Source organism: Vibrio sp. 1F255 (assembly GCF_041439145.1).
Lineage (GTDB): Bacteria > Pseudomonadota > Gammaproteobacteria > Enterobacterales > Vibrionaceae > Vibrio > Vibrio crassostreae_C.
In genome coordinates, this window is record NZ_JBGONQ010000020.1 from 1 (window position 1) to 90423 (window position 90423).

The 90423-nt window shown below is 44.7% G+C and carries 82 protein-coding genes, 3 pseudogenes and 1 riboswitch; of the genes and pseudogenes, 42 read left to right on the forward strand and 43 right to left on the reverse strand.

Annotated features, from left to right (window positions below):
• From ACED41_RS12295 to ACED41_RS12315, 5 genes are all read right to left on the reverse strand, one after another.
• Nucleotides 1–724 (reverse strand): IS110 family transposase (locus ACED41_RS12295; protein ID WP_371725050.1); only part of this gene is annotated, 724 nt, incomplete at its 3' end.
• Between the two features lie 282 nt (nt 725–1006).
• A complete protein-coding gene (locus tag ACED41_RS12300; protein WP_005377002.1) occupies nt 1007–1297 on the reverse strand; it encodes a type II toxin-antitoxin system RelE/ParE family toxin in 291 nt (96 codons plus the stop codon).
• The gene (locus ACED41_RS12305; RefSeq protein WP_371725051.1) at nt 1287–1535 is read right to left on the reverse strand and encodes a type II toxin-antitoxin system Phd/YefM family antitoxin; all 249 of its coding nucleotides are present in this window, start codon (nt 1533–1535) and stop codon (nt 1287–1289) included. The genes ACED41_RS12300 and ACED41_RS12305 overlap by 11 nt, the downstream gene beginning before the upstream one ends.
• A 788-nt stretch (nt 1536–2323) precedes the next feature.
• On the reverse strand, nt 2324–2722 hold the full coding sequence (locus ACED41_RS12310; protein ID WP_371725052.1) for a hypothetical protein: 399 nt from the start codon (nt 2720–2722) through the stop codon (nt 2324–2326).
• A 96-nt stretch (nt 2723–2818) separates the two neighbouring features.
• The gene (locus ACED41_RS12315; protein ID WP_371725053.1) at nt 2819–4390 is read right to left on the reverse strand and encodes an EAL domain-containing protein; all 1572 of its coding nucleotides are present in this window, start codon (nt 4388–4390) and stop codon (nt 2819–2821) included.
• Between the two features lie 345 nt (nt 4391–4735).
• Between ACED41_RS12315 and ACED41_RS12320 the strand changes: the two genes are divergently transcribed.
• Nucleotides 4736–5146 (forward strand): lysozyme inhibitor LprI family protein, encoded by a 411-nt coding sequence (locus ACED41_RS12320; RefSeq protein ID WP_371725054.1) that lies wholly within the window; start codon nt 4736–4738, stop codon nt 5144–5146.
• 167 nt (nt 5147–5313) lie between these two features.
• On the forward strand, nt 5314–6105 hold the full coding sequence (locus ACED41_RS12325) for a carbon-nitrogen hydrolase family protein (RefSeq protein WP_371725055.1): 792 nt from the start codon (nt 5314–5316) through the stop codon (nt 6103–6105).
• Nucleotides 6106–6189: 84 nt separating this feature from the next.
• Here the strand turns inward: ACED41_RS12325 and ACED41_RS12330 are convergent, their stop codons facing one another.
• The 7 genes from ACED41_RS12330 to ACED41_RS12360 all read right to left on the reverse strand — a co-directional run bounded on the left by ACED41_RS12330 (nt 6190) and on the right by ACED41_RS12360 (nt 13008).
• Nucleotides 6190–7191: a substrate-binding domain-containing protein gene (locus ACED41_RS12330; RefSeq protein WP_017067711.1), complete on the reverse strand. Its 1002-nt coding sequence runs from the start codon at nt 7189–7191 to the stop codon at nt 6190–6192.
• Between the two features lie 152 nt (nt 7192–7343).
• Nucleotides 7344–8288, reverse strand: coding sequence for a ribokinase (rbsK, locus tag ACED41_RS12335; RefSeq protein ID WP_017067710.1), 945 nt, complete (start codon nt 8286–8288; stop codon nt 7344–7346).
• A gap of 191 nt (nt 8289–8479) precedes the next feature.
• Entirely contained in the window at nt 8480–9358 is an 879-nt protein-coding gene (gene rbsB, locus ACED41_RS12340; RefSeq protein ID WP_017060856.1) for a ribose ABC transporter substrate-binding protein RbsB, read from the reverse strand.
• Nucleotides 9359–9485: 127 nt separating this feature from the next.
• Nucleotides 9486–10472, reverse strand: a complete 987-nt coding sequence (gene rbsC, locus ACED41_RS12345; protein ID WP_229648140.1) for a ribose ABC transporter permease — start codon at nt 10470–10472, stop codon at nt 9486–9488.
• Nucleotides 10469–11974: a ribose ABC transporter ATP-binding protein RbsA gene (gene rbsA, locus ACED41_RS12350; protein ID WP_065584612.1), complete on the reverse strand. Its 1506-nt coding sequence runs from the start codon at nt 11972–11974 to the stop codon at nt 10469–10471. The genes rbsC and rbsA overlap by 4 nt, the downstream gene beginning before the upstream one ends.
• Before the next feature lie 99 nt (nt 11975–12073).
• Entirely contained in the window at nt 12074–12493 is a 420-nt protein-coding gene (gene rbsD, locus ACED41_RS12355) for a D-ribose pyranase (protein ID WP_017060853.1), read from the reverse strand.
• A 200-nt stretch (nt 12494–12693) separates the two neighbouring features.
• Nucleotides 12694–13008: a winged helix-turn-helix domain-containing protein gene (locus ACED41_RS12360; protein WP_017060852.1), complete on the reverse strand. Its 315-nt coding sequence runs from the start codon at nt 13006–13008 to the stop codon at nt 12694–12696.
• A gap of 85 nt (nt 13009–13093) precedes the next feature.
• Between ACED41_RS12360 and ACED41_RS12365 the strand changes: the two genes are divergently transcribed.
• Nucleotides 13094–13606 carry an outer membrane beta-barrel protein gene (locus ACED41_RS12365; RefSeq protein ID WP_371725056.1) on the forward strand — a complete coding sequence of 171 codons (513 nt, stop codon included), beginning with the start codon at nt 13094–13096 and terminating at the stop codon, nt 13604–13606.
• Nucleotides 13607–13721: 115 nt separating this feature from the next.
• On the opposite strand, the gene ACED41_RS12370 is transcribed toward ACED41_RS12365, so the two are convergent.
• The gene (locus ACED41_RS12370; protein WP_102320980.1) at nt 13722–14765 is read right to left on the reverse strand and encodes an endonuclease/exonuclease/phosphatase family protein; all 1044 of its coding nucleotides are present in this window, start codon (nt 14763–14765) and stop codon (nt 13722–13724) included.
• Nucleotides 14766–15177: 412 nt separating this feature from the next.
• On the opposite strand from ACED41_RS12370, the gene ACED41_RS12375 reads away from it, so the two are divergent.
• The 5 genes from ACED41_RS12375 to ACED41_RS12395 all read left to right on the forward strand — a co-directional run bounded on the left by ACED41_RS12375 (nt 15178) and on the right by ACED41_RS12395 (nt 21514).
• Entirely contained in the window at nt 15178–17073 is a 1896-nt protein-coding gene (locus tag ACED41_RS12375; RefSeq protein WP_102332890.1) for an extracellular solute-binding protein, read from the forward strand.
• Nucleotides 17074–17085: 12 nt separating this feature from the next.
• Nucleotides 17086–18174 carry a microcin C ABC transporter permease YejB gene (locus ACED41_RS12380; protein ID WP_004730359.1) on the forward strand — a complete coding sequence of 363 codons (1089 nt, stop codon included), beginning with the start codon at nt 17086–17088 and terminating at the stop codon, nt 18172–18174.
• Nucleotides 18175–18205: 31 nt separating this feature from the next.
• Nucleotides 18206–19228, forward strand: a complete 1023-nt coding sequence (locus ACED41_RS12385; RefSeq protein WP_017060847.1) for an ABC transporter permease — start codon at nt 18206–18208, stop codon at nt 19226–19228.
• A gap of 9 nt (nt 19229–19237) precedes the next feature.
• Nucleotides 19238–20860 (forward strand): microcin C ABC transporter ATP-binding protein YejF, encoded by a 1623-nt coding sequence (yejF, locus tag ACED41_RS12390; RefSeq protein WP_371725057.1) that lies wholly within the window; start codon nt 19238–19240, stop codon nt 20858–20860.
• Between the two features lie 117 nt (nt 20861–20977).
• Nucleotides 20978–21514: an RNA-binding S4 domain-containing protein gene (locus tag ACED41_RS12395; RefSeq protein ID WP_017064730.1), complete on the forward strand. Its 537-nt coding sequence runs from the start codon at nt 20978–20980 to the stop codon at nt 21512–21514.
• A gap of 142 nt (nt 21515–21656) precedes the next feature.
• Here ACED41_RS12395 and ACED41_RS12400 read toward each other — a convergent pair whose 3' ends face one another.
• The 8 genes from ACED41_RS12400 to ACED41_RS12435 form a co-directional block, all read right to left on the reverse strand.
• Entirely contained in the window at nt 21657–23390 is a 1734-nt protein-coding gene (locus ACED41_RS12400) for a sodium/solute symporter (RefSeq protein ID WP_371725058.1), read from the reverse strand.
• Nucleotides 23383–24378, reverse strand: coding sequence for an ester cyclase (locus ACED41_RS12405; protein ID WP_371725059.1), 996 nt, complete (start codon nt 24376–24378; stop codon nt 23383–23385). The genes ACED41_RS12400 and ACED41_RS12405 overlap by 8 nt, the downstream gene beginning before the upstream one ends.
• A 17-nt stretch (nt 24379–24395) precedes the next feature.
• Entirely contained in the window at nt 24396–25370 is a 975-nt protein-coding gene (locus ACED41_RS12410; protein WP_371725060.1) for a nuclear transport factor 2 family protein, read from the reverse strand.
• 514 nt (nt 25371–25884) lie between these two features.
• The gene (locus tag ACED41_RS12415; RefSeq protein WP_371725061.1) at nt 25885–27165 is read right to left on the reverse strand and encodes a TRAP transporter large permease; all 1281 of its coding nucleotides are present in this window, start codon (nt 27163–27165) and stop codon (nt 25885–25887) included.
• The gene (locus tag ACED41_RS12420; RefSeq protein ID WP_371725062.1) at nt 27162–27725 is read right to left on the reverse strand and encodes a TRAP transporter small permease; all 564 of its coding nucleotides are present in this window, start codon (nt 27723–27725) and stop codon (nt 27162–27164) included. The genes ACED41_RS12415 and ACED41_RS12420 overlap by 4 nt, the downstream gene beginning before the upstream one ends.
• Nucleotides 27726–27887: 162 nt before the next feature.
• Entirely contained in the window at nt 27888–28883 is a 996-nt protein-coding gene (locus ACED41_RS12425) for a TRAP transporter substrate-binding protein (protein ID WP_176679831.1), read from the reverse strand.
• A gap of 312 nt (nt 28884–29195) precedes the next feature.
• A complete protein-coding gene (locus ACED41_RS12430; RefSeq protein ID WP_371725063.1) occupies nt 29196–30161 on the reverse strand; it encodes a LacI family DNA-binding transcriptional regulator in 966 nt (321 codons plus the stop codon).
• A 152-nt stretch (nt 30162–30313) separates the two neighbouring features.
• The gene (locus tag ACED41_RS12435) at nt 30314–31063 is read right to left on the reverse strand and encodes an HpcH/HpaI aldolase/citrate lyase family protein (protein ID WP_371725064.1); all 750 of its coding nucleotides are present in this window, start codon (nt 31061–31063) and stop codon (nt 30314–30316) included.
• Nucleotides 31064–31403: 340 nt separating this feature from the next.
• Between ACED41_RS12435 and hisD the strand changes: the two genes are divergently transcribed.
• From hisD to ACED41_RS12455, 4 genes are read left to right on the forward strand one after another with little or no spacing between them, the layout of a single operon-like run.
• Nucleotides 31404–32696 (forward strand): histidinol dehydrogenase, encoded by a 1293-nt coding sequence (gene hisD / locus ACED41_RS12440; protein ID WP_268664687.1) that lies wholly within the window; start codon nt 31404–31406, stop codon nt 32694–32696.
• Between the two features lies 1 nt (nt 32697).
• Nucleotides 32698–33429, forward strand: coding sequence for an SDR family NAD(P)-dependent oxidoreductase (locus ACED41_RS12445; protein WP_371725065.1), 732 nt, complete (start codon nt 32698–32700; stop codon nt 33427–33429).
• Between the two features lie 17 nt (nt 33430–33446).
• Complete coding sequence (locus tag ACED41_RS12450; RefSeq protein WP_371725066.1) at nt 33447–34451, forward strand: cupin domain-containing protein; 1005 nt, start codon at nt 33447–33449, stop codon at nt 34449–34451.
• 2 nt (nt 34452–34453) lie between these two features.
• The gene (locus tag ACED41_RS12455) at nt 34454–35167 is read left to right on the forward strand and encodes an alpha/beta fold hydrolase (protein ID WP_371725084.1); all 714 of its coding nucleotides are present in this window, start codon (nt 34454–34456) and stop codon (nt 35165–35167) included.
• A gap of 113 nt (nt 35168–35280) precedes the next feature.
• Here the strand turns inward: ACED41_RS12455 and ACED41_RS12460 are convergent, their stop codons facing one another.
• Entirely contained in the window at nt 35281–36168 is an 888-nt protein-coding gene (locus ACED41_RS12460) for a LysR family transcriptional regulator (protein ID WP_371725067.1), read from the reverse strand.
• Nucleotides 36169–36274: 106 nt separating this feature from the next.
• On the opposite strand from ACED41_RS12460, the gene ACED41_RS12465 reads away from it, so the two are divergent.
• A complete protein-coding gene (locus ACED41_RS12465; protein WP_371725068.1) occupies nt 36275–37237 on the forward strand; it encodes a nitrilase family protein in 963 nt (320 codons plus the stop codon).
• A gap of 158 nt (nt 37238–37395) precedes the next feature.
• On the opposite strand, the gene ACED41_RS12470 is transcribed toward ACED41_RS12465, so the two are convergent.
• The 10 genes from ACED41_RS12470 to ACED41_RS12515 form a co-directional block, all read right to left on the reverse strand.
• A complete protein-coding gene (locus ACED41_RS12470) occupies nt 37396–37839 on the reverse strand; it encodes a F0F1 ATP synthase subunit epsilon (RefSeq protein ID WP_017060844.1) in 444 nt (147 codons plus the stop codon).
• A 14-nt stretch (nt 37840–37853) separates the two neighbouring features.
• Complete coding sequence (gene atpD, locus ACED41_RS12475) at nt 37854–39239, reverse strand: F0F1 ATP synthase subunit beta (protein ID WP_017060843.1); 1386 nt, start codon at nt 39237–39239, stop codon at nt 37854–37856.
• A gap of 44 nt (nt 39240–39283) precedes the next feature.
• On the reverse strand, nt 39284–40153 hold the full coding sequence (atpG, locus tag ACED41_RS12480) for a F0F1 ATP synthase subunit gamma (protein WP_017064727.1): 870 nt from the start codon (nt 40151–40153) through the stop codon (nt 39284–39286).
• A gap of 46 nt (nt 40154–40199) precedes the next feature.
• Nucleotides 40200–41741: a F0F1 ATP synthase subunit alpha gene (gene atpA, locus ACED41_RS12485; RefSeq protein WP_017060841.1), complete on the reverse strand. Its 1542-nt coding sequence runs from the start codon at nt 41739–41741 to the stop codon at nt 40200–40202.
• A gap of 9 nt (nt 41742–41750) precedes the next feature.
• Nucleotides 41751–42302: a F0F1 ATP synthase subunit delta gene (locus ACED41_RS12490; RefSeq protein ID WP_017060840.1), complete on the reverse strand. Its 552-nt coding sequence runs from the start codon at nt 42300–42302 to the stop codon at nt 41751–41753.
• Nucleotides 42303–42313: 11 nt separating this feature from the next.
• A complete protein-coding gene (locus ACED41_RS12495; RefSeq protein WP_017060839.1) occupies nt 42314–42784 on the reverse strand; it encodes a F0F1 ATP synthase subunit B in 471 nt (156 codons plus the stop codon).
• Between the two features lie 54 nt (nt 42785–42838).
• Nucleotides 42839–43075, reverse strand: coding sequence for a F0F1 ATP synthase subunit C (gene atpE / locus ACED41_RS12500; protein WP_004730405.1), 237 nt, complete (start codon nt 43073–43075; stop codon nt 42839–42841).
• A 47-nt stretch (nt 43076–43122) separates the two neighbouring features.
• Complete coding sequence (gene atpB / locus ACED41_RS12505; RefSeq protein WP_017060838.1) at nt 43123–43893, reverse strand: F0F1 ATP synthase subunit A; 771 nt, start codon at nt 43891–43893, stop codon at nt 43123–43125.
• 1 nt (nt 43894) lies between these two features.
• Nucleotides 43895–44296: a hypothetical protein gene (locus tag ACED41_RS12510; protein ID WP_017060837.1), complete on the reverse strand. Its 402-nt coding sequence runs from the start codon at nt 44294–44296 to the stop codon at nt 43895–43897.
• A gap of 717 nt (nt 44297–45013) precedes the next feature.
• Entirely contained in the window at nt 45014–45898 is an 885-nt protein-coding gene (locus ACED41_RS12515; RefSeq protein WP_017060836.1) for a LysR family transcriptional regulator, read from the reverse strand.
• Between the two features lie 157 nt (nt 45899–46055).
• Between ACED41_RS12515 and ACED41_RS12520 the strand changes: the two genes are divergently transcribed.
• From ACED41_RS12520 to ACED41_RS12550, 7 genes and pseudogenes are all read left to right on the forward strand, one after another.
• A complete protein-coding gene (locus ACED41_RS12520) occupies nt 46056–46454 on the forward strand; it encodes a RidA family protein (RefSeq protein WP_017060835.1) in 399 nt (132 codons plus the stop codon).
• 189 nt (nt 46455–46643) lie between these two features.
• Entirely contained in the window at nt 46644–48104 is a 1461-nt protein-coding gene (locus ACED41_RS12525; protein ID WP_371725069.1) for an aldehyde dehydrogenase family protein, read from the forward strand.
• A gap of 206 nt (nt 48105–48310) precedes the next feature.
• Nucleotides 48311–49306 carry a membrane dipeptidase gene (locus ACED41_RS12530; protein WP_371721757.1) on the forward strand — a complete coding sequence of 332 codons (996 nt, stop codon included), beginning with the start codon at nt 48311–48313 and terminating at the stop codon, nt 49304–49306.
• Between the two features lie 230 nt (nt 49307–49536).
• Nucleotides 49537–51144 (forward strand): BCCT family transporter, encoded by a 1608-nt coding sequence (locus tag ACED41_RS12535; RefSeq protein WP_017066850.1) that lies wholly within the window; start codon nt 49537–49539, stop codon nt 51142–51144.
• A gap of 263 nt (nt 51145–51407) precedes the next feature.
• A pseudogene (locus ACED41_RS12540) lies at nt 51408–53220 on the forward strand (hypothetical protein).
• Nucleotides 53217–53954 (forward strand): DUF3726 domain-containing protein, encoded by a 738-nt coding sequence (locus ACED41_RS12545; protein ID WP_017064722.1) that lies wholly within the window; start codon nt 53217–53219, stop codon nt 53952–53954. Before ACED41_RS12540 ends, ACED41_RS12545 begins: the two are co-directional and overlap by 4 nt.
• 396 nt (nt 53955–54350) lie before the next feature.
• Complete coding sequence (locus ACED41_RS12550; protein WP_017066504.1) at nt 54351–55643, forward strand: alpha/beta fold hydrolase; 1293 nt, start codon at nt 54351–54353, stop codon at nt 55641–55643.
• Nucleotides 55644–55811: 168 nt separating this feature from the next.
• On the opposite strand, the gene ACED41_RS12555 is transcribed toward ACED41_RS12550, so the two are convergent.
• The 6 genes from ACED41_RS12555 to ACED41_RS12580 form a co-directional block, all read right to left on the reverse strand.
• The gene (locus ACED41_RS12555) at nt 55812–55994 is read right to left on the reverse strand and encodes a hypothetical protein (protein WP_004730424.1); all 183 of its coding nucleotides are present in this window, start codon (nt 55992–55994) and stop codon (nt 55812–55814) included.
• A 282-nt stretch (nt 55995–56276) separates the two neighbouring features.
• A complete protein-coding gene (locus ACED41_RS12560) occupies nt 56277–56504 on the reverse strand; it encodes a PAS factor family protein (RefSeq protein WP_004730426.1) in 228 nt (75 codons plus the stop codon).
• A gap of 266 nt (nt 56505–56770) precedes the next feature.
• A complete protein-coding gene (locus ACED41_RS12565; protein ID WP_371725070.1) occupies nt 56771–58927 on the reverse strand; it encodes a c-type cytochrome in 2157 nt (718 codons plus the stop codon).
• Complete coding sequence (locus ACED41_RS12570; protein ID WP_017064719.1) at nt 58924–59538, reverse strand: cbb3-type cytochrome c oxidase subunit II; 615 nt, start codon at nt 59536–59538, stop codon at nt 58924–58926. The genes ACED41_RS12565 and ACED41_RS12570 overlap by 4 nt, the downstream gene beginning before the upstream one ends.
• Nucleotides 59539–60963: a cytochrome-c oxidase, cbb3-type subunit I gene (gene ccoN / locus ACED41_RS12575; RefSeq protein ID WP_065584625.1), complete on the reverse strand. Its 1425-nt coding sequence runs from the start codon at nt 60961–60963 to the stop codon at nt 59539–59541.
• Between the two features lie 36 nt (nt 60964–60999).
• Nucleotides 61000–61374, reverse strand: coding sequence for a cytochrome c (locus ACED41_RS12580; RefSeq protein WP_029235248.1), 375 nt, complete (start codon nt 61372–61374; stop codon nt 61000–61002).
• A 462-nt stretch (nt 61375–61836) separates the two neighbouring features.
• Between ACED41_RS12580 and ACED41_RS12585 the strand changes: the two genes are divergently transcribed.
• Nucleotides 61837–62292 (forward strand): hypothetical protein, encoded by a 456-nt coding sequence (locus ACED41_RS12585; protein ID WP_017064717.1) that lies wholly within the window; start codon nt 61837–61839, stop codon nt 62290–62292.
• 9 nt (nt 62293–62301) lie between these two features.
• Nucleotides 62302–63327, forward strand: coding sequence for a GGDEF domain-containing protein (locus ACED41_RS12590; protein WP_017060027.1), 1026 nt, complete (start codon nt 62302–62304; stop codon nt 63325–63327).
• 230 nt (nt 63328–63557) lie between these two features.
• Here the strand turns inward: ACED41_RS12590 and ACED41_RS12595 are convergent, their stop codons facing one another.
• The gene (locus tag ACED41_RS12595; RefSeq protein ID WP_371725071.1) at nt 63558–65990 is read right to left on the reverse strand and encodes a putative bifunctional diguanylate cyclase/phosphodiesterase; all 2433 of its coding nucleotides are present in this window, start codon (nt 65988–65990) and stop codon (nt 63558–63560) included.
• Between the two features lie 3 nt (nt 65991–65993).
• Complete coding sequence (locus tag ACED41_RS12600) at nt 65994–67025, reverse strand: PotD/PotF family extracellular solute-binding protein (protein WP_017060025.1); 1032 nt, start codon at nt 67023–67025, stop codon at nt 65994–65996.
• 575 nt (nt 67026–67600) lie between these two features.
• Here ACED41_RS12600 and ACED41_RS12605 point away from each other — a divergent pair.
• From ACED41_RS12605 to ACED41_RS12630, 6 genes are all read left to right on the forward strand, one after another.
• The gene (locus tag ACED41_RS12605; RefSeq protein ID WP_371725072.1) at nt 67601–68401 is read left to right on the forward strand and encodes a PhzF family phenazine biosynthesis protein; all 801 of its coding nucleotides are present in this window, start codon (nt 67601–67603) and stop codon (nt 68399–68401) included.
• Between the two features lie 123 nt (nt 68402–68524).
• Complete coding sequence (locus ACED41_RS12610) at nt 68525–69028, forward strand: YgjV family protein (protein ID WP_371725073.1); 504 nt, start codon at nt 68525–68527, stop codon at nt 69026–69028.
• Between the two features lie 60 nt (nt 69029–69088).
• The gene (locus tag ACED41_RS12615; protein WP_065584628.1) at nt 69089–69403 is read left to right on the forward strand and encodes a cupin domain-containing protein; all 315 of its coding nucleotides are present in this window, start codon (nt 69089–69091) and stop codon (nt 69401–69403) included.
• Nucleotides 69404–69501: 98 nt separating this feature from the next.
• Nucleotides 69502–69984 carry a GNAT family N-acetyltransferase gene (locus ACED41_RS12620; RefSeq protein ID WP_371725074.1) on the forward strand — a complete coding sequence of 161 codons (483 nt, stop codon included), beginning with the start codon at nt 69502–69504 and terminating at the stop codon, nt 69982–69984.
• 165 nt (nt 69985–70149) lie between these two features.
• A complete protein-coding gene (locus tag ACED41_RS12625) occupies nt 70150–70407 on the forward strand; it encodes a hypothetical protein (protein ID WP_017060020.1) in 258 nt (85 codons plus the stop codon).
• 131 nt (nt 70408–70538) lie between these two features.
• Nucleotides 70539–70835 carry a hypothetical protein gene (locus ACED41_RS12630; protein WP_017064710.1) on the forward strand — a complete coding sequence of 99 codons (297 nt, stop codon included), beginning with the start codon at nt 70539–70541 and terminating at the stop codon, nt 70833–70835.
• Nucleotides 70836–70962: 127 nt separating this feature from the next.
• On the opposite strand, the gene ACED41_RS12635 is transcribed toward ACED41_RS12630, so the two are convergent.
• Nucleotides 70963–71460 carry a fasciclin domain-containing protein gene (locus ACED41_RS12635; protein ID WP_017064709.1) on the reverse strand — a complete coding sequence of 166 codons (498 nt, stop codon included), beginning with the start codon at nt 71458–71460 and terminating at the stop codon, nt 70963–70965.
• 221 nt (nt 71461–71681) lie between these two features.
• Here ACED41_RS12635 and ACED41_RS12640 point away from each other — a divergent pair, with 221 nt between their 5' ends.
• The 3 genes from ACED41_RS12640 to ACED41_RS12650 all read left to right on the forward strand — a co-directional run bounded on the left by ACED41_RS12640 (nt 71682) and on the right by ACED41_RS12650 (nt 74614).
• A complete protein-coding gene (locus tag ACED41_RS12640; RefSeq protein WP_102332872.1) occupies nt 71682–72665 on the forward strand; it encodes a DUF2860 family protein in 984 nt (327 codons plus the stop codon).
• 166 nt (nt 72666–72831) lie between these two features.
• Complete coding sequence (locus ACED41_RS12645) at nt 72832–73326, forward strand: GNAT family N-acetyltransferase (protein WP_371725075.1); 495 nt, start codon at nt 72832–72834, stop codon at nt 73324–73326.
• A gap of 75 nt (nt 73327–73401) precedes the next feature.
• Nucleotides 73402–73501, forward strand: a riboswitch (purine riboswitch).
• A gap of 90 nt (nt 73502–73591) precedes the next feature.
• Entirely contained in the window at nt 73592–74614 is a 1023-nt protein-coding gene (locus tag ACED41_RS12650) for an adenosine deaminase (RefSeq protein ID WP_017069858.1), read from the forward strand.
• 179 nt (nt 74615–74793) lie between these two features.
• Here ACED41_RS12650 and ACED41_RS12655 read toward each other — a convergent pair whose 3' ends face one another.
• A complete protein-coding gene (locus ACED41_RS12655; RefSeq protein ID WP_102320967.1) occupies nt 74794–75459 on the reverse strand; it encodes a DUF2057 family protein in 666 nt (221 codons plus the stop codon).
• Nucleotides 75460–75752: 293 nt separating this feature from the next.
• On the reverse strand, nt 75753–77315 hold the full coding sequence (locus tag ACED41_RS12660) for an arylsulfatase (protein ID WP_371725076.1): 1563 nt from the start codon (nt 77313–77315) through the stop codon (nt 75753–75755).
• Nucleotides 77316–77661: 346 nt separating this feature from the next.
• Between ACED41_RS12660 and ACED41_RS12665 the strand changes: the two genes are divergently transcribed.
• The 11 genes and pseudogenes from ACED41_RS12665 to ACED41_RS12715 all read left to right on the forward strand — a co-directional run.
• Nucleotides 77662–79209, forward strand: a complete 1548-nt coding sequence (locus ACED41_RS12665) for an arylsulfatase (RefSeq protein WP_371725077.1) — start codon at nt 77662–77664, stop codon at nt 79207–79209.
• 192 nt (nt 79210–79401) lie between these two features.
• The gene (locus ACED41_RS12670; RefSeq protein ID WP_371725078.1) at nt 79402–81810 is read left to right on the forward strand and encodes a tetratricopeptide repeat protein; all 2409 of its coding nucleotides are present in this window, start codon (nt 79402–79404) and stop codon (nt 81808–81810) included.
• A gap of 130 nt (nt 81811–81940) precedes the next feature.
• Nucleotides 81941–82924 carry an AAA family ATPase gene (locus tag ACED41_RS12675; RefSeq protein ID WP_371725079.1) on the forward strand — a complete coding sequence of 328 codons (984 nt, stop codon included), beginning with the start codon at nt 81941–81943 and terminating at the stop codon, nt 82922–82924.
• Nucleotides 82925–82936: 12 nt separating this feature from the next.
• Nucleotides 82937–83899, forward strand: coding sequence for a DUF58 domain-containing protein (locus tag ACED41_RS12680; RefSeq protein ID WP_017060006.1), 963 nt, complete (start codon nt 82937–82939; stop codon nt 83897–83899).
• Nucleotides 83900–84442: a DUF4381 domain-containing protein gene (locus tag ACED41_RS12685; protein ID WP_371725080.1), complete on the forward strand. Its 543-nt coding sequence runs from the start codon at nt 83900–83902 to the stop codon at nt 84440–84442. It begins immediately after the preceding gene.
• The gene (locus ACED41_RS12690) at nt 84435–85514 is read left to right on the forward strand and encodes a VWA domain-containing protein (protein WP_371725081.1); all 1080 of its coding nucleotides are present in this window, start codon (nt 84435–84437) and stop codon (nt 85512–85514) included. The genes ACED41_RS12685 and ACED41_RS12690 overlap by 8 nt, the downstream gene beginning before the upstream one ends.
• On the forward strand, nt 85507–87213 hold the full coding sequence (locus ACED41_RS12695; protein WP_371725082.1) for a VWA domain-containing protein: 1707 nt from the start codon (nt 85507–85509) through the stop codon (nt 87211–87213). The genes ACED41_RS12690 and ACED41_RS12695 overlap by 8 nt, the downstream gene beginning before the upstream one ends.
• Nucleotides 87210–88592 carry a BatD family protein gene (locus ACED41_RS12700; RefSeq protein ID WP_371725083.1) on the forward strand — a complete coding sequence of 461 codons (1383 nt, stop codon included), beginning with the start codon at nt 87210–87212 and terminating at the stop codon, nt 88590–88592. Before ACED41_RS12695 ends, ACED41_RS12700 begins: the two co-directional genes overlap by 4 nt.
• Nucleotides 88593–88670: 78 nt before the next feature.
• The gene (locus ACED41_RS12705) at nt 88671–89576 is read left to right on the forward strand and encodes a LysR family transcriptional regulator (protein ID WP_017059228.1); all 906 of its coding nucleotides are present in this window, start codon (nt 88671–88673) and stop codon (nt 89574–89576) included.
• Between the two features lie 19 nt (nt 89577–89595).
• Nucleotides 89596–90237, forward strand: a pseudogene (gene yegS, locus ACED41_RS12710) (lipid kinase YegS); the annotation flags it as partial.
• A pseudogene (locus ACED41_RS12715) lies at nt 90237–90423 on the forward strand (transposase); the annotation flags it as partial. The pseudogenes yegS and ACED41_RS12715, both read left to right, overlap by 1 nt.

The window sequence follows — 90423 nt, forward strand, 5'->3', positions numbered from 1 at the left end:
TGTAGCGCCCACTTTCGCGTGTTATTGGAGCGACACCAATCAGTGATGCTGCTTGTTTATTCGTGATGTAACCAAGTTCAGGTACGTTGCTAATTATTGATGCAGCGGCAATGTTTCCTATTCCTGGGACGCTTTGCAATATTGTGTTTTTAGCTTGGTATTCAGGGCTATCTTCAATGAGTTTAACGAGCTTTTCTTCTAACTTGGTGATTTGATTTTTTATCGTGGTTAGCATTGGTTTGATAGTCGGATGGAGAGAGGCGGGAAGTATCTGGATTCGGTTCTTTTCCATGGTTTGCATGGATAACAACTGGTTTCGGCGAATGACTAAGTCACTCATTAGGCGTATGTTTTTTGGCTTTATGACAGTAAGAGCTGGTTTGATTGCTTCTCCATAGTGAGCGATCAATTCTGCATCTAAACGATCATTTTTGGCTCTGCGGCCAATAGCACCAGCGAATCGTTTTATGTGGACAGGGTTTGCTCTGACAATAGGTAATTGAGCCTCTGCACATGCAAGAACAAAAGGCATTTCTAATCGGCCTGTAGCTTCAATAACGATTCGTTCAGGACTGTGACTCTTAATCGTTTTGAGTGCTTTTTTGATGCCTTTATCATTGTTCTCTACTGAGAAAAATAGGTCTAGTGGCCTGATGTGGATGTCTAATTGTGTTTTGCCGGTATCAACTCCAACGTTGATGCTTTGATTGATTTTAGTATTCATAATAAGCTAACTCATGCTTGCGTAATGCGGGTTCGAGACCCAGTCGACTATTCGAGGTTTATGCTTGAAGTCCTATGTAGCGTTCATGTTTGTTATCGGTCTCTCGATAGAGGAGCCAGCGTTTAAACGAACTGCTACATAGAAAGCTTTAGTTGCAGCTAAAGCCTGGGTCTCACATTACCCGATTGGAGCGCTTATTATCCATACAAACTGTTTAAGAGTGATTCGCAACGCGTGGCATTTTTACTATGCGTTGCTCACACCTTAACAGGGCTACCGCAATCAATCATCTAACCTTTTCATAGCTTTACGGTAAACATCGCTACGTTCGCGTTTTCCGACTGCTAAGACGGTTACAATGATGACATCGTCTTCAACTTTGTAGACGAGACGGTAGCCCGATTGGCGCAGCTTAATCTTATACATGTTGTCAGCTCCAGAGAGTTTTGAAGCCGGAACATGCGGGTTATCTAAACGCTCGATTAGCTTTTTCTTAAATTGTTGTTGAAGCGTTGAGCCAAGCTTTTTCCACTCTTTGAGTGCACTCTTTTTAAAGTCGAGTTTATAGGTCATCAATATTTACCGAAATACTCTCTTCAGATTCACGCTCTTTCGCAATAGTTAGTAGTTCAAGATCTTCGAGTCTGTCCATCATCATTTCGTACGCTTCGGCTGGTACGCAATAAAATGCTGGCTCATTTCGGTTCAGTATAGCAACAGGTTCACCGTAAGCACTAGTTGCAACTTTCATAGGGTTAGCTTTCAACTCAGTAATGCTTGCAGCAACATCGGCTAAAATTCTAGTGGTCATTTAATAGGTCTCTTAAGTGGTCTTTATTTTGGTCATTTTAGCCTCAATCAAGCGGTATAACAAGTTGCTTAAGAGTGATTCGCAACACGTGGCATTTTTATTATGCGTTGGTTTATGTGTTTAAGGTATTATGCGGAGGCTAAGGTATTGGTTTGCTCACACCTTAGCAAGGCGTAAAGTGTCGATATCTTGGGATAATAGTTCTAGATACCTAATTCAGAATAGCTGCGTAAACCTTAATTTAGAGGCTCTTGAACCATGGTATTACTTATAGTTTGGTTGGCTATTTGGGTTTCTTCAGTCAAGCCACTTGCTTCTGTCGCCCGACGAACATACCGCATTAGAGTACAAAGTAGTTCGAATGGTTGGAAAAGTATTTTGTTTTCTATATTGGCTCACCTTACCTTTGTTCAACTATTTAGCTTTCCTGTAGATAGTTGGTTTTACTGGGTACTTCCAGTACTAAATGTTTTGTTTGTTATGCACATGCTCTTGCTCTTGGATTTGGTTCTAGATCGTTATAGTGTGGTTGATACTTCACGTTTTACCCATCGTTCAATTGCACCTTTTTTGGTGTCATGTAGTGCATTTATTGCAATGCTTTTCTACTCAGCTTATCTCAATGATGCAATACTGAGGGGAGTATGTATTGCAGCTCTCTCAATAGGTTTGACAGGGTTTCTAGTAACTTATAGAAATGTAAAATAGGGTCATACAGCTAACAGAGTATTTTAGGTTGATAAGAATCAACCCAACCAAACAGGGCGCCAATAACGGCGCCCTTTGTATTAGTTGGCAACGCTGTAAGTGTCGTAGTCGCGCAGTAAGAAGAGTGCGACACAGGCTGCGAGCATTGGCCAAGAGGCGAAGAATAGAATGTTATTGAACGGGTCCATGTATTTTCCAAAAGAGGCGAAAGTTGAGCCTGCATGAAGGACTAAAATGGCTCCGTAGGTGTACTTTTTCCACATGCCTACAACGAATGCGCCTAAAAATCCGAGCTGCGCGACACCCAGAGCCATCATCGCATTGTTCGAGATGTCGATGCCGTAAAAGCCAGACAGTACTTTTGTCGCGTGCTCAGGGACAAGGATCTTATCCAAGCCCCAGAATAAGAAGACGATAAAAATGCCGATTCTCAGCAGTAGTAGGCTAGTCGCCAGTTTGGTTTGAAGTGTCTTTTCCATGATATCCCTTGTGATGCATTCAATGATGCGATGATTTAAATGTTCATCAAAGGAGACCCATAGCCTTCGCGTTTTCTTTCGCAGTTTTTCAGTGGCTTATGTAACAGGAAATGTCTGGTTGGTTTGTTCCTCAACGTTATCGGACTCAAAATGCTGCTGCCTGAGTAAGCTGACAGTCAGGTTTATCGGCATCGGCTTATAAAAATAGAAGCCTTGGATATAGTCGACACCGAGCTTAGATAAGATTTTCACTTGGGATTCATACTCGACACCTTCGACGATGACTTGCATGCCTAAGGAGCGTGATAGTTGAAGCATGGACTCTAGCAAAGGGAGACCAAAGCTGGATTCGTCGGATATGTTTTTCACAAACACGCGATCAATTTTGAGAATGCTGAACGGGAACTGTCTTACGAAATCTAACCCTGCGTAGCCTGTACCAAAATCATCAATCGCGACTCTGACGCCCCTGTTCGATAGTTTGGTTAGGTTGTCTCTAATTTTGACCATGTCGGCATCAGAACATTCACCATATTCGGTTACTTCAAAAACCACCTGCTTGAGGATCTCAGGGTGTCTTTTAAAGATGCTGATCACTTTGTTAGAGAAGTTACTGTTAGACACTACGTTGCGGCTGATGTTGACGCTGATGTACTTTGAGTCGAACACATCTTGATTGCTTTTCAACGTCATTAATACTTTGCGCAGCACGAAGTAGGTGAGCTCCTCAATTAAGCCTAAGCTTTCAGCAAGCGGAATGAAAATAGCCGGGGAGACGTTACCTTCAATTGGGTCGTTCCATCGTAATAGTGACTCACAGCCGACGATCTCATTGGTGTTTTGGTTAACGATAGGCTGCATGTGAACATGAAGGTGTTGGTTTTTTAGCGCACTTGAAAGCGAATATTCTAAGCTGCGTTGGCTCTGCTTTTTATGCTTGATGGAAAGGAGAATAATGGTGGTGATTCCGGCCATCAAAAAGCCAAACCATAAATAACTCAACATGAAGTGAAGATAAAACTGATACCCAATGTATGAGGTGATGGTCAATGGGTAGGTGTTTGATTGTATCCGCACCTTGGCGATTGATGAGTCAATATCGGTAGGGTGGATATCTCTTTTGATCACTTCAACTTTGGCCTGTATTCCATGGCTGCTCAGGTTTGTTTCAACAAGGTCATAGATGAAGTGTGGCGGAATCATCAGGCTCACTCCGGCATCTTCTTTGTTAGAGAAAATGAGCATGATGGACTGAACTTGCGTGATGGCCGAGTTGGAATACGACAGGGTCGTTAAATTCGGGTCGTCATTGAGCCGCTGCCTGATGGTGCTGTATAGGCGAAATGAAACGTCACCATCGGTGGTTGAACAGTAAAATCGGTTCTCTTTATTGAATACAGCTGCTTCTTTTACCCAATCGGCTTCAAAAACGTTTTGTCGAAGCTGTCTAACGATCGCGTCGCAAGACTGTTCAGGTCTAACTTCAGATAAAAAACGGTCGAACCTTGATTGGATCCCTTCTAACCTGGTTTCGACTAACCTTGATGTGTCTTCGGTTAATGTTTGGTAGTGATGCGGTGTAAAAGGAATGAGCATTGCCATGGAAAAAAAGAAAGAGATGGCAAAGTAAAATGAAGTCTTGGCAATGTTTTGGTACTTGATATCCATAGTTGGAGAAGCGTTACCGATTTATGTGAGCATTCGATTTAATTTATAAAGTTAGCGTTTAGGTAGCAATATAAATAATTAATAGTGTGAGTGCAGGCACGAATTATTGATATAAATAATATGTTTTCTAGTTTTACCAGCAAAATCTGAGCGTTATCTCATTTATTTGAGTTGGCGAGGCGTCATTTTTGATGATTTATGCGGATAACAAATGCTTATATCCTGATAAATTTTATTGTTATTTGCTCTGGCTGAATGAGCTGAATGAGCTAAATATTGAGCCACGTTTAAATAAATAAAGTCACGACACGATTCGTTTTGGTGGTGGCAGCATAAAGGATGATTATGACAAAACTGATATCGGCACTCATAGCGGTGTGCTTCTCATTCTCTGCGTTGGCCGACGAAGGTGTTGTTGATTGCGAGAATGCGATGAATACCATCGAGATCAATCACTGTGCGGCAATTGAGTTGGAATCTGCACAAGCGGAGCTCGATAAATACCTTGCAGCCAGCTTTGAGCACAATGCTTATGATGCTCAGCTGGTGGCGTCAATTAAGAAGGCTCAGGAGAGCTGGCAGGCGTACATGACAGCACATTGTGACTCTGTTTACACCCAATGGCGTGATGGTTCTATTCGAGGGGTTATGGCGCTTTCCTGTAAGACGACGTTAACCAAGCAGCGCACGCATGAGGTGTGGGCGAATTTCTTAACCTACATGGACAGCACGCCTCCCGTTTTACCAGAGCCTTAATTAGCGCCGTAGGCAGGTTTAAAATACGTACAGGACTGTGCACCTGCTTCAACCTTTGGCGGGCGAATAAGAAAGCGATAGGGGATTGCCTTGCTCTTTCGTTCTTAGTTCTTAGTCTCTAGCTTGAAGCATTACAGCTTTAAGTATTACCTAGTAAGGAATCGATTTTGAATAATGTCAGTATCACGCTTATTCAGCTTGAAGTTGAATACAAAAACAAACAAAAGAATATAGATTCGGTCTCTGATCTTTTGCAAGCGGAGCCGTCAGTCGGTGATATTACTTTACTGCCTGAACTGTTCACGACTGGGTATATTTTTAACGAGGCTGAAGAAATTCATGAATTGGCTGAAGACTTCGCCGACAGCAGTACTATTGATTCATTAACGCAGCTTGCAGCGAAGCATCACACCTTGATTGTTGCTGGTATTGCCGAGAAAGATAGCGGCCAATATTACAACAGCGTCGTGGTTGTGGATGCTTCCGGTTTACGACACAAATATAGAAAAATCAGTCAAACCAAATTCGATAAGCAGTATTTCTCGAGAGGGGAGGAACGCCTCTCGTTTGAGCACAAAGGCTTAAAGTTTGGTGTCGCGATTTGCTTTGATATTTGGTTCCCAGAGATCATGAGAGGGTATCAGTCGGTCGACGTTATTCTTCACCCTGCCAACTTCGGTGGGCATCATAGTTTTGCCATTGCTCAAGCGAGAGCCTTGGAGGAAGGGTGTCACATGGTTACTTGTAATCGCGTCGGGCAAGATGTGGTTAATGCGTTTACCGCGACTTATTGTGGTGGAAGCCGAGCCTACTCACCCAAAGGGGAGTTAGTGACTAAACTTAACGACAAGCAATCGGTAGAAACCGTGAGTATTCAAGATCCCTCGATTGCGCCGCAATACAATGGCGTCGATGTGTTAGACGAAATACAGCAAATCGCATCTGTGTTGAATCGCTAAGAAGATAAGTGAAGTGCATTAGGAGCGAAAAGGGCAAGGTTTTTTAACCTTGCCCTTTGTTGTTTAGATCTCTAAGAAGGCGCTTTAAATGGCTTTTACGCTGCTTCGTTCAACAAGAGTAGGTTCAAGTTCAACGACTTGCGGATAAGCATCTGGAGTTTGTAATCTGCTCAAAAGCGTATCCACTGCGGTTTTACCTAAACGATGTTTTGGCTGGTGGACAGTGCTTAACGCGGGTGTCATGTACTTCGACAGGTGGATGTCATCGTAGCCAATGATAGACAGATCATTCGGAATCGATGTGCCATCTTGCGCCGCAGCGTGAATCACGCCCATCGCCATCATATCGTTACTGACGAACAAGGCAGACGGCATTTCGCCACGAGTTTTCAATGTCTGATAAGAGTCAAAACCACCGTCACATTCAAAGTTGGATTCAACAATCCACTTAGGGTTGATCTCTAAATTGGCTTCTTCCATTGCTTGCTTGAAGCCTTGATAACGAGACGAAGCTTGATTACGGTGCAGTGGGCCAGTGATACAACCAATTTGAGAATGACCGTTATCTATCAAGTGCTTAGTTGCCATGTAGCCACCTTGGTGCGAGTTGTCTTGGATCTTATCGCTCGCAAACAACATAGGGCCCCAGTCCATGACCACAACAGGCAGTTCTGGGTAGCGCTCGAATACATCGATATGTTCGCCTTCAAGGGTAGAACACATCAGCATCAGGCCATCGACACGCTTTTGCAGCAAGGTATCGATAGAGGATTTCATGCGTTCGCTATCGCCTTCGGTGTTACACAAGATAAGGTTGTAGCCTTTTTCGTAGCAACGACGTTCAACGCCTTTTACCACTTCACCAAAGAATGGGTTGGTGGATGTGGTCACTAGCATTCCCAAGGTTTTGGTTTGCTTCATTTTCAAGCTGCGAGCTAATGCAGAAGGCGCATAGTTGAGTTCTTTAGCCGCACTGTTAACACGCTCAGCAATCTCTTCACTGACAAAGCGTGATTTGTTGATCACGTGGCTCACGGTAGAAGTCGAAACCTTTGCGAGCCGTGCGATGTCTTTCATTGTTGCCATAAAAAATCCTTGTGGGAATAACCTTCCACGTTGGGCGATATTCTGCCTGAAAACAGGGGCTTATTCTTGTTATTTGTTGTTACCGAATTTGAAGGCTAACATCCGTTAACCACGGTTTAGCTCAGAAGTTAGGCCTTCAAATAGGTATCAAACTAAGCAGACAGTTGCTCTGCCAAAAACGCATCGGTTTCAGCACGGCTTGGAATCGACGTTTGAGCACCAAAGCGTGTCACAGAGATAGCAGCTGCAGCATGAGCAAATTTAATCGCACGCTCAAGTGGCATATCTTCAAGCAAGCCTGTCACCAACGCGCCGTTAAAGGTGTCACCTGCGGCAGTTGTATCTGTTGCTTCAACACGGAAACCTGCGATTAATTCACCTTCGCTGGCTTCATTGCCTTGACCGTGATGACTCACCCACACGCCTTTCGCGCCTAGCGTGATCATTACCGTTTCTATGCCTTTAGCATGCAGAGCCAACGCAGCCTGATGAGCAGACGCGTTGTCCGTCACGGTAATGCCTGTCAGCACTTCTGCTTCAGTTTCGTTCGGTGTAATCACGTCAACACAAGCAAGCAGTGAATCCGATAATGGACGAGCAGGAGCCGGGTTTAGAATGACTTGCGTGCCACTCTCTTTTGCTACTTTCGCAGCGTACTCAATACCTTCAATTGGCGTTTCAAGTTGAGTTAGCAGGTATTTGGCTCCGCGAATCTTCTCTAGATGTGGTTCGATTTGGTCGCAAGTCAGCTTGTCATTAGCTTCTGCAGAAAGACAGATGCTGTTTTCACCCGTTGCGGATACTTGGATCATCGCGATGCCAGTTGGCGTGTTGTCTGCCACGATAACACCGTCGATGTTGATGCCGTCTTTAGCGAAGTCTTGACGAATGTTGATGCCGAATGGGTCGTCACCGACACAGGCGATGAAGCCGATATCTGCGTTTAATCGCGCAGCAGCGACTGCTTGGTTTGCGCCTTTACCGCCAGGGATGACCTGATAGTTACCGCCAATCAAGGTTTCACCCGGACGAGGGAACGAAGGAACTTGCAGTACGTGGTCAGCGTTAACGCTACCTAAAACAATCAGTTGAGTCATGATACGAGCCTTATGATATATCGTATTTGAAAATGCATGGGTCTTTCTCATGGTGTTAAGTGCGCTCTCTTTTGTGAGCGGAATGAGAAACAGCGATGCACTGTCGGGGTTTGCTTTTGTTTGAGTCAGCGAGCCAATCAAAGCAGGGAGATAGGGAACTCCCTGCTTTATATCGCGTTACCTAGTAACGATTACTTAGCGATGATTTTTAGAGGTACTGGTACGTACTCGTCTACTGTTTCGCCTTTCAGTACTTTGTCTGCCATTTCGATACCTAGAGAACCGATTAGGTCAGGTTGTTGTGCAACTGTAGCGCCTAGTAGGCCGCGGTTAACAGCAGCGATGCCGTCGTCTGTGCCATCAAAGCCAACGATCATCACTTCTTTACCTGACGCTTGAACTGCGCGAAGTGCACCTAGTGCCATTTCATCGTTTTGAGCAAATACTGCTTGTACATCTGGGTTAGCAGCAAGCAAGTTTTCCATTACGTTCAGACCTTTAGTACGGTCGAAATCAGCAGGTTGGCTTGCAAGAAGCTCAAGGTCGCTGCCGTTTACTGCATTCATGAAGCCTTCACCACGTTCACGAGCTGCAGAAGTACCAGCAATACCTTCAAGTTGGATTACTTTCGCTTTTTCGCCCACTTTTTCCATGATGAAGTGACCTGCCATTTCACCACCGATTACGTTATCAGAAGCGATGTGGCTTACTACGTCACCACGGCTTGCACCACGGTCTAGTGTTAGTACTGGGATGTTTGAACGGTTAGCCATGCGAATTGCGTTAGACACGGCGTCTGAATCTGTTGGGTTGATCAGGATTGCCTTAACACCACGAATGGTTAGATCTTCAATGTTCGACAGCTCTTTGCTTGGGTCGTTTTGAGAATCCAGAACGATAAGCTTGTAGCCTAGCTCTTCAGCTTTCGCTTCTGCGCCATCTTTCATGGTTACAAAGAATGGGTTGTTCAATGTAGACAGAACGATTGCCATTGTATCTTGCGCCTGTGCAGACACAGATACTGTTGTAGAAAGAAGAGCAGCAGAAATAAGAGTCGCTAATTTTTTCATGGTGTAAGTCCTTTGTGTAGGGGGAGCTAAGAGGTGAGTCCTAGCTCGTTGTTACATTATTTATAGATTCTAATATTTTAAGGTAAAACAGGGTGTTACTTGTATTAACCTAGAGTGTGAATAGGTTTTATTTGTTTTTGTTGTCGACCAATACTGCCAGAAGAATAACCACTGCTTTTGCAATCATCTGGTAGTAAGAAGATACGTCTAGTAGGTTTAGGGCGTTGTTTAGGAAGCCGATAATCAGAGCACCAATCAATGTGCCCATGATACGGCCACGACCGCCAGCTAAGCTTGTCCCGCCAAGAACTACGGCTGCGATAGCGTCTAGCTCATAACCCATACCTGCGGTTGGTTGAGCAGATGACAAACGCGATGCCACGATGATGCCTGCCACCGCTGCTAACAGACCACAGATTGCGTAAACGCCGATTTTTACTTTGTCTACGTCGATGCCTGATAGGCGAGTTGCAGATTCGTTGCCACCCAATGCGTAAACGTAGCGACCAAAGCGAGTGTGGTTAAGTAGGTACCATACTGCTGCGAATACCACGACCATGATCCATACTGGAACCGGTACACCCATTGCGTAGCCAGTACCGAACCAAGCGAATGCGTCTGCTGTGTCTGTGAAGCCTGTTGAAATAGGACGACCATCTGTGTAAACCATGGTTACGCCGCGAAGTAGTGTCATGGTGACAAGCGTTGCGATGAAGGCTTGAACCTTACCCTTAGCGATAATCACACCACTAATCGCACCTAATGCTGCACCTGCTACAAGAGCGGTTGGTACTGCGATCATCACTGGGATTTCCATGCCAATCATGCTGGCTGCGAATGCACCACAAAGTGCCAGTACAGAGCCCACACTCAAGTCGATACCCGCGGTTAAGATAACCAGCGTCATACCTACAGCGATAATTGCGTTAACCGAGGTTTGGCGCAGAATGTTTAGGATGTTGTCGACAGTAAAGAAGTTTGGGTTTAAGAAAGAAACGACAACAATCAGGAAGATCAAAGCAATCAATGACTTTTGATCAATCAGCCACTCTTTGCTGATTAACGGTTTTTTCTTTGGAGCTTCAGTTGTTTTGCTCATGGTTTTAGTACTCATGCTGCGTCCTCGTTGATCTTTTTACCGACCGCACACGCCAGTAATAATTCTTGGTTTGCTTCTTTAGCATCAAATTCACCGCTTACACGGCCTTCATGCATCACCATGATGCGGTCACTCATTCCTAACACTTCTGGCATTTCAGATGAGACTAAAATGATGCTCATGCCGTCGGCTTTAAATTTATTAATGAGTTGGTAAATCTCTTTCTTAGCACCGACATCGACACCGCGCGTTGGCTCGTCGAGAATCAGTACTTTTGGTTTGGTCATCAAGCCCTTAGCGATAGCCACTTTCTGTTGGTTACCACCAGAAAGGTTGCCAATAATCTGTTCGCGAGTCGGGGTTTTGATGTTGAATAGCTTGATGAAGTCATCTACTGCAATCACTTCGTCTTTATGTTGGATTTGACCGCTCTTTGTCAGTAGGTCAAGCGAACATAACGACATGTTTTCTTTAACAGAAAGCCCTAGAACTAAGCCATCGCCCTTACGGTCTTCAGAGATGTAAGCAATGCCATTGGCCAAGCCGTCTTTCGGGCTTACAGGGTTGATGGTTTTGTTTTCTAGGTTGATGACGCCGCGTTCACTTGGAAGGGCACCGTAAATCACTTTCATCAGTTCGGTACGACCTGCGCCCATTAGGCCAGATACACCCAGGATTTCACCGCGTTTTAGCGTAAAGCTAACATCGTGAACACCAGAACCCGTCAGGCCAATCACTTCAAGACAAGTTTCACCGTGGCTCTGGCCGATACGTGGATATTGTTCCTCTAGCTTACGACCAACCATCATTTCGATTAGGCCATCTTCGTCGGTGTCTTTTACTTCACACTGACCAATGAACTTACCGTCACGAAGCACTGTGATGTCATCACAAATCTCGAAGATCTCTTTCAAACGGTGAGAGATGTAAACAATGCCACAGCCTTCATCGCGCAGTTCGTTAATCACCTTAAACAGAGATTCAGTTTCGGTATCGGTTAGCGCATCGGTTGGTTCATCCATGATGATGACCTTAGATTCAAACGATAGGGCTTTCGCGATCTCTACCATTTGCTGCTCACCAAGGCTCAACTGGCCTAAAGGTGTTTTCGAGCTGTGTTTCACGTTAAGGCGTTTAAGTAGCTTGTCTGCTTCTTGGTACATCTCGTTCCACAAGATACGACCCATGGTGCCCGTGATTTCACGACCTAAGAAGATGTTCTCGGCGATGGTCAATTCAGGGATTAGATTCAGCTCTTGGTGAATGATGCTAATGCCTGCTTGTTGAGAATCACGTGGCCCTTTAAATGCAGCAGGTTTTCCTTGGTAGGCAATAGTGCCGCCGTCCAAGTGGTAGATGCCTGTCAGCACTTTCATAAGCGTTGATTTACCCGCACCGTTTTCACCCATTAACGCCATTACGCGTCCTGGATAAACGTTGAGGCTTGCCTTATCCAGTGCTTTAACACCAGGGAAGGCTTTCTCAATTGAGTTAAGTTCTAAAATGGCTTGAGTCATGTCGGTTCCTTTACTCGGGGCCAGTTGTATTTGATTGTTCTGTCTATGTATTGTTTTGGTTCAGTGATGTCACTGAGCTGTCGTTGCGTTTTGCTTGAGCTAAAAGGTTACGCCAGCTTGGAAAATAACATTTGCGTATGGTGTGCACTCACCGGTGCGAATTACCGCGCGGCTTTCATGCGTACGCTGTTTGAATTCTTCATGAGTGATGTAAGTAATAGAAAGCGATTTGCCACAACGCGCTTCTTCTGTCTTGATTAAATCAATCAGCGCAGCGTGGTGCTCTGGGCTTACTTTCGCAAACTCTTCTGCAATCACAACACCTTCGATTTGAGATTCATCCAGCATGGTTTTTACCGTTTGCTGAAAGCTTGGGACACCGTGAGTTAAAGCAAGATCAATACGAGTTACGTGGTCTGGAATTGGTAAGCCCGCGTCACAAATCGTGATTTCATCTGTGTGGCCAAGAGTCGCCACTAGGTAAGAGAGTTCAGAGTTTATTAGAGTACTTTTTTTCATATCACGACCTATCGAAAAATAACGCTTGATGGGTTGAGAACAACTCAAGAAAAGCCATCGAAACGTTTCGATAGTGATAATAGTGTCTGATTTATCATTTGCACGTTTGATTGTTTTAGAGTGTGATAATGATCATCGAAACGTTTCGATGGGGCGTTTTTTGGTGATCTTAGTCACCGCCATTGATTGCATAAATCCTTTTACGTGGGTTCAATCGATAGCGCATATCCGAACTTACTAATGGTAATGATCTGGACGTTGGATGCTCTTAATCGCGCGAACACATTGCGTAGGTTATAGACTACGTTTGCAAGAACATGTGGTGACGAGAGTTGTCCGTCCCAACACACATCAACAATATGCTCTCTTGAAATCGGTCTTCCCACATTTTCCAATAACAAGCAGAGCACTGCTAATAGGCGAGGGCGCAAAGTGATTTTGTTTCCTTGCTGGTTGGTAATCGTTCGAGCGTCGATATCAATGATTAAGCCGTTGAAGTCTATTGTGTGGTTCATCGTGTTTTCTGTTCGTCTTATTCTAAATTGTGGAGATTGAGCAAATTGGCCTGCTGTTGGAGCGGGTAATTATTTAAGTGTGCTAATGGTCGAAGTGGGCGGGTTAACTGACACGATCAGTGAGCCTATTACTTTTAAAGCCGAAGACAATACTTACCGATTAATTGCTGGTTACAAATTTAACCGCATTGTTTCGGTTGAAGCTCAATACACAGATTTTGGTGATATCGCCCTGAAAACGAAATCTGGTAATAAGGTTTTCACTTGGACACCTCAAATCTTTTCGGTAACGGCGAACCTCGGTTACACGTTTGATAATGGCATTCGTCCATTTGGCACTATCGGTCTGTCGACTATTGATCTAGACATGAAGCTTGCTGATGGCTCTCGCCCTTCAGGAGATGGTTTTGATGATTCGGGAGATGGCATCCGTATGGGTGTTGGTGTTGGATATACGCCACCTACAATGTCTTCGTTGAGCTTTCGCTTAGCGTACGAAGCCGATGCTTTTGATATCGAAGATTACGAAAACGGACACAAGACAGAAGATACTGTTGCTCTGGATTCTTTCTACTTAGGCGCAATGTACACATTCTAAGTTTCATATTTTGCTAAACGGTAAATCGGTTTCTAAATGGGGCGTCGGTTAGCTCAACCCGTTTAGCTAAAGTGGAAGGCCGCAGTTTTTGACTGCGGCTTTTTTATGTTTAACTCTAGGCTTCACGAATATGAGCGGTAACAGACACGATGGCATGGTCCGTACTGAATTGGTCGTGTTCAAAGCTTGGATTGGTGAGGTGATGGTCTAACACTGTGTAGCTAGAGATCTCCATCAAACTAGACGAGTTCTGACAATCAAACTCGTTCGACATCAAAATGTAGTCCAGTACAGACCCAGATGCGCCGTAGTAATGGGTTGGCTTACGCTGTTCAAGCAAATCTTCTTCATGTAGCTGATGGTAAAGATCCCAGCTGTCTTTTAATCGAAAGTGGGATAGCCAATGCTTGCTGTTTTCGTCTCGGTTGATTGAGTAACTCAACAGCCCTTTAAACTCATCATTAAATAGAGGCTTATTAAAATCACCCATCAACACAACAGGTTGATCGGTTTGGTAGCGTTGGTTGGTGATGTATTGATGCAGCATCTGAGCTTCTAGGCCGCGTTGGGCACTGGATAGCCAAGAGCCAAGCCGTTCTTGGTGAAAACGAGTGAGCGTGTCACTTTGTGGTTTTGCACCTTGCTGAGCGTTGTTCGTATCGACAGATTCTGCTTTTGGTTCTGTCGGACGTTGTGATTTGAAGTGCACCACATAACAGTCAGTTGAACCTAAATGGGGTAACGTAATCGTCGCGTGAACAGGTGTTCTGTTGAATGAGAATTTGTCGCCAAGGTTGAATGCTGTCAGTAACGTCGAATCTGGCGTAACAGGCTGAACGTTTTCAATAGGGTAACGGGAAGCAATACCAACGACAGGTGAGGTGTATAGGTAATCATCTTCAACGTGTGCGCTATCGACCACTGCAAAGTATGGATAACCTAGGTCGTTCATCAATTGCTCTAAAGACTGCGGGCTAAATATCTCTTGGAAGCCAATCACATCGCAATCTAATGAACGAATCGCTTCAGCCATCCAATGTTGCTTCTTCTGCCATTCTTCGAAGCTGTAGATGTTCTCAAAATCATAATAAGCATTCGGTGGCTCGAGATAGTTCAGAAGGTTGAACGTTGCGAATGTTATTTGGTTTGGTTTGTTCAAAGTGTCATTCCATTTAGACCTAGGCTGCAAGGATACTCCAGTAAAAGTATAGTTTGTTGATTATTTAGAGCCTAAATTTCACTTTAGAAGCCAACCAAAGGAATCTTAGCCGTTGAGGCTTGTGTCATTCAGGCTAGATCAATCTTAGTGCTTCTGCCTTCCCCCGTGCTTTCCAACGCCACCAAGCTAATCAACTCAATCAAAGGAACCAAAGCAATCAAAGCTCACTGCATCCAATAACTTCGAGTGGTGACGAGTAATTTGTAAATAAACCGTCAGAGATAGAGTGCTGATGGTTTTATTAGTTATTACATGATGTTAGATTTGAACCTATACTTGATTTAACGGCATGCATTCAAAGCCGATAAATCAACTTGAATATAGAAGTCATGACATTTGAAGGGAGAGTCAAATGGGAACAGTTTTTCGACGCAAAGCTTCGCAACGCACTCAGTTTTTCAGGTTTAATTTGAAGTCATGTGCAATCATGTTGCCGCTTATTGCTTTACAACCCTCCGTTACTTACGCTTCTGAAACCCAATCAACTCCTGCTGTCACCGTTATTGAAACCACACAACTGGTTGGTTTTGGTGAAGCAAAATATCCAGCCGATTTCACTCACTTCGATTACGTTAATCCTGATGCGCCAAAGCAGGGCAAAGTGACCTATGGCAGCATAGGTACGTACGATAGCTTTAATCGATTCGGTTCCCGCGGCGTTGCTGCAAGTTATACCGGAGAGATTTACGATACCTTGATGTTTTCTCCGAGTGACGAGATTGATGCGTACTATCCATTGATCGCTTCAAAGGTTCGCTACTCCAGTGATTTCACTTGGATGGAAATCGACATCAACCCAAATGCTAAATTCCAAGATGGCGAGCCTATCACTGCGCATGATGTTGCCTTTACTTTTGACAAGTTCTCAACCGAGGGCGTGCCTCAGTATCGTGTGTATTACAAAGATATTAAGTCAGTAAAAGCGGTCTCTGATTTGGTTGTTCGTATTGAAATGAACATTCCAAACCGCGAAAAACTGTTCAGCTTTGCGCAAAGCACTCGTGTATTACCGAAACATTTCTGGAAAGACAGAAAGCTGTCTGAACCTCTAAGCGAGCCACCAGTCGGTAGTGGTCCTTATAAGATCATCAGTTATAAATCAGGCCAAAGTGTTACCTATGGTCTAGATGAAAACTACTGGGCAGCTGACCTACCGGTTAACGTTGGTCGTAATAACTTCAAGCAAGTGCAATACGATTACTACCGTGACGACACGGTAATGTTGGAAGCCTTTAAAGCTGGGGAGTTCGATCTTCGAACCGAGAACTCGGCTAAGTTCTGGGCCAACTCTTATACGGGCGCGAACTTCGATAAAGGCTACATCATTAAAGAAGAGATTAACCACGAGAAGCCTGAAACGACTCAAGGTTTCGTCTTTAATATCCAATCTCCTGTGTTCTCTGATCCTAAAGTGCGTGAAGCGTTAACCTACGCGATGGACTTTGAGTGGATGAACAAGAACATGTTCTATGGTCAGTACAAGCGTACTCGTAGCTACTTCCAAAATACCGACTACGAAGCGAAAGGCTTACCAAGCGAAGCTGAAGTCGAGTTGTTGTCTCAATACAAAGATCAGATTCCACCGCGAGTTTTCACCGAAGAATTCCAACCACCCGTCACCGATGGTAGCGGTCGTATTCGTAGCCAAATGCGCACGGCTTTCAAACTATTGAAAGAAGCGGGTTGGGTGCTGAAAGACAAAGTCATGACCAACGAAAAGACTGGCAAGCCGATGTCATTTGAGTTGTTGATTTACAGCCCAACCACGGAACGTATCGCAACGCCGGTTCAAAAGAACCTTAAGCGCATGGGTATTGAGATGAAGATCCGTACCATCGATACCACTCAATACATCAAGCGCTTGCGTGATCGTGATTTCGACATGGTTTCGTCGTCATTTTCCGCAAACCCTTATCCTAGCCCGAACTTAATGATCGTTTGGAACTCTAACTACATTGATTCTACTTACAACACTGCAGGTGTTATCGATCCAGTGGTTGACGCGTTAACAGAAGAAATTGCGCGTAACCAACAGCACCCTGAAAAGCTTCTTACACTAGGTCGTTCACTAGACCGAGTATTGCAGTGGAATTTCTACAACATCCCGCAATGGCACGTTGGCGAGTATCGCGTAGCAATGTGGGACAAGTTTGAGCGTCCAGATGTATTGCCTAAATACGATTTAGGTATCGATACATGGTGGATTTCAGAAGAGAAGGCGGCTTTGCTTCCTGAAAAACGTCGCTAGGAGTTAGTTAGCATGGCCGCGTATATATTTCGACGTTTATTGTTGGTGATCCCCACGCTGTGGGCGATCATCACCATCAACTTTTTCATCATCCAGATAGCGCCTGGAGGCCCGGTAGAGCAAGCTGTTGCTCAATTAGAAGGGCATAACTCTGGCATTATGGAGCGTTTTTCTGGTGGTGGACAAGAAGTTGATTTAAGTGAAAGTGATCAAGCGTCTGCCAGTGGCTATAAAGGCTCACGCGGGCTTGATCCTGAAGTGGTTGAAGAGATCAAAAAGCAGTTTGGGTTTGATAAACCGATTCACGTTCGCTACTTCGATATGTTGAAAAACTACGCGACCTTTAATTTCGGTGAAAGCCTGTTTAAGGGCGGCAACGTTATTGATTTGATCATCGAGCGACTGCCCGTCTCCATCTCCTTGGGATTGTGGAGTACCTTAATCATCTACGTGATCTCGATACCTTTAGGCATCATGAAGGCGATACATCACGGCTCTCGCTTTGATATTTGGTCGAGCGCGGTGGTGATTGTTGGTTATGCGGTCCCGGGCTTCTTGTTTGCAATTATTCTGATTATCTTGTTTGCAAGCGGTAACTATTTCAGTTGGTTCCCATTGCGTGGGTTGGTCTCGAGTAACTTCGATCAGCTTAACTGGTATCAGCAAATTGGCGACTACTTCTGGCACTTAGCTTTACCTATTTTTGCGATGGTTATCGGTGGCTTTGCAACACTCAGCATGCTGACCAAAAACTCCTTCCTTGATGAAATCAACAAGCAATATGTAGTGACCGCGCGAGCGAAAGGTTTGGATGAGAGCAGCATTCTCTACAAGCACGTTTTCCGTAACGCGATGTTGATCATTATTGCGGGTTTCCCAAGCGCATTTATTAGTATTTTCTTCACGGGTTCTATGTTGATTGAAGTGATGTTTTCACTCGAAGGAATTGGTCTGCTTGGCTTTGAATCAACCATTCAACGTGACTATCCCGTGGTGTTCAGCTCTCTCTATATCATGACCTTGCTTGGCTTGGTGCTGAGCATTATCTCCGACCTGACGTATACCTGGGTTGATCCTCGAATTGATTTTGAAGCGCGTTAATGGCGAACGAATAACAAGGTATTGATAATAAATGTTTAACAACCCTTTAGCTGAAGCTCGTTGGTTACGTTTTAAAGCAAACAAGCGTGGTTTTATATCCCTTTGGATATTTACCATCTTGTTTGGCTTGAGCCTGTTCGCTGAGATCATTGCCAATGATAAACCACTCTTGGTTTCTTATGATAATCAGTGGTTTGTGCCTGTTATCAATGAATATGCCGAGACGGAGTTTGGTGGTGAGTTTGAAACCGAGGCCGACTACAAAGACCCGTATGTTATCGAGCTCATTGAAGACAACGGTTACATCGTGTGGCCAATCATTCCGTTTAGCTACGACACAATAAACTTCGATATTTCAGGTGCGGTGCCATCGGAGCCCGATTCGGTGAACTGGTTAGGGACAGATGACAAAGGGCGAGATGTGTTAGCTCGTATCATTTATGGCTTCCGTATTTCCGTTCTATTTGGTTTTATTCTGACCATTGTATCGAGCGTGATTGGTGTCGTGGTTGGCGCAACACAAGGCTACTACGGTGGCTGGGTTGATCTATTCGGACAACGCTTCATTGAAGTCTGGTCTGGTATGCCGACCCTGTTCTTGCTGATTATTTTGTCGAGTTTTATTGAGCCGAATTTCTGGTGGTTGCTCGGGATTATGGTGCTGTTTAGTTGGATGAGTTTAGTCGGCATCGTGCGAGCGGAATTTTTACGCTGCCGAAACTTCGATTATGTGCGAGCCGCGCAAGCCATGGGTGTTGATGACAAACGTATTATGCTTCGTCACATGTTACCTAACGCGATGGTTGCATCGTTAACCATGATGCCGTTTATTCTTTCAGGCTCGGTGACCACACTGACTTCGTTAGACTTCTTGGGCTTTGGTCTTCCTGCGGGTTCGCCTTCGTTAGGCGAGTTGTTGGCGCAAGGTAAAGCTAACTTACAAGCGCCTTGGCTTGGCATTTCTGCCTTCGTCGTGCTTTCACTGATGCTTACGTTACTGGTCTTCGTTGGTGAAGCGGTGCGTGATGCTTTCGACCCGCATCAACAGAAGTAAGGATAGGTTATGACTTCAAATACAACGCCTGCTTCTCCGGTTTTGACCATAGATAAACTGTCTGTCGGTTTCGGGCGAAAAAACTCGATAGAGCAAGTGACACAAGATGTCTCTTTAGAAATATACAAAGGTGAGACATTAGCGCTGGTGGGTGAGAGTGGTTCCGGAAAATCGGTCACGGCTAACTCGATTTTAAAGCTGTTACCAAAAGGCTCGTCTCATTACTTAAACGGTAAGATCAATTTCTCTGGCACCGATATTCTGAGTTGTTCTGAAAGACAGCTACGTGGGATTCGTGGTGGTCGTATTGGAATGATCTTCCAAGAGCCTATGGTTTCCCTAAATCCGCTTCATCGAATTGGAAAACAGCTTGTTGAAACCTTAGCAATTCATCGTGGTATGCGAACCAACAAAGCACAAGCCTTGGCGATAGAGTGGCTTTCAAAGGTTGGCATTCGCTATCCTGAGCAAAAGATTTCAGCCTATCCGCACGAGCTATCTGGTGGAGAACGCCAGCGCGTGATGATCGCGATGGCACTGATCAATGAACCAGAGCTGCTTATTGCTGATGAGCCTACTACGGCTTTGGATGTATCAGTACAAGCGCAGATTCTCGACCTGTTAAAAGATCTGCAACAAGAGCTGGGTATGGCGATGCTCTTTATCACACATGATTTGAGTATCGTTCGTAAAATTGCCGACAGAGTGGCGGTAATGAAAGATGGTCGCTTGGTTGAAAGCAATGACTGCCAAACACTCTTTAATGCACCAGCTCACCCTTATACGCAAAAGCTTATCAACTCTGACCCGAAAGGTTTGCCCGTTCCAGTTTCTCCGGAAAGTGAACCTCTGCTCGTTGTTAATCAACTTCGTGTTTGGTTCCCGATCACGGGCGGTTTATTCAAGCGCACCATTTATCATGTTAAAGCTGTGACCGACATGGAGTTCACTTTGAAGAAAGGGCACTCAATCGGTTTGGTTGGCGAAAGTGGTTCTGGTAAATCGACGACCGGTATGGCGATACTTAAGCTGGTAGATAGTGAAGGGTCAATCACCTACTCGAGTGAACAGCTTCAAGGTTTAGATCGAAAACAGATGCTTCCGTTTAGAAGCCGTATGCAAGTAGTCTTTCAAGACCCGTTTTCTGCGCTAAACCCGAGAATGTCGGTCGCTCAGGTGATTGGTGAAGGTCTATTGGTTCATCAACAATTGGACGACACTGAACTCGATCAACGCATCTGTGACGTCATGAAAGAGGTCGACCTCGATCCTGAGACTCGCCATCGTTACCCGAATGAGTTTTCTGGAGGCCAAAGGCAGCGTATTGCGATTGCTCGTGCTTTGATTTTAAAGCCAGAGTTTATCCTGCTCGATGAACCAACATCGTCATTGGACAGAACCGTTCAAGCTCAAGTATTGGATTTGCTGAAGTCACTTCAAGAAAAGTATGGCCTGACCTATTTGTTTATCAGTCATGATCTGAATGTCGTGAAATCCTTGTGTCATTACACCATCGTCATGAAAGCTGGCGAGGTAATAGAGAAGGGCGACACTGAGACTTTGTTTGGTAATCCGCAGCATGAATATACTAAGCAGTTGGTGAGTCTTTCGAATGTTGGTGGTGTTTTATAACGCAGAGGGTTTGTTTAAAACAAATGGGCTCTGGTTGAATTCAACATGGTCATTTCGTTGTTTTAAGATTACACTGCGCCCAATATTTCAGAAGTACATATTTAGGTAGAGGTCACCATGGACCAAGAACATTACGAAGACGCTGATTACGAAGGCCAAGAGCTGGGCGAAGAAGGCGAAGAGATTGAAATTGAAGCAATTGGTATTGATGTTTCATCACAGCCAATCGAGCTCTACAAAGTGTTTAAAATTGCTAACCTAGTGAGTGGTGGCGGTGAAGCTAAGCACATCATCTCTGAAGGCTACGTAGCGGTAAATGGTGAGCTAGAAACCCGTAAGCGTCGTAAAATGTACGATGGCGATTTCTTTGAATTCAACCAAGAATACTATGTAGTGGTGTGTGATCAGCCAGTACAAGAAGAATCAGAAAAGCCGAAAAAGAAAGAAACGCCTAAAAAAGAGAACAAGGCGAAGAAAGGTCAGTCTAAAAAGGATTCTAAGAAGAAGGAATCTAAGAAAAGCAAAGCAGAAATGCTAAGCGCAAAGGCTGAACCAAAGAAAGAGAAAAAAGAGAAGAAACCGAAAAAGAAAGCGGATACGCCAAAGCCAACACGTGATGACAAAAGCGGCCGTAATTCGATTGAGTTCTTCTAAGTTATAGCTCTAACCTACTGATCTAAAGCTATTCTTTCAAAACGCAAGCAACCTTAGACTTAGGTTTACGTTAAGAAAATATCAAAAGGCTCACTATTTAGTGAGCCTTTTTTGTTGTAGCCAGTTTAATTTGAGGATAACTCTAGCTGGCTTGTTCTACTTCATTTGACGTCTTAGATCGCTTGAATGAGTAAATCATATAACCAATGATACTTGCCGCAACAATAACCGAGCAGACTCGAATAAAGTTAATCAACATTGGTGCGTTCTCAATGAACTCGTTAATTCCCCAAAGTAGAACGAGCGAGAATACAAACATGACGAGTAGTCCCCAACAAGGTGCATCGACTTTACCCGGGACAACATACCAACCATCTTCTTTGATCGGTTTATTCAAGCGTGCATATTCTGCTTGCTGACCTTTGACTGTATAAAGGTGCATTTCTGTTTGTTTGCCAGTTAGCAGCAAGCTTGCAGCGTAGGCGACAATCGCATTGACGAAAACACCGATGACACAGTACCAAGGCCAAGCAATATCAGTCGCAACCGCAACATACCAAATCGCCAAGAAGCTTGCTGCGACACCAATTAATAGTCCCTTTTCTGTAATATGTTTGGAGTAGAAACCAAGCACGAACATACAGAAGTTTGCACCTACAAAATAGGAACCCGCTTTACTTAATATTTCTAAAACTGAGCCTGTACTGGTTGCAAACATGAAGGCTGGGATGATGATACATAGCGCCCACATAACCGTAAAGAAACGCGATACTTTGAGGTAATGTTCCTCTGACTCGTTTTTCTTGTAAAAGCGTTTATAGAAGTCAGTAACAGAGACGGTAGCCATAGAGTTAAAAGCGGAGTCTAGGCTCGACATACTTGCTGCAAGAATAGCTGCGGCGATGATTCCCATCAGCCCCGGCATACCATATTCGCTGGCATAGTGCAGGATAATGGTGTTGCCATTCTCAAACTCTTTACCATCGTAGTAAGCGTTAAATAACACGCCTAATAGAATGAATACGAAGTAGATGAAGAACGCAACGTAACCCATCATTAGCATCGCTTTTTTCGCATCACCCATGCTTTTCGCCGCCATGCAGCGTTGAACCATCATTTGGTTACCGCCATACACCGTAGTGTGGAACATTGTCATGGCGATAACGCCAGCCCATACGGTGGTAACTTGGCTCAAATCTAAATTAGTTTGTAGTGCATTGGTCATGCCTTGTGACTTCAGATCTTGCATCACTTCAGTCATTGGTTGTGGCATGCCATTCCAAACGGCTTCGATGATGATGAATGCCCCAAGAAACAGAATGACAGCTTGAATGACATCTGTCCAAATAACGGCGGCAATTCCTCCCATGACGGTATAGATTAGCGCGATAACAGTGACAATGACGATGCAGTACGTAACGTCGATACCGGTAATGAACTCGAGGATTAATGAGGTCGCATATAAGACTGCTGCTGAGCTTATCGCTTGTTTAATCAAGAAAATCAAAGACAGAGTGATACGCGAGGCTTTACCAAAGCGTCGTTCTTGATATTCATAAATTGAAGTGAGACCGTTGTTGTAGAAAAATGGCATAAACACAGCAACGATAAAGAAAATCACCAAAGGGTAGTTTAGGTGGATAGCGATCACCGACAAGCCTTCTTTGTAAGACCAAGCTGGTCCACCCAAGAAAGACATCGCACTAACATAGGTACACACAACAGAAATACCGATGGCCCACCATGGAATATTTCTATCGCCTAATGCAAATTGGTTGGCGGAAGTCACGCGTCTACCAACCAGTGCACCCATAACTAAAGTCAGGACGATGTAGGTACCGAGAATTGTCCAGTTTAAAGCTCCAAACTCATACATGCTCACGTCCTTTTAATTGTTCTTCCATTTGCTCAAACAGATCGTAACCAAGCTGTTTTAAGATGTGTGCGATATCGATAGCGACCCAGTTCTCCTTGAGTAGTTCGCCTTCTCGTCGCCAGATATCCATAACGCGAAGCTCGATGTACTTGCCTGTCGGTGCTAAACCTAACCAGCCACTGGTGCCAGTATGTGTACCGTGCATATGTGGCCAACCACCTGTGGATACGTAGTCATTTTGGGACAAAATATTGAGCTCGATATCGACACTTCGATCAGGGAACGCAAATACAAATGGCCCTTGATGGTGGTCTCGGAAACCTTGGATTCCACGTGTCGTACCAATTGCAGCAGGCCCGTACCACATAAAATCGTCATGCCAGTAGTTTTCTAGATCCATTGAATCAAGGCGTTTACCATCAAATCGACCCAAGCAAGCCAACATATCTAGCACGAGCTTTTGACTTTTCTCGCTCTCTTCCGCTGCGATGCTAACGGTCTGTATTCCGTCTTGAGTTGCTGGAGCAGGGACTAATCCAGCATGGCCTAGGCTCTTGCGTAACGGATTGACGCCAGCTTGGTTCATTGCATCAATAAAATCAGGGATTAGGTAGGATTCGACAATTTGACCCTCTTGGATACAAACTATTTCGGTGTAGCGCAAGTAGAGCGTTTTTCCTGTTGCTGGAATGCCAAATAACGGCTGAGCAAATGTGCCGACAAAATAACCGGTAGAGTTTACCCAAGTGCGGCCTTCGTATTCACCTTGCATAATGATTGAAGGGCGTCGTTCAACATTAGATAGCGAGTTTATTAGCGGTAATAGAAACGCTTGCTCAGTCGCATCGACACCAGAGACGTCGTTAATCGGATGAGCGACACACCATTTAACGTCAGCATTTAGCATCTCTTGAGCTACTTGAGTCCGTTCGGATGAGTGAGCGTTAAAATAAGTTCTGTAGAAATTTTCTATCAAGCTGTTCAACATAATACTTCCTTATATAGTTAACCGATTTGGATGAGAATCTGTTTCCAGACAGCACTTTCATCAAGTAGAGTAAATTCTCTGCGTAGGCCCCAAGGTCCAAACTCTGCATGGCTGATTCCCATGATGTGAACGTCTTTTCCTGTAGGCTTTCCAAACATGCCGTAGCCTTCATGCTTGCCTTGTAGCGACCAGCGAATCGCAGCGCGTGGTGACATCATTTCGTCATTGCGACCAATACGGTGATGAATCTTGAATTCCGCGTTCGGAAATGAAGAGCGCAGTGACATCCAAAATTGGTCGATTTCATTATGAGAAAGCGCAGTTTGTCCACCTGTGTATTCACCGATACAAGCTCGGTCGTATTCTTTTGGTATGACTGAGAACTCAGCGCTCATTACACGGCGCAGTATGTCTTCATAACGCTGACCGTATTCATTGTCATTTCCTACACCAAGGTAAGGGCCTTGAATGTCGACTTGGGGAGTGAAAGGGAAGGGGCATTGCTCAACGCCACCCTCTATTTCGATTTGTTGACGAGCGTACTCTTCTGACGTCATACCCAGTTGGTTTGCAATCGCAGCGATGTCTCGGATCATCCACTCATCATTGATTTGGTTATTGATGGCATGGCAGTCAGCGATGATTCGAAACTTAAGTGTTTTGTTTGTGGCTTTGCCAAATACACCATCATTAGTATGAGTAGCTGTAGAAATGATTCGGTGTGATGAAAGCATGCCTTGCTCAGGAGTCCCTGACCAAATAACGTCTTCACCCAATAAGGTACGGTTCGGAAACTCGGCTAGTGTGCCCATGGTCGCGCTGATGACCTTTTCGTTTCCCTTGGTGATGAAGAGTGGTGTACGGACGATAATGTCAGGTGAGTAATAGTTATGTAGGGTACTCAGACCCCGATCTTCCCAAATTTCTTTCGTGATACCTAATATGTAATCCGGAAAATCTTGCCATTTAGAATCAAAGCCAACCATAGCCATTAATCACCTCCTGATGCGTCATAAAATTAGTTATTGGATTGTTTTTGGTTACGTATCCAATATTGCCTTTTGTTATCACTGTGTCAATGAGGTGTTTTGCATATGTTTCTTTATTGTGGGTTGGATCTGTTTTTTAACAACTCTCAAAATACGGTTCTCAGTAAGATAATTGAGTAATGGTTCCATATTTATCGAGTGTATATGAACAAGATAATTCGGTTTAAATGTAGTGTGTATCTATCTAAATAATTGTATTTGTTTGCATTATATTGATTTGGGTGAGGTGAGCATTAAACCAGAGAATGCTCTGTGACGATTTGTTATATCGAAGTCATGACGAGAGAAAATTTAGAGTAATGATTCTTATGCGATGGATATTTACTTGAGTTGTTAATTTTTTTGTTTAGATTTTTTTGATTAACAATGAATTCGCATGCAACGATAAGTTTGGGAATGGTTGGATTGAAAAAGCCACTCAAAGATGAATATTGAGTGGCCTTGTTGATGGGTGCGCTTAAGACAATAATTCTGGAAGGAACAGTGATATCGCTGGCACAAAGGTGATGATCATCAAAGCGACGAGCATGGCACCAATCCAGCCTAAAATCTCCCGAGACAAGGATTCAATCGGCACGTTACCTACTTGGCTAGCCATAAATAAGTTGGCGCCGAGTGGGGGAGTGACAAACCCGATGGCTAAGTTCACGATCATCACGATACCAAAGTGGATTGGATCCATGCCTAATGCGGTCACGATAGGCAGCAGGATTGGAGTTAAGATAACAATGGCCGCTAATGTCTCCATGAATGTACCGACGATCAGTAGCAGTGCGGTGATACATAGCAAGATGAGCAGTTTGTTTTCCGTGATAGAGAGTATGAACTGTGCGATTTCAGTTGGAAGACGCTCAAGCGTCAGGATTCGACCAAAGGTAACTGAAGCGCCTACAATCACAAGTACTGCACCTACCAATAACGAAGATTCTAAAATGATCTTCACGACCTTTTTGGAATCCAGCTCTTTGTAAACAAACATGCCGAAAAACAAGCCGTATAACACACCAATCGCGGCTGATTCAGTTGGCGTGAATATACCAGAGTAGATACCACCAAGAATGATTACGGGTAATAGCATTGCCCAAATTGCTTCTTTGAGTGCTGCCAGTCGCTCAGGCCATGTTGCTTTCTTATCGTTACCTTTGTAGCCGCGAATTTTAGATACGATCAAGCAATAACCGATAAGTACCAAGCCAACTACTAGTCCAGGTACGATACCCGCCATGAACATTTTGGTTACAGAGACTTCTGCAGTAATGGCGTATACGATCATCACAACAGACGGTGGAATAATTACCCCGATACCGCCAGAAGAAGCGATCAGTGCACCGGCAAAGCTTCGGTCGTAACCTTTTTTAACCATAGATGGAATCATGGTTAAGCCAATAGCCGCAACGGTTGCTGAACCTGTACCTGAGATGGAGGCAAAGAACATACACGCAACGATCGCCACAATCCCTAAGCCACCAGTGAAGTGTCCAAAGAAGACTTCAGCAACATGCAAAAGACGTTTTGATATACCGCCTTGGCTCATTAGGTTACCGGCCAATGTAAAGAGAACAACAGCCAATAGTGGGAAAGAGTCTAGGCCTGTCACCAAGCCCTGTACTAAAAACTCAACGTTTAAGAAAGGCAAACTCAATATAGCGAGCATGCTGGCGCCAGCGAGGGCAATGCCAACGGGAACGCCAATAAGAAGCAGTAATCCGAAACTGCCAAATAACAAAGCAGAGGTCATAAGCTTAGCTCCAACAAACGGTTAGATGTGCGGTGTTTTGCCTTCAAGTGGCGGTAACGGTGTTGCGTGAGTCGAACCGACTTTGGTGAATAAGCAATGACTGAGATACGTTTGTTGATGCTGACTACCAAACGTATAGAACTTAATACCGCACAAACAAGTACAGACGCATATAGGCAGGCAATCGGGATTTCCATTGCTGGAGCGATTTGGCCCAGTTTCAGGCTTCGACCAATCACTTTGAAACCAAACCAGGCAACGGTACAGCTGAAGGCAAGGTAGATAAGGTCTGAAAGAATCAAACTGTAGTGGGTTAGATTACCCGGTAGTTTGTCTATGAATAGGCGAATGCGAATATGTCGATCATCACGAATACAGTAGCTGATGCTTAAGTACATCGCCCAAACGAAAAGGTAGCGGGCGAGTTCTTCAGCCCAAGCGATTGAGGCATCGAATAGACGCAATGCTATCTGTAAACAGAGTAGGGCGGTCATCAGCGAGATAGAAAGTACGATCAGTGTTGGTTCGAAGTATCGGTCGAACAGGCGAAACCATTTCATACGTAACTCCAAAGAGTGTTGAAAAGGGCATTGAATGCCAATGAATACACGACAGCTCAGACCTAGGACACCGTTTATTGAGTGCACTGAGATCTGAGGTAACGATTGTTAGATCGTTAAAACGGTTTGTCGGTAACAGGTGATAGATGACAAAGGTACGAACTACAGATGTTCGATCTCTGTAATCACGCTGTCGAATAGCGCTTCACCGGTTTTACTGCGCAGTTCTTGGTAAACCGCTGCATTCATCTTTTCTTTCATCTGAGCACGAACGTCGGTTGGCACTACGTTTACTGTCATGCCTTTCGCTTCAAGTTCTTTAATGACTTCTTGGTTCTGTTTAGCCGCGAGATCACGCTGTACTGCGATGGTTTCTTGGCTTACTTCATTGATTAGAGTTTGCTGATCACTCGGTAGAGAGTCCCAGAACTCTTTATTCATGAACAATACGTAGTTAGTGTAAATATGGTTGGTTAGCGATAGATACTCTTGAGCTTCGTAAAAACGCTCTGCATAGATGGAGTAAACCGCACTTTCTTGTGAGTTGATTAAGCCTTGCTGTAGCGAAGTGAAGATCTCACCCCAAGAGAGTGGTGTAGGCGCTGTGCCGACTGATTTCCAAGCACTGATTTGTGTTGGGTTTGACGCCGAACGAATTTTTAAACTATTAAGATCTTCAATACTTTCGATAGGTTGCTTGTTGTTGGTGATACTACGAAAACCAACCTCCATGAAACCTAAGCCATGAAAGCCTTTTGATTCCATTGACGTAAGAAGTGGTTTGCCGATTTTGTCGCTGTCCAATGCCTTGTGTGCTTGTGCTTCATCTTCAAATAGGTAGAAAACATCAAGTACGTTGAACTCAGGTACGTAAGGTGACAGCAACACCGATGCACCAAAGGTCATCTGTAAGTTGCCTTGCTGGACAAGCTCTGTGGTTTCACGAACATCACCGAGCTGTCGAGCTGGGTAGATCTCCACTTCAAGTTCGCCGTTAGAGCGAGCTTCAAGTTCTTTTTCAAAGTGCAGCATCGCTTTATGTACGGGTGAAGTTTCTTGGCTATCGTGAGCAAGACGAATCACATTGCTTGCAAACGTATTCATGCTAGATAGGGTTAAGCCGAGGGCAGTTATCGAGGTAAAGATTGCGCGTTTCATTGTTCTTCCTTTTTCATCACATGACTTTTTATGTGCATTCATTCGAGTCATGTTGGTCAGTGGGTTTTTATTCCGCACTTCATATCCTTATTTTGCATACGAATCCAAAATATAAACACACAACTAACAAGTCAATAACAAATCCATAAAAGTGATAAAGAAGTTAATTCGAATAGACGAAATTTTAGGCGAGGTCACAGAAAGAAGCCCTAATATGATATTAGGGCTTCTACTCTAAATTGAGTGGCGTTTTGTTGATGGGAAAACAGCGGATTTAACAAGTTGGCGGTGGGACTAAGTTGGCTAAACCTTTTATGAACTTAGTGATGTACTACCTCGTTCCACTATAATTCCGGGTTCCAATAGGTAAGTCCCTTTGGCATCGGTATTCTCATTGATACGTTGCATCAAATCTCCCACAGCACTCTGTACTATCTTGTCTACTGGTTGCGCAATAGTCGTAAGATCGTAACTCGGCCATGCGGCCATTGGGATATCATCCACGCCCATGACGGCAAAGTCTCTCGGGATATGGCAGCCAAGCTTTCTAAGACCATCCATGACACCCATGGCAAGGATATCATTAGCACAGAACACGGCGTCAGGTTTTGATGTGTGTTCCATCAGCTCTTTCGCTGCCTCTAATCCAGCCTCAAAACTGTATTTTGCATTGATGAAGATAGGTGAAGCTGCTTCACGTGTTTTTACGGTTTCAGAGAAGCCTAACCAACGTTTGTCACTGGTCATTGAGCCTGCATCACCACTTACATAAGCCAGCTGTTTGTAGCCTTTATCAAGTAAATAATCTGCTGCTTGCGTGCCAGCTTGCTGGTTGTCTAGGCCAGCGCTGTTCGCATTGACACCTTCGGTATAGCGGTTGATGAGGCTTAAGTGAACACCAAACTTTTCACATTGTGCAAACGCACGAGAGGTCAGGCGGCTTGTGGCGATGATCAAGCCATCAACCTGATATTCAATTGCTCGTGAAATGGCGAGATCCAAGTCGTCTTTGTCGATAGGGCAAAGGACAACTTGACCGCCGCGCTTTTGAATTTCCATCGCGAGTGCACGAGATTGCAAGTCGTACATTGGGTTTGATTCGCTATCAAGTGCGATTGCCACTAACCCTGAACGATTGGAAATAAGGCTGCGAGCGATCGCATTTGGCGTGTAGCCAAGCTTGGTCGCGGCATCCATAACCATTTTACGCTTCTTCTCACTAATGCTCGCTGTCGGACTGAATGCCCGAGAAACAGTAGACTGAGAAACGCCAAGCATTTTGGCAACATCAATAGAGGTAACTTTCGCTTTTATGGTGAATCTCCTTATATCGCGATAAATCCAAGCGCCACCTTGAATAGGTCAACAGGCCCTAATGAGCAAGGTTTGATAATTACAATACGTGTAACATTTGAAATCACAAAGAAAATTTATGAATTCATGACGGCTTGCTCATTTCGAAAGCCATCAATGATCATTTTGTGTTCAGAACCGACGCAAAAGAAGTTAACGCCGAGCTCTTTCCAGTGACGAGCCGCTTGAGCATTTGCGACAAACATACCAACGGGCTTGTTAACCTGTTGAGCTGCTTTGATTATTTTGATACTCGCTTCTCGCACGCATTCATCATTCATATTTTCAGCACCGTAAGACACGGCTAAGTCTACTTGCCCAATGAACAGGGCATCAACGCCTTCCACTTTTGCGATTGATTCAGCATTTACCACACCTTCTGGATCTTCAATTTGCGCAATTACGACTGTGTCGCTTTTGCTGTCTTTCAAGTGACTTGCCATTGGTTTGGTTGTGTATTTTGCTGCGCGGCTTGAGCCTGCATAGCCTCGACCACCTTCACCATAATGGGACATCTTCACTAGTTTTTCTGCTTGCTCGGCGCTGCATACGTGAGGGATCTGGATTCCTGTCGCACCGCAATCTAACGCATTCAATATGGTCGATGGCTGGCTATCTTGAACTCGAACTACGCAAGGGAGCTGATTAGCACGCGCAGCAAGAATACAGCTATCCAGTGTCGATCTATCAAAAGGGGCGTGTTCCGCGTCTAGCACAATGAAAGGGAGTTCTGCCAACGCCAGCACTTCAATGATGTGTGGGTGAGGGGTTTTAACAAAAGTCCCAAGTAGCTCGGTGTTGCTTAGTGTGTTCTTAAAGTTATCCATTACTTTTTATTCTCCATTACTTTTCGTTCGCTTTTGCAAAGGTATGCAAAACTTAACATGTGTTGTTGTAAAAAAGAGTAAAAACAATGTGATCAATGCAACATAAATTGACTGTGTTTTAATCCGATTGGCATCGTAACTAACCGTTGATAAAAGATTTTGTCATTTGAAACAATAACTTGAGATTGATTTTCTAAGTTGAGAAATGAATTTGCCAAGTGTTAAAAAAATGTTTATGTTTGTTTTGCATTCGTATCCAAAATTATACAAAACACAGAATAAACTCTGTTAAAACCAATAATCAGCAAACACTAGGCATACGCCACAAGGAGAATTACGCATGGCTCGCATTCTAAAACACGGCATCACTGAAGAAGCATCAGCATCAAACAACGCGCAAGTGCGCCAAACGGTAGAGAACATTCTTTCTGACATTGAAAAGAAAGGTGACAGTGCAGTTCGTGAGCTTTCAGAAAAATTTGATAACTGGTCTCCGGAGCAGTTTCGCTTAACAGATGAGCAAATTCAGGCATGTGTGGACGCATTGGACGAATCAACCAAGCACGATATTGAATTTGCACAAACACAGGTTCGTAACTTCGCTCAGATCCAACGTGACTCAATGCATGATGTAGAAGTAGAGACCATGCCGGGTGTTGTACTGGGCCACAAAAACGTGCCAGTAAACAGTGTTGGTTGTTATATCCCAGGTGGTAAGTACCCATTGGTTGCATCAGCGCACATGAGTGTTCTTACTGCGAAAGTGGCTGGTGTGAAGCGTGTGATTGCTTGTGCTCCTCCTTTTAATGGTCAACCAAATGTGGCAATTGTTGCGGCAATGGCGATGGCTGGTGCGGATGAGATTTACTGTTTTGGTGGCGTACAAGCGGTAGGTGCGATGGCTCTTGGTACAGAAACGATTGCTCCAGTAGATATGATCGTTGGCCCTGGTAACGCATTTGTTGCAGAGGCAAAACGTCAGCTGTTTGGTCGTGTTGGTATCGACTTATTCGCTGGCCCAACAGAGACGCTTGTGATTGCAGACGAAGAGGGATGTGACCCTGAATTAGCAGCGGCGGACTTACTTGGTCAAGCTGAGCACGGTTACAACTCTCCAGCGGTACTGCTAACCAATAGCGAAACTTTTGCAGAAGAGACAGTAAAAGAGATTGAGCGTCAGCTAACGATTCTTCCTACTGCTGAAGTGGCAGGTAAGGCTTGGGAAAACTACGGTCAAGTTATTGTGTGTGATAGCTACGAAGAAATGGTTGAAGTAGCAGATGACATTGCTTCTGAACACGTACAAGTAATGACAAAAGATCCTAAGTACTTCCTAGATAACATGACGAATTACGGCGCATTGTTCTTAGGTCGTGAGACGAACGTTTCTTACGGTGATAAATGTATCGGTACTAACCATACTCTGCCAACAAACAAAGCAGCGCGTTACACCGGCGGTCTGTGGGTTGGTAAATTCATTAAAACATGTACTTACCAGCGCGTAACTGAAGCGGCTTCACTAAAAGTCGGTGAGTACTGTTCACGTCTATGTGCACTAGAAGGTTTCGCTGGTCACAAAGAGCAAGCAGACATCCGCGTTCGTCGCTACAAAGAAAAATCGGTAGAGGCATAACATGACAAAACTCGCCTTAGTTACAGGCGGCAGTGGCGGCATCGGTGCCGCCATATGTCACAAATTAGCGCAATCGGGCTATCGCGTTGTATTTACCTACAACAGCAATGAGGTTGCAGCTCAACAGATCTTGGACAGCTTGGAAGGTTCAGGCCATGCCATGTATCAACTGAATGTTGAAGACAGTTCTGCGATTGGCGCTTTGGCCGAGCAAGTTAAAGAATCGTCGGATTCATTAGACTTGCTAGTGAACTGTGCAGGTATGACGAAGTTTGTCGCGCACAACGATTTAGAGTCCTTAAGCGACGATCTGATAGACAAGATTTTCCGTGTCAATGTTCGCGCTCCATTTGCGATGGTTCGCGCGTTTGAACCTTTACTTCGCAGCGCTAAGGGTTGCGTAGTAAACATTACCTCGATTGCAGCGCAAACGGCTATGGGTAGCAACGTGGCGTACTGTGCGAGTAAATCAGCGGTTGAAAACATGACACGTTCATTAGGACGCGCTTTATCTCCAGATATCCGAGTACTCGCTGTTGCTCCTGGCTTAGTGGATACCGAATTTGTTAAAGGGTTAGATGATGAATGGCGCAATGCACAAGAGCAGTCAACACCGCTTAAACGATTAGCGAGTGACGAAGAGGTTGCCAACGCCGTTTATGCAGCTGCAGAGCTACTGACATTTTCAACTGGTAACACCATCGCAGTCGATGGTGGAAGACCGCTAGGTTAGGCAAGAAGGAATTTAGAATGACCCTACAAAATACAATAAATAACAATCTCGTTCGTTACATGGAGCTTATCCCAGGCACGAGTGCTTTCATTGATGCACGTACACCGGGAAGCGACTTAAAAGACAACTTCTGTATCATCGGTGCTGGTGTGGCTGAAAGCAGCCGTCAACATGTTCATATCCGTGAAACAGCAGGCTTTAACATTGGTGCAGCGGGTCAGCCACCTGGCATCAAGAACTCTTTGCACTCTCATCACACTGCTGAGCTATTCGTGGTTTTCAAAGGTCAGTTTAGATTCTACTGGGGCAACGAAGGTGAACACGAAGCGGTATTGTCGCACGGTGATGTTATCTCGATTCCAACTAACCTGTTCCGTGGCTTTGAGGTTGTAGGGCGTGATTACGGCTTTATGTACTCTGTGTTAGGTGGTGATAACTCGGGTGGTGGCGTAGTTTGGCACCCAAGCGTGATTACTGATAGCCAGGGCTACGGCTTATATCTAAAAGCTGACGGCACATTGGTTGATACGATTGACGGTGATGTTGTGCCAAATCAATCTGATCTGATGCCACTATTATCGGAAGAAGAACTGAGCAAGTTCGATACGTATACGGCTGAACAGATGATGCCTTTCGTTGCTTTAAAAAAGGATTACCGAGAAATCTCGGGCGACTTTGACAAGCCTGGTGTTAAACAGTTTGCATTAACAGGCCACCCATCTGCGAGCTATGATTTCCAAGTTAAAAGCGTTGATGACGTGAGTATCTTGGCTTACGAGTTAACGGAAGGGGCGAGTATTCCTGTTCACCAACGTGACGAAAAGCAGGTGTTGATTAACTTTGAAGGCGATACTTTGCTTAACCTGGTGAAAGATGGCGAGCAAGCTCAACTGGTGTTGACGACTGGCGACGTATTTAGTGTACCAGCAGGTGCATCGTACAGCCTAGAGAACCTAAGAGGCACAAGCTTCACTTACGTGGTATTGGGTTCTGACCAACCACAAACACTGCAAGGCAACTAATGATGAAACCAGAATTACCACTGTTATGGTTACCTGGTTTGTTATGTGATGAAGCGTTGTTTCAAGACGTCAATAAAGAGCTGCCCGATTGGGTGGCTCCTTTTACTTGTGACTTGGGAACCGACACATCCATGCAAGCCTTGGCGAGTAAAGTGCTAGAGAACGCCCCGGAAAGTTTCGTGCTTGGCGGTCTATCTATGGGCGGTATTCTTGCGTTTGAAGTCTTTCGACAGGCGCCACAACGCGTGAAAGGCTTAATCTTAATGGACACCAATTCCGCAGATGAAAAGCCAGAGGTGTCGGAGAAAAGAAATGCTTTAGTCGATAAAGCAAAAGCAGGGGAGTTTGAGTCAATAACCCCTGACATCTTAATGCCAGTGCTCATTCATCCGAACCGGTTAGCGAACCAAGAACTGACTCAAAGAATCACGCAAATGGCGAATAACATCGGCATGGAAAGGTTTGAGGCTCACGCTCAGGCATTGGCGACTCGTCCTGACGCTAGACCATTACTGGCGGACATTCAGGTTCCGACGTTGATCATTACAGGTAAAGATGACCTGTTATGTCCAATTGATAATCACCTGTTAATGGCAAGACATATCAAGCAGGTATCACTTCATGTCATTCCGGAGTGTGGTCATTTAGCGACGATGGAACAGCCTAAGATCGTTGCGCAGCATATTCGTAGCTGGTTTGAAGCCAGTCAGCTGTGATTCTTAATAGTGAGCTGGCGAAGTCACTTTTCATGTCGAGTATGCAATATAAAGTGCAGTGCGCTTTATATTGCTATTGCCTCTGCACCTAAACATGAAAAGCCGTTGTTGATTTATGAGTCGCTTTCAACCTGATCAGCCACAAACTCTACAAACCTATCCCTGAGTGGGTTGTCACTCTCTCCATTCCAGATTAACCCGACAGGCCAAGTCGCGTGTTCACCTTCTAACGCAATGAATTCCACATCGGTGTTACTAATGTACTGCGCACTGCTGGGTACGATGGTGAAACCGATATTGGCCGAAACCAAGGCAAGCAGGGTGAGGATATCATCGGCTTCTTGTGTCTTAGATAAGTCGATTTTATTGGCAAGACAATATTGTTGAATCTGTCTGTCTAATCCGGGGCCACGGTGCTGAGCCAATTTTAGATAAGGCCATTTCGATAACTCAAAGAGAACCTGATCGTTACCTGGCGCTTGCTTGAGAATATCTTTGTGAACCGCAATCACAAGCGAATCATTGAAAAGCGTTAGGCTCTTTAAATCCGAGGAGTCGGGTATTCGATTGAAGCTGATATCGAGTTCATGGCTCAATAGCTCGTCGGTCTGCTGCTTAGACGGTGTGTCATTTAAAGTGACATGAACGTCTGGGTATTGCTGTTTATAAGCCGCAATCAGCTTGGGCGCTTCATGATAAGTGGACACGCCAAAGCCTATGTTCAAATGTCCCTGAGTTCCTTTCACCACAGAGCCTGAAAGCTGCTCAAACGCCTGCATTGAATGAACCAAACGTTGGGCTTCGGGTAGTAAGGTTTTACCTGCGTGTGTCAGTTCTGCGCCGTTCCTGCCGCGAGAAAACAGACTCGCTCCTATATTGGATTCCAGTCGTTGAATCTTTTTGGTCAGTGCCGACTGAGTAATGTAGAGCTGCTCTGATGCCATACGATAATTGCCCGACTTAGCCAACTGACAAAACGCCTTCAGTAAATCAAATTCCATTCCGAATGCTCATTGAACTAAGAATATCTTTCATTATATGGAATTGAATCGATTTTTTATACTGAGTTCATACCAAATCAGATAAAGCGAAATTTGAGGACGAATAATGAAAAGAGACATCAAAGTAGCGTCGGTTCAGTTTAACCATCATGCAGGCGATAAGGCGTATAACTTGTCGGTGATAGGTCAATACGTTCAACAAGCTGCGAAGAGTGGTGTGGAGATCATCAGTTTCCCAGAGATGTGCATCACTGGCTACTGGCATGTGTCTGCTTTGTCGCGAGACGAGATAGAAGCGCTAGCGGAACCTGTGCCGAGTGGTGAATCGACTCAAAATCTGATTGCACTGGCAACACAGTTTGGCATCAGTGTTGGGGCTGGTTTGATAGAGCAGGGTATGGATGGCGAGTTATACAACACTTATGTGTTCGTGATGCCCAATGGAGAAGTTCAGAAACACCGTAAACTGCACACCTTTGTGAGCCCACATATGAGCAGCGGCGACCAATACACGGTGTTCGATACGCCCCATGGTTGTAAAGTCGGTATCTTGATTTGTTGGGATAACAACTTGGTCGAGAACGTACGAATTACTGCATTGAAAGGCGCTGATATATTGATTGCGCCACACCAGACGGGCGGTTGTCAGTCACGTAGCCCGAATGCAATGAAGCGAATTGACCCAGATTTATGGTTTAACCGAGATGAAAACCCAGAAGCGATTCGTGCTGAAATGCAGGGTAAGAATGGGCGCGAATGGCTAATGCGTTGGTTGCCTGCAAGAGCGCACGATAACGGTATGTTTGTGGTGTTCAGTAATGGTGTCGGCGTTGATATGGATGAAGTGAGAACCGGTAATGCGATGATTTTGAGCCCTTATGGTGAAATCATCACCGAGACGGACAGCGTTGATAACGATATGGTGATTGCAGAGCTAAAAGCCGAAGAGTTGGATATGTGTACTGGCAGGCGCTGGATTCGTGGTCGTAAGCCTGAACTGTACCATTCACTGACGCAGTCGCTAGGTCATGAATTGGACCCACACCAAGCGCGCTTTGCAGAGAAGTAATGTTGTAAGCTCAGGTGAAAAAGGATGTATTAGTAGCGGTTAAAAGGGTGGGGAAGTTGAAAGAGAAGTGAGGGTTTCTGATGTAGTCTACCCACTTAAATCATGTTTAAGTGGGTAGACTATTTACACATCAAGTATCGAGCATCTAAGTTCTATTCTCAGTGTCTTGTGTGAGAAGAAGTTAGCTCTGATGCACGTAACTGAGCAACGGCTTTCGCTAGTTCTAGCTGAGCTTGTGCAAAGTTAATGTCTATGTTGCCCTTGTTGATGTTCTCTAGAGCGGCATATTTCGCTTCTTCTGCGCGAGCGCGGTCAATGTCTTTACCATGCAAGGCCGTGTCGGCTAATAACGTAACCACATCCGGCTGAACTTCCAGCATCCCACCAGAGACATACAGCACTTGGCCTTCTGATTTAGGGTCTGTAACAAACACGGTTACGCCCGGTTTGATCTTACTGAGAAGCGGGGAGTGACCGGGGCGGATCCCCAGTTCACCGTCAGCGCCAGAAACGGCTAGGGCGTACGCTGGACCTGAAAACAGCGTACCTTCCGCACTTACAATATTAAGTTGAAATGTATTATCTGTAATTCCGATAGCCATGGTGCACCTGCCTCTTAGAGTGATTTTGCTTTGTTAAGCACTTCGTCGATAGAGCCACAGTACAAGAACGCTTGCTCTGGGATATCGTCATATTCACCGCTCAATAGACCTTTAAAGCCTCTTAGTGTTTCGCTTAGCGGTACAAAGACACCTTTCTGACCGGTAAACACTTCGGCTACGTGGTAAGGCTGCGTTAAGAAACGTTCAATCTTACGAGCGCGAGATACGGTCTGTTTGTCTTCAGTAGACAGCTCATCCATACCAAGAATCGCGATGATGTCTTTTAGCTCTTTGTAGCGTTGCAGCGTTGTTTGTACTTTTTGTGCAATGTCGTAGTGCTCTTGGCCTACGATCAGCGGATCTAACTGACGTGACGTTGAATCTAACGGGTCAATCGCAGGGTATAGACCCAGTGCCGCGATGTTACGAGACAGTACAACGGTCGCATCTAAGTGAGCAAAGGTTGTTGCTGGCGATGGGTCAGTCAAGTCATCCGCAGGTACGTATACTGCTTGGATAGAGGTGATAGAGCCTTGTTTTGTTGACGTGATACGCTCTTGAAGTACGCCCATCTCTTCAGCCAGTGTTGGTTGGTAACCTACTGCTGAAGGCATACGACCTAGCAGAGCTGATACTTCTGTTCCCGCAAGCGTGTAACGGTAAATGTTATCAATGAACAACAGTACGTCACGACCTTCATCACGGAAGCGCTCAGCCATAGTTAGGCCTGTAAGTGCTACACGTAGACGGTTTCCCGGTGGCTCGTTCATTTGACCGTAAACCATGGCTACTTTGTCTAGTACACCTGCTTCTTTCATCTCGTAGTAGAAGTCGTTACCTTCACGAGTACGCTCACCTACACCGGTAAACACAGAAAGACCTGAGTGGGCTTTGGCGATGTTGTTGATAAGCTCCATCATGTTGACGGTTTTACCTACACCAGCACCACCGAACAGACCAATTTTACCACCCTTAGCGAATGGACAGATAAGGTCGATAACCTTAACGCCTGTTTCTAGAAGCTCAGTGCTGTTTGCTTGTTCTTCATAAGAAGGGGCTTCACGGTGAATCTCGTAGTTTTCTTTCTGACCGATTTCACCACACTCATCGATAGGTTGACCAAGCACGTTCATGATACGGCCTAGCGTTTCTTCGCCGACAGGAACCGTGATTGGAGAGCCTGTGTTTTCAACCGTTAGGCCACGACGTAAGCCATCTGACGTACCCATTGCAATACAACGAACGATATTGCTACCCAGTTGTTGTTGTACTTCCAATACTAACGAGCTTGCTTCGTCGCTAGTCACTTTCAATGCATCATAAACGCGTGGGCTGTTGCCGCCGCTGAACTCGACGTCAACCACCGCGCCGATTACTTTAACTATTTTTCCAACACTCATTCTTAAATCCTCAAATTCTGTTCTTGACCCAGTCTTTTCTAGCCCTAGACAGCTTGGGCACCTGAGACTATTTCACTCAGCTCTTGGGTAATGGCAGCCTGACGCGCCTTGTTGTAGACCAACTGCAAGTCATCAATGAGTTGGCCTGCGTTATCAGTCGCCGCTTTCATAGCGACCATTCGGGCTGCTTGCTCACAGGCAATGCTCTCAACAATGCCTTGATACACTTGCGATTCGATGTATCGATGTAACAGTTCTGAGAGTATGTCTTTGGGTGCTTGCTCATAGATGTAGTCCCAACGACGCGCTTTTTTAGGCTCACCACCTTCCTCAGAATCCGAAGGGTGGGGGAGCAACTGCAAGGTCGTTGGCGCTTGAACCATGGTGTTGACGAACTGGTTGTAAACGAGATACAAGCTATCGATTTTACCTTCGTCGTAATGCCCGAGCATCGCATTCACCGTACCTAAGATGTCTTCTAACTTAGGTGTATCGCCAAGACCTGACGTTTGTGCAATAACGTTGCCGCCGCGTTGGAAGAACGAGATAGCCTTAGATCCCACTAAGGTTGTTTCTACCTCGACTCCCTTGGTGCGCCATTGCTCCATTTCTTCTAACACTTTCTTGAACAAGTTTGAGTTCAAGCCACCACACAAGCCGCGATCGGACGAGATAATGATGTAAGCGACACGCTTAGGTTCACGCTGTTGCAGGTAAGGGTGCTGGTACTCCAGGGAACCCGATGCAACATGAGAGATAACTTTTCGCATGTTCTCGGCGTAGGGGCGAGTTAGCGTCATGTTGTCTTGAACCTTGCGCATCTTACTTGCTGCAACCATTTCCATTGCGCTAGTGATTTTCTGAGTGTTACTAACACTGGCTATCTTGGTGCGAATTTCTTTAGTACTTGCCATAATCTGCTCCTATTTGTTTTGATTTCCAGCTAACAAACCGGAGCACTTACCAAGCTTTCATCCCAACAAAACCTTCTAGGATCTCTTTAAGAGCACCGTCGATTTCGTCATTGTAATCGCCTGTCGCGTTGATTTTTTCGAACAACGCAGGGTTCTGACCTTTGGCATAAGCAATCAGCTCTTCTTCAAAACGGGCAATGTTGTTTAGCTCAACACCGACCAAGTAGCCTTTCTCTGCTGCGTAGATAACCGTTGCTTGCTCAGCGACTGACATTGGAGAGTATTGTTTTTGCTTCATTAATTCGGTAACACGCTCACCATGGTCTAGCTGTTTGCGCGTCATCTCATCTAAGTCAGAAGAGAACTGAGCAAAGGCCGCCAGCTCGCGATATTGAGCTAATGAAGTACGGATACCACCAGACAGTTTCTTGATGATCTTGCATTGCGCCGCACCACCCACACGAGATACCGAGATACCTGGGTCTACTGCAGGACGTAAGCCTGAGTTAAACAATTGGGTTTGAAGGAAAACCTGACCATCGGTGATTGAGATTACGTTGGTTGGTACAAACGCTGATACGTCACCCGCTTGAGTTTCAATGATCGGAAGCGCCGTTAATGAGCCAGTTTGACCTTTCACTTCACCGTTAGTGAACTTCTCTACATACTCTGCATTCACTCGTGCTGCACGTTCTAGAAGGCGTGAGTGAAGGTAGAATACGTCGCCAGGGAAGGCTTCACGACCCGGTGGGCGTTTCAATAGCAATGAGATTTGACGGTAAGCAACGGCTTGTTTTGATAGGTCATCATAGATGATCAGCGCATCTTCACCGCGGTCACGGAAGTACTCACCCATAGTGCAACCGGCATAAGGTGCTAGGTATTGAAGTGCTGCAGACTCTGATGCTGATGCCACGACTACGATGGTGTTTTTTAGCGCATCGTGGTCTTCGAGTTTACGAACCACGTTAGCGATAGTGGAGGCTTTTTGGCCAATCGCCACATACACACATTTGATGCCAGAATCTTTCTGATTGATGATCGCATCGATAGCTAACGCTGTTTTACCCGTCTGACGGTCACCGATGATAAGTTCACGTTGACCACGACCGATTGGCACCATGGTATCAACCGCTTTATAGCCAGTTTGAATTGGCTGATCAACAGACTTACGTTCGATTACACCGGGTGCAATCACTTCTACAGGGTCGAGTCGGTCACAACTTACTGGGCCTTTGCCATCGATTGGCTCGCCTAATGTGTTCACAACACGGCCAAGAAGACCGTTACCGACGGGGACTTCCAAGATACGACCTGTACCTTTCACTTTCATACCTTCAGATAGGTCAGTGTAGGGGCCCATAACCACCGCACCTACTGAGTGCGTATCGAGGTTAAGTGCGAGTGCGTATTTGCCACCTGGTAGCTCAATCATCTCGCCTTGCATAACATCAGCAAGGCCATTGATTGTGATGATGCCATCACGAACCGATACGATAGTGCCTTCATTGCGAGCCTCGGTGCTCACATTAAATTTCGAGATACGTTCTTTGATTAGATCGCTGATTTCATTTGAATTTAATTGCATAATTGTTACCTATCTCGCGTGAAGTTGATGAGCCAATCGGTCAATTGATGTGTTTAAAGAACCATCGATAACGGTTTCACCCGCCTTGATGACCATTCCACCTACTAACGTGTCATCAATAACCTGCTTCATTTCAACCTGACGCTCTAATTTCTTCTCAAGTGCAGCTGTTAGTGACGTAACTTGATCTTGTGTCAGCATTTCTGAACTGGTGACAGTGACAGGCACTACACGTTCATGTTCGTCCTTTAGCTCGCAGTACAATTCAAACAGGTCTCTTACAACAGAAAGGCGGCCGTTCTCGGCCAAGACTCGAATAAGATTAATGACGTGGTCATCAACGAGTCCTTGGCAAATATGAATGATGAGGTTTGCCAGCTCTTCTGTTTGGTGTGTAGAAGCACCTTCTGCTGAAGAAATCTGACTAGCGATCGTTTCTTCTTCCGCGACAGCCACAAGAATGGACAGCATTGAGTGCCACTCTTGTAACTGGTTTTCACCTAAAGCAAATTCAAACGATGCTTTGGCGTAGGGATGAGCAATATTGGTGTAATCTGACATATTGCCTCTCCTTAGAGTTCGCTAATCATTTGGTCAACTAGCGCTCGGTTCGTTGCGGAATCTAGGTTTTTGCTAATCAGTTTCTGTGCACTTTGAATTACTGCGTCTGCCATATCTGCCTGAAGTTCACGGCGTATCTTTTGGCGTTCGCCTTCTAGCTCAGCTCTACCTTGTTCTAAGATGCGTGCCTTTTCTTGCTCGGCTTCTTGTTGCGCTAAGCTGATGATTTCATTGCGGCGTTTTCGGCCCTGTTCAACCAGTTCAGTCACATCTTTTCTTGCATCTTCGATGAGTTGCGCGCCATTTGATTTTGCTAGTTCTAGCTCTTTCGCAGCGTTCTCTGAGTGGCGTAAACCATCAGCGATTTCTTTTTGGCGCTCGTCTAACATCGCGGTGAGAGGGGGCCATACATATTTCATGCAGAGCCAAACAAAAATCACGAATGAGATTGCTTGTCCAAACATGCTTGCATTTAAGTTCATACCTTCCTCACTAAATCTTGATTATGTATAAATCGATCTTTCAAAGCGGTTTGATTAAGCCACGGCGAAGATGATGTATAGACCGATACCAACACCGATCATCGGTACTGCATCCACAAGACCCATCATGATGAAGAATTGAGTACGAAGCATTGGAGTAAGGTCTGGTTGACGCGCAACACCTTCAAGGTATTTACCTGCTAAGTTACCAATACCAGATGCTGCACCTGCTGCACCTAAACCGATCAGTAATGCACCTGCTACATATAAAACTGCGCTTACGATATCCATTTGTATCTCCGATAAATAATTTTTTAGTTAAATTTTTTAGTTATTAATTAGTGGTGTTCTTCTGTTGCCATACCTAAATAAACAACGGTCAGTACCATAAATATAAATGCTTGCAAGAATACGATTAATATGTGGAATAGTGCCCAAGGAACACTCAGTGCCCATTGCATCCACCATGGCATTAATGCGATCAGAATAAATATCATCTCACCTGCATACATGTTTCCAAATAATCGTAAGCCTAGTGATATAGGTTTTGAAATTAATGTTATTAATTCAAGAACTAAGTTAACAGGGTATAAAAGAGGGTTATCAAATGGCTGCGTAGTAAGCTCTTTGATAAAGCCTTTCAATCCTTTATTTTTAAATGTATAAGTCAACAGTAAGATAAATACACCGAGTGCCATCGACATTGGAATATTTACGTCCGCCGTTGGTAGATCTCTAAAGTGTTCTAGACCCATTGCACGACTTAATGCTGGTATGAAATCTATTGGTAATAAATCGACCGCGTTCATTAACAACACCCAAACAAAAGTGGTTAATGCCAGTGGCCCTATTAATTTATCCTCCGCTTGAAAAATCTCTTTTACTAGGTTGTTTACAAAATCAAATATCAGTTCGATAAAACATTGAAATCGACCTGGAACACCGCTGGTGCCCTTAGTCACTACGTATCGAAAAGCTCCAATAAACAGTAAACCCGTAATCCAAGATACCAACATCGAGTCGATGTTGAACGCCCAGAAACCATCACCTGTAGTTAAGAAGGTTAAGTGATGCTCTATGTATTCGTGAGCGGTAGTTACTTGATCCATACTACACGTACTCCGATCTTGTAGAGGCAGTAATAAATGGTGTTAAGAAGTACCCAACCATAGTGAGAATATATGCGTACAATATTACTGGGTTATCCAATTTGAAAAACTGGAACGCCAAGATAAACATTAAGAACGTATAAGTTATTTTCACGACACGACTCATTTGCATTAAGTCACGTAAACTATAATTAGGATTCTTGCGCACCTTTAGGCTTGCATATATAAAACCAAACAGCGGAGGTAGCATCGCAATTCCGATACCCAAAGCCGACGATTCCATATCTACTTTATTACCAAAAAACACTTCATATAAAACTACACCGACGGCTAATACTACTTGGCAGAGAACAACTCTTTTAGCAGCAACAAGAATGTCACCACTTATCCCATTAAGCCTCATAATAAAACCTTATATTTAACAGTGTAAGCTCATATAAAACACAGTTTGAATATGTCTTGCTACTCGCATTTACTTGTTAATAAAACTTTGCTTGTTAACAAAGAGATAATCTTGCTGGTTTTATATCTCCTGACGAAATAGAACGATATAAACTAGTTCGCTCTCGTTTCGACAAAATATAAACTACGCCTAAAATTATGTGATCAAAACGACAAATATTGATATCAATAATTCCATTTTTGAAATGAATGTTTTTCATTTATGAAAGTAATAGTTCTATCACTTTATTCATGAATATTTAAGATGCTTTATCCTTGTGAAAAAGAGGGTCTTTTTAGAAGGGAGTAGCGAGCTAAATTTTCAACTTATGATCTTATCAATTACGACTATTCAAACACTTAGGTTCATTTACAAGCTGAGTTGTGAAGTGTGATTTTGGTAGGGGTTAAGCTTGTTTGAGGCAATGATGGAAGATCTGGTTTTTCTGGTAAATTAAACGTACGTCGCTCCTTATCAATAAGCGAATATTTTTTATATTGTCGTCAGCTTGTCACTATTTGCGTGCGCGAGAGTGAAAATTCAGCGCCTAAATGTTGATGATATAGGAGTGAAATGGGGGACTGGGTGTGCGAGAAGCATGGTGCGGAGAAGAAACACCGAGTTTTGAGGAAGTAAATGGCAGCAGAGCGCAGCCTAATTTACTTAATCTAGGCTCTCTTATGACTCTTCATAACTGAGGTATTGAATACATAAGTCATGGAAAGCCTGTGCTTGTGGCGAGATCGTACGATCAGACAGTCTGAAAATGCCGATTTGTCGTTGCAAGGGTGGGTCAATTAGCGGAATCCACACCAAGCGGGTTTCATTGGTTGGGAAAGCCAGCTTAGGTAGCGTGGTCACGCCTATCCCGAGCTCTAACACCGAAAAAAGCGAGGTAATGTTCTCGACAGAGTACAGGGCTTGTTCGCTGAGCATGCGCGCAGGTGTTGGGTCCAGTAGGGTGCAAGTCCCGTTACGAATGAAGGGCTGCTTTAACAAGGTTTGCCATTCGATTCCTTCCCGTTGAGAGGCGATAGGGTTATCTTTGAGGCACACCACACCGATAGGATCAGAAAGCAAAGGCGTGAAGTCGATGCTCTCTTCTTCTAAATGGGAGCTATTACCGAGGGCAACATCCACCTCGCCAGAGAGTAATCTTGCTTCTACCCCTGCCGCATTATCATCAATCAAACTCACTTCTACATTCGGGTACTGCTCACAAAATGCCCCTAAAACACTAGGGATGAGTTTTGCGGCCACCGAAGGCACGCTCGCTATTCGAACTCTTCCTTGTTGTCCTGCTGCCGCTGCGCGTAAGTCATTGTCTAATGCTTTGTAAACGTTCAGAAATTGAATGATCTTGGGCAAACATATTTCTCCAAAAGGCGTCAGTGTCGATTTGTTGCCTGTTTCAAACAGAGGTTGGCCGAGTATTTTTTCCAACTCTTTTATCGAAGTCGAAAGTGCCGCTTGCGATCGATTTGCACGGTGAGATGCCGCTCTAAATCCACCTTCTTCGACCACCAAAACGAAATGTTTTAACTGTTGTAGCTTAATACTCATGACTCCGATCCTTCTCTAGCCCTTGCTATACCTTACTTTTCGCAAGGTGATAGATTTTATTTATCAAATGCACAAAATTTACCGTTAGATTTATCAGGCGTCAAGGTGCAGTATTTAACCATCTTGAAACATAGTTGTTACAAAGTTGGATAAAATCGTGAACGCACAAACTAAAAAACACCCAGTAAAAACCTCTCTTTTTGCTTCAAAAGCACCACTAGAGTGGGCAATCGTTAATAACGGCACTCTATACACTGCGCAGATTCCAATCGATGAAACGGGCGCAGTAGTAGAAGGCGGTATTGAAGCGCAAACGCGTCAGACTTTTAACAACCTTGTTCATACCTTGGAGTGTGCAGGCGAATCGATGGATTCTGTGCTGCAGGTTCTGATTTACGTGACTGACCGTGAATACCTGAAAACGGTAAACAGCGTATACGGAGAATACTTCAACGCACCTTATCCAAATCGTGCAGCAGTCGTTGTTGCAGGGCTAGCTAGAGAAGAGATGTTGGTTGAGTTCGTGGTTTATGCATCGGCGTCTCAACCTGAATAAAGATACTGTGAACTGAGGCAATTTGCGGATTAAAGCTGTTTTGAATTAAAGCGGTCTATTGATACAAGCGACTTGGTTCAGTTTTAGATACAAGATTTAAACGTAGTTACTTATATAAATTAACGTTTTATTCATTAATCAGATGGTTGCCAGACTCAACCGCAACCTAACCGTTACAAGGACAGAATGATGACTCAATTACAGAATGTTCAAGCAGAAAACGCACTTTACATTGGCGGCGAATGGCAAGCGGGTGTAAGCACCGTAGCGAACATTAACCCATCAGATATTTCTGAAAACATCGGTAACTTCGCACAAGCAAGTGCTGAACAAGTTCAACAAGCGATTTCAGCGGCAAAGCACGCTCAACCAGAGTGGGAAAAAACTCCGATTGAGCGTAAACAAGCAGTGCTTCAAGCAATTGGTGATGAGCTGATTGCACGTTGTGATGAACTGGGTACGTTACTTTCTCGTGAAGAAGGTAAGCCTTTTGCTGAAGGTCGCGGTGAGATTTACCGTGCAGGTCAGTTTTTCCAATACTTCGCGGCTGAAGTGCTTCGCCAAATTGGTGACAACGCAGATTCTGTACGCCCGGGTGTTTCTGTTGAAGTGACTCGCGAAGCGGTGGGCGTTATCGGCATTATCTCTCCTTGGAACTTCCCGACAGCAACAGCAGCTTGGAAAATTGCTCCAGCATTGGCTTTCGGTAACAGCGTTATTTGGAAACCAGCAAACCTAACACCAGCAAGTGCGGTCGCGCTTACAGAGATCATCCACCGCCAAGGTATCCCTGCAGGTACGTTTAACCTTGTACTGGGTAGCGGTTCAACAGTAGGTGATGCACTGATCAACTCTAAAGAAGTGAACGGTGTGAGCTTTACCGGTTCTGTTGATACGGGTCGTAAAGTGGCAGCGGCTACAGCGCCAAACTTCGTTCGATGCCAACTAGAAATGGGCAGTAAGAACGCACTTGTTATTGCTGGCGATGCTGATATCCAAACTGCGGTTGATGCAACGATTGCAGGTTCTTTCTCTGGCGCAGGCCAAAAATGTACCGCGTCTTCTCGCCTTGTGGTTATGGATAGCATTCACGACCAATACGTTGAAGCACTGATTAAACGTATGAGCGAGCTGAAAGTGGGTCACGCACTGGAAGAGGGTGTGTTCATGGGCCCTGTCGTTGATGGCAACCAACTTGAAGCAAACCTAGGTTGGGTTGAGAAAGCACGTCAAAGCGGCGGTGAGCTGGCATTTGGTGGCGAACGCTTGAGTATGAAGCACGAAGGTTTCTACATGTCTCCAACGCTGTTCTTGAACACTAAGAACGATTGGGAAGTGAACCAAGAAGAAGTGTTCGCACCAATGGCAAGTGTGATTCGTGTCGCTGACCTAGAAGAAGCGATTGCGACAACCAACGACACTCGCTTCGGTCTAACAGGCGGCATCATTACTCAGAGCCTACGTACTAGCGCAATGTTCAAGCAACAAGCGCAGACCGGTTGTGTGATGGTCAACCTACCAACAGCAGGCACGGATTACCACGTACCGTTTGGTGGTCGTAAAGAGTCTAGCTTCGGTCCTCGTGAGCAAGGTCAATACGCGAAAGAGTTCTACACAGTGGTTAAGACGGCTTACCAACGTCCTTACTAATCCACTTTCTAAATAAGAATTGGATAGCTGAATTAACTTCCTAGCTATCCAGCTATCGAATTGGCCTGATTCACAGAGTCAGGCCAACATTCAAACCAAAGCAGCAAACGAGCTTAGACAAGTGATTTAACCCATTTTTGAAAACATGTTATTTGAGCGTGTTTTCAAAACCGAGCTAGAACACTGAGCTTTCAATAGGAGTGGTTATGTACCAGCAACGGATTGTTATAGATGGATTGCAATACTGCAATTGGAACAGAGAATATTTCCAAACACTAAAGGCGAGCGGCATTACAGCAGTTCACGCTACCGCGGTTTACCACGAGACGGCTCGTGAAACCTTATCTCGCTTTGCAGAATGGAATTTAAGGTTCGAGCAGAACGCAGACCTTATCATGCCGATTCACTCAATGGCTGATGTCGAGACTGCAAAAGAGACTGGCAAAGTCGGCATTTTACTTGGTGCTCAAAACTGTTCTCCAATCGACGATGAGATCGGTCTTATCGAAGTGATGCGTAAGCAAGGCCTTTTGATCATGCAACTGACGTACAACAACCAGAGCTTATTGGCGACGGGTTGCTACGAGAAGAACGACACAGGTATTACTCGCTTTGGTAAACAAGCCATCGAAGAGATGAACCGAGTGGGCATGATCATCGATATGTCTCACAGTGCCGAGCGCTCAACACTTGAAGCAATCGACTTGTCTTCTCGTCCTATTTGTATCAGCCATGCGAACCCAACGTTTGCTCATGATGCACTACGAAATAAATCAAACGATGTGATTAAAGCTCTAACCGCACGCGGCGGCTTAATCGGATTCAGCTTGTACCCATTCCACTTACCAAATGGCAGCCAATGTACCTTGGAAGATTTCTGCCAGATGGTTGCGACTACGGCTGACATGGTCGGCGTAGAGCACCTCGGTATTGGCAGTGACCTATGCTTAAACCAACCTCAAGCCGTTCTTGAATGGATGAGAAATGGTCGTTGGTCTAAAGCAATGGACTACGGCGAAGGCTCTGCGAACAACTCAGGTTGGCCAGATGCGTTGCCTTGGTTCTGTGGTAGTGCGGGTATGGAAAACATATATAACGGATTGATGCGTCATGGTTTCAGCGAGTCTGAAGCTGGGCAAGTCTTGGGAGAAAACTGGTTTAACTTCTTGAAAGATGGCCTAGAGCCTCAAACCAAGGGTTAACGGTTTCTCGCGAGCCATCATCGAATTAGCAGCCTTCTAACAAACGTTCAATAAGCAAGTGCTGCTTAAACCAATTTCACTATTCAAAAGGAACAACGGTCTATTTCGCAACGCGGTAACCCAAACATGGATTAGCCTGCCCAACACAAAAAACAATAGGGCAGGTGTTAAATACACCCTTGTAGTCATCATTCAAATGACAGCTGCAAAGAAACCTCTGGAGTCAGAGTATGTCTGATTTAACCAATAGCGTGAAATCTTCAAGCTTAAATGCGGGTCAAGCACACACAACAATTAATGCAAAAAGCAACACAAACGAGTCTGAGTCTACGTCAGACAAATTAGGCCTATCCAACCCAGCACTTTGGTACAGCGGCGGTTTTATCGCTCTGTTCGTGGCACTTGCTCTATTTGATGGCGAGCTGTTATCAAGCCTAGTAAATACGGGCTTTGCATGGTCTGTAAAAGTATTCGGTCCTTACTGGCAAATGCTTCTTCTTCTGACTTTTCTTATTGGTCTTGGCCTGGCGGCAGGGCGAACAGGCAAGGTTATCCTAGGCGGCATCGCTAAACCTGAAATGGACGGCTTCCGTTGGATGGCGATCATCTTCTGTACGCTACTGGCAGGTGGCGGTGTATTTTGGGCAGCAGCAGAGCCTATCGCTCACTACGTTAGCCCACCACCATTGTACGGCGCACAAGAAAACGCACAGCAAGGCGCGGTGAATGCTTTATCGCAATCCTTCATGCACTGGGGTTTTCTAGCATGGGCCATTGTCGGTAGCTTAACGTCTATTGTGGTGATGCACCTTCACTACGACAAAGGCTTACCGCTTAAACCTCGTATTTTGCTTTACCCAGTTTTAGGCGAGCGAGCATTGAAAGGTCACACCGGCGCATTGATTGATGCATGTTGTATTGTCGCAGTAGCGGCGGGCACCATTGGTCCTATCGGCTTCTTAGGCTTGCAAGTGAGCTACGCACTGAACGCACTGTTTGATATTCCTGATGGCTTCACGACGCAGCTTATCATCATCCTGTTCGCTATCGTTCTATACACATTGTCGGCATTAAGTGGTCTTAACCGCGGAATGCAAATGCTAAGCCGTTACAACGTAATTTTAGCAATGTCATTGATGGTCTACATTCTGATCTTCGGCCCAACAAACTTCATTTTCAATGGCTACATCCAAGGTGTAGGCAGCATGATAGACAACTTCATCCCAATGGCAACATACCGTGGTGACGAAGGTTGGTTGAGCTGGTGGACAGTATTCTTCTGGGGTTGGTTCTTAGGTTACGGCCCAATGATGGCAATCTTCATCGCACGTATTTCACGCGGTCGTAGTATTCGCCAATTGGTATCAACCATCAGTCTTATTGCACCGTTCGTAACATGTTTCTGGTTCACCATTGTTGGCGGTTCTGGCCTTGCGTTTGAAATTGCAGACCCAGGCAGCGTAAGTAAAGCGTTCGAAGGCTTTAATTTACCTGGCGCGCTACTGGCAGTAACTCAGCAACTACCAATGCCAATGCTTATCTCTATTCTGTTCTTGATCTTGACGACGATCTTCATCGTAACGACAGGTGACTCAATGACTTACACCATCAGTGTGGTAGTCAGCGGTGAGACAGAGCCTAACGCAATTATTCGTACTTTCTGGGGTGTGATGATGGGGGTAACAGCATTGATTCTGATTTCCCTAGGTTCCGGCGGTATTTCAGCGCTGCAATCATTCATAGTTATCACAGCGGTACCGGTGTCCTTAATCTTGCTGCCATCACTTTGGAATGCGCCTCAAATCGCAATCAAGATGGCGAAAGATCAAGGCTTATAAAACATCAATGCCGGTATAAAGAAGAAAATGTAGAGATAAAGCTCTCTAAAAACTGAAGATAAACAAGGTGTGAGCCTTTGAAAGAAGGCTGATACAAGATTCCGGAAGGAAGATAAAAACCGTACTGGTGAAGATACACCGGGCGGCACGTATTTAGGTCAATCGATCTAGTCAGGACAAATAATAAGTGGCGAGTTCGCTTGCCTCGATAATATCAATAACGATTAAAAACGTGAAAGCTAACCAACATACTGTCGCTATATATGCTTCAAAAGACAGCAACGATCGGTTCTGAATGGCTAGCAAAATCCTATAACTATTAAGGTGGTGAGCAAAATGGATGCACATCGTTCTACCTACACTGAATCAGCACTACGTGACGCAACGGTCGTCATGGCACCGGAAAGACTGGGTGCTATGCACCAAACACGCATCAGCTTCGTAAGAACTCTGATTCGTAAAATGGCGCAACAGCAATGGAAAGTGACTAAGCATGAGTGGCAACTAGACGCTCGAGGTTTTGGTCATGTTATCTATAAGCTAGAGACGCCAAATCATGTTTATCATTTGGTTGTTTTCTGCGATGAGATTGCAGACGACGAACGAAATGACCGTGTAATTGCTGAAAAGTGGGACGTAACGTTTGCTCTGGTTCTTGGTGATGTTGATGTCACCCTACTTGAGAGACTTCGTGCGAATGTACCGCTACAAGAAGCAGGCCGTAACCCTAACAATGTGCTTGTTTTAGCGCGTGCCAACAAAAGTGTACGAGTGTTTGAACATATTGTTAGTCACTTGGCTAAAGGTGTTCAACCAACGCCAAAAGAGCTAGCGGAAGTTGGCTACATCCTACGAACCACAGCGGTTTATGGTAATGGTAAGTTTGGTATTGCTGACTTTAAAATCTTGGAAAAGAATCCAGATTTTAATCAATCGTTCAGTGCTCAAATGTGTGCTGTTTATATGCTGCGTGAGTTCAGCCTAGATTGGGTTCATTACCTAGCGGAGCAACAAGGCGGTGAACAAGCGATTACCTTGCACAGAGGCTTACAACGCTACCTAGGTGTGGGTAATGCCACAGGTTTAGGTATGGCGCCATATCTGATTAACCACCCAAGTATTGTCGATCAATGGATGACAACCCGTGAGCATGCATTAGCTGACGTGTTAGCTAATCACACGGATACGGCATTGATTGAGCCCCTACGTACATTAGTTAAAAAAGCGATTTGTCATTTAGAACAAGTTGTTACCATCAATGAAAATCAGCAAGAGTTGAACAAAACCGCTGTTGATGAGTTGAAACACGCAGAACAGTCACTAGAAGCTTCTGTAAACCATTGCGATACATGGGCGCAGTTAGTTGAACAATCTAAGCACATGAGTATGGAAGCCCAAGAAATCCTTATCTCATGCTTGATGGAATTGTACCCAGAATTAGTGGACGCCCATCAAGAGCAAATGAATTGTAGCGAAACACTCTCGCTTCCTAGTGGCAAAAAGATCCAAGACCTATTGGTTGTGTTAGAAGAAAAGTACCGTTGGGCGATCACGACTGACTTTACGAAAGCAGAAAATAACTACTGGTTCTGGTATCGCTCTCAGGACAAAGAAGAGCCAAGGCTCGGTGTTCGAGGCGAGGAACTCGGCGAAGAGCGCGAACTGCCGTTGGATATCGGCCGTCAAGCTTACCGTCTGTACCATGCTTTATTGCAATTCGCGCCAGAGCTTTCATTGGCTGAATTCCTTGTTAAACAACCGCAGCATCGTGCCATTGCGCGCCGTGTGTGGACGTTAGGTAACAAGGCGATGGGCGACATTCAAATGAACGTGCTGCACCAAGACTCGCCACCAATGCATTTGCTGCGTTGTAAGCTAGCGATGTTTGGAGCGACTAAGTTTGATCCTCGCTCAGACCGTTGGGTACGAGTGACGTTTTTCCAAGGTGCACCGTTGCTTGATGAAATTCATCAGGACGAATGGGTGTTCCCAATCTTACCAAGTGAAGCGGAGATCGCTGACTCAAATAAAGTTCCTACACATATCAACGCTCAACATGGAGGTAAATCGTTATGATCGTTTCTCACAATGAACTGGTAGCGGCCGTTAATAAAGCCTTTCTGGGTATGCGTCGTACATGTGGTGAAGCCGATGTGATAGCGAACATGGTGGCAGATTTACAAATGGTTGGCTTGGATGGTGTTCGTCATTTTAACAATGCGAGCAACTTTATGGGGCTAGAAGACGATTGCCCTGTAGACATCCAAGTGACAAGCGACAACACAGTTGAAGTGGACCTGCACAAGGCGAGCTTAGCGTGTCATCTTCCTGTGGTGATGGATTACGCCATTGAAAAAATGGTCGGTAAAAAGACGCTGAAAATCGAGCTAAACAACTGTCATAACCGTTGGTTAGCGTACAGTGAGCTTGTAAAACTGGCAGCGAAAGGCATCGCATGTACCGCACGTTGGGATAATGGCTCAAATCCTAAGAGCACCTTGTATGTGCTTAACCGTGGTTGCGTTGCACCAGAACTGTTTTTATCAGATTTGCCTCTGGCATCGGACGATCATATCCACAATATGACCATCGAGCTTTCCGTCCAGGATTTCGATATCGAACGTTTGTCAGATGGCTACCAAACACACATTGAATCGGAAGCGCTTTTTAAAACTCAAGAGAAGGCGTGGAACGAGGGCATTGAAGTTGACGATGGAGAGTGGGGCGCGTTGAAAGAAACGGCGACGGCTATCCTTGTTGAAAACAGCCAACGTTCAATTCAAGGTGCAGGTGAGCTCGAGGCTTCTTAGCTTTGTTTTATAGAGCTATAAGTTACAGAAGCTCAGTTTATAGATCTTTGGCTTATAGAAACTAAACCTATAAAGCCTGAGCTTGTTCAACCTAAAAACCTCATTTACAACAGATAAAACCAAAGAGCTTAACGTATCCTCACCTCGTTAAGCTCTTTTTATTTGTGTCCCACTTTTGTTCTTCTTCTCAATAGATCACATCTTAAACTCTCTGTTTTGACACAAGTTGTTACGCGTATAAAGCTAATTTGGCGATTTAATGAAGTACCTTCACATTCAGGTTCAACAAACGGTTTCATTTACAAGCTAGTATGCGTATCTTGCTAACTACGGTGCCAAAGGGTGCCATTTTTATTCGTACCAATGACTTTAGAATCAGATAAAAAGGAATGAAGCGTGCAAGCTAACTTTATTGATGGAACCACCCTGTACCGTCAGCACTCTTTCGAGTTGCCACTTGATTATCAAGCCAAAGATGGACAACAGATCCAAGTCTTCGCACGTGAGCTGGTTGATCTCGCTAAAGATGAGCAAGAGCTGCCGTGGTTGATCTACTTTCAAGGCGGCCCAGGTTTTCCTTCTCCACGGGTGAGTGGTCAATCGGGTTGGCTAAAGCGTGCATTACAAAACTACCGTGTTCTGCTTCTAGACCAACGTGGTACTGGCAACAGCACGGTTATCAGCCATGAAACTTTGGCGCATTTGTCTCCAGAACAACAAGTCGAATACTTAACGCATTTCAGAGCGGATAACATCGTTCGTGACGCTGAAGCGATTCGTGAACAGTTTGGTATTAAGCAATGGTCGACGATTGGTCAAAGCTTTGGTGGCTTCTGTACACTGAGCTATTTGTCACTGTTCCCACAGAGCTTGCAGCGTTGTTATGTGACGGGCGGCATTCCTTCTATTGAACGAGAAGCTGACGATGTTTATCGTGCGACTTACAAGCGTGTAGAAGACAAAAACAGAGCTTTCTTTGCTCAGTTCCCACAAGCACAAGCTATGTGTCGCGAGATCTCTGATTACCTGCTCAACAACGATGTGAGACTGCCAAACGGTCAGGTGTTCACAGTTGAACAGTTCCAGCTAATAGGTATTAATCTTGGCGGCGGCGAAGCAAACCTTCCAATGTATTTCACACTGGAGAGTGCGTTTGTTGAAGTGAACGGTAACAGACAGCTGAGCTACAGCTTCCTAAATCAAATGCAGCAAGAGCAGGGTTACTTAACTAACCCAATTTACGCAATCTTGCATGAATCGATTTACTGTCAAGGTACAGCGTCTAACTGGGCTGCACATCGTGTTCGTGAGCAGTACCCACACTTCAACTACCAATCGGGTAGTGAGTTCTGGTTTACCGGAGAAATGGTCTACCCATGGATGTTCGACCAACTAGAAACGTTGAAGCCATTGCGTGAAGCCGCCAATCTATTAGCTGAGAAATCGGATTGGGGTACTTTGTACAATGCAGAGCAGTTGAGCAAGAATACGGTTCCGATGGCGTGTGCAGTTTACGCAGACGACATGTACGTAGAACTGGATTACAGCCGCGAAACACTGGCTAATATTCCAAACTCGAAAGCGTGGATTACCAACGAGTATGAGCACAACGGTTTGAGAGTGGATGGTGAGCGAATCGTCGATAAGCTAATGACGATGGTTGATGCATTAGAAAACTTGCCAAAATAATCCAATTCTCTGTGTAGGTTATCTAGGTTAGAAGCTATCTAAGTTAGAAGCTCTTTACGTTAGAGACAAGGCACGCCAGAAACAAGAAAACGCTGCATCCGTGCAGCGTTTTTTTATGTCATCGAACTATTCGATTTAAGGAACTAGGAGGGGTAGCCCTTGAAGCCATTAAGGTTGGATGACGATATCTTGATTTTCAGTGGTCGATAAGCTGGCGCGGTTTTGTTCGATAAGCTGAGCCGCATAAGAGGGAGTCACAGCTTGAATTTCGCCTTTTGAACGAATCGTTAATGCTTCCCACGCATGATCACGGTATTTGCCTGTCTGTGTATATTCAATAAGTACTCTCATGATTCTTCCATCCGATGTGTGGTTAACGTGCTACTAACATTAGCGCCATTATTGTGGTTACACACCTGTTAAAAATGGAACATAAGATTAACCAAATGAGAATGCGTGTAACTTGAAAAACAGACCCAACTGCACTTATCTTCTTAACCGCGTTTATCGCAACTAACCGTATTTATCGCAACTAACAGCATTTATCGTAACCAACCTTACTTATCGTAAATAGCGTCCATAAAAAAACGCTGCACAATGGCAGCGTTAAAGTTGAGATAGGTTGAAGATTGCTTAGCTGTTTTCTAAGCCAACAATCTTGCGTGCAGACATCACTGCACTATCCAAATCGGTCAATCTACCAGCACTTGCTGGACCAAGAACTGATGAATACAAAGCCAACTGCTTCTCAAATGATAAATCTAATTGGTTATATAGATTTTGGCGGATTTGAGCGTGTTGCTGAGGCTTTGCGCTCGACAGGCCTTCCAACGTATCGTAGATGAGTGTAGTTGTATCCATAACTGTCCTTAGTACATCTTTAGAAAATTTTGCATATTATGCACTTGGTGTCATCTTTGTTCTGCGAGATTGATCGCATTATGTGCAGCTCTGCTTAATTGTGTAATCAGTTAGTTACAATTGTGTTGTACGGCAAAGTATCGAAAACTTGGGTTTGGGCAAAAGAAAAGGAGACACAGTGGTCTCCTTTTGGCTTGTTAGCAAAGATAAAAGTTACGTGCTGTTCGCTGTTTATTGAGCCAATCGGCTACGCACAGCTACAGCGCCTATCGTATGTTAATGTTCTTATCTCGATTTTCGTACATTTCAGGCGTGGTGTGTAATCCACCCGCATAACCCGCTGCTTCAAGTGTTTCTCTTACCTCTCGAACATGTTCAGCCGTGACTGGTTCATTTCGGTCGCCAAGGTTTAAACGCACAAACGTGATTAACTCAGCTAAGCGTTGATCCGACAATACATCCTCGAAACTTGCCATCGGCATGAAGTTTCGATCTTTGTCGAGATAGGTAGGTTGCAAGCCGCGAACGGTTACCGCAATGGTGTTGAATGGGTCGCTGTGCATGATAATGCCATTATTCAACAGAGTAGGGGCGATTGGGTCGCGACCTTTACCATCGTCACCATGACAGGCCCCACAGGTTTGACGATACGTGGTGTAGATTTCACTGGCATACGCAGCTTCATCAAACCCTTTAGGCTGTAACTGAACGGCATCACTGGCAATGGTGTTGTTGATGTCCCCACTGAGTAGGTAATAGGACATCGACTCAATATCTTCACGCGTCATCAAGCTTAGGCTGTTTTTCACTACATCAGCCATACCCGCAAAAGCGGTGCCTTTGTCTGAATGTCCTGTGTGTAAAAAGTCTGTGAGTGTTGCTTCATCCCAACCATCGATATAGAGCTCATTGGCTGTAATATCAGGCGCGTTCCAACCGTCGATCAAGTTACCTTGGAAAATACGTTCTGGTATCAGTGCTTGGGCAATATTTCGAGGTGTATGGCACTCCGAACAGTGACCAAGTCCTGCGACCCAATATTTGCCTTGTTGCCACTTATCGACATTCTCAATTTCTCCTTTGAGTTCCTCTGGCACTTCATAATCAATAGGGTCGGTATCCATGAATACGATGTTCCAGCCAAGCAAACCTAAGCGAATATTGGATGGAAACATCATGCTGTTGTCATCATTGCGTCGCGGCACGGCGGTGATTGACTGCATGTATTCCCATAAATCCACCATGTCTTGGTCGGTGAGGTATTGATAGGAGGTGTAAGGCATTGCAGGGTACAGGTAACCATTCTTGCCTTTACCTGCGACTAACGCCGCTCGGAAATCATCGAAGTCATAAGTCCCAATACCTTCGGTAGTGTGTGGCGTTATGTTGGTTGAATACACGGTACCGAAAGGGGTCACAAACGGTAGGCCTCCAGCAAAGGGTTCGCCACCTTCTGCACTATGACAAGCCACACAGTCACCGGCATAAGCGAGATATTCTCCGCGCTCAACAGATGACGCTTTCAAACTCGCGAGCCTTTGTTGCTCCACTTCACCAGCGTGTCGGATATAAGCCCCAAGCGCGAGTATTTCGTTCTCGGTGAGCTGCTCATCAAACGCAGGCATTAGGTTGTTCAAACCGTAATTGATGGTGTGCTGAATCTCTTCAATACTCCCTCCGTGAAGCCAGATATCATCGGAAAGATCAGGTACGCCAATCGCTGGGTTAGCGACAGCACCATCGGCATGACAAGACGAACAGTATTGGACGAACAAGGTTTTACCGAGCTCGACTTTAATCTCCGGCACATCGGTATGACGTTGGTTGAGGGAGGCTAGATAGTAGGAGACTTTTGCCACCTCGTCTGGGCGCATGATTTCACTCCAACCCGGCATCGCTCCATTTCGCCCTTTGGCAATCGAATGGATCACAGCTTCATCACTGCCGCCGTATAACCATTCTTGGTCGATAAGATTAGGGAAGTGTTTCTGACCTTGTGCATTATCTCGGTGACAAGCGGCACAGTGAGTTTGGAATAGAATCCTACCGCTGTTCACGATCTCTGGGACAGCAGCTAATCCCTCTAACGTGGTTTCGCTGGTTTGTGCAAATTGCTCATTGAGAGTGGTGGATGGTGAACTGAGCTTATCGTCGCTTTGTTCCCAATCGACTAAGCCTTCCCATTCTCCAAGCCCGGGGTAGAGCACCAAATAACCCGCAGACAAAAGAAATGCCACTGCATAACTGATAAATAACAGCTTAGGTGGAGGCGCATCTTTCTCTTCAATACCATCAAAGGTGCCAATGGTGTGGTCGTGATCGGCCTTGTGATTGCTACGCCAGTATTTAACGACAACAGACACCATCAGAACAAAGAATATTAAGGTTAAGAGTACCGCCCATAGATTCCAGAATGTGCTCATTGTGATACCTCCTGTGACGTATCTTTACCCAGGCTTTGTAAATAGCGAATCAGAGCTTCACCTTTGGTTTTGCCTCTTACTTGCAAACGGGCATCACCAATTTCTTGATCGGTATAAGGCACACCTAAGGTACGTAACACTTCCATTTTGGCGCTAATATCATCGCCAGTCAGAGTCTGCTCAAATAGCCACGGGTAAGAGGGCATGATCGAGGTCGGTACGACTTTTCGAGGGTCAATTAAGTGAATAGCATGCCATTGGTCAGAATACTTTCTACCTAAGTTAGTGAGGTCAGGACCAGTACGTTTAGAGCCCCACAAGTTAGGAAACTCATAGATATCGTCTGCTTCTTGGTTCGGGCGACCATTACGCTTCACTTCTGGCTCTAGAGGGCGAACCATTTGTGTGTGACAAACATGGCAGCCTTCACTGATGTATATGTCTCGGCCTGCTAACTCAATCGGTGTGAGAGGCATCGCTAAGCTGCCTTTGGCAATATCATCGCCACGGACAATGCTTGGCACTACCCAGACCAATAAAGAGAAGGAGGCCACGACAACAGTGGTCAAAATTAAAATGACGATTGAATGTGTAAAGTCTTTACTCATCATTTAAGCTCCTTCATTAACAGTGTGTTTAGCATCATTTGTTACGGGCATACGAACCGTTTTGTACAAGTTGAAAGCCATTAAGAACAATCCAAGTACAAACAGCGCGCCACCAAAGAAACGCATGAATAGCCAAGGTGCTTTAAAGTCCATAGCTTCTACAAAACTGTAAATCAGTTCGCCATTTTCATTTTGAGCGAGCCACATATATCCCTCGCCGATGCCTGCGATCCAAAGTGCTATTGCATAGACGGCGACGCCAGCATGAGCAAGCCAAAAGTGCCATTTAATCAGTCGTCGTGACCATAGATCGGTTTGGCCCCATAAGCGTGGAATGAAGTAGTAAAAAACCGCTATCCCTGACATCCCAACCCATCCGAGAGCCGCGGAATGTACGTGCCCGATGATCCATTCGGTGTTGTGTGCCACCATGTTGAACCAGCGAATAGCGAGTAGCGGACCTTCGAATGTTGCCAAGCAGTAGTAAAGAATCGCTGAGAAAAAGAATAAAAGAATGTAGTCGGACTTCAGCTTTTCTTTATTTTGTAGGAGGGTCATTGCGCTATTGAACGCGCCTGCCCAAGAAGGGAGCCACAGGATCAAAGACATAACGATGCCGATGTTCTGAATCCAGATGGGAACAGAAGAATAAACCAAATGGTGCGTTCCGGCCCACGTGTAAAAGCCGACCAAGCCCCAGAAATGGATCACAGACAAACGGTACGAGTAGATAGGTCGATCCGCCGCTTTGGGTATGAAATAGTAGTTCATACCAATCACACCAGCGGTCAGCAAGAAACCGACGGCATTATGTCCCCACCACCATTGAACAATCGCATCTTGAGCGCCTGCAAACACAGAGTAGGACTTCATCGCCAACACAGGCATCGCGAGGTTGTTCACGATGAAAATCATTGCAACGACGATAATGAATGCAGCAAAGAACCAGTTAGCCACAAAGATATGGCTGACCTTTCGTTTAGCAAGGGTGCCAAAGAACAACACCGCGTACAGCACCCAAACCAACACAATCATCAAGTCGATTGGCCATTCAAGCTCCGCATACTCTTTTGAGGTAGTGTGGCCTGCGGGTAAGGAAATGACCGCAAGTAACAGGATGAATTGCCAGCCCCAAAATACCATCCATGAAAGGCTTTTGTTGAACAAGTCACAATGGCCTGTTCGCTGGGCAATGTACAAAGACGTCCCCATCAAGATATTCACGACGAAGCCGTAAATTACTCCAGAGGTATGTAGCGGACGCAGTCGACCAAATTGGAAATACTGAGAATCAAAGTTTAAGACTGGCCAATATAATTGCGCGGCGAGAATCACGCCGATGATCATACCTACAATCGCCCACACTAAGGATGCAATGATGAAGTACTTCACGACCTTAATGCTGTATTGCGTTGTCACTTGTTCCATAACAAGGCTCCTTGCCTAGAGGTTTGAATCGCTGACTTAATTTGAATCGCTGAGCGAGCCTGCTTCGTTGCCGAGCACAGAATAGAAATAGGAAATGTCACGGATGTCTTGGTCTGAGAGCGTGTCGGCTTGTTGTTGCATGAGAATCGCTAAGCCACTGGTTCTTTCTCGAGTCTGGTAATCTTTCAATGAAGAGATGAGATAACCCACTTTTTGACCGCGAAGGTTCGGGTAGGGATCTTGTGTTGAGATGCCATCAGCGCCATGACAGGTCATACACACTTTAGCTTTTTGTTTACCTAATTCGAATTGTTCTTGATTAACTTCAGCAGAAACAGGAAACATGACCAGCGTCATTACTAGGGTAGAAAGTGTCGCCATGGGGTTAAATTTTTTTATATTCAAACTCATTCTCGATTCCCTTGATTATGAAATGAGTAAGCTTTCTAAGATCAATACACGAGATCAACTGGTGAAGTAGAAACGACTGGAACTCGTTATTAAGTCTCTTAAAGCTGCTTACGTTCGATTAAAGGTTATGCAGCAACCAGCATTCTCGCTACTGACTTACTCATATTTATTGTTAATTTTGTTGTTTCATACGTATTCATAGGGCTTATTGGTTTACTTACGCAGAGTAAAATACGAGTTTTTGTTACTAGACGGTTGAGAAGGAATACGTCAAGCGGGTAGGGAGAGCTGAACGAGAGCGGTGATGGAAGAGACAGAGAAACGGCGAAGTTATTGAAAAACAGCGAGGTGTAGGGGCATTAGGGATAAAGCGATACCAATCAATCTGAGTGGTATCGGTACAAGTTAAATGGTCAATTTATACTAGACTCAAATTAGTGACCTTTTTAAATGGAGTTTAGAATGAGAACTGTATTCTTGTTGATGCTTTGGCTTTGCTCGTTTTCGATTTTTGCAGCCTCAGAGTTAACGGTTTTCGACCACTCCGGGCAAAAGCATGGTTTTAGTAGAGAGCAACTCCTGTCACTTCCTCAAAAAGAAATTACTACCACCTTGCCTTGGGTCGAGGGTCTGACCGTTTATAGTGGTGTGACGTTACAAACGGTGCTTGAAAATATGGATCTACCGATATCATCACAAGTCACTTTCGTAGCATTGAATGACTATAAAATTGCGGTGCCCAAAGAAGATTTTGATACCTATGAACCCATCATTGCGATTAAAAAGAATGGTGAGTTTATGTCTGTGAGAGAAAAAGGCCCGTTTTGGTTGATTTACCCACTCTCTGCGAATCCTGAGACTAATACCCCTGATTTCCATGCCAAGATGATTTGGCAGATTCGTGATATTCACCTGTAGAGGCTAATTATGAAGAAGCTGTTGTCTATGGCTGCAATCAAAGTCGTTGTTTTGTCTTTGGCCGTGGTTGTTCTATCCGTCAATATCTACAGCGTTACTCGAATTAATGACATCAACAAGAGCTTTTCTAATCGCCAAAATGAGGCAACATGGTTTGTTTTCCAATTGGTAAAGGAATACGCGAATTTCTTGATGGTGAGCCGTTCGGATAATCTCAATTACGACGATTTGTGGTTAGCCTATGATATTACGTGGAGCCGCTTTGATATTCTGATCAACAGTACCGAATCTTCTAACTTCATTAAATCTGCCAACTTCAAACCTTATTTCACCGGAGAGTTTGAGAAATTTAAGTCGCTAGAATCCTCAATTAAGTTGGTGAATCAAGGCGCTTTGCCTAAGGAATCACTGCAGAAGAAAATTGATATTTGTTACAACACGCTGGTCGAATTTATTAACGAAAAGTTTCGACTTCAAAGCCCGGTTATTGAAGAAAACACCACAATGGTCGACAAGTTGGTGATGATGCATCAGATAAGCAGCGTATTTCTGGTGTTGCTACTGCTTGTGACAGGAGCGATTTTTTACGTCGACTTTGCCATCAAACGAAAACTTCATTCTACCGACTTCATTACTGGCTTTCGCAATCGAGTCTCGCTCATGCAGTTTGTTAAGAACAGCTATCCAACAAACGGTAATTTCGACCTTTACTTTGTAAGAATCAGAAACCTTAGTGAGATAAACCAAAAGTATGGACTTGAATATGGAGACTTGGTGGTGAGTTCAGCTGCTAAGTCCCTGACGGCAAAGGTACCGGAAAGTACTATCTCGTTTCGTAGTAGTGGCAGTCAGTTTCTATTCTTCATTCCTGAGCAATTGTACACAAGTGATGAGATACAGGAAAAATTCAATGACGTGCTTAAGGATTATATCTCTGCGGGGAATTTAGAATTGATGATTGACGCTGTAGTCAGGCATAAGAAGAACATCAGCTCTAAAGATATGATGGAGCTACTAACGACAATGCAGAGTTAATCCCCGCATCAGCGATAAGTTAGATCATTAGGTTTTGTTGACTGTACGCTCACCATTCTCCCGCTTCACTATCATGGCTTTTGCCATTCTTTATTTGCCTCCTCATTCAATGTGCAGCCAATAGAGAGCTCCTGCTCTGATGAAGATAGTTCTACTACTAGTTATAGCTATAGTGGCTTTCCGCGCTTGAATAGGAAGAGAGGCTTTGAGGTTTAGGTTTAGGTTTAAGGTTACTGCTTTTGAGTGAGTGCAACGATTCGCTCGTTAGATCTCGAACTGCTAACAGACTGCGGGTTTAAAATTCCTTGCGGGTTATGGTTTCGAACAAACTCGATGAATTCCAGATAAGTGAGTGGCTGACTGAAGAGGTAGCCTTGTATTAGGTCACAGTTGGCTTTTCTGAGGTAATGATACTGTTCTATCGACTCAACACCTTCTCCGACGACTAGCGTGTCACAAGAGTGGCCTAAGTTAACCATAGATTCGACCATCTTGCGGTCGGCCTTGTCGTCTACCATGTTATCGATAAAGCTCTTATCAATTTTGAGCTCATCCACAGGGTAGTGGAGAAGTTGGTTAAACGCTGTGTAGCCCGTACCAAAATCGTCAAGGGAAACCTTTAAACCTAAGCTTCTGAGGCTCTCGATTGTCTGGACTGTAAGCTTGGTACTTTTCACATAACTGGTTTCGGTTATTTCTATAATAATATTGCCAGGTGGCACTTTATAACGTTCGAGTACTTTACGGATGTTGTCGGCAAAATTACGGTTGTAGAGCTCCATCGCCGAGATATTAATCGACAGAGTGCCATTGTACTTATGAAGTTCTGAAAGCTCTTTATAGCTTTTGATAGCGGTGCTAATGACCCACATATCGAGCCTGGCAATAAGGTTACTCTTTTCTGCAACTGGGATAAATTCTTCAGGGCCTGCATCGATATCAAATAAGGCACGGCAACGAATCAGGCACTCTGCGCCATCTATCTGAAGTGTCTTGGCGTTAAAAATAGGCATAAAGCGAAGTTCAAAGTTGTCACTTTCGCAGCACTCTAAGAGTCTTTTCTCTACAACGTCATGGCGTTCCAAGGTATGTAACAACTCTTCGCCATAAACAATACGACTTTCGCCATCACTATGAGACTTCGCATTAGCTAACATTTCATCGATGCATCGGTGCCAAATCTCATCGAACTTTGGCGTGTCGAGCGGTAAAACACCTGTTGCGAGTGATAATCGAAACCCATAGTAGTCAAGGAAGGTGGTGCCGGTCAGCGTATTGTTGATGTTCTCAATTTCTTCGTTTATCACTTGGTTCTTACCCATCTCCAAGATCGCGATAAACTGATTCCCTCCCAGTCTGGCTAAAGAGTAATCACTGCAACTAAAGCCCAAAGAGGCTTGTTGGTTTTGTAGTGTCTCTTTCAGTGCTTTAGCTAAGCTTATCAGTACATTATCACCAACTTTTGCCCCGTAGAGATCGTTAATTTTACGAAAATCGATGATGTCCCAACAAACCACATAGCAGTGTGGGCTCATCGAGCTTTTTAGTCGTACATCAAGGTGTCTGATGAAAGAGCGTCGGTTAGCTAGCTTGGTGAGTTGGTCGAATTCGGCTTCGAACTTCAACTCTGTTAATGAGTCTATGTACGCGTTCTTTAAACCATCAACTTCACTTTGCCCTGATGAGCGTTTGAAGTATCTAAGTTTGAGCCCGCCGATCGATATCTCTTGCAGTAAGTCTTTAAGCGGGCGCACGAGTTGGTAACGTACCACTAAATGTACGATCAACATGATCGTAAAGAGAGTACCAAAGCCACCTAACAAGGTTTGTTTAGCGATGATGGCTTTCTCATGGTTGAACTTTTGTTCTCGAATATTTACTTGCGCGATGAGATGTCGGCTGGTCATCTGCACATTGATATTATCTTGGGTTTGCTCAATTGATTTGATAACGAATTGGGTATTTTCAATGTTGGCAGCGTCTGAGGATGGCTCGATTAAGAACTGAATATTGTCATCGTCATTGTATTTGATTAGCAGGCTAGAGAGTTGCATCAGAGGCCCGTCAGCAATCAAGATGTAGCGATTTAAACTGTTACTTGCACGTTTGTCTTGAGGAAGGAGGTAAGGGTCAATTGCTGCAACATACGAGTATCTGAGCTCTCCACTGATCGAGATATAAGAGAAGCCTTCGTAGGAGAGTTCATTTTTGCTGATTAACGAGGTGTATATATCGAAGACTCTTTCGTAAATCTTGTCAGGGATCTTTAGCCCCTCGAAAGGATCGGCTCTGAGAGTCGAAAGCGTTAATTTGAACTTAGGGTCCACGATATAAACATTGCGTTGCCCAAATTGATTGACGTGATTCTGGCTTAATACTCGGAGTACTCGTTTTTCCAATAGCGATAGAGTCGTGTAGTCGCCAGGATTTTGAATGTAGCGGAGGAACTGCAACGAAGAACCGATATCTTTAACTAGTAAGGACAAGCCGAGCTGCTCGTATTCCGCCGCGACTAAAGCGGTGTTCACATCAGATTGCACCTTGTCCAAATACATGTGCTTAGCATGATTTGATGCGAAGTTGTACATCACGATTCCTGCTATCAGGAGCACAAATGTCAGCGTTGGTAAAAGTACAAAATAGAGCTTCTTCAATACTGGCATGAGTTATCTCAAACTGTCGACAATACGATTGCGAATTTGAATGCTACTCGGTTCTAACGGCTGATAAAGGTAGCTGCGATCTAATACTTCTTTATTCGGGAAAAGCTCGGGATCGTTTTGATACTCCTGAGAAGTGAGTGCTTTTGCTTTTGAACTTGGCGTTGCAAACCATGAATCCATTGCGTTTTGAGCGGCGATTTCGGGTTGCGATAAGAAGGAGAGAATCGTGGTTGCCTGTGGAGATCGCTCTCCGTTGTTAATTGCAGCCATACACTCTAACCATAAGGTTGTTCCTTCTAGAGGCACTGTGTAGGCCCAAGATGCCTCAGGTTCGGCATCATTAAGCACATAGCTGTCACCTGAGTATCCGTAGGCGAGGTCGATGTTGGCCAAGTGTTCGGGATGACGAATATAATCGACAACGTATTCATTACTTTCAAGGTGAGGCTTCTGTGCTTGTAGCGTTTTGTAAGCGACTCGAAGTTCTTGTTCGTTGTTGGTAAACGGCTCAAATTGATTCATCAGAAGCGCAGCACTCACCAAATCCGTAGGCTCATAATACATGCTGATTCGGCCGCTGGTTTTGGTTTCAGGGTCTAGAAGAGCGCCCCAAGACTTGGGAGTCTCAACTTTTCCGCTTCGGTATAAGATGCCGGATGTCCCCCAAGCGTAGGGGATTCCATATTCGCCACACCCATCCACCCATCTTGAGTCAAAGTTGCTTGAAAGGGATTGCTGCAAGTCGCTCAGGTTGTGGAATAAGTTCTGTTTAGCCAGCGCTTTCAGTTTCATACTTTCAATGACAACCAATTCAAACGCACCTCGTCGTTCACTCAATAGCACTTCATCACGAATGGACTCGTCAGAAAAATATTGCTGCTTTAGTGAGATGCCGTAGGTATCACTCAACTGGGTAACGACGCTGTCAGATAAAAATTCATCCCAATTGTAGAGATAAATATCATGCTGCTGGCCAAATACAGGGCTAGCCAAAAAGGATGTTGACGCAAGTATTGATACGCAAAACGCTTTCACTGACGGATTCCCTTTCGCACGTGATAACTAAATCGTAGCCCAAAATTTGCAACATGATTCAAATTTAGGCACTTAATTTAACTTCAACTTCATGCATTTCATGCAAATAGCAACTTGCTACTCCTACTTGATACCGAACCTTTATCGTGTGAGGCAAGGATGACTCCGTCGTATCGTATTCAACACAAGTACGTATTCCAGTTTATTGTCCGTGAATGGATTATTTAAATTAATATTCATCATAATATCCATTCTTACAAGTTATTATGCAAATATTAAGCATTAAATAATGATGCGGTGATTACCTTTTTCGGGTTTTCGCTCGTATTAATCGTCGTTATTCCTTTGTTTTGCCATCGCGATTTACTCTTATGTTCAATGTTCTTTTATCCCTAAAAACACTTCTATAACGTTTTGTTTATCATTTGTTTCGTTTCTCAATAAGTATCGATAAAGTTGTTGCTAAAGACTTGTAGCACAAGGTGATTGTGCTTATTGTGGGCAGCAATATCTAGGTTATGTCCCAACGAGCCATGATTGCCGGTTTGGGAAATGTTGTGCATTTAGGAGCCATTGTGGATTTAGAGATATATCAAGTAGATTCGTTTACAACTCAAGCGTTTAAAGGGAACCCTGCCGGGGTTTGTATCTCCAAAGAGCCGTTGGATGAGTCGTTAATGTTTTCAATCGCTGAAGAGATGGCGGTATCTGAAACGGCTTTTCTCGCGCTTAACACTATGACGCTTAAATGGTTCACTCCCGAAGTCGAAGTGAAGCTGTGTGGACATGGCACACTGGCAACGGTTCATGTGATGAAAGAACAAGGACTGTTTGAGACAGGTGATAAGGTCGTGTTTAACACCTTATCTGGGGAATTATCTGCCGCCGTTTGTGAATCGTCTATCGAGCTTGATTTTCCTAGTACACAGCTATCATTGCGTTCTGAACCCAACCTCACGCTGCTTGAACACCTAGGTTTAGATCCGCATCAAGTAGTTTCATTCAGAGAATTTGACTCTAAGCAGTTAATCGAAGTTTCCAACGAACAAGTGTTATTGGAGCTTTCACCAAACTTTGATGCGTTAAAAGGTATTCAAGGGCGAGGTGTAGTGGTGACAGCATTGGCAGCAAATACGGAACTTGATTTTGTTTCTCGCTACTTTGCACCTTGGGTTGGGGTTAATGAAGATCCTGTGACTGGCTCGGCACATTGCGCATTGACGCAACACTGGGCAGAAAAGCTCAACAAAAGCAGTTTCAGTGCTTATCAGGCGTCTCGTCGTGGTGGCTATATGTCGACTGAATTATTGGCTAATGGGCGAATAAAGTTAATCGGCTCTGCGACCACTGTGATTAGTGGTGTGTTGAAGCTTTAGATTTTTATAGAAGCTTTAGAGCGCTGTTTGCTCTGTTTTGTTGTAACCGCCTAGTATGTTTTATTCGATTATTCACCGTGAAAGAAGCGGCTAGGGCGGAATGTTATTATTGAAGGAATCACCGTGTCTGCCTTTTATCTTTCCCAAGTATTAGTCGCGATAGCCATTTGTTTTGATCTTCTGTCATTCCAATTCAAGGAAAGGAAGAAAATCGTCACTTGTCTGTTCTTTGCTGGCGTTCTTATTTCGAGTCACTTTATCCTTCTTGAACAATGGACAGCGGCGAGCTTAATGACGATTGCCACGATTCGCTATTTGACGAGCGTATTTTCTACCTCGTCTAAGTTTAAATATTTGTTTTCTTCGATGTCGGTGGTCGCAACCGCAGTGACTTACTCAGGGCTGACCAGCATATTGAGTTGCTTTGCCTCCGTATTTCAGACCTTTTCAGCCTTCAATAAAGATGACCGTCGATTAAGAGAATTGATGATCATCGGAACCAGCTTTTGGTTGGTTCACAATTATTTAGTTGGTTCGCCAACAGCGGTTGTTATGGAGGCGCTGTTTATCTGCAGTAACTTGGTGGGTTATTACCGTTTTTACTTCAAAAAGAGTGCCGCTGCTTAGGTTTACAGTACAGCTAAGGCCCAAGTTGTTAATCAATTCAATGCTAGCTAGGAGAGCTTGATGCCAAACATTTACAATGATGTTCCTTCATCAATACCCAATGAAATATTCAATGACCTGATTGCCAACGACAACATTCGAATCGAGAGAATACTCTCATATGGTCACAGTTCACCAGACGAGGGTTGGTATGATCAAGATGAGAATGAATGGGTAATGGTGATCGATGGGCAAGGGGTGATTGAGTTTGAAGATGGTCGCATTGTTACCTTGTCTAAAGGGGATTATCTCAATATTTCCGCAGGTGAAAAACACAAGGTGCTGAGGACGGATAAAGATGCGGTGACGATCTGGCTCGCTGTGTTTTATCGTTGATATCTTGCTCTAAAGCTGAGGCTGTTAGGTTATAAAGCTTGCTGATTCAGCTGTTTATTTTCACCTCAGAAAGGACTTAAGACAAAAAGGAGTATGTTGTGATTAGAATTCGAAACTATCAAGCGAATGATGACAAAGCACTGTGGGAGATCTTCTTTCATACGGTACGTAACGTGAATGTTCGAGATTATTCTCAACAGCAAGTCGAAGCTTGGGCACCCAGTAGCTTTGACTTTGCGTTATGGCAAAAGCGTATGAATGGGTTACAACCCTTTGTGGCTGAACTCGATGGTTGCGTAGTTGGCTATACTGACCTGCAACCAAGTGGCTTGATTGATCACTTTTTCTGTCACCACGAATATCAAGGGAAGGGGGTAGGGAAAGCGTTGATGGAACATGTTTTCACTGTGGGTCGAGTTCGTGGTATATCGAGATATTTCTCTGAAGTAAGTATTACCGCAAGACCTTTCTATGAGCATCTTGGTTTTAAGGTGGTGAATGAACAGGAAGTCGAAATGCGTGGTGTAAAGCTGACCAATTACGTGATGGAAAAGGTAGTTGAAGATAGAACAGTCAGTTGAATAGGCGGACTCGTGTTCGTAGGGATACAGAAACCGAGTTTGAAATATTAAAAAACCTTTTTAAGGATAACTTTTCCTGATCTATTGATATTGTCGATGAGTTCAAATTGTGTGCAAGATAATTTGTCTAATCTAAACATTGAATGAATACAAGGAGTGTTGTTCATGAGTCATGTGAGTAGATCTAAACTATATACATTGGTGTCGATGTTGTCCTTCGCTGTTGGCGTTCTTGCCTTAGATGCTGGGGTGTCGGGGCTATTTCCTCTCTTTGTTGTCGTCATCTCATTCTTTTCATTTGTCATCAACTCGTTTCTTTGTTTGTTCGGAGGTAAACGCGAAGATGGCTTTGATGCCTATCAAAAAGCAAATCAGACTCGGTCGCGAGCACTGGTCAAAGGCTTAGAAGACTCGAACAAATAAACCTATGCCTTCAGACGAACGGTAATCTCATTTTTGACACAGTTTTCACCTGCTTTTTGTTCTCTTATTCAAGAAAAATCATCTCTTTAGAGATAATATTCACTTCAACTAATATCAGTGAAGGAAGTAAAGTGGGTATTGAAGCTTTAGCGTTTGTGATGGACGCATTAATCACCGCATGTTGTATGTACATCGCCTCTAAAATGTCTTTCGTGGTCGCAGATTTTAAATCCCTTCTTACTATTGCTGTTATCGTTGCTCTGGTGTCATTGATTCCAACAGTAGGTTGGGTGTTAGGGTTGATTCTGTTTGTGTTCCTACTCGGGAAAGCGACGCACTCTAGTATTGGTGACTGCATCTGGGTAGTGGTCTTCACGAAGGTGGTATCGATGGCGGCCTTTCTGATATTCGGGCGCTTGTTTATGTAATCCGGGTTCTTGCTTATATAAAGGCAGGTTCGGCTAGTTTGATACCGATCTTAACTTGGTATTTAAACGTCAAAAGGGTGTGAGCCTGTCACACGCTCTAAGAACCTTTGATTTGTGTTCATCTTTATTATTTAGGCAGTAATACAGCATCAATCACATGGATAACACCATTGCTTGCTTCAACATCTGCCATCACGACCTGCGCTTTGTTGACCATCACGTTGCCGTGATCAATTCCTACCATTACCGCTTCGCCTTGCACTGTTACGGCACTATCAAGTTTCATCACTTCAGACGCCATTATTTTCCCTGGCACCACATGATAGGTCAGTACTGCAATCAGCTTGTCTTTGTTTTCTGGCTTCAACAGCATATCAACCGTTCCTTCTGGTAGCGCAGCGAACGCTTCATCCGTTGGCGCAAACACTGTGAAGGGACCGTCACCTTTCAATGTTTCAACTAAGCCTGCCGCTTTTACCGCTGCTACCAAGGTGTTGAAAGAGCCGTTTTCAGCCGCCACGTCAACGATATCTTTCTTCATTCCGTGGTGATCAGCGTGAGCAAAAGCCGTAAAAAGAAGCGTCGCAACTAGCACTGACATGGTTTTGATTAATTTATTAAACATATTGTCTTCCTTTGAGTTTTGTCCGTTATTTTCGAGAGGTATTACGAAAGCCCAATCGTGATAGATCAATTTGTTGTGTCTTTGAGTGAATGGTTAGCGATATCGACAGCGTCAAGCGAATAAACTTATATTGTTAAAAGCTTGTTATAATTCCATTTTGATGCTTATAGTTATTTGATGCTTATAGTTATTTGGTGATTATTCAAGTAATGGATGTGAATATGAGGTTTGTTTTACCAGTAGTCTTTTCTGCATTGGCTTCAATGCCTGCATACAGTGGCCTTGCTCCAAGTGAAGGCTTCAGCGGTAACTTCAGTGTATTGGCCGGTTTCTACTCTGACAGTAGTAATTTGAGTACTGAACAAGATTCGAATCAAGCCACCAACACCCAGGAAGGGGAGAGTGAAAACCAAGGGCTACTCGGCTTTTTGGGTACTGTTCAATATACTTTTGGCGAATCGCTGACTCACCAAGTGTATGCGGGTACGACACGAGAGGATATTGCAACAGGTACCATTGCGTTTGAGATCGGTTATCGATATCAACTTTCTGGTGGCACCATATTGGATTTTTCTGTTATTCCTACGCTTATCTCGGGTAAGGCTTGGACGGATCCGTATGCTGTTGGCGTTAATCGAAATGAAACGGATGTGAAAGGTAATGTAGGACGACTGCAGCTCACTAATATCGGTGGAACTGGTTTTCGAACGGATCTCGCATTTGGGCAATCAGATGTTGATGAAGAGCTATCTGGTAGCCAAGGCTTATCTCCGGAAGATACTGTGCTGCTGGATAGGGAAAGAACCTATGTGTACGCCAAAGCAGGATACCGCTTTATCTTACCAAACCACGCAGGTCTATTTGTTCCTTCAATGGTGTATTTCCACTCAGACGCAGAAGGAGGAGCACTCAGCTTCGATAGTTATGGTATTGAATTAAACTACGCGAAGAGAATCGGTCGTCATGGTTTTGTTGTCACCCTAGATGCAAGTGATCGTGAATATGATGAGTCGAATCCAATTTACGGGCAAGTACGTGAAGAGAATGAATTCGGTGCATTCTTAGCTTATGAGTTTGGTGGTTTGATGGGCTATAAAGATTGGGCGTTCATTACTTTACTGGGTTTAAGAAGCATAGATTCTAATATCGATTTCTATAACTCCGAGCAAGTATTAGCGAGTGTGGGTGTGGATTATAAATTCTGATATTCACACTATTTTAAAAATACTCATCAAAGCAGAAGTTTAAGTTCAGTCTTACTATTTGTTTAATTATTTCGGGCACTTACACCTTTAAAGGTTGTAGGTTCCCGTTGCTATCCGTAATATGAAAATTAGCTTATGGATAGAAATAATAGGATAAGGAAGCGCTTTGGAAATACAAATTAGACATTTAGAAGCAACGGATAGCCAAGATATTTTCGATATTTATCGCCGCCCTTCAGTTTCAGAAAACACCTCACAAAAGCCTTATCTTAGTTCTGAACAAGTGGAGCGACTGTTTGGTCATTCAGACCATTTCACTCTGGTTGCGGAAGTCTCCGGCAAAGTAGTGGGTCACATTACTTTATTCATGACCACCAAGGTAAGAGACAGGCACTGCGCTGGTCTTGGTATTGCTATTCATCCAGATATGCATGGTAAAGGGGTCGGTAAGGCGTTAATGCAAGAAGCGATCAATCAGGCGGATAACTGGCTTAATCTCGTGCGTCTTGAGTTAGAGGTTCATGCCGATAACCACGCCGCTATTGCTTTGTATGAACGTGTAGGCTTTCAGTTAGAAGGCACAAAAAGACTCAGTACGTTCAAAGCGGGTAAGTACATCGATATGTTGCTGATGTCGAGAATACGACTAGATTACCGTTGAGATCGAACCAAACAGGTTCCTGCTTTAGAAATCGGTTAATGAGCAATTGATTAGTGAAATTCCCATTAAACTCTGTATAGTAGCAACCGTTTGCTTCGTATAACCCCAATGATATGGTTTGGGGGTCTCTACCAGCTCCCGCAAAGTGCTGATTACGAAGGGTTTAGATCACAATTGTGTTCTTACTCTTTGTAATGGCGTTCAAGAAAACCTCCTGTCTATTATTCAGAGTAAGTGCACACCTAAAATCCATAGTAGGTGAAATATGAACGCATTTATTCAAGGGCTCCCAAAAGTAGAGTTGCATTTACACATTGAAGGTTCGCTCGAACCTGAGTTACTTTTCCAGCTTGCTCAACGCAATGGCATTGAGCTGCCTTATTCATCCCCAGAGCAACTAAGACGCGCATACGAATTTGATGATTTACAGTCATTTCTGGATATCTATTATCAAGGTGCTGATGCACTGCGCACAGAACAGGATTTCTACGACTTAACATGGGCTTATCTAGAACGCTGTAAAGCCGACAATGTTATCCATACTGAGATTTTCTTTGATCCTCAGACACATACCGATCGTGGCATTGCATTCGACACCGCTATTAACGGCATTCATCGTGCGCTTGAACAGGGTCATAAAGAGTTGGGCATTACCTCTCAAATCATCGCATGTTTTCTGCGCCATTTATCTGAAGAGAGCGCCATTCAAACGTTCGCAGAGGTATTGAAGCATCAAGATAAGATCGTCGGGGTTGGACTGGACTCTTCTGAATTAGGACACCCACCAGAGAAGTTCAAGCGTGTATTCCAACAAGCAAAACAAGCGGGCTTCTTGACGGTGGCGCATGCAGGAGAAGAAGGGCCGGCTCAAAACATTGTCGATGCGATTGAAATGCTCAGCGTGAGTCGAGTGGATCATGGTGTCCAGTGCATGACAGACGAAGCTCTAATCGAAGAGCTGATTGAAACCAAAATGCCACTGACGGTGTGCCCACTGTCGAATATTAAATTGCGTGTATTCGATGTGATGGAAGACCACAACATTGTCGAACTGCTCAGAAAGGGTGTGGCTGTAACGATTAACTCGGATGACCCTGCTTATTTTGGTGGTTACATGTCGGATAACTTTAATGCGGTGAGCCAAGCTCATGAGATGACGCATCAGGAGTTAGCGCAGTTTAGTTTGAATGCGATAGACGCGAGCTTTATTGAAGCGCCATTGAAGCAGCAATATCGAGAGCTTGTTCAAGGTTACTTAGCTAAAGCTGATTTTGACCAGAATTTCTAGCGGCTGTGCCCATTTACTAGCAGCTGAGTATAAAGCGCTAGGATGGCCAACTAAAGTGGATGGTAAAGTGTTATCGACTGAGTCTGCTTAATCTCTATAAGCCTAAATCATCTAGATGAAGACAAAAAAGAAGCTGGCAGTTTGCCAGCTTCTTTCATTTTTAAATTAAGCTCATTGAGCTACTTGTTCACGTAGTCTTTGAATTTCTGCTTGGTTTCAGCATCCGCTTTTTCGTACCAGAAATAGAGCATCTCTTCAGCTGTATTTGCTGCATTTCCGTCAATCTTTGTTGGAAGCGTTACCGGTTGTGCGACAGCAGCTGCTACGCCCGCGCTAGAACCTACTGTAAGTGCAGCGATGCCGCCTTTCTGGTTGTACTCCTTCGCTTCTTGCGGGTACTTACGACCAATCTGCATGCCATCTTTGATAAGTTTGTCTTGCTTAACACTGATTGCATTTTGGTTTTCATCAACCAGTTTCCAATCTAAGTTTTGAAGGCCTTTTTTCGCTTCGTTGGTGTTACGGAACTTAGGCATGTCAAACGTCAATGCTGTGTCTGTCGCATCAAAAGTAGCAATAATGGTATCGCTATCGACAAACTCTCGGTCGTTACCTTGGCTGAAAGCCAGTTGATATTTGAAAACGATTTGGTTTACGCCATCTGGAACGGTGATCGTTTTGCTCGAAGAGAAGAAACCACCGTCGAGATCAGGTTTAGCCTCATTAACAGCTAAGACTTCGACTAAAGCATCTGCGCTAGAAGGAACTTCAATTGTTACGTCAGCTAACACTTGTGGCGCTGCGATAATTGTCGAAAGCAGCGCAATGGATTTTAATGTTTTCATAATCATACAGTTGTTTATGGGCAGTTGAACTACAATCGCATGGTAAGAACTCCAATTCAAGTCATGTCATAAGGATTTGAAAAAATTTGCGAAATCTTAACGCAACGGTCATATATTAAGGTTCACATTGACTAGTGTGAGTTTTTATTTTTGAAAAATGAGAGGGTAGGTTGGGTGTGAATTGTACTAGTTGGCGGTTCGCGTCTTATGTTATTTGTATTGGATACTAAAAAGCCGCGGTCACTGCATTCAGTCACCACGGCTTCGTTATTACATTTTTAATCTAGAGTAGCTTATTTAGCTTGCGCTGCTGCCGCTTCTAGTTGCTTAAGTTTACCTTGAAGCATGTATGCATTCTGGTTGAAGTTACCAGGGTTCAGTACTTGGCTATTCTGCATAGGGTAATCTGGTAGCGTCGTCATAAACTCTTGAACCTGATTTCCTACTGGAACGAATAACCACATGTTGTCTGCCATCCAGCGTAGGTACATACCAGACTCGTGCGGTGCTTTCTCGAATGGGTCAGCACGTAGGTGAACAACTTGAGGCCAGTTTGGTTGGAAACGAACTGCATCCACAATGTTACCATCCATCACAGCAAACGAAATCTTGAAGTCATTCCAACGTACTGCGTTTAGCTCAGCGTTAGCAGAGAAGTAAAGCATGCTGTCACGAGGGCCTTTCTCTTCTTTACCTTGGAAGTAAGGCAGGAAGTTGTAACCATCTAGGTGTACGCGCCAGTTTTTACCGTTGTAAGTTGCACCTTTGTCAGATGCTAGCTTCTCAACCACTTTATCATCACCAGCGGCTGCTAGTAGAGTAGGAATCCAGTCTTGGTGGCCCATGATATCGTTGATTTTAGTTCCAGGTTTGATAGTCCCAGGCCAGCGAACTAGCTGAGGCACACGCATACCACCTTCGTAAGTTGTACCTTTCTCACCGTGGAAGTAAGTTGCGCCGCCATCAGGCCAAGAAACCGTTTCAGCACCGTTATCGGTAGAGTAAATTACGATAGTGTTGTCAGCGATTTTTAGTTCATCCAGCTTGTCTAGAAGCACACCAACATGGTCATCATGCTCTAACATACCATCAGCATAAATACTGATACCTGACTTACCTTGGTATTTCTCTTGTAGGCGAGTCCACACGTGCATACGAGTGGTGTTGTGCCAGATGAAGAATGGTTTGTCAGCTTTTACCGCTTTTTCCATGAATGCTAGAGATTCTTCTAGGAACTCTTCATCCGCATGCTCCATACGCTTACGCGTCATTGGGCCAGTATCTTCAATCTTACCGTCAGCAGTAGACTTGATTACACCACGAGGGCCGTAGTTCTTACGGAACTCTGGGTCTTTAGGGTAGTAATATGTTTCTGGCTCTTCTTCGGCGTTTAGGTGGTACAGGTTACCGAAGAACTGGTCAAAACCTTGGTTCGTTGGAAGGTGTTTGTCTTGGTCACCCATGTGGTTCTTACCGAACTGAGCTGTCATGTAGCCTTGTTCTTTAAGAAGGTCTGCGATCGTTGGAGCCCAATCAGGGATACCGTGGTCCGAACCTGGCATGCCGATAGTCAATAGACCAGTACGGAAAGGTTCTTGACCTGTTAGGAATGCAGCACGACCAGCAGTACACGATTGTTGACCGTAGTGGTCAGTAAATAGTGCGCCTTCGTTAGCAATACGGTCGATGTTAGGTGTTTCGTAACCCATCATACCGTTGTTGTATGCACTGATGTTGAATACACCAATGTCATCACCCCAGATAGCAAGAATGTTTGGTTTTTCTGCTGCTGTTGCCGCTGAAGAAGCTGCTAATAAGCCAACACCTAATGCTAGTTTATTAATTTTAGTACCCATAAGGACTCCGATTCACTTTTAAGATTAATGCGTTAGAACAACGCATCGATGAGCAAATGTTATTCTCAAAATTCCGTTACGTCCTTTTATAGTGCTTATAACCAATCGTTATGATGCTTAGGTAACCTATTGATTAATATCAGCTCCAGTGGGTACGTAGAATAAAGCCTTAGTTTGTATGTGTGATCCTTATCATGTTTGTTGGCGTAAACCTTATCGATGATTTCTGTATCCGTATCTCAATAAAAATGACAAAAAGATTAATAGCTTAGGGTATCTCGCGCATGTGTAAAAAATGGACTATACGTTGTAGGGCAGGATGCAAATAACTTACGAAGAGGTTTCTATGACAGCGAAATATGGCGCTAAACGTCGATTAGCGATTTTGGGTACAGCGATGATGGCCGCGTCCAGCGCCACTTTTGCGGCTGAAAAGCCAAATATATTGGTTATTTGGGGGGACGATATTGGTCAATCCAATGTGAGTGCATACACCTTCGGTCTCATGGGTTACAAAACCCCGAATATTGATAGCATCGCGAAAGAAGGGATGATGTTTACGGACTATTACGCAGAGCAATCTTGTACTGCGGGTCGCTCTACCTTTATCACGGGACAAAGTGTATTACGAACGGGTTTGAGTAAAGTAGGTTTGCCGGGCGCAGACATTGGCTTACAAGCAGAAGACGCGACAATCGCAGAAATGCTGAAACCTATGGGTTACATGACAGGTCAATTTGGTAAAAACCACCTTGGCGATAAAGATGAATTCCTTCCAACAGCACACGGGTTTGACGAATTTTTTGGCAACCTTTACCACCTAAATGCTGAAGAAGAACCAGAGAATGAAGATTACCCAACCGATCCTGAGTTTCGTAAGAAATTTGGCCCTCGTGGTGTCATTAAGTCATTCGCTGATGGCAAGATTGAAGATACCGGTCCACTGACGCGTAAGCGTATGGAATCGGTTGATGAAGAAACACTAGACGCGGCACTTGATTTTATGGATCGCGCAGTGAAAGCGGACAAACCATTCTTCGTGTGGTGGAACGCGACACGTATGCACTTTAGAACGCACGTGAAAGCCGACAGTAAAGGCGTAACCGGTGTCGGTAACTACGCTGATGGTATGGTTGAGCACGATCGACACGTTGGGCAACTATTGAAGCAAGTGGATGAGTTGGGTATCAAAGACAACACGATTGTTTTCTACTCAACGGATAACGGCCCTCACATGAACTCTTGGCCTGATGCGGGTACAACCCCGTTCCGTGGTGAGAAAAACACCAACTGGGAAGGCGCATACCGTGTACCAGCAATGGTTCGTTGGCCTGGTAAGATTGAACCAGGAACCGTATCTAACGAAATCATGCACCATATGGACTGGATGCCAACCTTCGTTGCCGCCGCTGGTGATGACCAAATCAAAGAGAAACTACTCAAAGGTCATACTGCCGGTGATAAAACGTTTAAGGTTCACTTAGATGGTTACAACTTCCTTCCTTACCTAACGGGTGAAGAAGAGAAAGGCCGTCGTTCGGAGATCTTCTACTTTACCGATGATGGTGATTTAGCGGCGCTTCGTTACAACCAATGGAAAGCGGTGTTCATGGAGCAGCGTGCAACGGGTACCATGCAAATTTGGGCTGAACCGTTCGTGACGTTACGTCTTCCTAAGCTGTTTAACCTGCGTATGGACCCATACGAAAACGCAGACATTACATCGAACACATATTACGACTGGTTGTTAGACCATGCTTATATGTTCGTTCCAGCACAAGCGTATGTGGGCAAGTTCCTAGAAACCTTTGCTGAATATCCGCCACGTCAAAAAGCTGCGAGCTTTAGCTTGGATCAGGTAATGGAAAAACTGCAGGAATCTCATAACAAGTAAGTGATTGTTTGAGTGAAACTGAACAGATTGAAGAGCTCTTAGGAGCTCTTTTTTTATGCGCATATCGATGAGTAAATCCCGGTCGTGAATACGAATCACAACAATCGAGCTCATTGCCACTAAATAATTGTAAATTCGTTGTTTTTACGTCTACCTTATTAAGCATAAAGATGTATAAAAACAAGGAATGTTATGTCTGCATGGTTGTGCTCACTGGTAAACGGATTGAAACACCAGCGAGTCGCAGTATTATCCGCAATCTTGTCTTCACTGATGTTGTCGCTGTTCAGTCTGAACGCCTATGCCAACGAGCAAGATCCTAATATCAACTCTGATATTTCAAAGGCCAACTCTGTAGCGTCACCCGTTAGCTCTGACGCTTTACCTATCGGTTCTAAAGCCAGCTATGTCGGTTCGGAAGCATGTGTTGATTGTCATAGTGAAGAAGTCGCAGCGTGGGAGGGCTCTCATCATGATATGGCGATGAAGCACGCTACAGACGAATCTGTATTAGGCGATTTCAACGATCAAACATTCACTCATGACGGTAAACCCAACCGATTTTTCCGCAAGGGCGAAGAGTTCTGGGTCAATATTGAAGGGCAAGACGGCCACTTTAAAGATTACAAAATCAGCTATACCTTTGCCTTTGAACCACTACAACAATACATGGTTGAATTTGAAGACGGCCGTGTACAGTTGATTCCTTTCGCTTGGGATTCTCGCACTGAGGGCGAAGGCGGTCAACGCTGGTTTCACCTCTATCCTGATACCACCAACACCGATGAATTCTACTGGACCAATAGCGGTCAAAACTGGAACTTCATGTGTGCTGATTGCCATTCAACGAACCTAGAGAAAAACTACGACAGCGCGAGTAATACCTACAACACTACTTGGTCTGAGATTAATGTCGGTTGTGAAGCGTGTCATGGCCCTGCGAGTGAGCACGTTGAAAAGGCTCAGCTAGCAAAAGCTAACGGTGGAAAGGATGCTCCAGTCTCGGCGCATTATGGTTTTGACCGCGACTTGTCGAAGTCGGTCAAAGAGTGGATCTATCAAGAGGGTAATTCAACCCTGCAACCAAAAGACATCATCCATACCAATCAAGTTCAAACCTGTGCTCAATGCCACAGCCGTCGTACTCAGTTAAATGAAACGGGTGATCACGTTAACGGGTCTTTCTTTGATAAGTATCGCTTGAGCTTGATTACCCCAGAGCTTTACCACAACGATGGTCAAATCTACGATGAAGATTACGTTTACGGATCTTTCCTTCAATCCGTGATGGCTGAAAAAGGCGTCACATGTACTAACTGCCACGATCCTCATACCGCTGAACTAAAAATTGCGGAAGAAGCCGTGTGTAGCCAATGTCATATTGCATCAGAATACACGCCTGAAAAGCACACATTCCACGAAGCGAATACTGAAGCTTCACAATGCACGACTTGTCACATGCCAGAGACGACTTACATGGAGGTCGACCCAAGGCGTGACCACAGTTGGCATATCCCACGTCCTGATATTAGCCAACACATTAAAACGCCGAACGTGTGCACTAGCTGTCATGCAGATCAAACCGACCAGTGGGCAGATAAGCAAATCGGTGAGTGGTTCCCAGATTCTAAGTATCGTAATCAGCAGCACTTTGCCGTTGCCTTTTATGCTGACTCGATAGGGCACAGAGGTGCAGAGGATGCGTTGGCATACTCGGCTCAGGACTCTAGCTTAAGCAATATCATTCGTGCATCGAGCTTAGAACGTTTGGGCGGTAATACGGGTAAGAATACGCTTATTTCGCTGGCAAGAGCGGTGAAACATGATGATGAAATGATCCGTTTGAGTGTGGTACAAGGCTCGTCTGGTTTCCCATTCACTGACCGTTGGCAAATTCTAGAGCCGCTACTGAAAGACCCTGTATTGTCGATTCGTTCAGAAACCGCAGGCGCATTAGTGCGTTATTGGGGAGAAATGAACCCTCTGCAGAAAGACCAAATCAAGCCTGCATTAGAAGAGTACATTGAAATACAGCAATTTAATGCCGACAGAGGATTTGGACGTACTAACCTAGGCAACGTTTACCGAGATTTAGGCCAGCACGACAAAGCGATTGAGTTTTATCTAGGCGCTATCGAGATTGAGCCTTATTTCGAAAACAGCTACGCCAATTTAGCGGATTTGTATCGAGCGCAAGGTAACGAGGCAAAAGCGTTGTCGACCTTGAAGCAAGGTATTGAAGCTCAGCCTAAATCGAGTGTTTTGCCATACAGCACAGGATTGTCTCTGCTTCGTGTGAAAGATTACGAACAAGCAACGGACTACCTTAAACAAGCCGCTGAAACTGCGCAAACCGACCCTCAATATTGGTATGTGTACGGATTGGCTTTGGAAAAATCGGATGTGCTTGCGGCAAGTCAATCACTGCATAAGGCTTACCAATTTAGCCGCAACCCACAGCACCTGTATGCCCAGTGTGAAGTGTTGGCGCGAAACAGTCATATACCGGGCGTACCAAAGGCGTTTGAGCAATGTATTTCATCATTGAGCAAAGTGGCACCGCCGGAAGCCATTAACCAATTGAAAGCTAGGTTTAAATAAAGCGATGAGGTGAGCTTGGCTATCGAGCTTGCTGCTTATTCCGCTTGTAACCAATTATCGCGTTTATAACTAATAGTTATGGAGCTTGTGAGTAGGATGTACGCAGCCAGATTGAATTAAGGGAAGACCTATGAACCATGCGCAACAAGCAATAAACCAACTGATTGAACAAACAGAGAAAAGTGTTATCGGTCAGAGCCACGTCGTTCGGGCTCTGGTGATAGGGTTATTGACTAATGGCCATGTGCTTTTAGAGGGACTTCCCGGTACAGCGAAAACTCGCTCAGTAAAATCGCTGGCGAATCTACTGAACACCAGTTTTGGTCGAATTCAATTTACGCCAGACCTGCTGCCATCTGATGTGACGGGCACGGAGGTGTATCAAGAGCTTGATGGAAAGCCTCAGTTGCATTTCCAACCGGGTCCTATTTTCAACAGCATTGTATTAGCCGATGAAGTGAACCGTGCGCCTGCAAAAGTACAGGCTGCTCTGCTTGAAGCGATGGCGGAAGGGACGATTACGGTGGGTGGTCAAACTCACATCCTGCCAGATTTGTTCATGGTGCTAGCCACACAAAACCCAGTTGAGCAAGAAGGTACGTATCCACTGCCTGAAGCACAAATGGACCGTTTCATTATGAAAGTGACAGTCGACTATCCAGAAGATGAAGCTGAACGCGACATCATTCGACTTGTGCGCAGTGAGGAACTCGGTAGCGAGACCAGTTCAGAATTAGTCACGCCACAACATATTGAACCTGAGTTGGTACTTGAAGCTCGGCGCCAACTTCCAGACATTGCCGTTTCTGATTTAGTTGAGAACTACATTGTGGCCTTGGTGATGGCAACTCGTAAGCCAGAGCGTTACCCAGAATCAAACTTGTCTAAATGGATTGAGATTGGTTCAAGTCCGCGTGCTTCCATCGCGTTGGATAAATGTGCTCGCGCTTATGCATGGTTGCAAGGACGTGACTATGTCACGTTGGACGATGTGCGTGCCATGTTACCAACCGTATTAGGTCACCGATTCTCGTTGTCTTACGACGCATTGGCCGATGGTGTTGACCATCAAAGAGTGGTTGAAGAACTGCTCGATAATGTTGAGATTGGATAACTAGGGGGCGTCATGGCGAAGCCAACACAAGCTCCCAAATCGCAAGGCCTTGATCCACGACTGTATTGTGATTATTCAAGGTTAGTGCGAATTCAGGCTCAAGCTGAGTCGTTTTCACTGTTACCTCATTTAAAAGCGGGCAGCGTACTTTCGGGCAGACATAACTCTTTGTTCCGTGGTCGTGGTTTGAACTTCGAAGAATTACGTCATTACCAATTGGGTGATGATATCCGTAATCTCGATTGGAAAGTTACGATGCGAACGGGTAAGCCTCATGTTCGTAGCTATACCGAAGAGAAAGACCGTAATGTGATGATCTGTGTCGATCAGCGCAGTTCGATGTTCTTTGCGTCTCAAAACACCATGAAATCTGTTGTGGCTGCCGAAGTGGCGGCATTGTGTGGATGGCGAGTGCTGAAAGATGGTGATCGTGTTGGTTTCGTTTTGGCCTCGCACCAAAAACTGTTTCATACCAAAGCTCAACGTTCTCAATCTGATTTGTTGGCTCAGCTAAAACATCTTACCAAGGCTAATCAAAGCTTAGGTGTCAGTGTGAGCGATAGCGAAGGTGTTGGATTTAGCCAGTGGATTGAACTGATAAAACGAATGAGATTAAAGCAATCGACCTTAATCTTTATTAGTGATTGGCGAGATTGCCAAGAGCAACATCTTGACCGACTAAAGCAACTGCAACAACACAACGACATCTTAGCCATTATGGTCACCGATCCATTAGAACAATCATTGCCTCAAGATCTGGCAAGCGCAAACTGGGTGGTGGGTGATGGTCGCTTTCAACTTAATCTGGATAGCCAATCTAAGGTTAACCTCGCAAGTGAAAGCCTTGCCCAAAAAGCGGCACTTCAGAAACTGTCCCTTGCTAAATTGATGGCGATGAAAAACCTCCCTTATATAGAATTAGACACGTCGGGCAATCACATATCACAGCTGCAGAAACTAGTGGGAGGGCGCTAAATGGCTGTTGAACATACTCCCCCAAGTACCTATATCCTCCGCGAACTGCACGATGTAGCGATTCCTGACATTGTGAGCTGGGCTCCTCAAACGATCGGCTGGAAGATCCTTGGCGTTATTCTGTTATTGGTCGCTATCTATCTGGCTTATCGCTTGGCGTTAAGGTGGTGGAATAACCGTTATCGCAAAGAAGCGCTTCAAGAACTCATGGTACTGGATGCAAGAGACAAGAACTCAACCGAACGAACCTTTAAAGTCCTCAAAGTGGTGCTTCGTTACCTAGACAGCAGTAATGCCAAGTTGTTTGGCCAAGCTTATGTGAACCGTTTGAACGCTTATCTGCCTGTTAGCGCCAACACGAGTGAAAACAGCAATGCGTTCTTTGCCGATGAAGTTTCGGAATTATGGATGCAAAGCCTAATTGACCCTAATGTGCGTTTGAGCTTTGAACAGCGTTTAGAGGTAATTCAAACCGCGATGATGTGGCTAAAACTTCACAAGCCGAATGTACAGGTAACGGTTGAGGGGCAAGACAATGTTTGATGTTTTATCTGCCAGTTTTGAATTTGCGCATCCGCTGTGGTTTATTGCGCTGCCTTTACCGTTGTTGGTCTACTTTGCGGTGCCAGCTTATCGAACTAAGCAAATGGCGATTAAGGTGCCATTTTTTCGAGAATTGGTAGAAGCGATTGGGGAAGCACCGTCAGAAGGTGCAAGCCAGTTAACTCCAAGCTGGTGGCAACGAACCACGCTCATTATTACTTGGGCATTAGTGGTGTGCGCGCTCGCTAAACCAACCATTCTTGGTGAGCCGCAAGTTCGCGAACAATTAGGTCGTGATGTGATGGTAGTGGTCGATTTATCTGGCTCAATGGCGGAGCAAGATTTCACTTCTAAACAAGGCGATAAAATCTCTCGTTTGGATGCGACCAAAGAAGTGCTGGCTGATTTTGCGACTACCCGAAAAGGGGATCGACTCGGTTTGATTCTTTTTGGTGATGCAGCGTTTGTACAAACGCCATTTACCGCGGACCAAGATGTATGGCTTGAACTGCTTAATCAAACCGATGTCGCGATGACAGGGCAAAGTACGCACTTGGGCGATGCAATTGGCTTGGCGATCAAGGTGTTTGAACAAAGTGAAAAGCAAAGTGCTGCCGTTCAAGATTCAAACGTCGACACCAACGAAAAAGAGAAAGTCGTGATCGTATTAACAGACGGTAATGATACAGGAAGTTTTGTTGAGCCTATCGATGCCGCAAAAGTCGCCAAGGCTAAAGGCGTTCGAATTCACGTTATTGCGATGGGCGATCCGCAAACCGTTGGAGAGGTTGCTCTGGATATGGAAACCATCAAGCGTGTCGCTCAAGAGTCAGGTGGCGAAGCCTTTGAAGCACTTAACCGCGACGAACTGACCAAAGCCTATGCTCAGATTGGTGAGCTTGAACCTCAGTTATATGAAAGTACCACTTATCGCCCTAAACAGGGGCTGCACCACTATTTGATGGCGATTGTTGTAGTGATGTATTTGACCGCATTCAGCTTAGCAACGATACGCCGAAGATCGCTGCTCGCTTCTTCTGTTAAGAATTTGAAAGGAGAGAGTGATGCCTGATTCTCTCACGATACAACAGTTTTTTACCCAGTTTCATTTTATCCGACCATTGTGGTTGTTGGCCTTTATTCCAATGTTTTTCCTGTTATGGGTTCGTTGGAGAGAAGAGACCAAACCAACGTGGAAAGACATTATACCTGCACATTTACGTGATGCATTGACGATTGGCGAAACAGGCTGGCGCAAGCAACTGCCGTTGAAGCTATTGGTGGTAATTGTGACTATCGCCATCATTATCTGCTCGGGCCCAACATGGCAACGTGAAGCATCGCCTTTTGGTGAAGACAAAGCGTCGATGTTGGTTGTGCTTGATAATAGTGAATCTATGCTTGCTAAAGATTTGCCTCCAAGTCGCTTGGAACGATCTAAGCAGAAAATTAGAGACTTATTGGCAGCTCGCAAAGGCGGTAATACGGGCTTAGTGGTTTATGCAGGCAGCGCACACGTGGCGATGCCCGTCACGCAAGACAGCAAGGTGTTTGAACCGTTTCTAGCGGCTATCACACCCGATATCATGCCTGTTTCAGGTAAGTCAGCAGAGGATGCACTGCCACTGATTAATCAGCAACTGTCTGGTGAGTTAGGCTCTTCTGTACTGTTGGTATCAGATGGTGTAAACCCAAGCACCATTAGGGCGTACGAGAGTTTCTTTAACGACAATCCGTATCAGTTGCTCATTCTCGCCGCAGGAAACAGTAATGTGGTGAGCGATAACCCTGTCGACCTAGATTCACTGCGTAACTTAGCGAGTAAGACGGGTGGACGAGTGATTGAAGTGACCGTTGATGATTCGGATATCCAACAACTGAACAGAGCGGTTGAAAGAAACATGCAGCTCAACGGCGAATCTTCAATGCCTTGGAAAGACATGGGCTATGGACTGCTTATTCCAATGGCTTTCATTATGTTGCTATGGTTCAGAAAAGGGTGGTTGGTGCAGTGGTGTGTCGTTGGTTTGATGATCACAAGCAGCATGTATTCACCAGACACTTTGGCGAAAACAGTCAACTTAACCGCTGAGAAACCAGTTGTGGTGGAGTCGGTTACTACTTGGGACAAAACAGCTCAATGGTGGTGGGACTTATGGTTAACGCCCGATCAGCAAGGTCAACGCCGGTTGAATCAGAAAGAATATCTTCAAGCTGCCAAACATTTTACTGACCCAATGCGAAAGGGCGCGGCTTATTACTATGCTCGTGATTTTAAGCTCGCTCACAGTGCGTTTTTGCAAACCAAAACTGACCTTGGTTTGTACAATGCAGCGAGTGCGTTAGCTAGGCAGCGTGAATACCTTGCCGCACGAGACCTCTTGAAATCATTAAGTGAGAAAGAGGATCTGTCACCAGAACTAAGAACGGATGTGGAGAACAATCTTGCTGTGCTTAGTGGAATTGTCGAAGAGGTAAACCGAACCAGTGAAAGCCAGTCTGGAACCACAGATGGCCCTGAAGAATCTTTAGAACTCGAAGACGATCAGCCGCGAACGGGTGATGGCGCTGAAGAAGAAACGGTAGCGGAATTGATGCTTAAGGAAACACTTAACGCGAATGAGATTTTGGGCAGCCAAGAGCTTGCCGACAAGTGGTTAAAGCGAGTAGAAGCCGATCCTAAGTTCTTCTTGAAATCCAAATTCCAAATTCAGTTAAGAGATCCTGCGCCTTCCATCGAACAAGCGTCAAAACAGGAGCAAACGCAATGAGTCGATATGATTTAGCTCTTGAAGCGATTCAATCAAAGAGAGTGCGATTCAGATCCCATAAGTGGCTACTGTCGATGATTCTTATATTGAGTTGGTTTTTTCCTTTTGTTGCTTCTGCTACAGATATCTTCGACCTCCAAAAAAGTGGTGACGTTGAGCTTATCGCTTGGGTAGGGGAAAAGCCAAAGTCAGGCGATAAGATAACGCCGGGCAAAGTCAGCGTAAATGAGCAGGTCATTCTGAACATTGAGGTGGCGACACCGCGCTGGTTAACGGGCGGCACTCGAATCGGCAGTATCGAAATCCCTAACGTTATCGCTAAGCAGCGTAACCAACTCGCGACGAACTACACAGAAAGAGTCGGTGGTACTACATGGTCACGTCAGCGTTGGGAAGTGACGCTTTATCCGATGACTTCCGGTGAGTTTGTTATTCCAACCGTACCGGTTCGTATCCAAGTTTCTGCTCCTGATGGTTCAAACGTGGGCGGTACGCTTTACACGCAGCCGATTAAGTTTGAAGCTTCGTTGCCTTCAGGTTTACTCGATAATGAAACGCCTTGGTTTTCTGCGACAGAAGTAGATATAGAGCAGCAATGGCAACGCTCAAGTGAAGAGCTAAAAGTTGGCGATGCTATTACTCGAACTATCACGATTAAGGCAAAAGACAGCTTTTCTGTGTTGCTGCCAGATGTGCTAACCAATAAGTCCACTAAGCAGTTCCAAGCTTACCCACAGCCCAACCGTTTGGATGACACTCAAGAACGTGGTGATTATCGCTCAAGCCGAGTTGAACAGACTGTATATGTGATTCAGCAGGGTGGTGAGTTTACGCTGCCAGAGTTTTCATTTCAGTGGTGGGACAGCAAAAATCAACGCCTTGAAAACGTGGTGATAAAAGGCGAAGTGTTTGAAGCCAAACACACAGTCCAATCTTTCATCAAGGCCTACATGTCGGTGTTTATTACTGTTGGTTTGGTGTTGTTAGTCTGCATTGCGTTGATTGTTTCGGTTAAGCGTTACTACGCAAACCGCCCAACACCGAGTTGGCTGGTACTACGTCGTTTAGTTAAGCAAGGTAATTGGGCTGCATTAAGAACCTTTATCTACCGTCAATTGCGAAACCAAACCTCTCAGTTAGAACTGAATAAAGTGCAACTGGATAAAGCGCAACATGGTAAATCAAATGGACAAAAGCGTTGGCTAGAAGATAGCGAAGCCCTTCAACAAGGATGTGAAGATAAAAACGTATTCACTCGTTTATGGAAAGGGTTACGTAACTTGCCCAGTGACACATCAAACTCAAGCAATTCTCGTTCAATTGCCGCTCGCTTGAAAATCCCTAAAGCCTTGCCAAACTTAAAAGATAGAACTAAGTAGCAAACTTTAGTTATTCGCATCGAACATAATCGGCAGGTTCTCTACTATGGGGAACCTGCTTCTTTAATATGGAACTGTATGAAAAGTACCGAACTAAATCTAATTCCTATATTTGTTGCTATCTATGAAGAGCAGAACTTATCTAGAGCTGCTAATCGCATGGATATAAGCCAACCAGCAGTGAGTAAAGCACTTGCAAGGTTGAGAGATATCTATGATGAGCCACTGTTTCATCGCACCACATCAGGCGTAGAGCCAACCACATTCGCTATTGATATCTATCCTGCAATGGCCGCTGCACTTAAAAACTTTACTTCTACCTTATCCGCATCAAGAGACTTCGATCCTAAAACCTCAGGCCGCGTGTTTTCCATTGCCTGCGTCTCGGCGGCGAGCTACGAAATGATGCCAAAAGTCATGCGGTTAATCAGCCAAGTCGCACCAGGTATCGCGTTAGAGGTTCATCCTCTGTTTACCGAAGACTATGAGTCTGATTTAAGGCTGCAAAGACACGACGTGATTGTTGATATGACGCCTAAAGGAAGAACCATGCTTAAGCACGAGGTGATTTCTACAGAAGAGCTGGTGGTGGTGTGTAGTAGTGATCATCCTACGGTTGGCGATACCATCGATATGGAACAGTTCTTAGCACTCGAGCATGTGGTGGTCTCTAGGTGGCATGCGCGCAAAAGCTTATTAAGCTCTGAGCACTATAGTGACCTTGAGAAACGTAGAATCGTGTATCGCGCAGCGGGCGTTGTAGAGATGCTTCCTGTTATCGAAGGCTCTGAGTACATCGGAGTAATGCCTATTTCATCAGTGCATTGTTTTGCTGAAAAGTACGCGGTAAAAACACTGCCATTGCCCTTCGAGTTGGAAGACCTCGATATGTGTATGATTTGGCATCCAAGCCGTACTAATGAACCAAGCCATAAGTGGTTACGAGCTAAGATCAAAGCGGCAGCAAAAGAGTTATCAAGTTAGCCTATACAAGGACATAGCCATGGACAGCATTCGCGTGATTTTAAACGGAAAGAAAGCCAATATCCCGGAATTAAGGCAAGCCATCTTTGCGGCGAGGGACAATGATATTGACCTGCAAGTTAGAGTGACTTGGGAATCGTCGGACATGTTTCGTTTGGTAAGCGAGGCAATATGCGATGGTGTTAAGCGTCTGATTGTTGTCGGTGGCGATGGAACGGTGAATGAAGCCGTTAACGCGCTCAACCAGTTCCGTGCCAGTGAAAGACCACAACTGGCGCTTATCCCAATGGGCACTGCGAATGATTTTGCTACCGCAACGGGAATACCTAACGATATTTCGGGTGCTTTTGAACTAGCGCTGGAAGGCAAGGCGTTTGCGGTGGATAGCGCGCGTGCGAATGACCGCTATTTTATGAATGTCGCTGCGGCGGGTTTTGGTGCTGAAGTCACAGCTGAAACGCCTGTCGAGCTTAAAGATTTTCTCGGTGGCGGTGCGTATACACTAACAGGTGTGGTGAAAGCACTTGGCTTTAAGCCCTACAGTGGCACGTTGCCCATAGACAAAGGCAGCTTTACCGGCGAGATCCTTGTTGGTGCTTTTTGTAATGGTCGCTTAGCGGGTGGAGGACAAGAGTTAGCACCCAATGCATTGATTGATGATCGCTGTTTACCCAGTCGGGTATCGAGCTATCACGCGCCACCATGGCAAGGTGGGTTATCCAAGTCAGTGAGAAGTTCGCCCCGCTGTATGCGGCCTTGAAGGAGAACCTACTTCAACAAGTGGTGGTTCAGGCGGATGAAACGCCGCTCAATGTGCTCAAAGAAGAGAAGCAGTGTTATATGTGGC

Excerpts from the sequence above, each read along its gene's own strand:
- ACED41_RS12555 (WP_004730424.1), bottom strand. The coding sequence starts at position 55,994 with ATGAGAGTACTTATTGAATATACACAGACAGGCAAATACCGTGATCAT.
- ACED41_RS12595 (WP_371725071.1), bottom strand. The coding sequence starts at position 65,990 with ATGCCAGTATTGAAGAAGCTCTATTTTGTACTTTTACCAACGCTGACA.
- ACED41_RS12700 (WP_371725083.1), top strand. The coding sequence starts at position 87,210 with ATGAGTCGATATGATTTAGCTCTTGAAGCGATTCAATCAAAGAGAGTG.
- rbsB (WP_017060856.1), bottom strand. The coding sequence starts at position 9,358 with ATGAAAAAATTAGCGACTCTTATTTCTGCTGCTCTTCTTTCTACAACA.
- atpG (WP_017064727.1), bottom strand. The coding sequence starts at position 40,153 with ATGGCAAGTACTAAAGAAATTCGCACCAAGATAGCCAGTGTTAGTAAC.
- ACED41_RS12305 (WP_371725051.1), bottom strand. The coding sequence starts at position 1,535 with ATGACCACTAGAATTTTAGCCGATGTTGCTGCAAGCATTACTGAGTTG.
- rbsD (WP_017060853.1), bottom strand. The coding sequence starts at position 12,493 with ATGAAAAAAAGTACTCTAATAAACTCTGAACTCTCTTACCTAGTGGCG.
- atpB (WP_017060838.1), bottom strand. The coding sequence starts at position 43,893 with ATGGATCAAGTAACTACCGCTCACGAATACATAGAGCATCACTTAACC.
- ACED41_RS12675 (WP_371725079.1), top strand. The coding sequence starts at position 81,941 with ATGAACCATGCGCAACAAGCAATAAACCAACTGATTGAACAAACAGAG.
- ACED41_RS12415 (WP_371725061.1), bottom strand. The coding sequence starts at position 27,165 with ATGACCTCTGCTTTGTTATTTGGCAGTTTCGGATTACTGCTTCTTATT.
- ACED41_RS12515 (WP_017060836.1), bottom strand. The coding sequence starts at position 45,898 with ATGAGTATTAAGCTACAACAGTTAAAACATTTCGTTTTGGTGGTCGAA.
- ACED41_RS12365 (WP_371725056.1), top strand. The coding sequence starts at position 13,094 with ATGGTCGAAGTGGGCGGGTTAACTGACACGATCAGTGAGCCTATTACT.
- ACED41_RS12535 (WP_017066850.1), top strand. The coding sequence starts at position 49,537 with ATGTCTGATTTAACCAATAGCGTGAAATCTTCAAGCTTAAATGCGGGT.
- ACED41_RS12405 (WP_371725059.1), bottom strand. The coding sequence starts at position 24,378 with ATGTTGAACAGCTTGATAGAAAATTTCTACAGAACTTATTTTAACGCT.
- ACED41_RS12455 (WP_371725084.1), top strand. The coding sequence starts at position 34,454 with ATGAAACCAGAATTACCACTGTTATGGTTACCTGGTTTGTTATGTGAT.
- ACED41_RS12570 (WP_017064719.1), bottom strand. The coding sequence starts at position 59,538 with ATGATGAGTAAAGACTTTACACATTCAATCGTCATTTTAATTTTGACC.
- ACED41_RS12680 (WP_017060006.1), top strand. The coding sequence starts at position 82,937 with ATGGCGAAGCCAACACAAGCTCCCAAATCGCAAGGCCTTGATCCACGA.
- ACED41_RS12530 (WP_371721757.1), top strand. The coding sequence starts at position 48,311 with ATGTACCAGCAACGGATTGTTATAGATGGATTGCAATACTGCAATTGG.
- ACED41_RS12525 (WP_371725069.1), top strand. The coding sequence starts at position 46,644 with ATGACTCAATTACAGAATGTTCAAGCAGAAAACGCACTTTACATTGGC.
- ACED41_RS12655 (WP_102320967.1), bottom strand. The coding sequence starts at position 75,459 with ATGAAAACATTAAAATCCATTGCGCTGCTTTCGACAATTATCGCAGCG.
- ACED41_RS12635 (WP_017064709.1), bottom strand. The coding sequence starts at position 71,460 with ATGTTTAATAAATTAATCAAAACCATGTCAGTGCTAGTTGCGACGCTT.
- ACED41_RS12660 (WP_371725076.1), bottom strand. The coding sequence starts at position 77,315 with ATGGGTACTAAAATTAATAAACTAGCATTAGGTGTTGGCTTATTAGCA.
- atpA (WP_017060841.1), bottom strand. The coding sequence starts at position 41,741 with ATGCAATTAAATTCAAATGAAATCAGCGATCTAATCAAAGAACGTATC.
- ACED41_RS12560 (WP_004730426.1), bottom strand. The coding sequence starts at position 56,504 with ATGGATACAACTACACTCATCTACGATACGTTGGAAGGCCTGTCGAGC.
- ACED41_RS12625 (WP_017060020.1), top strand. The coding sequence starts at position 70,150 with ATGAGTCATGTGAGTAGATCTAAACTATATACATTGGTGTCGATGTTG.
- ACED41_RS12470 (WP_017060844.1), bottom strand. The coding sequence starts at position 37,839 with ATGGCTATCGGAATTACAGATAATACATTTCAACTTAATATTGTAAGT.
- yejF (WP_371725057.1), top strand. The coding sequence starts at position 19,238 with ATGACTTCAAATACAACGCCTGCTTCTCCGGTTTTGACCATAGATAAA.
- ACED41_RS12425 (WP_176679831.1), bottom strand. The coding sequence starts at position 28,883 with ATGAAACGCGCAATCTTTACCTCGATAACTGCCCTCGGCTTAACCCTA.
- ACED41_RS12650 (WP_017069858.1), top strand. The coding sequence starts at position 73,592 with ATGAACGCATTTATTCAAGGGCTCCCAAAAGTAGAGTTGCATTTACAC.
- ACED41_RS12430 (WP_371725063.1), bottom strand. The coding sequence starts at position 30,161 with ATGCTTGGCGTTTCTCAGTCTACTGTTTCTCGGGCATTCAGTCCGACA.
- ACED41_RS12585 (WP_017064717.1), top strand. The coding sequence starts at position 61,837 with ATGAGAACTGTATTCTTGTTGATGCTTTGGCTTTGCTCGTTTTCGATT.
- ACED41_RS12420 (WP_371725062.1), bottom strand. The coding sequence starts at position 27,725 with ATGAAATGGTTTCGCCTGTTCGACCGATACTTCGAACCAACACTGATC.
- ACED41_RS12670 (WP_371725078.1), top strand. The coding sequence starts at position 79,402 with ATGTCTGCATGGTTGTGCTCACTGGTAAACGGATTGAAACACCAGCGA.
- ACED41_RS12495 (WP_017060839.1), bottom strand. The coding sequence starts at position 42,784 with ATGAACTTAAATGCAAGCATGTTTGGACAAGCAATCTCATTCGTGATT.
- ACED41_RS12690 (WP_371725081.1), top strand. The coding sequence starts at position 84,435 with ATGTTTGATGTTTTATCTGCCAGTTTTGAATTTGCGCATCCGCTGTGG.
- ACED41_RS12615 (WP_065584628.1), top strand. The coding sequence starts at position 69,089 with ATGCCAAACATTTACAATGATGTTCCTTCATCAATACCCAATGAAATA.
- ACED41_RS12490 (WP_017060840.1), bottom strand. The coding sequence starts at position 42,302 with ATGTCAGATTACACCAATATTGCTCATCCCTACGCCAAAGCATCGTTT.
- ACED41_RS12665 (WP_371725077.1), top strand. The coding sequence starts at position 77,662 with ATGACAGCGAAATATGGCGCTAAACGTCGATTAGCGATTTTGGGTACA.
- rbsA (WP_065584612.1), bottom strand. The coding sequence starts at position 11,974 with ATGACTCAAGCCATTTTAGAACTTAACTCAATTGAGAAAGCCTTCCCT.
- atpD (WP_017060843.1), bottom strand. The coding sequence starts at position 39,239 with ATGAGTGTTGGAAAAATAGTTAAAGTAATCGGCGCGGTGGTTGACGTC.
- ACED41_RS12360 (WP_017060852.1), bottom strand. The coding sequence starts at position 13,008 with ATGAACCACACAATAGACTTCAACGGCTTAATCATTGATATCGACGCT.
- ACED41_RS12565 (WP_371725070.1), bottom strand. The coding sequence starts at position 58,927 with ATGAGCACATTCTGGAATCTATGGGCGGTACTCTTAACCTTAATATTC.
- hisD (WP_268664687.1), top strand. The coding sequence starts at position 31,404 with ATGGCTCGCATTCTAAAACACGGCATCACTGAAGAAGCATCAGCATCA.
- ACED41_RS12465 (WP_371725068.1), top strand. The coding sequence starts at position 36,275 with ATGAAAAGAGACATCAAAGTAGCGTCGGTTCAGTTTAACCATCATGCA.
- ACED41_RS12385 (WP_017060847.1), top strand. The coding sequence starts at position 18,206 with ATGTTTAACAACCCTTTAGCTGAAGCTCGTTGGTTACGTTTTAAAGCA.
- rbsK (WP_017067710.1), bottom strand. The coding sequence starts at position 8,288 with ATGACTCAACTGATTGTTTTAGGTAGCGTTAACGCTGACCACGTACTG.
- ACED41_RS12545 (WP_017064722.1), top strand. The coding sequence starts at position 53,217 with ATGATCGTTTCTCACAATGAACTGGTAGCGGCCGTTAATAAAGCCTTT.
- rbsC (WP_229648140.1), bottom strand. The coding sequence starts at position 10,472 with ATGAGTACTAAAACCATGAGCAAAACAACTGAAGCTCCAAAGAAAAAA.
- ccoN (WP_065584625.1), bottom strand. The coding sequence starts at position 60,963 with ATGGAACAAGTGACAACGCAATACAGCATTAAGGTCGTGAAGTACTTC.
- ACED41_RS12320 (WP_371725054.1), top strand. The coding sequence starts at position 4,736 with ATGACAAAACTGATATCGGCACTCATAGCGGTGTGCTTCTCATTCTCT.
- ACED41_RS12460 (WP_371725067.1), bottom strand. The coding sequence starts at position 36,168 with ATGGAATTTGATTTACTGAAGGCGTTTTGTCAGTTGGCTAAGTCGGGC.
- ACED41_RS12580 (WP_029235248.1), bottom strand. The coding sequence starts at position 61,374 with ATGAGTTTGAATATAAAAAAATTTAACCCCATGGCGACACTTTCTACC.
- ACED41_RS12400 (WP_371725058.1), bottom strand. The coding sequence starts at position 23,390 with ATGTATGAGTTTGGAGCTTTAAACTGGACAATTCTCGGTACCTACATC.
- ACED41_RS12510 (WP_017060837.1), bottom strand. The coding sequence starts at position 44,296 with ATGAGGCTTAATGGGATAAGTGGTGACATTCTTGTTGCTGCTAAAAGA.
- ACED41_RS12395 (WP_017064730.1), top strand. The coding sequence starts at position 20,978 with ATGGACCAAGAACATTACGAAGACGCTGATTACGAAGGCCAAGAGCTG.
- ACED41_RS12410 (WP_371725060.1), bottom strand. The coding sequence starts at position 25,370 with ATGGCTATGGTTGGCTTTGATTCTAAATGGCAAGATTTTCCGGATTAC.
- ACED41_RS12375 (WP_102332890.1), top strand. The coding sequence starts at position 15,178 with ATGGGAACAGTTTTTCGACGCAAAGCTTCGCAACGCACTCAGTTTTTC.
- ACED41_RS12695 (WP_371725082.1), top strand. The coding sequence starts at position 85,507 with ATGCCTGATTCTCTCACGATACAACAGTTTTTTACCCAGTTTCATTTT.
- ACED41_RS12640 (WP_102332872.1), top strand. The coding sequence starts at position 71,682 with ATGAGGTTTGTTTTACCAGTAGTCTTTTCTGCATTGGCTTCAATGCCT.
- ACED41_RS12315 (WP_371725053.1), bottom strand. The coding sequence starts at position 4,390 with ATGGATATCAAGTACCAAAACATTGCCAAGACTTCATTTTACTTTGCC.
- ACED41_RS12450 (WP_371725066.1), top strand. The coding sequence starts at position 33,447 with ATGACCCTACAAAATACAATAAATAACAATCTCGTTCGTTACATGGAG.
- ACED41_RS12705 (WP_017059228.1), top strand. The coding sequence starts at position 88,671 with ATGAAAAGTACCGAACTAAATCTAATTCCTATATTTGTTGCTATCTAT.
- ACED41_RS12445 (WP_371725065.1), top strand. The coding sequence starts at position 32,698 with ATGACAAAACTCGCCTTAGTTACAGGCGGCAGTGGCGGCATCGGTGCC.
- ACED41_RS12590 (WP_017060027.1), top strand. The coding sequence starts at position 62,302 with ATGAAGAAGCTGTTGTCTATGGCTGCAATCAAAGTCGTTGTTTTGTCT.
- ACED41_RS12435 (WP_371725064.1), bottom strand. The coding sequence starts at position 31,063 with ATGGATAACTTTAAGAACACACTAAGCAACACCGAGCTACTTGGGACT.
- ACED41_RS12380 (WP_004730359.1), top strand. The coding sequence starts at position 17,086 with ATGGCCGCGTATATATTTCGACGTTTATTGTTGGTGATCCCCACGCTG.
- ACED41_RS12685 (WP_371725080.1), top strand. The coding sequence starts at position 83,900 with ATGGCTGTTGAACATACTCCCCCAAGTACCTATATCCTCCGCGAACTG.
- ACED41_RS12330 (WP_017067711.1), bottom strand. The coding sequence starts at position 7,191 with ATGGCAACAATGAAAGACATCGCACGGCTCGCAAAGGTTTCGACTTCT.
- ACED41_RS12300 (WP_005377002.1), bottom strand. The coding sequence starts at position 1,297 with ATGACCTATAAACTCGACTTTAAAAAGAGTGCACTCAAAGAGTGGAAA.
- ACED41_RS12310 (WP_371725052.1), bottom strand. The coding sequence starts at position 2,722 with ATGGAAAAGACACTTCAAACCAAACTGGCGACTAGCCTACTACTGCTG.
- atpE (WP_004730405.1), bottom strand. The coding sequence starts at position 43,075 with ATGGATATCGTAAGCGCAGTTTTATATGTAGCAGGTGCATTACTGATC.